The following is a 114,126-nucleotide window of genomic DNA, read 5'->3' on the forward strand; positions in this document are numbered from 1 at the left end:
CTTGGCCATTGCGCCAGAAACATCGTAGTTGTTGCCGTTATCTTTATCCCAAGCTGCTTTTAAACAAAGGTGTCTGGCAGCTTCTATTTGGGTGGCCATATCTGCTAGTTTGAAAGCAATGGCTTGGTGGTTGCATATTTCTGTTCCGAATGCTTTTCTAACTTTAGAGTATTGCTTGGCAAGTTCATATGCTCCAGAAGCAATACCGAGGGCTTGAGAGGCAATACCAATACGGCCACCAGAGAGTGTTTTCATAGCGAATTTAAATCCGAAACCGTCTTCTCCGATGCGGTTTTCTTTTGGCACTTTAACATCGTTAAATTGCAATGAATGTGTATCGCTACCTCTTATACCGAGCTTTTGTTCTTTAGGTCCAATATCAAAGCCTTCCCAGCCTTTTTCTACGATTAAAGCGTTAATACCTCTGTGTCCTTTTTCTCTGTCTGTTTGAGCAATAACAATATAGTAATCTGCCGTACTACCGTTAGTAATCCAGTTTTTTGTACCATTAAGCAAATAATGGTCGCCCATATCTATTGCGGTTGTTTTTTGTGAAGTAGCATCAGATCCGGCTTCAGGTTCACTTAAGCAGAAAGCTCCAATGGATTGCCCAGTTGCTAACTTGGTTAGGTATTTTTGTTTTTGTTCTTCTGTGCCATAAGTTTCTAAACCCCAGCAAACTAAAGAGTTGTTTACAGACATTACAACCGAGGCAGACGCATCTATTTTAGAAATTTCTTCCATGGCGAGAACGTACGATATTGTACCCATACCGCCTCCACCATATTTTGGGTCTACCATCATACCTAAAAACCCAAGTTCTCCCATTTTTTTGATTTGTTCATGAGGAAATTCTTGTTTTTCATCGCGTTCAATAACGCCCGGTAACAATTCGTTTTGCGCAAAATCACGTGCTGCATCACGAATCATTAAGTGTTCTTCAGAAAGATTAAAATCCATGTTGAGTATACGGTTTAATAAATTGTCAAAAAAGGAGCCCAAATATACTGTTTAAATAACAATTTTTCAATATAGTAAAGGGTTTTATGTCAATTATTTAGTGATGTAAGTAAGCATTAAAAAACTAAAGAGTTTGGTGATAATTTGCATTAAAACCCAATTACAATTTTTATATTTGTTTTTTCTGAAATGTGGGGAGTTTATCTTTTAATGCTACCCAAAACGATGGATTTTTTATACTAATACTAACTTAAAATTTTATGGAAACAATTGTAATTCTTGTTTTTGCAATAGGATATCTTGCGATTACTTTAGAACATAATTTAAAGATTGATAAGTTGATTCCTGCTCTTGCCATGATGGCATTATTATGGGCTATAATAGCTTTAACTCACATGCCTGTTTTTGAAGTGGTGGCCGGAGAAGGTAAACATCCTGTGCATTTAGAAGAAGTACTGCTACATCATTTAGGAAAAACAGCCGAGATTTTGGTGTTTTTATTGGGAGCAATGACTATTGTTGAAATAATAGATTATTTTGATGGTTTTGCTACTATAAAAGGATTTATAAAAACAAAAAGCAAAGTAAAGTTACTCTGGATATTTTCTATTCTTGGTTTTATATTATCAGCTATAATAGACAACTTAACTGCAACAATTGTATTGGTTACTATTTTACAGAAAGTTATTAATGACAGAAATACGCGTATATGGTTTGCAGGTATGATTATAATAGCTGCAAATGCTGGTGGTGCTTGGTCTCCTATAGGCGATGTAACTACTACAATGCTTTGGATTGGAAATAAGGTGACTACATTACAATTAATAGAGCACGTTTTGTTACCATCTATCTTATGTATGGTTGTTCCTGTTCTTTTTGCATCTAAGCTTAAGATTTTTAAAGGAGAAATTGACATGGATTTAAGTAACGATGCGCCAAAATCTAAACATGGAGCTACAATGTTATACTTAGGATTGGGTGCTATAGTATTTGTTCCAATTTTTAAAACGATAACACATTTACCTCCTTACGTTGGAATGATGCTTTCTCTTGCTGTTGTAGCTGCTTTTGCTGAAATATACAGTAGTGCTAAATTTAGTGTTTCTCACATAGATCAGGAAAGCGTTGATGCTTCACACCACAGCCCTGTTCACAAAGCATTATCTAAAATAGAGCTACCAAGTATTCTATTTTTCTTAGGTATTTTAATGGCCGTAGCAGCATTAGAATCTTTAGGAATGTTATTAACCTTTGCTGAAGGTTTAGATGAAGCAATGCCTAATAGAGATATTGTAGTTTCTTTACTTGGTATTGGATCGGCTGTTATAGATAATGTGCCACTTGTTGCGGCAAGTATGGGAATGTTCTCTGAGCCAATTGATAGCCCGTTATGGCACTTTATAGCTTATGCTGCTGGAACCGGAGGAAGTATGCTAATTATAGGTTCGGCAGCCGGAGTTGTAGCTATGGGAATGGAAAAAATTGACTTTTTCTGGTATTTAAAGAAAATTGCTTGGTTAGCCTTAGTAGGTTTTGTAGCCGGAGCAATTGCATTTGTATTGTTGAGAGATTTTGTGTTGAATGTATAATTTTCAAATAAAAATAACGTTACAAACAGAGAACATTAATTAATCTGTACCCTATGCTACTATATCAAGATCTAGCCCAAAACGCGCTAGAGAATGTTGCTACAGAAGAGAAAACACTATCTGTAATAGATTTAATATTTAGCGGAGGCACAGGAAGTATTGTAATCATTGCAATACTTTTTGTGCTTCTTTTTGTTGCGCTATATATTTATTTTGAACGGTTATTTGCCATTAAAGCTGCTTCTAAGATTGATAAAAATTTTATGAATCAAATTAGAGATCACATATCTAACGGTAAATTAGAGGCCGCCAAAATTTTATGTGCACAAACAGATTCTCCGGTTGCCAGGTTAACAGAGAAAGGAATTTCTCATATAGGCAAACCCTTAGAAGATATTAACAAGGCAATAGAAAATGCCGGCACGTTAGAGGTTTATAAACTAGAGAAAAATGTAAGCATATTGGCAACAGTTGCCGGTGCAGCACCAATGATTGGTTTCTTAGGAACCGTAATTGGTATGATTTTGGCATTCCATCAAATGGCTAACAGTGGCGGTCAGGCAGAAATGGGATCTTTGGCTGCCGGTATTTATACAGCAATGACTACTACCGTAGCGGGTTTAATTGTTGGTATTATTGCTTACATCGGTTATAACCACTTGGTGGTTAGAACCGATAAAGTGGTGCACCAAATGGAAGCCAATGCAGTAGAATTTTTAGATTTATTAAATGAACCCAGTTAATAATGAAGCTTAGAGGTAGAAATAAAATAAGTGCAGAGTTTAGCATGTCGTCTATGACCGATATAGTTTTTTTACTGTTAGTTTTCTTCATGCTTACGGCAAATGCTCCTAATGCTTTAGATTTGTTACTACCCAAAGCGAAGGGGAAATCTACCAATACACAAAATGTATCTGTTAGCATTAATAAAAACTTAGAGTATTTTGTAAATAGCGATAAAATAAATCCACAATACTTAGAAATAGAGTTAAAAAAAGCACTTAAAGATCAAGAAAAACCTACTATTATTTTACGTGCAGAAGAAGGTGTCCCAATCGAAAAAGCGGTGAATGTAATGGATATTGCTAACCGCAACAAATACAAAGTTATACTAGCAGTGAGGCCAAAATAAAAAATATGTCGTTGTTAGACACCAAGCATAAAAGAAAATCATTTACAATAACATCGTTGTTATTGTCTATGCTTTTGCTTGTTCTTTTTTATGTAGGACTTACCTATCTTGATCCGCCTCCTGAAAGTGGAATTTCGGTAAATTTTGGAACTACAACCACCGGAAGCGGAAGAATTCAACCAAAACAAAAAATTAAATCAGAACCTGTAAACACAAAGCAAGTTCAAGAACAACCTGTAGAAGAAAAGGTTGAGTCTAAGCCTGAAACCACTGCTGAAGAAAAAACAGAAAAAGCTACGGAAAAAGTACTTACACAAGATTCTGAAGAAAGTATAAAAATTAAGCAACAAGAAGAGGCAAAACGTAAGGCAGATGAGGCAGCAAAAAAGGCTAAAGAAGAAGCAGAAAGAATAGCAAAAGAAAAACGCGAAGCCAAAGAGCATGCCAAAAGAGAGCAGGAAGCAAAAAAGAAAAAACTCGATGAGTTAATGGGCGGACTAAACAAGTCTGAAGGAACAACAACAGGAAGTGAAGGAGACGATAATTTACCGGGAGATAAAGGGCAACTAAATGGAAATCCGTATGCAAGCAGCTATTATGGTGAGCCGGGATCCGGAACAGGAGGTGCAGGATATGGGCTTAAAGGTAGGACTCTTTCCAACAGGGGAAAAGTTGCACCAGACTGTAATGAAGAGGGTAGAGTTGTGGTAAAAATAGAAGTAGACAGAAGTGGTAAAGTAGTAAGTGCAATACCTGGGGTTAAGGGTTCTAGTAATGTTGATCCGTGTTTATTAGAACCTGCTAAAAAAACTGCTTTTTTACATAGATGGAATCCAGACCCCAAAGCTCCGAGCAGACAAATAGGTTTTGTTGTAGTGAATTTTAAACTTGGAGAGTAAAATAATGACTTACCAAGAAACGATTGATTGGATGTTTTCACAGCTTCCAATGTATCAGCAAAAGGGAATAAAAGCATTAAATAATAAGCTAGATAATACTATAGGTTTTGCCAAACACTTAAATAATCCTCATAAACAATTTAAAAGTATTCATGTAGCCGGCACTAATGGAAAAGGTTCAAGTAGCCATATGATAGCTTCTATTTTGCAAGAAGCCGGTTATAAAGTTGGATTGTACACTTCGCCCCATATAAAAGATTTTAGAGAACGAATAAAAATTAATGGAGCACCGATTAGTAAACAATTTGTTATTGGATTTATAAAAAAGCATAAGCCATTTTTAGAAAGCCAAACACTTTCTTTTTTTGAGATGACTGTTGGTATGGGATTCGCTTATTTTGCTCAAAAAAAAGTTGATATAGCTGTTATAGAAGTTGGGTTGGGCGGAAGATTAGACTCCACAAATATTATAACTCCAGAAGTTAGCTTAATTACCAACATTGGTTTAGATCATACGGCTATTTTAGGAGATACGCTATCTAAAATAGCAAGAGAAAAAGCAGGTATTATTAAACCGCATGTTCCTGTTGTAATTAGCGAATACCATAAAGAAACATTGCCTGTTTTTAAAGAAGTGGCTTTGAAAAATAATGCCGAGTTAATCGAAGCATTTACAATAAAATGTAATTATAAGACCGATTTGCTTGGAAAGTACCAGCAAAAAAACATTAAAGGAGTAGTAGCCACAATTAATCAGCTAAAAAAGTTTATTATAAAGCAAGAGCATATTGTAGACGGTTTACAGAATGTAGTAAAAAATACCGGGTTAATAGGGCGTTGGCAAATTTTAAATAATTGTCCGTTAATAGTTTGTGATACCGCTCATAATGTAGATGGTATTACAGAGGTTCTTAACCAAATTTACAGCCTCAGTTTTACAAAGTTGCATATGGTGTTAGGTTTTGTGAATGATAAAAATGTTGATCAAATACTTAATCTCCTTCCAAAAGATGCTAAATATTATTTCTGTAAACCCAATGTTCCTAGAGGGCTTAATCAAGAGTTGCTCGCAAAAAAAGCAAATAACTTTGGTTTAGTTGGAAGGGTATATAAAACAGTATCAGATGCTTACAAAGATGCATTAGAAAAAGCAACACCAACCGATTTTATTTTTATTGGCGGAAGCACATTTGTGGTTGCAGAAATAGTGTAAATTTTTAAAAATTTCTTTTGGCAAATAAAATATCTATTCTATATTTGCATCCGCAAACAACAAGGATAGGGTTCTTAGCTCAGTTGGTTCAGAGCACCTGCCTTACAAGCAGGGGGTCACTGGTTCGAATCCAGTAGAGCCCACAACAAAAAACCTCAGTGAAAACTGAGGTTTTTTTTATTTTATAACTATTAAACTATAATTTTTAAAGCCAGTTTAATAATCGTTCTAAAGCCATACCTCGTGATCCTTTAATAAGGATAGTTTTATTTTTTAACGGGTTGTTTTTAATAAAACTTTCCAGCTCTAGATAAGTTTTAAATTTTATGCATTGAGTTTGCGTTAAATAAAAATTTTCACCAACTAAAATAGGTTCTATTTTTTTAAGGTTTAAAGCTAAATCAGCTATGTATTGATGTTCTTTTGGGGCATCGTTACCTAACTCAAACATATCGCCTAATATTGCTATTTTATTTTGTTCGGTTAAGATCTCAAAATTTTTTAGAGCGGCTTTCATGCTAGAGGGGTTAGCGTTATAAGCATCTAAAATAATTTTATTGTTATTTGTGTTTAAAATTTGAGATCTATTATTGGTTGGCACGTAATTTTCTATACCTTTTTTAATATCTGAAGACGGTACTTTAAAATACAAACCAATAGCAATTGCAATGGCAATGTTGGTAAAATTATAGGCGCCTATTAGATTAGATTTAATTCTGGTGTTGTTTACTTTAACACTTACAAATGGAGAAGTGTTTTCGGGGTAAATATAAATGGTTGCTTCTGAAGTGTCACCAAAACCAATTGTGTTAGAATAGTGGTTTAGTTTTTCTTTTTGTATAGTATCATTTGTGTTATAGAAAATCGTTTTATTTCTTTTAATTAAATGCTCATATAACTCACTTTTTCCTTTTATAACACCTTCAACTCCACCAAAACCTTCCAGATGTGCTTTTCCGAAATTTGTAATTACACCATAATCCGGAAGTGCAATTTCACATAAAGCCGAAATTTCTTTTTGATGGTTTGCCCCCATTTCTACGATGCCGATTTCTGTTTGTTTTGTAAAAGATAAAAGCGTTATAGGAACTCCAATATGATTGTTTAGGTTTCCTTGAGTAGCAACAGCATTGTATTTGGTACTTAAAACAGTATAAATTAATTCTTTTGTTGTAGTCTTCCCGTTACTACCAGTGAGCGCAATCACGGGTATATTTAAAAATTTTCTATGATGGGTTGCAAGTTCTTGTAGCGTTTTTAAGCTATTGTTTACTAAAATTAATCTTGAATCTTTTTCTGCTACTGTAGTATCATCAACAACAGCGTATTTAGCTCCTTTGTTTAATGCATCTATTGCAAAAGTGTTACCATTAAAGTTATCGCCTTTAAGGGCAAAAAAAATAGACCCTTCTTTTATTTTTCTAGTGTCTGTACTTATGCCGGTTGCTTTTAGAAAAAGCTGGTGTAATTGCTCTGTTGTCATAAGCTCGAAGATAAAAAAAAAGCCCTTTGTGCAAAGGGCTTTTTTTAGTTATGAAAAAGATTTATCCTCTAGGTCTTTTCTTTAGTTTTGATTTAGAACCTACACGAGACATAGCACATCTAAATCCGATGTAGTCTGTAGCCATGTACTGTGGTAAATAGCGTCTTTGAGCAGGATCTAACCAATATGCTCTATCTTTCCATGAACCACCTTTGTAAACTCTTACTTCGTCATCTATAAGAGTGGTTCTAGAGTTTGATTTATCGTATTCACGAATTAAGTTTCCAAGAGAGTCTCTAGTTACACGATGATTAGGAGAATTGTACATTCTAACCTTATCGTCTGCAGCTTCTTCATCATCATAAGCAAACCTATCGTAGTATCTAGATGAGCTCAAGTCACCATCTCTAAAGCTTCTATTGTCGCTCTTAGAGAAGTTGGTTCTTAAATAAGTTTCTTCTTCTCCAATCGGAACGGTAGCTAACTCACCTGGCATATCTCTTGCAATGATTTTTCCATTCGGAAGCGTATCATATACTATATTCTCTCTAGAAACTACTGCTACTTTTCCGTCTTTGCCTATAGCAGCTTTTGTATATACATTTCCTCTATAGTAATTAAAATCGTTAGCTTCGTCATCTACAATAGGTCTGTAAACGTCTGCAACCCATTCGGCTACATTACCGGCCATATCATATAACCCAAAATCGTTAGGAGGGTAAGATTTTACAGGTGCAGTAATATCTGCTCCGTCATCAGACCAACCGGCAATTCCGCCATAGTCTCCTTTACCTTGCTTAAAGTTAGCAAGCTGATCGCCACGGGTAGCACGTTTGCCAGAACGAGTGTACTCGCCTTCCCACGGATATTTTTTTCTTCCTCTATAATTATTGTATTCTCTAATTCCAACTAATGCTGCAGCTGCATATTCCCATTCTGCCTCTGTTGGAAGTCTGTATTCCGGTAAAATTATACCACTGGTGCGTTTTGCAAAGCTAGGAACGGTATCTTTTTTTCTTGCACGAGCAAGCGAGTCTATATTACCGCCATAAGTGGCTTCAGGACGGTTTAAATAGGTTTCTGTGCTAAAGGTTCCGCTTACTTCGCCTTCTGTAACAGCATATTTAGTTCCTTTTTCTAAATAGCCCTCACGTTCTAATACAGCTTCATTTACACGGTCTGTTCTCCACTCGCTAAATTGTACCGCTTGAACCCAGTTTACACCTACTACCGGATATTCTGCATAGGCAGGATGACGCAAATAATTATTGGTCATTTGCTCATTAAAACCTAAACGATTTCTCCATACCAATGTATCTGGTAATGCTCCTTTATATATATTAGTATAATTTGGATTATCTGGAGGGAAAACACGCTTAATCCAATCTAAGTACTCAAGGTACATAATGTTGGTTACCTCGGTTTCATCCATGTAAAAAGATTGAACATGTTGTTGTGTTGGAGTGTTGTTCCAATCGTGCATAACATCGTCTTGCACTTTACCCATAACAAAAGTACCGCCTTCTATAAAAACCAAACCGGGAGCAGTTTCTTGCTCTTTAAAGCTGGTGTTGTACTGGAAACCGCCTTCTTTAGCATTAATTTTCCAGCCAGTAGCTCTCGATACATTTTTAGAAGACGATGAGTTTTTACAGCTGTACATGCCGCCTAACACAACAAGTAGCGAGAATGCAATTCTAATAGATTGTCTTTTCATAACTAAGATTTGAGTTCTAAATAAAATTTGACCACAAGAATAACCAATTTTAAGCTATTGCAGCCAATTCAAAATAAATGTTTACTCGCTATTTAAACGCAATCAAATTCAATTTATTTTATACAAATTAAAAATTACCAAAATAATTGTCAGCCTTTAAACGCAATGATTTTTACTTAACTATTAAACGTTGTATTTTTAAATACATTGTAAGCTGTTTTATAGGGTGCTATGTTTTTTTTTGATGTAAAACATTAGTGTTAACATAAGAATAAGAAAATTTTAACGTTAAGCATAAAGTAATAAAGGTTTGCGCACTTTGTTACAAATTTCTATTTAAACTAATCACATGAAAAAATATTTAATAGCTTTTATTGCTTTTTGTAATGTGTTTTCTGGGTTCTCTCAAGACGATACACAATCTAGAGTAATTACCACGGCTGTGCCCTTTTTATTAGTAACTCCAGATGCCAGAGCGGCCGGGATGGGTGATATTGGTGTAGCTTCGGCTACAGATGTATACGCTCAACAGTGGAATCCTGCAAAATATGCATTTGCACCAAGCAAAATTGGGTTTGGAGTGAGTTATACACCTTACCTAAGTAGTTTAGTGAATGACATTGCACTTTTAAACGGCTCATTCTATAATAGAATAAATGAACGTAGCGCTTGGGGAGCCAGTATTAAATATTTTAGTTTAGGCGATATAGAGCTTAGAGATAATGCCAATGATATAGGTTTAACAGTTAGACCAAACGAGTTTGCAATAGATATTTCGTATGCATTACGATTAAGCGATCATTTTTCTATGGCGGTTGCAGGTAGATACTTAAGCTCTGACTTAAAAATACAATCAGAGAATATAGATGCTAATGCTGCCGGAACTTTTGCAGTAGATATTGCCGGATATTACCAATCGCCGGAAATAATGTATAATTCTTTTGATGCTCGTTGGAGGTTTGGATTTAACATACAAAATGTTGGGCCAAAAATAAAATACGATGAGGCTGGAAGAGAAGAATTTATCCCTACAAATTTAAAATTAGGAGCAGGCTTTGATTTTTTATTTGATGAAGCTAACAGGCTAAGCCTCCTAACAGAAATTAATAAACTACTAGTACCTACACCTAAAGATTTTGACGGTGACGGAGATATAGATTCAGACGATCAAAATCAATATCAAGAAATTAGTTTTCTTAGTGGAATATTTAAATCATTTGGCGATGCGCCCGATGGTTTTAGCGAAGAGCTAAAAGAAGTAACTTGGGCGCTTGGTGCAGAATATGTTTTTCAAGATGCATTTGCTTTCAGAACAGGATATTTTAATGAAAGCGAAGAAAAAGGAGCCAGAAAATTTTTTACATTAGGCGCCGGATTTAAATTTAAGGCAACAACAATAGATATTTCGTATCTTTTCTCCGCCTCTAAAGTTAGAAATCCGTTAGAGAACACTTTGCGTTTTTCATTATCGTTTAACTTAGGGGAGGAATTTTTTGATTTTTAAACCTAATAATGAAAAAAGTAACCGTACAAACTACACTTACACAGTATAATAGTTTAGAGCAACTACCGGAACAAGCTCAACATTTAATGCAAGAAGCTATCAAAGCCAGAGAAAAAGCATATGCACCATACTCTAATTTTAAAGTAGGAGCTGCTTTGCTTTTAGATAATAATAAAATTGTTACCGGAAACAATCAAGAAAATGCTTGTTATCCTTCAGGCTTATGTGCAGAGCGTGTAGCTATTTATCATGCCGGGTCACAGTTTCCTGATGCCAAAATAGTTGCACTGGCTATAAGTGCAGCATCTAACAATTATACAGTAACAAAACCGGCGCCCCCTTGTGGCGCTTGCAGACAGTCTATTGCAGAATATGAGTTTAAGCAACAGCAGCCTATAACCATATATTTTATGGGAGAACAAGGGCCAATAATGTCTTCAGAATCATTGGCTAATTTGCTACCTTTTTCTTTTGATAAAGATTTTTTGTAGCCTATCTCAAAAAAAATGCAATAAAACTAGCGTACATTTTTTCACTTTTACCGAAAGTATTACTTTTGTAATTCTTGTTTTTAAGGGTTATTGCTTAAAAGCTAATAAGTAGTTATACACCATGAAAAAAATTACAAAAGAAGTATACCTTAAGTGGTATGAAGACATGCTTTTTTGGAGAAAGTTTGAAGACAAACTTGCAGCAGTATACATCCAACAAAAGGTAAGAGGATTTTTGCATTTGTACAATGGTCAAGAAGCGGTTTTAGCAGGTTGCTTACATGCAATGGATTTAACCAAAGACAGAATGATTACTGCTTACCGTAACCATGTACAGCCAATTGGTATGGGAGAAGACCCCAGAAAAGTAATGGCAGAGCTTTATGGTAAAGCTACAGGAACCTCTAAAGGATTAGGAGGTTCTATGCATATTTTCTCTAAAAAGTACAGGTTTTATGGCGGTCACGGAATTGTTGGAGGGCAAATACCTCTAGGAGCCGGATTAGCCTTTGCCGATAAATATTTTAAGCGCGATGCAGTAACCCTTTGTTTTATGGGTGATGGTGCTGTTAGACAAGGTTCACTACACGAATCATTTAACCTGGCTATGTTGTGGCAATTACCAGTTGTGTTTATTTGTGAAAACAACGGGTATGCCATGGGAACTTCAGTAGAGCGTAGTTCATACTCAACAGAAATTTGGAAATTAGGATTAGGGTACGAAATGCCTTGTGGCCCGGTAGATGGTATGAATCCTGTTAAGGTAGCAGAAGCTGTAGACGAAGCAGTACAACGTGCCAGAAGAGGTGGCGGTCCAACTTTCTTAGAGATGAAAACCTATAGATATAGAGGTCACTCTATGTCTGACGCACAGCACTACAGAACTAAAGAAGAAGTAGAAGAGTACAAGAAAATAGATCCTATCACTCAAGTACTAAACATTATTAAAGAAAATAAATACGCTACAGACGAGGAGATAGAAGAAATTAACAAAAGGGTAAAAGATTTAGTAGATGAATGCGAAAAGTTTGCAGAAGAGTCTCCGTTCCCTGATGTTAATGTAATGTACGATTCTGTTTACGAACAAGAAGATTATCCGTTTTTACCACATAAACTTTAAAAAACTATGGCAGAGATTATAAAAATGCCACGTTTAAGCGACACCATGGAAGAAGGTGTTGTTGCCAAATGGCTTAAACAAGTGGGAGATACTGTAGAAGAAGGAGATATTTTAGCAGAAATAGAGACCGATAAAGCTACGATGGAGTTCGAGTCTTTTTACTCGGGTACATTATTGCATATTGGTATTCAAGAAGGAGAAGGTGCTCCGGTTGATGCGCTTTTAGCTATTGTTGGTGAGAAAGGAGAAGATATTTCGCATTTAATAAATGCTGATAACAACAAATCAGATTCTTCTCAACCACAAGAACAAGAAGCAGAAACGCCAAAAGCAGCGCCATCTGCAAATGTTTCTATGCCGGAAGGAGTAGAAGTGGTAAAAATGCCAAGATTAAGTGACACCATGGAAGAAGGTACCGTAGCATCTTGGTTAAAAAAGGTTGGAGACACTGTAGAAGAAGGAGATATTTTAGCAGAAATAGAGACCGATAAAGCTACAATGGAGTTCGAGTCTTTTTACTCGGGTACATTATTACACATTGGTATTCAAGAAGGAGAATCTGCTCCTGTAGATGCCGTGTTAGCAATTATTGGTCCTGAAGGTACTAATGTAGATACTGTGCTGCAGGCATTAGAGAGTGGAGCTTCAGAAACAGTAGCTGTTGAGTCGGAAGCACCTCAAACCGCTTCTGAAGCTAAACCGGAAAAGCAAGTAGCACAACCTACTGCTTCGAACACCTCCGGAAGAATTTTTGCTTCGCCTTTGGCTAAAAAAATGGCGCAAGAAAAAGGAATAGACTTGTCGCAGGTTAAAGGCTCAGGAGAAAACGGTAGAATAGTAAAACGCGATATAGAGAATTTTGTTCCGGCTGCAGCAAGTGCATCTTCGCCATCACAAGAAAAGGTACAAGAGCAAGTTTCTGCTATGCCTTTTGTTCCGGCAGGAGAGGAACGCACAGAAGAGGTTAAAAACTCTCAAATGCGTAAAACTATTGCCAAACGTTTATCTGAATCTAAATTTACGGCTCCGCATTACTACTTAACCATAGAGGTAGATATGGATAATGCGATTGCTTCAAGACAGCAAATAAATAGCTTGCCGGATACTAAAGTTTCGTTTAACGATATGGTTGTTAAAGCCTGTGCAATGGCTTTAAAGAAGCATCCGCAAGTAAATACAAGCTGGAAAGGAGATACCACAGTTTATAATCACCATGTACATGTTGGTGTGGCTGTTGCGGTAGATGAAGGTTTGGTAGTACCGGTTTTACGTTTTACAGACCAAATGACATTAAGTCAAATTGGAGCACAAGTAAAAGAGCTTGCCGGTAAAGCACGTAACAAGAAGCTTACACCGCAAGAGATGGAAGGTAGCACGTTTACTGTATCTAACTTAGGAATGTTTGGTATTCAAGAGTTTACATCTATAATAAATCAGCCAAACTCTGCTATATTATCGGTTGGTGCTATTGTACAAAAACCGGTAGTAAAAGATGGTCAGATTGTTGTTGGTAATACAATGAAAGTTACCTTGGCTTGCGATCACAGAACTGTTGACGGTGCAACCGGAGCTCAATTTTTACAAACATTAAAAGCCTATTTAGAGAATCCGGTAACAATGTTGGCTTAGTGTAAACAATTTTTAAAACTTAATCATACGTTAAAGCATCCTTATTTATAGGATGCTTTTTTTATATTTAACTCCAATTATAAAAATCATGAAAAAAACAATCTACCTCTTTTTATTTGCTGTACTTACAGTAAACAATTTAAGCTTAGCACAATATGCTGATGTTAAGGTTGAAGCAAAATCAGAAATCACATCAAAATCTATAGCCGATATAATGAATTTTTTAGCTTCGGATGAGCTTATGGGAAGAGACTCTGGAACTGAAGGCTTAGAAATGGCAGCTAATTATATCGAAAAAATTTTTAAAGAATATGGGGTTAAACCTTACTTTGCTTCCTATAAAGATACCCTCACTAATTTTGATAAAACTACCTATAATATTGTTGGAGTAGTGCCCGGTAATGACGAGGTGTTAAAACATGAATATATAATTATTGGAGCTCACTACGACCATATTGGTAAAGGAAAACCGGTAGATGGAGACGATATTGCCAATGGAGCTAATGACAATGCTTCCGGGACAACTGCTGTTGTAGAGTTGGCTAAGTATTTTGCTAAAAATAAAACCAATCAAAGAAGTTTAATGTTTGTTTTATTTGCTGCCGAAGAAAAAGGACTACTTGGCTCTAAACATCTTGCCGAAAAGCTAAAAGAACACGAGCTTAATTTATATGCAATGGTTAATTTTGAGATGATTGGTGTGCCCATGAATCATGATAATTATTTGCTTTACGTTACGGGTTACAACAAATCTAATATGGCTCAAAAATTTAATGAGTATGCTAATAACCCAAAACTAATAGGTTTTTTGCCAACTGCTCAAGAGTATATGCTTTTTCAGCGTTCAGATAATTATCCGTTTCATAAAGTTTTTAATGTGCCATCACAAACGCTTTGCACATTTGATTTTACCAACTTTAAACACTACCATGGGGTAGATGACGAAGTATCTGAGATGGATTTTTCTCATATGGCGCATGTAATTAACTCGCTCATACCGGTTTTAGAAAAAATGGCTGAAACTCCTGCTAAAGAAATTCAATATTACAAGTAATGAATGTTATAATTACAGGAACAAGTAGAGGTATTGGTTTAGAGCTTGCTAAGCTATTTGCTCAAAACAATGCTAAGGTGCTTGCGCTTTCGCGTTCTCCTTTTCCGTTAAAAGATTACGATAAAAACTTAATAAAACCACTTTCTTTTAATATTGCAGACACAACAGATATTGCAAAAGTAAAAGCGTTTATAAAAGAAAATTGGAAAGAGGTGAATATTGTTATTCATAATGCCGGAACGCTTTTAAATAAACCTTTTAGTAAAACTACACTACAAGATTTTAAGGCTGTTTACGATGTTAATGTTTTTGGAGTTGCAATGCTTACACAAGCAGTTTTACCTTATATGAATAACAATTCGCATGTAGTTACAATTAGCAGCATGGGAGGAATACAAGGAAGCGTAAAATTTCCCGGTTTAGCAGCCTACAGTTCAAGTAAAGGAGCTGTAATTACTTTAACCGAGCTTTTAGCAGAAGAGTATAAAGATAACGGACCTAAATTTAATGCATTAGCTCTAGGGGCCGTTCAAACCGAAATGTTAGCCGAAGCTTTCCCTGGGTTTAAAGCTCCTGTAACAGCCCAAGAAATGGCAGCATATATTTACAACTTTGCGATTACGGGGCACAAATATTTTAACGGAAAAGTGTTACAAGTTTCTAGTACCACTCCGTAGCGTGTTCGTGTATGGTTTGTGCGGATTTTCAGCCGAGCAATTTTTTGCTTGGATGAGCCAGACACTAGTCTGACGAAAAATCCGTTGGATGAAAATTGCAAGGCTACTACTTGCCAATTTTCAGTTTAGTTCAATTGTTTTTTTAAAGTTATAAATATTATTTGAAGTTCATGCGTTAGCATGAACTATACACGTTGTTGTGATATGTTTATTCGATTACTTTATACCTTTTCCTTTTTTTCAAAACCAGACCTTTATAACCTTTAAAGTATATAGGAATTGAAATATCTCTTTCTTTTCTAACCACAAAGTGTAAATGAGGTCCTCGAGTATAACCGGTTAATCCTGCAATTCCAATTTTTTGTCCTCTTTTCACAATCTCACCTTCTTTAACTAAAACTCCTTTATAATCCAAGTGTGCGTAAGATGCTAAAGTCCCGTCGTTATGTAAGATTATAATTTTATTAGCTGCTTTTCTTAATTCTTTACCTCCTTGCTTAGAAAACCAGTCAACCACCTTAACTACAATACCTTCTCGTGCTGCATAGACTAGTTCTCCTACATTTAGTTTAAAGTCTATGGCATACTTAGATATAATACTATTGTGTGAAAACTTGCCATTAAAACTTTGTGTTACTTGATATTTTTTTCTACTCTTAAACGGTAACCTGTATTCATAATTTAAATCTGGTTTAATAACAGATTTATGTCCAAAATAATATCCTATTCTAATGCTGTCATTAAATTTAGAGGCAAAAATAGAATCTGATAGTTTTCCGTTATATTTAATCAGCACTAGGCTATCTTTAGGACTTAGTAAAAACGATTGTAATTCTACTTCACTTTTTTTAGATGTAAAGTAAATTTCAATTGGGGCAAGCAGTTTGTTTTTCACTACAAGTTTCAAAGTATCAAAATGGGTTTTCCACTCAATAGACAGATCATCTCGAAAAGAAACTGGTTCGTCTTTTTGTTTTTGACCGAAGCTATTGATTATAGCGAAAAATAAAAGAAAAGCTATAAGATTTTTATTTTTACTCACTTCTAAATATATCACAACTTGTTTATACTATAACTTAAACTTAACTATAGGTTTTTAATAGATAGCAACGTTTAAAAGCATTAAACAAATTAATATCTACATAAAGTTTTTTGTGCTTTGCATGAAGCTTGTCTTTAAAGCGCTTAGAGGATTTATTAAAATATTCTGTAACACTAAATTTTTGATCAATACCACTATTGTTTAGTAGCTGATAACTTTTGTAACGTAAATACGGGGCTAGGTTTTTACCCCTATACTTCTCAAAAGTGTACATGCTTAAAAGATAGGCTTGGTTTTTATCTAAAAAAAAGCGTTTAGCTCTAAAAGTAAAGTTATTATTCTCTATAAACATATAAGCAGCTATTTCATTGTTATGAAACAAGCCTATACATTTTTGTCCTTTTTTAAAATTTTCAAGAAGCTTTCGATCTCTAATACCAACAATGCTTTCTTCAATTTTTATAATATCATTCTCAGTTAAAAAATCTAATTTAAATTCTTGTTCATCTCCTTTTATTTTAGGTGGCGGTAGGGGCAACACATCTTCTTCTGTCCAGTAATAAGGCATAATGTCTATACCAATCTTTGCCAGCCTGTTTCTAATACCTTGTATGAGCAAGCCATGCTTAATAATATTAACAAACCAATTTATTTTGTAAGATAAAGAAGTGTTTTTTGTTTCCATATAATTTATGTCCTGCCGTAGCTACCATTGCCGGGGTTAAGGTTCATGAAACTTCTGAACGTTTCTGGAGTTACAACCTGTTTTTCGCTAGCTTTAATTATGTTATGAATTCGCTTTAATAAAGATTTATTGGTTGCTAACCGGGTTCTGTTAGTATCGTACCAAATATTGTCTTCTAAGCCAACTCTTACGCCACCACCAATAGCAATAGAAAGTGCATTCATTTTTTGTTGGTTGGTGCCAATGCCGGCCATACTCCAAAAAGAATTTTCCGGGAGTTCATTAATTAATACACCAGCATGTAGTACTTCTGCCTGTGCGCAGGCTATGTTTCCAAGCAAGAGATTAAAATAAAACGGAGGCTTAATTAATCCTTTTTTACTTAAATACTTAGCGTAATTAATCATTCCTAAGTCAAACACTTCAAGTTCTGGTACAACTCCTTTTTCTAACATCATTTGTGCTAAATTTTGTACCATGTCCGGCGCATTAACACTTGCTGTTTTATTAAAGTTTAGAGAACTTAAAGTTAAACTGGCAAAATCAGGTTTTAGGTCTCCGTCTAACAAAAGTGCATCAGATCTTTTTTCAAGTTCATTAAAATTTCTACCGCTTAGAGATACACAAATTACCAGTTGTTTATTGTATTTTCTAATGTCCTCAATAATTTTGGCATATACCTCTTTTTTATAGGTTGGCTCACCGGTTTTATCATCTCTTGCATGTAAATGCACCATAGTTATTCCTAAATCGCAAGCTGCCAAAACATCCTCTACAATTTCGGTTACACTTACAGGTACATGGGGAGTCATTTTTTTAGTAGGAATCATTCCCGTAGGAGTGAAGTTTATAATTACTCCGTTATTCATAAATTAATTTAATTAAATGCGATTAGAAAAATATAGATACTCAAAAAATAAATAAACTATTTTTGTTTTAATGAAGAAAACATTGTTGAAATACATTCCTGAGCGTGCTGTAGAACCTTGTTTTGAATTAATTAAGATAAACGAAGCACATGTTAAAATTGTAAACAAGCGAGTAACTAGGCATGGAGATTACAGGAAACTACCAAACGGATTACATTTAATTACAATTAATGCATCATTAAACCCTTACAAGTTTTTAATTACATTAATACATGAGATAGCACATTTGGTAGCTTTTAAAAAGTACGGTTATAATATTAAGCCTCATGGCAAAGAGTGGAAACTTACATTTAAAACACTAATGTTACCTTTTTTACGACCGGATATTTTTCCGGAAAGCATATTACCTGTTTTGGCCAATCATTTAAAAAATCCGAAAGCAAGCAGTGATACCGATGCTAAGCTATCTTTAGCATTAAAACAATTTGACCCTGCAAATAGTAAAAGTTATATTTTTGAGTTGCCTTACGGGAGCCTTTTTAAAATATATAACGGTAAGGTTTTTAAAAAGGGAAACAAGCGTGTTAAACGATATGAATGTGTAGAGGTGTCTAGCGGTAAATTATATTTGTTTCAACCTAACGCAGAAGTAGAATTTTTACAATAATCAAGATATTTAATAAATAATGAAATCAAATTATTATGCTGTAATTATGGCTGGTGGTGTAGGCTCCAGGTTTTGGCCGGTAAGCACACAGGCCTACCCGAAGCAATTTCACGATATGTTAGGAACCGGGAAGACGTTGCTTCAAACTACTTTCGAGAGAATTAATACTTTTATACCAAAAGAAAATATTTTAATACTAACTAATGAGCAATATAGTGGTTTAGTTTTGAGTCAATTGCCCGCTATAACTGCAGAGCAGGTACTGTTAGAGCCGGTTATGCGAAATACAGCTCCTTGTATTTTATATGCTGCTTTAAAAATTTACCAAAAAAATCCTGATGCAGTAATGCTGGTAGCGCCAAGCGACCACTGGATAGAAAACACAGAAGCTTTTACAGCTAATTGTACTTTAGCATTTACGACATGTGCCGAACAAGAAATATTAATGACTCTTGGTATAAAACCTACATTCCCCAATACCGGATACGGCTATATAGAATTTAATGACACAACTATAGAGCAAATAAAAAAAGTAAATCAATTTAGAGAAAAACCAGATTACGCAACTGCTAAAGAGTTTTTAGCTAAAGGAAATTTTTTGTGGAATGCCGGAATTTTTATTTGGGGTGTCCATACTATAATAAAAGCTTTTAAAGAACACCAGCCGGAAATGTATAGTTTATTTTCTTCTGGTACTACAAGTTACAATACAGAAAAAGAACAAGAATTTATTTCTAAAAATTATCATAAAGCACAAAATATATCTATAGATTATGCTATCTTAGAAAAAGCCAATGCTATATATGTTTTACCTGCAACGTTTGATTGGAATGATTTAGGAACTTGGGGGTCTTTGTATAATAAACTAGAAAAAGACAGTAATCAAAATGCGGTGGTTAATGCAAAGGTGTTTTGTGAGAATGCATCAGGTAATATGATTAGAACAACTACTAAAAACAAATTAGTGGTTGTGAATGGTTTACAAGATTATATAGTTGTAGATAAAGATAATGTGCTGCTAATTCATCCAAAAAGTAAAGAACAAGAAATTAAAGAGGTTTTAAATAAGGTTAAACAACAATTTGGAGAACAATACGGCTAACCTATGCAAGAAAACAACCAAAATAATAATTCGGGGACTAGCTCAGAAGAAATAAAAAAAGATTTTACCGGCTTAATGGGTAAACTAAAACAGTTTTTTTCTGAGCTTTTAGACATTAGGCATGATACCGATCAAGAAGCCACCAAAACAGCCATAATAAACGATATTCCGTTTAAAGGTCATACAGCTTGGATTTTGGTTTGCTCTATTTTTATAGCATCTGTAGGATTAAATGCAAACTCAACGGCAGTAGTTATCGGGGCCATGTTAATTTCACCATTAATGGGTCCGATTTTAGGCATCGGTATGTCATTAGCTATAAATGATATAGATACACTCAGACGGTCGTTTAAGAATTTTGGTGTGATGGTAGGTTTAAGTATTCTAACCGCCTTTTTATTTTTTAAGTTTTTCCCGTTAAAATCAGAATCTTCAGAGCTTTTAGCACGTACAGCCCCAGATATTAGAGATGTGCTTATTGCATTTTTTGGTGGTTTAGCACTTGTTATAGCACGAGCCAAAAAAGGAACCATGGCCAGTGTAATTTATGGTGTTGCTATTGCTACAGCACTAATGCCACCGTTGTGTACTGTTGGTTTTGGTTTAGCTATTGGAAATTTAGAATATGCTTGGGGCGCACTTTATTTATTTATAATTAATACCATATTTATTGCTTTAGCAACCTTTTTGGTGCTTAAATTGTTGCGCTTTCCAATGGTGCGCTATGCAAACTCTAAAAAGCGTAGAAATATAGCTAATATGGCTTCTTTTTTAGCTGTAATTGTTATGATTCCGGCCGGATATACATTTTATAAAGTTTGGAGAGAATCTACCTTTTTAAATCAGGCGCAAAACTTTATTAACGATCATGTGGCTACTTACCAATTTAAAGGTGGAAGCAGATTTTTAAAAGACTTTGCTAATATTGAATATAGAGATGGAGAAAGCCCAATTATAGAACTGGTTTTTGTAGGCGATGAAGCCATTCCGGCAAATGTTATAGACACCTGGAAAATTCAAAAAAATGATTATCCCAGATTACAAGAAGCCGAGCTAAAAGTAATTCAAGGAGCAAATAATGATGATCAAGAACGCTTTAAATATGTAAGCGAATTATACGAAGCTAAAAAGGCAGAGATAGCTAATAAAGATGAACGAATACGTATTTTAGAAGAAGAGGTGGCTTTACTTAGTAAAAATACCGGAATGCAAGTTCCCTTTGTAGAAATTAGCAAAGAAGCTAAAATAAATTACGATTATTTAGAGCGTTTAGGTTTTGCTTATACCATTGTAACAGATTTTAATACTATTGATACCATTCCGGTTTTTGAAGCTAAATGGAAGAGCGATGCTCCGCAAGAGGAGGTTAGAAAAAGCAAAGAAAAGCTAAATGCTTGGTTAAAGTTAAAACTTAATAATGCTAAAATTAGAGTTAAAGATATAGAAGAGTGATTTATGCTCGCTCTTCTATATACATTTGTCTTACTTTTTTAAAAAGCTCAGAAGAGTAAACAAAATTGGTAACCGCCTCGTTATCAGTTTTAAAAATATCTTTATTGGTTCCTTCCCAGGCTTTTATACCATCTTTTAAAAACACAATTTTCTCGCCAATCTCCATAACAGAGTTCATATCGTGTGTATTTATTATGGTGGTTATATTGTATTCTTTAGTAATTTCTTGAATAAGATTATCAATTAAAATAGCTGTTTTAGGATCTAATCCGGAGTTAGGCTCATCGCAAAATAAATATTTTGGGTTATTTACAATAGCTCTGGCAATTGCCACACGTTTTTGCATTCCACCAGATATTTCGGCCGGATATTTTTTGTGGGCATCAATTAAATTTACCCGTTTAAGCACAAAATCTACTCGATCTAGCATCTCGCTTAACGGTTTATTTGAGAACATTTTAAGCGGAAACATTACGTTCTCTTCTACAGTCATAGAATCAAATAAAGCACTCCCCTGAAAAACCATTCCCATTTCTTGCCGTAAATCTCTTTTTTCGTTTTCGCTTAATTCTGCATAAACTCTATCATCATATTTAATAGTACCTTCTTCGGGTTTAAAAATACCAAGCAATGTTTTTAAAAAAACTGTTTTCCCCGAGCCGCTTTGCCCAATTATTAGATTGGTTTTTCCTTGTTCAAATTGTGTAGATATGCCTTTTAAAATATGGGCTTTACCAAACCATTTATGTATGTTTTTAACTTCTATCATTACCCTAAAAGCATTTGGGTTAGTACGTAATTTAAAATAATAATAACAACACTTGTCCACACAAACGATGTTGTACTGGCTTTACCAACTTCTAAAGCACCACCTTTCATATAATAACCGTGGTAGGCCGGTATAGTAGCTAATACAAAAGCAAAAACAAAGGTTTTGGTAAAGGCATAAAAAACATGAAATGGCCTAAAATCTAACTGTATTCCTTCTATAAATTCTGTACTGGTTGTGTAACCTCCAAAAACACCGGCAGTCCATCCTCCTAAAATTCCTAAATACATACCAATAGCAATTACAAACGGATAAAAAAGCAGTGCAATTATTTTTGGGAACACCAGGTAGTTTAAAGAGTTTACGCCCATTACTTCTAAAGCATCTATTTGCTCTGTAACACGCATAGTACCAATACTAGAAGTAATATAAGAGCCCACTTTACCCGCCATAATTATTGAAGTAAATGTTGGTGCAAACTCTAAAATTACAGATTGCCTGGTAGCAAAACCAATTAAATTTTTTGGTATTAACGGGTTGTCTATATTTAAAGCAGTCTGTATAGCAACAACACCTCCAACAAAAAACGATATAAAAATAACTATCCCCAGAGAGCCATAAATAAGGTCGTCTATCTCTTTTAAAATGAGGTTTCTCATTATAGACCATTTGGTTGGCTTTTTAAAAACCTCTCTAATCATTATAAAGTAACTACCTATGGCTTCTAAGTAACTCATATGTTAAAAATAGTTCATCAACGAAAGTAACAAAAAATTAATGATTAGAATAACCTGTAGTATCGATTAGTTAGTATTAAACAATTATTTTTGTTGGTAAATTTTTAGATGCATGAAAAACAAGATACTGTTACTTACAGCTTTATTTGTGTTAGGAGCTTGCGCTACACAAAACACAAAAAATAATATTCAAAATAACCCAAAAGTTGTAACCAATACAACACATATACAGCCAAAACTGGTTATTGGTATTGTGGTAGACCAGATGAGGTATGATTATTTAAACCTGTTTTGGGATAAATATGGAGAAGGAGGTTTTAAAAGATTAATAAACGAAGGGTTTAACTGTAAAAACAACCATTTTAACTATATACCTACCTATACTGCTCCCGGTCATGCTTCTGTTTATACCGGAACCACTCCTGCTGTACATGGTATTATTGGTAATAATTGGTACGATAAAACACAAGATAAGAGTGTGTATTGTGTGTATGATGAAAATTATGCTTCTGTTGGAACAACAGCATCTGCAGGAAAAATGTCACCGCATCAACTTACTACAACAACTATAACCGACCAGTTAAGGTTAGCCACCCAAATGCAAGGCAAAGTTGTAGCAGTTTCTATAAAAGATAGGGGGGCGGTTTTACCTGCCGGGCATACCGGAAAAGCCTTTTGGTTTCATGGTAAAAACGAAGGAATTTGGATTACCAGTACATTTTATAGTAACGTATTACCAAAATGGGTTGTAGATTTTAATAATGCAAAAAAAGCAGACGCTTACAAGAAACCATGGAATACCTTATTTAATATAGAGACCTATACGGAGAGTGGGGCGGACAGCAATAACTACGAACGATCTTTTAATGGGCAACCAAAAGCTGTTTTCCCACATAATTTACCTGAACTGTGGGATGAAAATGGCGGATACGACATCTTAAAATCTACCCCATATGGTAACAGTTTAACTTTAGATTTTGCTTTGGCAGCAATAGATGGAGAGCAATTGGGAGCAGATAACATAACCGATTTTTTAGCAATAAGTTTTTCTAGTACAGATTATGTAGGGCATCAATTTGGAGTAAACAGTAAAGAAGTTCAGGATACTTACGTAAGATTAGATAGAGATTTAGAGCGTTTACTTACCGAGCTAGATGCTAAATTGGGCAAGGATAATTATACAGTATTTTTAACTTCAGATCATGGTGCAGTACATGTGCCAAGTTATTTACAAGACCATAAAATTCCGGGAGGCTATTTAAACTCTTCGGAAGATTTAAAACGATTAAAAGATTTTTTAACTTTTAAGTTTGGCACATCAGATTTAATTAAAAACATATCAAACAATCAAATTTTTCTAAACAAAGAGCTTATAAATAATCTTGAGTTAGATTTGAATAAGGTAGAACAGGCTATTGTAAATGAACTTTTAACATACGGACCTTACATGGCTGCTTATACTGGGAGTTCAATGCAAAGCAAGGAATTCACAGAAGGTGTTGCAGGGATGCTGCAAAACGGATATCATATGCAACGTTCGGGTGATATTTTATTAGTTCCTGCGCCTGCCCACATAAGCTATTCTAAAACCGGCTCTACGCATGGCTCCGGATTTATGTACGATACGCACGTGCCTTTAATTTTTTACGGTAAAGGTGTAAAACAAGGAAGTACAACCAGAAAAACAGTAATTCCTGATGTTGCTCCTACTATTGCCACTTTGCTGGGAATTAGTTTTCCTAACGGAGCTACCGGAACTCCTATTTTTGAAATTTTAGAGGATTAAGTTTTTTAAATACCCCTTTATACCTAAGAGACCTTATAAAAGAACCTTCTTTTGGTGAAACCAAAAAAGGTTCTTTTTTTAAATATCCTCTACAAAAACCTATAATACAGTTTATAAAAAAAGCCGGGTTTTGTTTTTTTACGGCCAATTTAGCTGATGCAATAATAGTTAAAAACAGTCCATAACGAAGTCTGTAAAATGCAATCCCTTGCTTATACTTGGCTTTTTTGCTGTAAGAGATTCCGGTGGGCTTTAAGTGCTTAACTTTAAGTGAAGTATCGGTTTTTATTTTCCATCCATGATATTGGGCTAAAAGCTCATCAACCGTATCCCATCCCATAGCGGGTTTAAGTTTTCCAATATCAAAAAAACATTTTTTTCTGTAGGCTTTTAATGCTCCTCTAACGTGATCTTTATTAGTTAAGCTTTCTAAAACCCATTTGTTGTTATTTAGAATGTAACAAAAACCTCCGGCTATACCAACTTTTGGGTTTTCTTTAAAAATTATCTGCAGTTTTTCTAAATAGTTGTCAGGTAAAACAATATCGGCATCAAACTTACATATTACATCAAATTCATCGTCTAAAGTGGCAAGAGCTTTGTTAAAAGCCTGAATTACTTTACTTCCCGGAGCATGTATTGCCTGTGAGGGTGTGTTTATAACGGTAATAAAATCATATTTTTTTTCAAATGTTCTAGCTACAGCCTCTGTATTATCTGTAGAGTTATCGTTAACAACAACTACTTTTTTAGGTAAAAGTGTTTGCGAAACTATAGAATTCAAAGTTTGGGCTATAAAAGCTTCTTCGTTATGTGCCGGTATTACAATATAAAACCTCATTTTAATTTAGTGTTGTAATAGATGTGATTACAAACTACAGATGCTTATTTACGTTCTGCATAAACGGCATAGTATCTTGGTGTAAAGTGTCTGAGTAGCGGTCTTATACCAATTTTAGAAACCGGGTTAGTCCATTTTTCGCGCTTTTTTACTTCCCATCCGGCTTTGTCTAAAAGCCAATCAAATTGCCAATCTTCAAATTCGTGATAATGACAATCTCTTTCATCATTAGGATTTTTATAGGCAGGAGAAAACCAAAGATTAAGAGGCACAGTAGCTACAAGCTTATTGGCTTTTATGGCTTTAAGTAACGGAAACGGAGAAACTAAATGCTCAAAAATTTCAAAAGCAGTTACCACATCATAGTCTAACGAGGTAACTGCTTTAAAATTTAAATCTAAATCTTCTCCTTTTGTATTTGTAACTAAGTAGCCTTGTTTTTGCATTAACTCTGATAGTGGATTAACAACACCTAAATCTAAAATTTTTGCAGGTGGCGAAACTACAGAGTTTAAAAAGCTAATTGTTTTAGAAAATCGTTTTTTTGGATAATATTCTTTATACATATTAATATCTATACACAATGGCATTGATGTTCATACCTGCACCAACACTTGCAAATATAATAACATCACCTTTATGTACAGATTGATTGTCTATCATTCCTTTTCTAACCATATCAAATAAAGTAGGAACAGTAGCTACAGAATTGTTCCCCATGGTTTGAATATTCATAGGCATAACATCTGCCGGAGGTTGGGTTTTGTACAAACGGTAAAAACGTTTTACAATAGCTTCGTCCATTTTTTCGTTTGCCTGATGAATAAATATTTTTTTTACTTGATCTATAGGAATCCCACTCTTATCTAAGCATGCTTTCATAGCTTGTGGTACATGCGATATAGCAAATTCGTAAATTTTGCGCCCGTGCATTTTTATGTAACGGGTATTAGCATCTGCTTCAGGATTGTTTGATTTTCCGAAGAATAAATAATACGCTTCGTTATGAGCATAAGTAGCAGATTCGAAAGCTAGTATACCGCTATTATCATCCTCAGTAGCTTCTACAACAACAGCTCCGGCACCATCAGAATATATCATAGAATCTCTATCGTGTTTATCTACCACTCTAGAGAGTGTTTCGGCTCCAATCACTAAACACTTTTTTGCCATTCCGCTTTTAATAAAGGCTTGCGCTTGTATAACGCCTTCAACCCATCCGGGACAGCCAAAAATTAAATCGTAAGCAACACATTTAGGGTTTTTAATTTGAAGCGAATGTTTTACTCTAGAAGCTAAGCTGGGTAATGTGTCTCCTTGAACGGAGTTATACCTAACATCACCAAAGTTGTGTGCAACAATAATATAGTCTAAGGTTTCAGGATCTATATTGGCATCGTTAATGGCATTTTCTGCTGCAAACGATGCTAAGTCTGAAGTGTTCTGATGTTTTTTAGCGTATCGCCTTTCGCCAATACCTGTAATGGCTTTAAATTTTTCTATAATTACGGTATTATCGTGTGTAAATTTATTGCCGTCGGCATCAAAAAAAGCGTGTTTAGAAAAGTTAGTGTTTTGTTCTACAACAGCAGGGATATAACTTCCTGATCCTGTAATACGAATATTCATAGTTTATTTTTTTAAACAAGTTTAATTATCCTTGCTTAAAAATAAAACTGACTATTGGGTTAAAATATGATGTTCAATCAATAGATTTAAAAACTATACAAAAACAAAACAAGCGTTTTCAAAAATCTGAAAACGCTTGTTTTTATAGGGATTACAAGGTGTAAGCTATGCTTCGGCGTAAGCCTCAATAGGTGTACATGTACAAATTAAATTACGATCTCCATAAGCATCATCTACCCGTCTAACACTTGGCCAAAACTTATTTTCGTGCAAGTAAGGCAATGGGAAAGCAGCTTTTTGTCTAGAGTAAGGAAAATTCCAAGAATCATTTGTTACCATTGCTAATGTGTGAGGAGCATTTTTAAGAACGTTGTTAGGGTTATCTGCAGAAACCTCCTCAATTTCTTTTCTAATGGCAATCATTGCATCACAGAACTTATCTAATTCTGCTAAACTTTCGCTTTCTGTAGGCTCTATCATTATAGTGCCGGCTACAGGGAAAGATACGGTTGGAGCATGAAAACCATAGTCCATTAAACGTTTAGCAATATCAGTAACTTCAATGCCTTTCTTTTTAAATGGTCTGCAATCTATTATAAGTTCGTGTGCTGCTCTTCCTTTTTCTCCGGTGTATAGAACAGGATAGTACTCTTCTAAACGGCTTTTTATGTAATTAGCGTTTAAAATAGCATATTTAGTAGCTTCTGTAAGACCTCTGTAGCCCAACATGGTTATATATCCATACGAAATAAGACATACTAAAGCACTACCCCAAGGAGCTGCAGAGATAGCAGTTATTGCGTTTTCACCACCGGTTTTAATTACCGGGTTAGAAGGCAAAAACTTAACTAAGTGTTCTGCTACACAAATAGGACCAACGCCCGGACCGCCACCTCCATGAGGTATAGCAAATGTTTTATGCAGATTTAAATGGCAAACATCTGCACCAATGGTTGCCGGATTGGTTAAACCAACTTGGGCATTCATGTTTGCACCATCCATATATACCTGTCCACCGTTGTCATGTATTATTTTGGTTATTTCTTTAATAGAAGCTTCGTAAACGCCATGTGTAGATGGGTAGGTAACCATTAAAGCAGCCAAACTATCTTTATACTTTTCTGCTTTTTCTTTTAAATCGGCAACATCAATATTACCTTTTTCATCTGTTTTAGTTACTACCACTTTCATACCGGCCATAACTGCAGAAGCCGGATTGGTACCGTGTGCAGAAGCTGGAATAAGACATATATTTCTGTGACCTTCATCGTTAGACTCATGGTAGGCTCTAATAACCATTAACCCAGCGTATTCACCTTGAGCACCTGAGTTTGGTTGAAGTGAAGTTCCGGCAAATCCGGTTATTTCGTTTAGTTGATGCTCTAAACGCGATAACATTTCTTGATATCCTTCTGCTTGATCAATTGGTACAAAAGGATGAATATTTGCCCACTCTGCCCAGCTTAATGGGAGCATTTCGGTTGCAGCATTGAGCTTCATAGTACAAGAGCCTAATGAAATCATTGAGTGGTTAAGAGCTAAGTCTTTACGCTCTAACTTTTTTATGTAGCGCATCATTTCTGTCTCAGAGTGGTAGGTGTTAAACACTTCGTTCTCTAAGAAAGGTGTTTTACGCTTAACAGCATCCGGGATTACATCAGTTTCTACATTAAAATCAACAGTTGTTGTAGTGCCGACCAATGTAGCAAAAACAGAAACTATTTTGGCAACATCATCTTCTGATGTGGCTTCGTTTAATGAAATAGAAATAGTTTGGTTATCTATATAATTAAAGTTGATGTTGTTTTTAAGTGCAATGTCTCGTAATGCATTACTGTCTGAAACAGCAACTTTTAAGGTATCAAAATAAACAGAATTTAATTGGCTAAACCCTAAGTTATTTAATACTTTATCTAGAGCTTTAGTATGATTGTGAACTTTTTGTGCTATATACTTTAATCCGTTAGGGCCATGATATACGGCATACATTCCGGCCATAACAGCTAAGAGTACTTGAGCGGTACAAATATTAGAAGTTGCTTTATCTCTTTTTATATGTTGCTCTCTTGTTTGCAACGCCATGCGTAAGGCTCTGTTACCATCTGTGTCTTTGGTGACTCCAATAATTCTGCCGGGAATACTTCGTTTATATTCTTCTTTTGTTGCAAAAAAAGCAGCATGCGGACCACCGTACCCTAGCGGAATTCCAAAGCGTTGTGTAGTTCCTACAACAACATCTACACCCCATTCACCCGGAGCAGTAAGCATAACTAAGCTTAAAATATCTGCTGCAACAGCAACTTTAATTTGGTTTTGTTTTGCTTTTTCTACAAAAGAGGCATAATCATAAACTTGTCCGTGTTTTCCTGGATACTGGAGTATTGCTCCAAAAAAATCTGTGCTAAAATCAAATTCTTCGTGGTTGCCAACAACTAGCTCTATACCTAAGGGGAGAGCTCTTGTTTGTAGTAATGATAAGGTTTGCGGAAGTATTTGTTCTGATACAAAAAACTTAACTACATTATTTTTTTTCTGTTCTCTGCTTCTTACATCAAACAACATAGTCATGGCTTCTGCAGCAGCAGTACTTTCATCTAACAAAGAAGCATTTGCAATTTCCATTCCGGTTAAATCGCAAATCATGGTTTGGTAGTTAAGCAACGCCTCTAAACGTCCTTGAGCAATTTCGGCTTGGTAAGGTGTGTAAGCTGTATACCATCCCGGATTTTCCAGTATGTTTCGTTTAATTACAGAAGGTGTAATGCTTTCGTGGTATCCAAGACCAATGTATGTTTTGTAAATTTTATTTTTTTTAGCCAGTTCATGAAGGTGGCTTAAAAACTCATTTTCACTAAGGGCTTTAGGTAAATTTAGTGGATTTTTTAACCGAATATCATCAGGGATAGTTTCATAAATAAGTTGCTCCATGTTATCTACCCCAATGGTGCTAAACATTTTTGGTAAATCGGTCTCTCTTGGCCCAATATGGCGTAATACAAAAGAATCGGTTTTCATTAAAAAATAAAATGTGTTGTTTAATTGGCTGCAAAATTACACATTAAATTAATGATACATATGCTTTTGTAGCATTAAAAAGTTACGTTTGTAACTTAGTTATTAACAAGTTACATAGCCGTTAGCTACCTTTGTTATATGCAGTTACTAAAAAAGCTTTTTAACTTTTACATAGATGCCAGCATTCATGTTGCGTTAGCTGTTTTTGCTTTTGTTAAACTAACTCATTTAACTTTAAACCTACCACCGGATAATAGTGTAGCGTGGTTTGCTTTTTTTAGTACAATAGTTAGCTATAATTTTATAAAGTATGGAGTAGAGGCTCAAAAATACATTATTGTTACTACTGTTTATTTGAGGATAATTCAATTAGTAAGTATTATAGCTTTTGGGCTTGCATTATATTATTTTTTTAAGCTGTCTTCAGCAACCTATTTGTACCTGGTAATTTTTTTGTTTTTAACTGCTTTGTACGCAATGCCTGTTTTACCACAAGCTAAAAATTTGAGAAGTTTTAGTGGGCTTAAAATTTTTATTGTTGCTTTAATTTGGGCTGGAGTAACGGTTGTTTTACCTGTGGTTAATTTAAAAGCTACGTTTAGTTTTGATGTTAAGGTTGAAGTGTTTAAACGGTTTTTATTTGTGCTAGTATTAATACTTCCATTCGAGATAAGAGATTTAAAATACGATAGCGCTGCACTTAAAACACTGCCTCAACGATTCGGAATTAAAAGAACTAAGCTATTAGGAATATTTTTGCTTGTTGTTGTGTGGGTAACAGAGTTTTTTAAGGATGACTTTGTATTTAAACAAGTTGTGGTTCTTTTTATTGTACTGGTAATTACTACTGTGTTGCTTTGGTTTACTAAAAAAAAGCAACCCAAATATTATTCTAGTTTTTGGGTAGAAGGAATTCCTGTTTTGTGGTGGATGTTAGCTTGTATGCTACTGTAAATTAGATAAGTGTTTGTTTATTTCTTGTTTAAGCTCTTGTTTTTTGCTTACGCTTAAAACTTTAAGTTGAGCCTCGCTACAAAGTTGGGTAAGCTTTTTATTTTTTTTAGAAAATTGAGCACAAAACTTACAAATAAGCAAATGTAAAAGGAGTTGTAATCGTTCTGAAAATGAGGCTTCGTTGTATTGTTTTTTGTTACAAATTTGTGCTGCTTTCTCGCAAGAAATCATAATGTGTTTTTAATTTTATTTAAACCAATTGTCTTGTAAACAAGATATTAAAGCTATACGGGCTCTATGTATTATAACCCAAAGGTTAGACGGTGTAATGTTAAGTTCATTACAAATATCTTTGGTATCCATTCCTTCTATAGTTTTCATTTTAAAAACAGTTGCTTGCTTTTGGGGTAGCTTTGCAATACATTCTTGTATAGCTAAACCAAGCTCTTTATTTTGCAATTTGTCTTCTGCAGTAAAATCAAAAGGATCAGATACTTGTTCTTCTAACCAATTGCCATCTTTATTGCTATCAGTACTATAATTAATTTTAACTTCTGCTTTGCCTTTTTTTGAATTTATTTTGCGATAATAATCAATAATTTTTCGCTTTAAAATAGATATTAACCAAGTACGTTCTGCCGCATCTCCTTTAAAGTTTTTGGCAGATTTTAAGCCTGCTAAAAAAGTTTCTTGTACTAAATCTTGTGCAAGTTCAGCATTATTAACACGAATTATGGCATAGTTATACAGGTAGTCTGCATATAAATCTACCCACAAATCTGGTTGTAGTGTATGGTTAGGACTCTTGCTCATACGTAATGTAAAAATAGAAAAAGTTAAAGGATTATGTATATTCGTAGTAGTTATACTAATTTATTGACTTTATGAGAACGTTTATAAAACTATTAGGATGTTTATTGCTTTGTGTTATAATGTCTTGCGAAGCTCAAAAGAGTAAGCTAGAGAGCATGCCTATAACAGAATTGACTTTTGAAGAGTTTGAGGAAGGTATTTTGCTTGATGTTAGAACAAAAGAAGAGTTTAATGAAGGACATCTTTCGGGAGCATTAAACATTGACTTTTTACAAGACAATTTTGCAGAGCAAGTACATATGTTAAATAAAAAGAAAACGCTGTATGTATATTGCAAATCTGGAAACAGAAGTGCTAAAGCAGCCAAAATATTAATAGATGAGGGTTTTAAACACGTTATTAATTTAGAAGGTGGTATTACAGCGTGGCAAGAAATACAGAGCAAAGTACAATAAAAAAAGCCTCAAGTTATGAGGCTTTTTTTATAAGTCCGGCTCTACGCAATAAAGCTTCAGGTTCGGGTTCTTTACCTCTAAACCTTTTATAAAGTTCCATTGGGTTTTCTGTACCTCCTTTAGATAAAATATGTTCTTTAAATTGACTTGCAACTTTGGCACTAAAAATTCCGTTTTCTTTAAAATACTCAAAAGCATCGGCATCTAAAACCTCTGCCCATTTGTAACTATAATAACCAGCACTATATCCTCCCTGAAAAATATGAGAAAACGAGGTGCTCATGCAGGTTTCCGGGTTATCCGGAAACAGTTGAGTAGGCTTAAAGAGTTCTTTTTCATAAGCTTTTACGTTGGTAACATTTTCCGGGTTGGTAGCGTGCCATCCCATATCTAACATTCCAAAACTAAGCTGCCTAACGGTCTGCATTCCTTCCATAAAGTTTGCAGCTTCTTTAATTTTCTCTATATATTCTGTTGGAATAGTTTCTCCGGTTTGGTAATGCTTGGCAAACAACGCCAACGCTTCTTCTTGATAACACCAATTTTCTAACAACTGGCTGGGAAGCTCAACAAAGTCCCAATAAACACTTGTTCCGCTTAAACTCGGATATGTAGTGTTTGCTAACATGCCATGTAACGCATGACCGAATTCGTGAAAAAGTGTTGTAACTTCATTAAAAGTTAACAGAGAGGGTTTTGTTGGAGTTGGTTTTGTAAAGTTGCAAACTATAGAAATATGCGGACGTTCATTCACACCATCTTTTACATATTGTGGCTTAAATGATGTCATCCAAGCACCATTTCGCTTCCCGGGTCTAGGATGAAAATCTGCATAAAACAGCGCTATAAAATTATTGTTTTCATCTAGTACCTTATAAGTTTTTACATCTTCATGGTACACATCTACTTCTGTAGTTTCCTCAAATCGCAAACCAAAAAGCTTGTTGGCTACTGTAAAAGCTCCTTGTATTACATTAGTGAGCTCAAAGTAGGGTTTTAGTTTTTCATCGTCTAAATTAAATTTTTCTTGCTTTAATTTTTCGGAATAGTATGCATTGTCCCAAATCTCTAATTGATCTATGCCATCAATATTTTTTGCAAATTTTGTAAGTTCATTAAACTCCTTAATTGCAGCCGGTTTAGCTTTTACTAATAAATCATTTAAAAATGCTGTAACTTTCTCAGGTTTTTCTGCCATGCGTTCTTCTAAAACATAATGTGCATGTGTTTTATAACCAAGTAAATTGGCACGTTTGTAACGTAAAGCAGCAATCTTTAAAACAATTTCTTCATTATTATATTCATTGTTTTTAAATGCTTTACTGCCAAATGCCAATGCCATTTTTTTTCTGAGTTCTCTAGACTTGGCATATTTCATAAAAGGGATGTAGCTAGGGTAATCTAACGTAAAAATCCAACCATCTTTTGATTTGCTTTGAGCTGTTTGTTTAGCAGCTTCTAAAGCACCTTCTGGGATTCCTGCTACATCTTCAGGGTTAGTTAAATGAAGTTCAAAACTGTTGGTTTCTGCCAATACATTCTCACCGAATTTTAAACTTAGTTTAGCAAGTTCTTTATCAATCTCGCGAAGTTCTTTTTTCTTAGCTTCAGGAAGGTTAGCTCCATTTCTGGCAAAACTCTTGTATTTTTTATCTAATAAAGTTTGTTGCTCCGGTGTTAAATTTAGGTTGTCTTTATTTGTATAAACCTCTTTTATTCTGTTAAAAAGTGTTTCGTTTAGCCTAATATCGTTACTAAACTCGGTTAAAAGGGGAGAGATTTGTTGTGCAAGTTGTTGAATTTCTTGATTAGTTTCTGCACTGTTTAAATTAAAAAAGATGCTTGTAATCCTGTCTAATTGCTCTCCGGCATACTCTAAAGCTTCTATTGTATTTTTAAAAGTTGGAGGCTCAGGATTGTTAGTTATTTGATCTATTTCTTTCTTAGTTTTTTCTATTTCTGCTTTAATAGCCGGCAAATAATCATCTACCTTTATTTTTGAAAACGGAGCCGAATTATAGGGTGTTTTAAATGGTTTATTTAATATGTTGTGCATAGCGATGTTTTTTGTCGATTAAACAGGTTTTTTATCGATGTTTAAAGTCTAAAAATTCAATCTTCTCGTAGTTACTTTATAACGTATTTATATAGCGCAATTTTTACTCGCCTTTTTTGAATTTTAACCTAACTGAATTACTCGCAATATGCGAGCATAAATAATTGATTAATAGCAGAGAGAACCCTTAGCCTAGCTTCGGGTTTTTTTATTGTTTTATTTGATTAGAGCCTTTAATTACTTTTTCTTTTAATGCTTCTTTATACGCAATAACTTTTTTTAAAACATCAGGATTACTGCTTCCTATTATTTGGGCTGCTAATATACCTGCATTTTTTGCTCCGTTTAAAGCAACTGTGGCAACAGGAACACCACCGGGCATTTGTAGTATAGAAAGTACAGAATCCCACCCATCTATAGAGTTACTGCTTTTTACAGGAACACCAATAACAGGTAGTGGAGAAAGAGAAGCTACCATGCCGGGCAAATGCGCTGCACCACCGGCACCGGCTATAATTACTTGAATACCTTTTTTGTGAGCATTTTTACCAAACTCAAACATCTTATCGGGTGTTCTATGAGCAGATACAATATCTACCTCTACAGCTATTGAGAATTCTTTTAAAATATCTATGGCGTCTTGCATAACAGGAAGATCGCTTGTGCTTCCCATTATTACCGCTACTTTGCTCATAATTAATTTTTTTAAGGTTTTTATTTGCTAATTACGCGTATTGTGCTTTTTACTTTCTCTGCTATATTTCGGGCTTCATTAATATCTTTATTTACAATAGTTACATGCCCCATTTTTCTGAAAGGTCTTGTTTCTTTTTTACCGTATATATGGGGTGTTACTCCTTGTAAAGCTAAAATATTTTCTATGTTTTTGTAATGAACATTGCCCTTAAAACCTTCTTCGCCTACTAAATTAACCATTACACCGGCAACTTTACTGTCTGTATTACCCAAAGGTAAGTTTAAAATAGCCCTAATATGTTGCTCAAACTGATTGGTGTAACTGGCTTCTATACTATAATGGCCACTATTATGAGGTCTCGGAGCTACCTCGTTAACCAACACAGTATTATCTTGTGTTAAAAACATTTCTACAGCCAATAAACCTACATGCTTAAAAGCTTGAGACACTTTTAAAGCAACCAATTGGGCTTGTTTTGCAATTTCTTTAGGTATTCTTGCCGGGCATAAAACGTATTCTACTTGGTTAGCTTCCGGATGAAACTCCATTTCTACCACCGGGTATACAGCTACATCACCATCTGCATTACGAGCAACAATAACCGCCAGCTCATTTTTAAAAGGCACCATTTGCTCTACAATACATTCTACATTTGGTAAACCTTCTAAGTCTGAATAGGTTTTAACTATTTTTACTCCTTGGCCATCATACCCAAACATAGCGCTTTTCCAAACAAACGGAAATTGTAATGTTTCGTGTTGTATTGCTGTTTTTATTTCGTCGGTGTAAGCAAATCTTGTAAATGGTGCTGTTGGAATAGAATGATCTGTGTAAAAAAGCTTTTGTTTGGCTTTGTTTTGAATGATGCGTAAAGTTTTAGAAGAGGGGTAAACAGTAACCCCTTTTTTTTCTAGAGCCTCGAGAGCATCTACATTTACATTTTCTATTTCTATGGTAAGTAAATCTACCTTTTCGCCAAAAGCAACTACGGTTTCAAAATCCATTAAATCTCCAACTTCAAATTTATTACAACCATGTTTTGCTGGAGCATCCGGATTTTTATCAAGTACATGGGTGGTAATATCAAATTTTCGTGTTTCGTATAATAACATTTTGCCAAGTTGGCCACCACCTAATATGCCTAATGTGAAGTTTGATGAGAAAAAGCTCATAGAGCAGTTATCAATTTGTGATTGTGTTGTTTAAAATTGCTACAAAAATACGCTTAATTATGAAATGGTTATGTTGAAAAATTAAAAAAGCAAAATCAAAATAGTATCTTTGCCACTCTAAAAATTAGAATTGTTGATACAACTCGAAGATAAATACTTTATTCCGTTTATTTCATCAGCAGAAATTCAGGAACAAGTAAAAAGAGTTGCCCACGAAGTTGCAGAAGATTTTAAGGATGAGGTGCCAATTTTTATTTGTGTCTTGAACGGAGCATTTATGTTTGCTGCAGACTTTTTAAAAGCCTATCCGTACCCGTGTGAAGTTAGCTTTGTAAAGTTAAGCTCTTACAGAGGTATTTCGTCTACCGGTATTGTAAAAACATTGTTAGATGTACCGGAAAATGTAAAAGGCAGAAGCGTAGTTATTTTAGAAGACATAATAGATACCGGAAGAACACTTAAAGAGTTGCTACACATATTTTCTGATATTAATGTAAAAAGATTTAAAATTGCAGCTATGTTTTACAAACCTGAGGCGTACAATGGGGAGTATAACATAGATTATGTTGGTATAAAAATTCCGAACAAATTTATTGTTGGCTACGGTTTAGATTACAACGAGCTTGGCCGTAACCTACCAGATGTTTATCAATTAAAAGAAACACACATGATTAACTTAGTGCTTTTTGGGAAACCCGGAGCAGGTAAAGGAACGCAAGCAAAATTTTTAAAAGACAAATACAATTTAAAACATATCTCTACCGGCGAGGTGTTTAGATATAATATTAAAAATGGTACCGATTTAGGTAAAGAAGCCAAAACATATATAGATAAAGGAGAGCTGGTGCCCGACAGTATTACTATACAAATGCTTGAAGAAGAGGTAAATAAAAATCCTGATGCAAACGGATTTATTTTTGATGGTTTCCCAAGAACCATTGCACAAGCAGAGGCGCTAGATAATTTGCTTAGTGCAAAAGACATGAAAATAGACGCTACCATTGCTTTAGAAGCCGATGAGAACGTGCTTTTACAACGCCTTTTAGAGCGCGGTAAAGTAAGTGGGCGCACTGATGATCAGGATGAAGAAAAAATTAAAAACCGCTTTGAAGAATATAATCAAAAAACAGCACCTCTTATAGACTACTATAAAAAACAAGGGAAATTTTATAGTGTAAACGGTATTGGAGAAATTAATGAAATAACAGATAGATTAAGTAAAGTAATAGATGAGCTCTAACGTTAACTATATACAAAACTTAAACGCACAACTCGAGCCACTACGTAAACAAATAGTGGCTCATTCTTTATACAACAATGTACACTCTGTACAAGATTTAACCGTTTTTATGCAATATCATGTATTTGCTGTGTTTGATTTTATGTCGCTCTTAAAAGCATTGCAAAACATGTATACACAAACACATGTGCCTTGGACACCAAAAGGAGATCCAAAAATTAGACGCTTTATAAACGAGATAGTTCTTGGCGAAGAAAGCGATTTAGACGCACAAGGAAACACAATGAGCCATTTTGAGATGTATTTGCAGGCTATGCAACAAGCTAATGCTAACACTCAGTCAATTGAAAGTTTTATAGGTGCACTTAATCAACAAAAAAATATTTCAGAAGCTTTACAAATAGCTCAAGCTCCCCAAGCCATTAAAGATTTTGTAAACTTCACTTTTTCTGTAATTAACACTAACGAAGCTCATAAAATTGCAGCTGTTTTCACCTTCGGAAGAGAAGATTTAATTCCGAATATGTTTTTAAGCTTGGTAAAAAACATACAGAACCAAGTTGCCAATAAGTTAGATAAATTTGTTTATTATCTTGAAAGACATATTGAGTTAGATGGTGATGAGCACGGACCAATTGCTTTACAAATGATTAGTGAGTTGTGTGGAGATGATGCAAATAAATGGGAAGATTGCTTACAAGTTAGCAAACAAGCATTATTACACAGAAAGCAATTGTGGGATGGTGCTTTACAAGAAATAAAAAACAAAGCTGTATTAACAAGCTAAAAAACTAAAACAATGACCGAAGGTAATTTTGTAGATTATGTTAAAGTATATGTAACGTCTGGGAATGGAGGTAAGGGGTCTACACACCTTCGAAGAGAAAAATATGTAGCCAAGGGAGGTCCGGATGGTGGAGATGGTGGTAGAGGCGGTCATGTAATTATTAAAGGAAATAAAAATCTTTGGACACTATATCATTTTAAATTTAAGAAACATTTTAGAGCCGGACACGGAGAACACGGAAGTAAAAACCGAAGCACCGGAGCAGACGGAGAAGATGTGTATTTAGAGGTACCTCTGGGAACTGTAGTTAGAGATACAGAAACCAACCGGATTTTATTTGAAATAACCGAAGACGGCCAAGAAAAAATTATAGCTCAAGGTGGTAAAGGAGGTAGAGGAAATTGGCATTTTAAAAGTGCAACCAACCAAACTCCTCGGTATGCTCAACCTGGATTGCCCGGCGAAGAAAAACGTATTACGTTAGAGTTAAAAGTATTGGCAGATGTTGGCTTAGTTGGGTTCCCTAATGCAGGTAAATCTACGTTGTTGTCTGTTATTACATCGGCAAAACCTAAAATTGCTGACTACGAGTTTACTACCTTAAAACCTAACTTAGGAATTGTTAAATATAGAGACTTTAAAACCTTTGTAATGGCCGATATTCCCGGAATTATAGAAGGAGCGGCAGAAGGTAAGGGTCTTGGTCATTACTTTTTAAGACACATAGAACGTAACGCAACATTGCTTTTTTTAATACCTGCAGATAGTAAAGACATAGTAAAAGAGTATAATATTTTACTGGACGAATTAAGAAGGTACAACCCGGAACTGCTAGATAAAAACAGGCTCATTGCTATTTCTAAATCAGATATGTTAGACAATGAGTTAAAGGCAGAACTTAAGGAAGAACTAGATAAAGTTTTTACAACAACCCCTTATCTTTTTATCTCTTCGGTTGCCCAACAGGGTATTACAGAGCTAAAAGACAAACTCTGGCAAATGCTTAATGAAGAGGCTTAAAAGGGAACGCTTTTTGTGTTATATTTAAATAAAAAACATGAAAGTTAAAGGGGTACTATTAGTATTAGCATGTTTTGTTTTTGGTTGTTCTTCACCAAGAGTAGTATATGATTTTGATTATCATACTAATTTCAGCACCCTGAAAACCTATGCTATTTATAACCACCTAGATACAGGACTTAGTGATTTAGACACTAAGAGGTTATTAGAGGTCTTAAACACATCTATTACTAACTTAGGTTTTAAGCACAGCAATAACCCAGATTTTTATATAAATGTAACTACTAAAAAATTAGAAGTTACTCCTAATAGTCAGGTTGGAGTAGGAGTTGGCGGTACAGGACGAAATGTTGGAGGTGGTGTTTCTGTTGGGATTCCTTTAGGAAGCAATATGCCTATAACACAATTTACTTTTGATGTTGTTGATGCATCAACCAATCAACTTATTTGGCAAGCTATTGCCGAACATAAAATTAGCGAAAAGGCATCACCAGACACAAAAAAGGAACAACTAAAAATAGTAGTAAATGCTGTTTTTAAAAACTTTCCTCCATCAAACAAATGAAGCATTTTATTTTAATAATATTTATAACTTTTTGCTTATCGGTCTATAAAACAACTGCACAAGAGCATATAATTGTGCAAGTAGATTCTTTATTAAAAAGAAAAAACTATAATGAAGCTAAACAATTACTTATTACCCAAATTAACACTAATAAATCGGATGATTTAATTGAAAAACTGGGAGATGTATATGGTTTAGAAGAGAATTGGGATAAAGCCATAGAATATTATAAAATGCTAGTTAAAAGCAACCCCAAAAGTGCAAATTATAATTATAAGTTGGGAGGAGTTTTGGGAATGAAAGCCTTGTCGGTAAATAAATTTAAAGCACTTGGGTTAATATCAGATGTTAAATATCATTTTACACTTGCTGCAAACTTAAATAAAGAACACATAGATGTAAGATGGGCACTGATAGAATTGTATTTGCAATTACCAGGAATTTTAGGAGGAAGTATAAAGAAAGCTAAAGAATATGCCTCAGAGTTAGAAAGCCAATCACCAATAGAAGGGTATTTGGCAAAAGCCTATATTGCAGACTACACAAATAATAAAGAAGAGCATAAAAAATGGTCTATAAAAGCCATTAATCTTGCAGAAAATATTAGTAGTACCTACCCCAGAGTTAATATACACTACCAACTTGGTAAAATAGCTTCAACATACAATGTTGCATTAAACACCGGTTTAAAACATCTTACATGGTTTGTGAAAAGGCATAATCAATCAAATAACATAAAAGTAGAGTGGGTGTACTATCATATAGCTAAAATTTACTTGCTGAAAAACCAACAAGACAAAGCAAAAACTTATATAGCAAAGGCCTTAAAAGCAAACCCTGATTTTAATGAGGCTATAAAACTCAAGAAAAAGTATTTATAGTTTTCTTCTTTGCTGCATAGCACATCAAATAATTATCTTTACCCAAAAATTTTAAATATGCACATTCATTTTATAGCTATTGGCGGAAGCGCCATGCATAATTTAGCTATAGCACTACATAACAAAGGATATAAAATAACCGGAAGCGACGATATTATTTTTGAGCCCTCTAAAAGCCGATTAGAAAGTAAAGGTTTGTTGCCGGAATCTTTTGGTTGGTTTCCTGATAAAATAACTAAAAATGTTGATGCTGTTATTTTAGGAATGCACGCTAAACCCGATAATCCTGAGCTTATAAAAGCGCAAGAATTAGGGCTTACAATTTATTCGTACCCTGAGTTTTTATACGAGCATTCTAAATATAAAACCAGAGTTGTTATTGGCGGAAGCCACGGTAAAACCACTATTACCTCTATGATATTACATGTGTTAAATTATCATAGCGTAACAACAGATTATATGGTTGGTGCTCAATTAGATGGTTTTGAAACCATGGTGCAGCTATCTAATGAAAATGATTTTATTGTGTTAGAAGGCGATGAATATTTATCTTCTGCTATAGATAGGCGACCTAAATTTCACTTATACAAACCCAATATTGCATTGCTTAGTGGTATTGCCTGGGATCATATAAATGTATTTAAAACGTTTGATGATTATGTAGAGCAGTTTAAAATTTTTATAGAATCTATAACGCCCGGAGGTATTTTGGTTTATAATGAAGAAGATGAAATTGTTAAGCAATTAGTAGAAGATACAACGGCACCAATTAAAAAATATCCATACAAAACCCCCGACTATTTTATTGAAGACGGTGAAACCTATTTGCAAACTTCAGAAGGGCCATTACCGGTATCTGTTTTTGGAAAGCATAATCTAAATAATTTGGCCGGCGCTAAATGGATTTGCCAACATATGGGAATAGACGAAATAGATTTTTACGAAGCAATAGCATCGTTTAAAGGGGCAAGCAAACGTTTAGAAAAAATAGCAGAAAACAACAGCTCGGTTATATATAAAGATTTTGCTCATTCACCAAGCAAAGTAAAAGCAACTACACAAGCCGTAGCAGAGCAATATTCTAACAAAAAAATAGTAGCTTGTTTAGAGTTACATACTTATAGCAGTCTTAATGCTAATTTTTTAGAGCAATACAAAGGAACACTAAATGCAGCACAAGAAGCAGTAGTTTTTTATTCGCCTAAAGCAGTTGAAATTAAAAAATTACAGCCGGTTTCTAAAGAGCAAATTGCAAACGCATTTAACAGAACCGATTTACAAATATTTACAAATCCGGAAGATTTTAAAGCGTTTTTATTTTCTAAAAACTTAGAAAATACAGCTTTGTTGCTAATGAGTTCCGGAGATTATGGCGGGTTAGATTTTAATGAGGTAGCTAACCTGGTTAAATAATATGTTTAACGTTGGTTGTGGGCTTCATACAGAGCATTAATAAAAGCAGAAATGTCTTTTTTCTGGCTCTCAATAAGCGCTTTTTTTGCAAGCTCTTGATCGGTTTTTAATTTATCTTGAGATAATTTAAACTTGCCTTCCCATTGTGTTATTGCAATTTCAAAACCTACAATGTAAGGTAAGGCAGCATCCATTTTAGGATTATCTGGGGTTAATTTAAACTTATGCTCGGGTGCTTCTAAAAAAGAAGTCATATTTAACATAGTTTGTTTTACTTTTTTTAAATCTGTGTATCGGGTAATAGTGCCTTTTACATGAGCAATTATATAGTTCCATGTAGGTAACTGTTTGGTGCTATACACAGAAGGAGATATATAGCAATCAGGGCCATAAAAAATAGCAGTAGCCTCTGCTCCGTCTGTTAAAGTGGCAACCTGTGGGTTGTATTTATCAATATGCCCCACTAATTTACCAAGAGTAGAATCATGCTCTCTCTCAAAAACCAAAGGTATATGTGTTATAAAAGGGATGTTATTTTTTACGGTTATTAATGTAGCAAACGGATATTGCTTAATAACATTAATAACATTGTTGTAATTGTTTTCCTGATGATGTTTTGGAGGATAGTTCACAATAAATAATTAAACACCAAATTGAGTTAAATGATGGTTTAAGTGCTTATACTGCATTTTGCCCCACTGCTCTGTAGTAAATTTTCCAAAGAAAGGATGCGTGGGCCAGTTATTATTATCTTTTAAAGAAACAAAATGATTAATTTGTTTAAGAAGTTCGTTTTTTTCGGTTTCAAACTCATGTTCTGAAGTTATTTTAAAATCAGAAGGCGTTGGAAGATTTTTTTTCCAAGGGGTATCATTGTACATATGCTTTTTGTACATTTTAAATAATAACTTTTTAAAAAAGTTTGGCTTACTTTTTAAAGCCATACTTCCGTCGGCTACTTTAAAAGGTAGTTGGCAATGTTTTAGCATTTGCCCAACACTCATGCTTCCCCATTGGGGTTGCGTGTCTTTAGAGAGCTTTTCTATACGTTCTTTTACTTCGGTAAATGTATCAGCATCAAATAAAGATTTCATTGTATTAGTTTTTACTTTTTTGAAAAGTACAATTTTTTATCTTTATAAAAAAAGTAATCTTGACGCACAAACCCATTTCGTTCTCTATAAAACAATGGTCTGATGAAGATCGTCCCAGAGAAAAACTTCTAAAAAAAGGAACCGCTTCTTTAAGTGACGCAGAACTTATAGCAATTTTAATAGGTAGTGGTAATAAACAAGAAAGTGCTGTAGCGCTCTCTAAACGTATTTTAGCACAAAACAATAACCAATTAAACACGCTCGGCAAACAAACTATACAGCAATTAATGCAATTTAAAGGCATTGGTGAGGCTAAAGCCATTAGTATTGCAGCTGCATTAGAGTTGGGTAAACGACGACGCTCTGAACAAGCTGCACAACTACCCAAAATAATGTCAAGTAAAACAGTTTTTGAATTGTTACAACCTACAATTGGAGAGCTACCTCACGAAGAGTTCTGGATTTTATATTTAAACAATGCCAATAAAGTGTTGCAATCTACACAACTAAGTAAAGGAGGTATTACTGGCACTTTAGTTGATGTTAGGTTGGCTTTAAAACACGCATTAACGCTTGGAGCTGTTGCTGTTATTTTAGCCCACAATCATCCGTCAGGAACATTACAACCAAGCACAGCCGATGTAAAACTTACCCAAAAAATGCAAACAGCATGTAATGCTTTAGATATAGCTATGCTAGATCATTTAATTATAACCGAAAAAACGTACTTTAGCTTTGCAGACGAAGGGTTGTTGTAACTATGGTTTTAATTTTCACTCACAAAGTCACTCCAAGATTAACGTATATAATGAAGCATGTTTTTACCAGAATGCTTCAAATAGAGGTGAATTTTACCACTAAAGTAGAGGAGTTTATAGCACATTCAGGTCCTAAGCTAACCTACTCAAAACAACCATTACAAAACGAATTTTTTATAAAAAGCCACGATTTACTCTTTGAGCAAGGATTAAATGATTATGATGTAAAAGTACAAGACTGGTATGGTGTTCCTTGTTTTTTTGGTGTTCCGGAGCAGTGTAGTTTACCTTTTGATGTTTTTGCAGCAAGTTTTTATTTGTTAAGTCGGTACGAAGAGTATTTGCCACATGTAAAAGATGAGCACGGAAGATACCCTTACCAAGAAAGTATAGCTTTTAAAAACAATTTTTTACAATTACCTGTGGTAGATATTTGGGTTTTACGATTGTTTGAAGCATTAAAGGAGAGGTTTCCAGAAATACAAAACCCATCAAAGCAATACAATCAAATATCTTTAATAGATGTAGCAGTTTCATCTGAGTTTACCGGGAGGGGTATTATCAGAACAATTGCCGGGTATCTGTTAGACCTGAGCCAATTTAGACTCAAAAGAGTTTTGCAGAGAACGCTGGTTTTACTGAAAATTAAAAAAGATCCGTTTAACAATTTTGATTGGCTTATAGCTTTACATAAGCGGTTTAAAACACACATAATTTTCTTTTTCTTACTGGCAGATTATGCTACTTACGATAAAAATATTTCTGTTAATACAAATAGCTTACGGTATTTAATTAAACATGTAGCAGATTATAGTATAGTTTCTCTGATGGCTTCTTACCAATCTGTAGGTTTTTTAGAGGTTTTAAAACAGGAAAGAAAAAGATTAATAGAGATTATTAACAGACCGGTTAAACGAATTAGGTTTAGGTTTAATAGAATAATAATACCCGAAACGTATCAAGAAATTGTAGAAGCAGAATTTAATGAAGATTATTCTATGGGGTACGATGGTGTTTTGGGGTTTAGAGCAGGAACTTGCTCCCCTTTTTATTTTTTTGATGTAAGTCATGAAACCCAATTACCTGTAAAAATTAATCCATTCTGCGTTCATACAACAGCACTCAGTAAAATAGAAACTCAAGATACAATTGTAAAAACAGTACAAGAGCTCAAAAAAAGTGTCAAGTCTGTTAACGGAACATTTATTTCGGTTTTTTTAAATGATTTTCTTGGTACAAAAAACACAGTAAATTGGAAAGAAGTTTATAAAACAATTTTGTCTGATGAAGCTTAGAAACATTATTACAGATGTTTTTTTTGACTTAGATCATACCTTATGGGATTTTGAAAAAAACTCGGCATTAACATTTAAAAAAATACTTAATGAGCATAATGTACCCGTAGCTTTAAATGATTTTTTAGAAGTTTATGTGCCAATTAATTTTGAGTATTGGAAACTTTATAGAGAAGAAAAAATAACTAAAAAAGATTTAAGGTATTACAGGTTAAAAAACACATTTACTAAGTTAAAAATTGAAGCATCAGATGATTTAATTTTCACACTATCTGAAGAATACATAAAATATTTACCATCTTTTGGACATTTATTTAATCATACAACAGAAGTTTTGCAGTACTTAAAAGCTCATTACAAACTTCATATTATAACAAACGGTTTTCATGAAGTACAGCATTATAAACTACGCTCGGCACAAATTATAGATTATTTTACTCACATTATTAATTCAGAAATGGTTGGGGTAAAAAAACCAAATCCTCTTATATTTGAATTTGCTTTACAAAAAGCTAATGTATCACCAAAGCAATCCATTATGATTGGAGATAACTTAGAGGCAGACATTTTAGGAGCTAAAAATGTTGGTATGCATGCGCTTCATTTTAATTCTAACAATCAAAATAAACATAACCACGCACAAATAATTACTAGTCTTTTAGAAATAAAAAACTATTTATAGAGTTATACTATTTAGTAAATAAAGGTATGACTGGTTATGAAGTGTAGTTTACAAAACATTTTTTGCAAAGTATCTTTACAAAAAGGGTTATTATTTACTACTTTTTTGCTCTTATTATCTTGTGTTAAGGATGTAGATTTTAATCAGGCAGAAGACTTTCAGGCTACTCCTGTATATACTGCCAATCTTGTTTTTTTTGAGCTAACTGCACAAGAAATGGCCCAAGCACCACAACCAATAAATTTTACAGACAACACATCGTTTAGGGTTTTAACAGAAGAAGGATTTATACAAGACAATACCATAAGAGCCCAATTGTTTTTAGAGTTTACCAATACAATAGGGCAACCTTTTAGTATTCAAGTAACACTATTAGATGATAACGATCAGGTTACAGATACTTTCCAGATTAATATTCCGGCCTCTTCGGGAGCTGAGGTTGTCAGAAATACAACTAGAGATTACCAAGGTCAAAATTTAGATGCATTTTTACAAACCACCCAAATTGTAATAAATTTTCAGGGTAATGTAACAGCCCAAGATACTGGTACTTTACAATTAAAATCATCAGGAACTTTATATATGTTGTTTGAATGAGAAAACTAACAATTACCATAGTGCTATTATTATGGGGAATGGTTGGGTTTTCGCAAAACAACCAAACCCTGTATGGTTTTACTAAAATCCCACAATCTCTTTTATTAAACCCTGGGGCCGATGTAAATTTTAATGGCTACGTTGGAGTACCGGCGCTTTCAGGAATTCAAATAAATGCAAGATCAAGTGGAATTTCGATTTACGATTTATTTGCAGATAATAACATAGATTTTAACGTTAAAGTAGCTCAAGCAATTAATGATCTTAATTTTAGAGACGATTTTGGAGTTACCCAGCAATTAGAATTAATTTCTGTAGGCTTTAAAGGAAACAGATGGCATGAAAACACATTTTACTCTATGGGAGTATATCAGGAGTTAGATGCCTATGCATTTTGGCCAGATGATCCAGCTGTTTTATTTTATGATGGTAATTTTAATCATATAGGCAGAAAATTTGATTTAGGCCAGATACTTGCCCGAGGAGAGTTACTTACAGTATTTCATTTTGGAATTAATAAAAAAATAAACAATAAATTACGAGTAGGAGGTAGGGCTAAATTGTACAATAGTATCATAGAAGTTTCTAGCATTAATAACAGGGGAGCATTTACTACAGAATTAGGTTCAGATAATGTATACACACAAACATTAAGTGTAAACATGTCTGTAAAAACTGCCGGTATTAAAGATTTAGACGAGAGTGATAATGCAGGCAAAACATTACTTACAAGGGCTCTTTTAGGAGGAAACTTAGGATTAGGGTTAGATGTAGGATTTACATATAATTTAAATAGACAAGAAAAAATAGCTGCCAGTTTACAAGACATAGGTTTTGTTTGGTACACAAAAAACATAGAAAATTATAACGCATTGGGCTTTTATACCTACCAAGGTATAGAGTTGTTATTCCCGCAAATTGCTAACGCATCTAGCGCAGAGGATTATTGGGAAGATTTAAAACAAGAAATAGAAGAAAGTATAGTATATACTAAAAATAGTTCATCTTACATCAGATTAAGGCCATTAAAACTAAGAGCACTTTACAGTTATGGATTTGGAGAAAGAGAGGTAGAAGAATGTAATTGCCTTTTACCATTAGAGCTTAATCCGTACAGAAATTACGTAGGATTACAGTTATACGGAATCATGCGCCCAAGAGGACCTCAGGTAGCCTTAACCGGATTTTATCAAAAACATTTATTCTCTTTTTTAGATGCTAAAGCAACATTTACGGTAGATAAATACTCGTTTTCTAATTTAGGGTTAGGGGTATCGTCTCAAATTGGTACTATAAATATATATGCTATGGCCGATAATATTTTAAGCTATGGGAATCTTGCTAAGGCTAATGCTATTTCATTTCAATTTGGGATTAACTATATTGCAAAACCTAATGTAAAAAAGAAAATACTATAGCGTATGAAAAAGATATTGCTTTTGGGGGTAACACTTTTAAGTTTTATTACAACAGCACAAAAAAGTATAAATAACTACGAGTATATAGTTGTACCGGTTAAATTTAACTTTCAGAAAAGAGATAACCAGCACAGGATAAACACAATTACTAAGTTTTTATTTGAAAAGTACGGTTTTAAAGCCGTTTATAGTAGTAATATGCCTTTGCACATTAAAGCTAATCCTTGTAAAGCGCTACATGCTAATGTTGTAGATAATTCAAACGTTTTTACCACAAAGGTTCGTGTTGAGATTACAGACTGTAATGGGAAAGTTCTTTACACAACACCAGAGGCAGCTAATAAAATTAAAGATTATGAAACGGCTTATAAAACAGCTTTAGAAGAAGCTTTTAAGGATATGGTCATTTTAAATTATCAATATGAGTCTTTAGAGAGTGATCCTGAAGAAGAAATAACTACAGATATAAAATCCGAACCAACTAACAAACCTGAAGAAAAACCTATTAAAATAGTAAAGGCAGAAAACAAACAAGATTCAGAAGAGGTTTTAAACAAGCAGCCTATTTTAAAACCAAATATGCTTTATGCGCAACCTATAGAGAATGGTTATCAATTAATTGATAGTACTCCAAAAGTGGTATATATTATTAAAAAAACAAGTTCTGAAAATGAATTTATTGTTACCAGTGGAGGAATATTAAAAAAAGTAAATGGAGTTTGGATTTTAGAGTTTTACGAAGACAATAAATTACAGCGAAAACAACTAAACATTAAGTTTTAATAGTTGTATTTGTCTTTCCAACGCGTTTTTAAAAAGTCTCTAATAGCTTTTTCTCTGGTATTATTTCCAGGCTCAAATAGCTTTGTATTTGCAATAGCTTCGGGTAAAAACTCATGTGACACAAAGTTATTCTCATAATCGTGAGCATATTTGTAGTTTTCACCGTAACCAAGCTCTTTCATTAATTTGGTTGGAGCATTTCTAATAGAAAGAGGCACCGGCAAATCGCCGGTTTCACGAACTAATTTTTGAGCGTTTTTAATAGCCATATACGAGGCGTTGCTTTTAGGAGAAGTTGCTAAGTAAATAGCGCACTGGCTTAATATTATACGAGCCTCAGGATACCCGATTGTGGTTACCGCCTGAAAAGTATTATTAGCAATAACCAATGCAGTAGGATTTGCATTGCCAATATCTTCTGAGGCTAAAATTAGCATTCGTCTGGCAATAAACTTAACGTCTTCGCCTCCTTCTATCATCCTAGCCAACCAATATACAGCAGCATTAGGATCACTTCCTCGGATAGATTTTATAAATGCAGAAATAATATCGTAGTGTTGCTCTCCTGTTTTATCATACAAAACAGTGTTTTGCTGTACTTTGTCTGTTACTAATTTATTGGTTATTGTAATAGTAGAACTCTCCTCAGACATTACAATAAGCTCAAATATATTTAGCAATTTTCTAGCATCACCACCAGACAGCCTAATAATAGCTTCGGTTTCTTTTAACTTTATACTTTTTTTAGAAATAACGTCATCTTCTTTAATAGCTCTATGTAACAATGCTTCTAATTCTTCTTTAGAAAAAGGATTTAAAGTATAAACTTGACATCTAGACAGCAAAGCGGGAATAACTTCAAAACTAGGGTTTTCTGTTGTTGCACCAATTAAGGTAACCCAACCTTTTTCTACAGCTCCGAGCAATGAATCTTGTTGCGATTTACTAAATCTGTGGATTTCATCAATAAATAAAATTGGGTTTTTTGTGGTAAATAAACCATCGCTTTTTTTTGCCTTTTCAATAACTTCTCTCACATCTTTTACACCAGAGCTAATAGCACTTAGGGTATAAAACGGGCGACCACTTTCATGAGCAATTATATTAGCTAATGTTGTTTTTCCGGTTCCCGGAGGTCCCCAGAAAATTAGAGAAGGAATCACTCCAGACTTTATTTGTTGTGTTAGTGCACCATTACTACCAACTAAATGTTGCTGACTTAAATAAGCGTCCAAAGTTTTTGGGCGCATGCGTTCTGCTAACGGTATATTCATAGTGTAAAGGTACTACAAAACCAAAAACTAAAATAGGGTTGTAGTTTAGTTTATATTATCTTTAAATTGTAGAAATGAAAACTTTAGAAACTAAAAATAAGATATACCAAGCTGTATTTATTCCACTTTCATTTGTGTTTTTACTATGGTTTGTTTTTTGGATAGAAACAAATTTTAAGATTGATTTTTCTTCTTATGGTATTTATCCAAGAACAATTAGTGGGTTAAAAGGAGTTCTATTTAGTCCGTTTATACACGGTTCACTTTCTCATTTATACAACAATTCTATACCCCTTTTAGTTTTAGGAGCTTCGCTTTTATTTTTTTATAAGCCTATTAGTGTACGTGTACTTTTATTTGGCTGGATAATGGGGGGTCTTTTAACTTGGCTTGTAGCAAGAGAAGCTTACCACATAGGAGCAAGCTTGTTAATTTACATGTTGGTTAGTTTTATATTTTTTACAGGAATATTATCTAAACATTTTAGATTGGTTGCGCTTTCACTCTTGGTGGTTTTTATTTATGGAAGTATGATGTGGTATGTTTTTCCGATAGAAGAAAAGATTTCTTGGGAAGGGCATTTGTCTGGTTTTATATCCGGTTTAATATTGGCCTTAATTTATGGTAAAAAAATGAAACCAGCTCCAAAATACGATTGGGAAAAACCAGACTACAACGAAGCAAGCGACCCCTTTTTACAACATTTTGATCAAGATGGAAATTTTATTGAAAATAAAGATGAGAGCACTAATGAGACTGAGAGTAAAGTGAAAATTAATTATAATTATAGAGCCAACAAATCAGATAATAATTAACTCATTCTTTGCCTAACTACTTCATAAAGTATAGCTCCACAAGCAACAGAAACATTTAAAGATTCTATTTCTCCTAAAATCGGTAGTTTACCTTTTTCATCAACTATTTTTAAAACTCCTGCAGACACACCAACATCTTCAGCACCCATAATAATGGCTAAAGGTTCTGATAGTGATAATTGGTAGATTGCCTTATCTGTTTTTTCTGTTGCAGCAACTGTTTTTATACCGGATGCTTGTAAATAGTAAACAGCATCTTTAATATGATTTACTTTGCATATTGGGACTTTAAAGGCTGCACCGGCAGAAGTTTTTACAGTATCTGCAGTAACAGGTGCTGCACCCTTTTTAGGAATAATTATACCATGAACTCCTGTACATTCAGCAGTTCTAATTATAGCGCCAAAATTTCTAACATCAGAAATATGGTCCAATACTAAAAAAAGGGGAGTTTCTCCTCTTTCTATTGTACTAATAACTAAGTTTTCAAAATCCGCATATTCAATAGGAGAGGTGATAGCTACAATGCCTTGATGATTTTTTTTGGTAAATTTATTGAGCTTTACCAATGGCACATAGCTTCTGGCTATATCGTTTTTATTAAGCAGGGTATTTAACTGGTTAAAAAGCTCTCCTTTAAGCCCTTTTTGTATAAACACTTTTTCTATTGTCTTCCCGGAGTTTATAGCTTCTATAGTAGCTCTTATGCCATAGATTTCATGGCTTTTATTCATAAAATTAATTTTTAGTATTTAATTCAACACCGTAAAGTTCTTCGTTGTTTCTCGCAGCCAACAAAAGTAATTTTTTATTTGATAGCTTTAAGCTTTTAAGTGATTTTACATTCCCCGGAATATATAAACCAGATTCATGAGCAGGAATTGGTAAGTAGCCACCTTTTTTGTTAGATAATAACACCAATCCTGTACCCATATCTAACCTAGGGGTTTCTACTTCTGTATTGTAAATATTACCAATTAAAATAAGATCGTCAAATGAATCATTATTAACATCCTTAACAACTACATCTAAAACAGGGAACATTTGTGCTGCAACTGGAAGTAATTTCTTCTCAAATTTACCGTAACCTTTATTCAATAAAAGCATGCTCCTAAACTCTGTAGCGTCAAAAGATATGGCATTCTTAAGCTTGTCACCATATATTTCATCAAGAGTAGCATTAGCAAACTCACTATACGTTGGAAACTTCTCTATTATAAAAGGCATCTGTTGTGATGAACACTCTCTACCTCTTACGGGAACATATTTATCTTTATATTTTTTACTCAAAACAATATCGAATGTTCCATTATCATCAAAATCATTTCCATAAACTTTAAAAGGCTTGTCTTTGCTTGCTTTAAATTTAATGTTTAATCCAACATTCCCAATAATATAATCAGGCAAACCATCATTATTAACATCTGTTTCTTTAACGGTAAACCACCATCCTTTTTCATTATCTACTCCAATTTCTCTAGATACATCTTTAAATGTACCTTTCATGTTCTTAAAGAAGCCAATGTGAGTCCATTCTCCAACAACAATAAAATCATCCCATCCATCTGCATTAAAATCTGTTTTAATGAGTTTATTTATTATTCCAAAATTCTCAATTTCCGGAGCAATTTCTTTTGTAACATCTTCTAAGTTTTTGTCATTGTTTTCATAAATAAAAGAATTTGCAGGTTTAGGGTATTGTTTTGGTATAATTCTATTACCTACAATAACATCTAAATCACCATCTTTATCAAAATCTAAAGAAATAACTGTTTTTCCGCTTTCTTTGTTGTTTAATAGTGTGTTTTGTGAAAGTTTCACAAAATTACCTTTACCATCATTAATATAAAGTCTGTCAGAGTATCTATCATCTCCTTTTTTAAACTCATTTCCTCCACTTATTACCATTAAATCTAAATCGGAGTCTCCATCAAAATCAAAAAACAAAGATTCCATATCCTCATGTAACCTATCTGCTTCGAATACAGATTCAGATGATTTATAGAAAGTATTTTGATTTGTTTGAATATAGAGTGTACCTGCTTGACCAGCAGCGCCACCAACATAAAAATCCTCTAAACCGTCATTGTTTACATCTGCTACTGAAAGGTGAGGCCCCAGGGTAGATTGTTTGTAAGGAAGTAATATTTCTTCTTCAAAATCATCATAAATATTTTCATTATGTTTAAAATCAATATTATAATTTTTTAAAGAAGCAGTTTTAAAAATTGTACTTTTATTGTTTTTAGGAATTGATTTCTCAATTGCATCTTTTTCATAAAAAACAAGTTCTGTATTTGTTTTTATATTAGTTTTTTGTTCTAATTTTCCTGATGGCCATTCTACAGTGATTGTATCTATTTTACTATAATTACCTAACCCAAAATGTGCAACATTTTCTACTGCAGACATATAGCCTCTCACTCTTTTTGTTTCTGAAAACTGTTTCTTATTAGCATAGGTAATTGTAACTTTTGCAAAAGGCTCTGAGGTGTTGCCTATAGTTTTAACTCTTAGATAGTTACCCAATTTTTTTTCTACAGATAAGTTTTTATATAAAAAAGCATTATCATCTATGTTATTAACTACTAAGTCTAAATCGCCATCATTATCTAAATCACCAATTGCGGCACCGTTAGAGAAAGAATAGTCTGCTAATCCCCAGCTGATTGCTTCATTATTGAAAATCAAACTGTCTTTGCTTTCATATAGAATGTTAGGAAGTTTTTCAGATGGCATTTGATGATACAATTCTTCTTGTACATTTAGAGGAATGTTATTCCCGTACATTTTTTTTGCTTCATTAACTTTCATTCTGAGGTCATTGTCTAATGCATATCTTCTATAGCCATTTGTTACATATATATCTTTTTTTTCGTCATGATTTAAATCTTCTATTAAAACTGTCCAGCTCCAATCTGTATTGGCTGTATTAGAAAGTTGGGCAATATTATGGTATTTACCGTTTCCTAAGTTTAACTGTAAGCTGTTATACATATATTGGTATTGAAACTTGGCTTTTTCAACCAAAAAATTAAATCGATCTACACTCATAGAAGCCATTAGTGTTTTGGATCTAACATGATCTGTAGAAGCCATGTCTAAAACAAAAATATCTTGTAATGCATCATTGTTTACATCTGCAATATCAACACCCATTCCGTAAAAAGAAATTTGATTTGTGGCATCTTTTATTGCATTAGAGAAAGTTCCATTTTTATTATTAATATACATAGCATCTGGTATGTAGTAATCACTTGCAATATAAATATCTAACCAACCATCATTGTTTATGTCACTAACACATAAGCCTAAACCAAACACCGGATTTAAAATTCCTGAAGATTGTGTTACATCGGTAAATTTATTCCCATCATTTCTGTAAAGTTTTGAGGTATTATAATAAAGTAAATCAGGGTTGTTTGCTAATATTTTAGAGAAGCTTATTGGGTCGTAGCCATATAGCTCGTTTTCATTCATTACAATGCAGTCTAAATCACCATCTTTATCATAGTCAAAGAAAGCAGATTGTGTGCTAATACCCATATCTGCCAAACCATATTCTTCTGCACTTTCTTTGAATGTTAAGTTTTGTTGATTTATAAAAAGAAGATTTTTTCTTTGGTCTCTTTTAAATGGGCCTCCTTGCGACACATAAATATCTTTCCAACCATCGTTATTAATATCTACAAAAGTCACTCCATTAGCCCAAAACTTTCCAACATTAATATTTGCTTGCGCTGTTACATCTTCAAATTTTAAGTTACCTTTATTTAAGTACAGTTTATTTTCTACTTGATTTCCACAAAAAAATATATCAAGTAACCCATCATTATTTATGTCTTCAATACCTACTCCTGCGCCATTGTAGAAGTAATCAAAATCAAAAAGGTTTTCAAGAGTTTTTATGTTCTCTTTTAAGTTATTTGAGAAATTAATATTGCTTTCAGAACTAGATATTTTTTCAAAAACATTAGTTGAAGCTTGCTTTGTATGGTTGTTATTTTGATGATTTTTAGTGTTGTTTGATGAATTTTTTTTGCATCCAACAAATAAAATAATAACTACTATTAAGGCTACAGTTTTAGCATTCATGTTGTTATAAAATAATTGGAGTAGGTTTAAACTTAAAATTGTGTTTGCAACAAATATTTTGACCTAAATATAAAAAAACCACCTCAAAAGAGGTGGTTTAAATTTAAAAAACATTGTTTTATAATTATGCCTTTTTAATTAGTTAGCACATAGAGTTACAGGTAATAAACCTGGAGTTCCTTCGCCAACTCCAACGGCAAGTAATAGCTCGTCGTTTGGACCATAAATTTCAAAACTAATTTCTCCATATGTATCACCAGGGAATGTCCAAGTTGCAGATTCAGTTCCAGGAGGAATAGTTACATAAGCTGTTGCGTCAAATCCGTTATTAGGAGTACACAATCCTTGGCTTTCGTCCATTTCACTTCCTGTATTACTTCCTCCGTAAGGAGAACACATACCAACAACTACTATAGTTCCATCAATATCTACATGTATACCGTCTCCACCGTTACCATCATTAGTTTGCCATCCGTCACCAAAGGTGTCATGCATTTCAACTCTGTAAGTACCAGGCTGAGGCGAACATGTAATTAAAGCATTGTATTTAAACGGAGAAGAGTAGAATCCACCGGTAATGATACCTCCGGCACTATCTGCACCGTAAGTTCTACCGTCAGTAAGATTTAATCTTAACTCAACAATGAATACATCTCCAGGGAAATAGTCGTCAGAGTCAAGTCCCATTGCAGTAGCCATTTCTGCAAAAGTTGCAGTAATAGTGCCTCTAGGTAAACCTAATGGACCGGTAGTAAATGCAGATCTCTCTATAGTTTTAACAAAAGCATCATTAACTACAGTTTCACCGTTGTCTGGTGTAAGGTCTCTAATGCTTACGTAAACATCTACGCTTTCCATTAATCCACCATCTTCTTCGTCTTGCGCTTCAACAGTCACAGAGAATTCAGAATCTGGATTACTTGAATTTAGTATAGCGTTTTGAACTTCAATGGTTCTTAATACAGCTCCTCTTTCAGGATCAAGAACTATGTCAACTGTATTTTTGCTATCCTCGCAAGAACTAAAAATTACGAACGAGGAAAATGCTAGTGTTATAAATTTTAATAAATTTTTCATAGTTTTTTAATCTTTTTAATTAGCTGGATTAGTTACGCCAGTATCCCAGAATACTCTTGTAGAGTTATCTGTTCTCTGTTGAATATTAGGATTAGCAATAACTTCGTTTCCAGGATATAAAAATGTTCTTGGGAACGGACCAGGGTTAGGCTCTAAGTTTCTTGCTAATGTTCTTGGGTAACCTGTTCTACGGATAAAGTTATACGCATCACCGGCACCACCATACATAGCAATAAAGTATTGCTCTCCTAATATGTCAAACTTGTCCTTTTCAACAGGGAAACCAAAGCCATCAGTTCCAGATGATACAGGAGCATTGTTAAATTCAGCTACTTTGCTTGTTACAAAGTTTTCAACTCTGGTTGCATCTGGTGCTAAACTAAGATCAGCATTAGAATCTAAAGCTCCAAAAGATTGTACTTTAGCGATAGACTCTCTAATACCTGCTTCAAAGTGCTCAGCAGCAGCTGTAGTGTTTCCGGTAGCTAAATAAGCTTCAGCTCTCATGAACTCAATGTAAGAAGATAGGTAGATAGGCTCTATACCTTGCCCACCTGCTCCAAGACCTCTACCAACTCTTGCGGTTTCGTATCCTGTTAAAGTTGATTGGTCTGCAGATAAAATTGCATAGTCTGGATTATCATCAAATCTACCACCAGCTGGGTAAACTCCAGAAGCAGTACGTGTAAAGTTATCTGGAGGGGTGCCATCATCATCACCATGCATTCTACCCCAGTAACCTAATTTTACAGCACACCAGTATTCTTCATCAGGTGTAAACTCTAAATGAGTTGGCACACTTTCTAAAGAACAAGACAGTGTCTCTCCGTTAGGATCTGCTGTTAAAATATAGAAGTTTCCATCTCCTTCCCACTGTACTATAAATGGAGCACCTGGCGTATTGGCATTTTGGCGATAGAAATAATAACGTCTTCTAGGATCGTCATCTTCAGTGAAATCTCCCCAAGTTCCTGCCATTAGGTGCATTAACCAGTTAGATTGATAAATGTTAGCTCCATCATCTCTATAATCATTATTATAGTCAGGATGACGAGTGTCTGGATTTTGCTCGTTAGTACCGTACTTAAATTCAAAGTCGTCAGCACTTGTCTCTATTACATTGGTAGCATTAATAACAGCTGTATAATTACCAACTGTTAGGTTAGCTCTCATTTCTAGTGTGTTTGCAAGTTTTATCCACTTGTCTGCATCACCACCATAATAAAGGTCTAAAGCAGTACCTGCTGATGCTCCATTTAAAAGAGACTTAGCTTCGCTTAGTAAATCTAATGCAGCAGCATAAACAGCTTCATCATCATCAAGATTAGGAGTAGGGTATTCTTCTGGGTTATTAGCCTCAGAATAAACAATATCTCCTAAAAAGTCAACAAGTTGCATCATAATATGCGCTTGCATTATTTTAGAAACACCTCTATGAAATGCAAGGTCATTGTCTGGTGTTACCAAAGCTTCAATAGCTGCAATATCAGGTATTATGTCACTATATAAATCACCCCAAGGGCCATTTAATGTACCAGAACCAAAGTTGTTAAAGTAGTTTCTACCAAACATATAGTCTATTCTGGCAAGGTCTGCACTTCTGTCATTAAATATAATCATCGCATTACGATAATTTAATTGAATGTTGTTCAGAAGTAAATCTGGATCTGCTTTATCCGGAGTTAAAGCATTCGGGTTATCTAGTTGTTCTAACTCGATAGTTTCACACGAGTAAAACAAAGTACCACTAGATGCAAGTAGTAATAATATAAATTTATAAATTCTTTTCATGATATCTTTTTTTTTAGATACTCAACTTTTCTTAAAGGTAGTTGATTTTATCTTATTTAAAATTATTAGAATGACGCTTTCACACTAAATCCAATTCTCTTAGAGCTAGGGCCGTTTAAATAATCAAAACCTCTACCGTTTCCAATACCCACACCTGCAACATTCGGATCGAAATTAGCAGCATCTGGAGTGTTGTATGCATCGTACCATAAATTAAACCCACTAACAGTAAATGAAAGTGAACCAAAAGGTGTTTTTTCTAAGAATTTTTTAGGCATAGAGTATCCTAAAGAAATTTCTTGTAATCTAATAACAGAGCCGTCATAAACAGTAAGCTCTTTTGGACCAAATAGCAAGTTGCTAAAGTAGTACTGAGAGTTGTTTATTTGTATGTTATTTGGCTCTCCTGTTGATTCTTTTACACCTGGTAAAATAAATGTTTCACGTCTGTCCGGGTTAATTAAACCTCTACCTAAAAGTGTAGCAATAGTTGCCGAAGCAATGTCTCCTCCTTTAGTATGACTTATCTGGAAGTTTAAACTAAAGTTTTTGTATGAGAATGAATTGATAAAATTCATTACATAATCAGGGTTAGGATTACCAATGATTGGCGTAATTGAACGTCCGTCAGGTAAAACTACGTTGTCTTGAACTTTATAGTTACCAGAAGAATCTACTAAGAAGTTACCGTTATCGTCTCTTTCAATTTGAGTACCAACAATAACACCTAATTGCTCTCCTTTAATAGCAGCATTACCTCCTAAGAAAGCAGCAGTAGAACCTGCAAAAATAATTTGGTCGTCTTCTTGCTCGGTTACAATTTGCTCACTTTGAGTGAAGTTAACTCTTGTGTTCCAATTAAATCCATCACTTTCTGCACTTCTAAAGATATCAACAGCTAAGTCTGCTTCCCATCCTGTACCTTCTACTTTACCTACATTTTCTTGTGTTTGAGTAAATCCAGAACTTGGAGCTAAAGGCTTAAATACGATTAAGTCTTTAGTTGTTCTATCATAGTATGAAACATTTAAGTTAACTCTGTTATCCCAGAATCTTGAGTCAAAACCAACTTCAAATTCACTAATAAGCTCAGGCTTTAAATTAGGATTAGCTTTAAAGTTACTTACTGTGTTAGTTACAACACCGCTTGTTCCTCCAACAAGACCACCGTTAACTTGAGTGCTTTGTCCAACTGTGTTAACTGTTGGATATCCTGTAGGGAATCCTGCAGACTGACCTAAACCAGCTCTTATTTTAAGATAGTTTAATCCTTTTCCGCTTTCAGATTTTAAGCCTTCAATTGCAGCTGTTGGGATAAATGATGCACTCACACTTGGGTAAAACTTACTGTTGTTTTCTGTTGGCAAGTTAGAAACCCAGTCATTTCTGGCTGATAATGTTAAATAAGCATAGTTATCATATCCAAAAGATGCTTCACCAAATACACCAACAATATTACGTTGTTCCTTGAACTGTATTGGTAATTGGTTCTGGAAGTTAAAGTGTCTGAGAACTCCAAACACTATTTGTCCTGAACTTGCAACACCTTGCTGATCAAACTCTCTTGAACGGCTTGTTGCACCAGCAACAAAGTTTAAGTTAAGCTTTTGATCGCTCGTAAGGTCATAATTACCGCTTAATGCTAAATAATGATCCCAAATTCTTACGTTGTTATCCCAAGTATCTAGGAAACCAAAAATAGCGTCGTCAAAGTTTACACCATTTTTGTTAGAGTGAGCATGGTTTCTTTCGTTATAGAAATCAACACCGGCTCTATAGGATAGGTTTAAATTATCATTGAAATCGTAAGTTAATTGAGCTGTACCAAATACTCTATTGGTTAACTGGCCGTTTTGAGCATTCTTAACTGTCCAACGAGGGTTAATAATATCGTTACCGTTTCTATAGTAAATACTTCCTCCGTTTTCAGGAATTTCAAACGGTAATCCCATTAAATCAACATTACGAGGTGTAAAGAATACGTTACCAAATGTAGACCATCCTAATGTACCGTTACCTCTACTGGCAGCAATAGGAGGTGTAATGTATCTTGTTCTTGAAAAGTTTAAGGTACCATTAACAGTAAACTTGTTAGAGAGCTTAGCTCTACCACCTACTGATAATGAATTTCTTCTTAATTCGTTTCCAGGAGTAAATCCTTTATCATCTAAATGACCATAGTTAAGATTGTAAGTTACATTACCATCCGAACTTGCCCCTCTAATGTTTACTGATGTATTACTTACACCACCAGTTCTAAAGAATTCTTCAACACTATCATATGGTCTCCACTCGTAGCGCTGACCGGTATAGGTTTGATTTAGAATGTTGTTTCCGTTTAAGAAGTTGTTTAAGAAAGCAGAAGAACCATATGGGTGTTCTACTGTTCCATCCGGCTGAATTATTCCAGCAGGGTCATTTAAATAACCATCAACTCCATCAGGTCTGAATGAAGGTCCCCAGTTACTAAAGAACCATCCAAAAGACTGGTCAAAACCTCCACCGTACTCATCCTGATAATCTGGTAAAGAAGCAATTTCATTGAAGAAATAAGATTGGCTAACAGTAATTTCTGTTTTCTTAGGGCCAGCTCCTTTAGCACTTCCAGACTTTGTAGTAATTACAATTACTCCGTTTCTACCAGCAGTACCATATAAAGTAGCAGCAGCAAGACCTTTAAGTACGTTTACACTTTCTATGTTGTTCGGGTCTAAATCCAAGAATCTAGAAGAACCCGGGTTACCATCTAAAAAGTTACCTTGGGCATTTGTATCACTACTAAAAGGCACACCATCTACAACAAAAAGTGCTTGGTTACTACCATTAATCGAGGTGTAACCTCTAATAATAACGTTGGTAGCAGAACCTGATGTACCACTTTGAGAAGTGATTTGAACCCCTGATGCTTTACCAGATAAAACTCTAGCTACATCACCTTCGGCTCTTTGCTCCAGGTCTTCAGAGTCAACCTCACTTACCGCATACCCTAGCGACTTTTTCTCTCTTGTAATACCTAAAGCGGTTACAACCACTTCTTCGAGAGTTTGAGCATCTTGTTGCATCTGTACATTAATGGTGTTTGACGCACCAACAACACGGGTTTCAGTTTTTTGGCCTATGTAAGTAAAAACTAATGTCTGGCCAACATTTGCTTGAATGGTATAGTTACCATCAAAATCTGTTTGGGTACCACTAGTGGTACCTTGAACGACAATATTAACTCCAGGAAGCGGTAGCCCGTCTTGGTCGGTCACCGTACCGGAGATTGTCTTCTGTTGCGCATAGCTTAAATGCACAAAAAACACTAGTAATAGTGTTAGTAATCCACTAAACTTTGTTCTCATTTTTTTTAATTATTTGAATTAGCTGTTACCAAAAATCTTAAATTCATGTTAAAAATCCAATTTTTTTTACACTTAAATAGTTTAAGTGCTTAAAACTTTCTAAAAAATGAATTGAATTTTTGATTTTTTTTTAAAGGATGAAGTGTGATAAAGTAAAGTGTATTATAGTATTTTAGGACTTAGGCTTAGGAATTAAAAATGCTTATTTAATCTCAAAAAAATAATTCTCAAACCTAACCTTCAGCCGTAAAGAGATAAGGAGTATTAGTTTTTGCTATAATCAGAGCCAGAAATGCTCTCGCTGAGTATACTCGAAGTATTTGGTAGGTAATTTTTTATTGAGAACGATAGCTTAAATCATTTGTTTTTTAAATAGAGATTTGTTGACGTTCCTCTATAGCATCTGTGTTGTATTTTGTAATTTACTACATATTCATTTCATTATCTAATGATTAGAATTTAAATTCTATGTTAAAACAATAATTGGTACAATTTAATTATTGAGTCTGTTTATTGTACTGTAATACAAATAACATGTTAAACTGTAAAGTAATTTTCAGGTAAATAAATATCGTTGTATTAATCTTGTTTTTACAACATTGTATAAAAAAAACCACCAAGAAAATCTTGGTGGTTTTATTTTAAAGTTAGGTAGGTTATTATCTATCCCACCAAACTGGAGTGTCCATGTTATCTGGACCTTGCTCACTAACTGCTGCATTGTAATTAGCGGCATTTTGAGCAGGTTCTGTGTCTGGATAACCGTGACGAACTGGAATACCGGTTCCGGTTAATGCATCTGGAGCAGGGCTTAAGTTAGGATAGTCTAAACGTCTCCACTCAAACCAAGCTTCAAAACCTTGGTAGAATAATGCTAACCATTTTTGCTCTGCAATTAAATTCATTGCGTTGTTAGCATTAAAAGCTACATTTGGCTCTGCTAAGTAAGCAGCAATATCTGCTTGGTCTACACCCCATTGCTCCATAGAAGAAGTAATTGCCTCTTCGTAGAAAGTTTGAGTGTCTCCGCTAATCCAGCCTAACTCAACAGCTTCAGCTTTTGAGAAAGCTACTTGAGCGTAGGTGAAAACAACACCTGGGAATGTAGGATCTTTAATTAAGGCATCGTTCATGAACGATACATCATCGTTAGGAATATCACCTGCATTTGCAATTCCGTAAGGCATACCTACATATTCTCCGCTACTAACTGCAGGCGCAGCATATTTCTCAATTCTCGGATCGTTTCTGTCTAACATAAAGTCTACGATCACATCACTCATACACTCGTCAGTTCTACCACTGTCAACAAAATCATCTTGCCATGGGTTATCAAAATTCTCGTCAGAGATGAATGGGTGGTAGATGTTTTCTGCAGTGCTAGAGATAGCACCAGGTAATGCTTCTCTAAACTTAGTTGCAGCGTATCCGTTTGGATCTGGATGAACTTTAGATAGACGAAGCGCCATAACTAATTTTAAAGTATTAGCAAACTGAGCCCATCTTGTCATATCTCCATCAAAGTAGATATCTCCAACAGGACCAGCTCCGGCATCCATCATTGCTAAAGCCTCATCAATCTCATTAAATAAAGAGTCGTAAATAAACTCTTGAGAGTCGTACTTTGGTTGTGGGTTGTCTAAACCTTGTAAAGCTTCAGAGTAAGGAATATTACCCCATCTGTCTGTCATGTACTGAAAGTAGTAAGCTCTTAAGATTTTAGCAACCGCAATTTGGTTGTTGTTAGACCCGTATGCAGCCATAGCTTCGGCTGTTTCAGGGTTTGAGTTAACATCGATTATTGTTTTTAAAGACAACAATCTGTTGTATAAGTTACCGTAGCTCCAGTGAATAGTTTGGTATCTAGATTCTTCGGTGTACTGAGTTTGCGACAAGTGTTGTACATAGATAGATGGAATGTTAGTAGTAACAATATTGCCTATGTTAGCTTGTGCATCTACCAGTAAAGATGACGGAACTACAGAAGACACCTGGTTTGTGTTTTTGTTGGTATCTCCAAAATCTGCATCATTACAAGCAGTTAACATTGTAAATGCTGCAGAAGCTACAAATAGTTTATTTAAATATTTTTTCATGTGTTTAATTTTTTAAGATTAGAATGTTAATCTTATGTTCATACCCAGAGTTCTGCTACTTGGTAACTGTCCACCTTCAGCCCAACGATATCCTTGACCAACAGCGCTACCTCCGTTAGTGTTTTCAATCTCTGATGGGTCTATACCTTCAACTTCTGAGTGAATTAACCATAAGTTGTTAGCAAAGAAACTTACTTTAATGTCTTCTACAGGAAGCTTGCTAACAAATCTGTCTGGTAATGTGTAGCCTAAACGAAGTTGACGTAGTTTTACGTATGAAGCATCGTATAACCACATTTCGTGTAATGCGAATGTTCTTCCCCAGTATTCTTGAGCTTCTACATAGTATGAAGCAGGCTCACCTGTTGTAGCATCTACTCCTTCTACAAGAACACCTCCAGAATTGCTTTGAGCATCATTTGCGGCAACTACAGTAGCCTCACCACCAGATCCTACAGGCATATCACGCACAGGGTTGCCTAAAGCGTTGTTGCCTACAGTCTCTATACCAAGACCAGAGTAGTTGTTAAACATTTTAGTTACAGAGAAGAACTTACCACCTTTTTGGAAGTCTACACTAAACGATAAATCAAAGTTTTTATAACGAATAGTGTTTACAAAACCTCCGGTAAAGTCTGGTAATAGGTTACCTAAGTATTGGTTTTCTTCATATTGAATCTCACCTGAAGAGTTTATTAACATTCTACCTTGGTCGTCTCTTAAAATTTTTCTTCCATAGAATGCACCCCATTCTTCACCTACGTGAGCTTCAAGTCTTAAACCTCTCCAAGAAGAGGCTAAAACCTCAGTTTCTACATCGCCGTATAACGCTACTACCTCTCTCTTTAAAGTAGCAAAGTTTAAAGAGGTATTCCATTCAAAATCTTCAGTCTTAAACGGAGTTGCGTATAAGGCAACCTCAAAACCGTTAGATTTTGTTTCTGCACTGTTTACGTTAACAGCTGTGTAACCGGTAGTTGCAGATAATGGAGCTGCAACAGGAAGGTCTACATCTCTTCTATCAAAATACGTTAAATCTAAACCTAATCTGTTGTTTACAAATTTAAGCTCTGTACCAATCTCAAGCTCTTTTCTTGTACCACCTTTTAAAGTTGGATTAGCTTGAGTGTAATCTGGGCGTAAAACTGTAGTTCCGTTGTATGAGCCAACAACATCGTATGATGCATTTAGCGCATGAATGCTAGGGAAGCTTGGAGCCTCTGCATAACCTAAACGTAATTTACCAAAGCTTAAAGCTTCAGACTCGAATAGGTTAGAGAATAAGAAACTTAACGATCCTCCCTTTGTATCTACACGGTTGTTGCTTGGATCTGCAGTAGAGTTCCAATCCATACGGAAACTACCGTCTAAGTATAAAATGTCTTTATATCCTAAAGAGGCAGTTGCAAAAACACCTCTGTTTTTTTGCTCAAAGTATCTACTTGTGTAAGTAGGTCTTTCTTTAGAAGTTTCGATGCTGTAGAAACCAGGAATAGTTAAACCAGAGTTTGTGCTGGCATCTACATAGCTGTTTTTAAATTGGTATAATTCTGTACCAATGCTAGCTTTAACATCAAAATCTTCGTTAATGTCCTTATCATAAGTTAACATACCAAAGTACTCTGTAGTACTGATGGTTTGATTTCTCTCTCTGTATGATGGTAAGTTTAATCCACCAAAAGCAGTACGGTCGTTAAATTGGAAAGTGTTAACTGCTTGTCTTAATTCGTTGGTGAATGATAACTCATCAGTAATATCTACAGTAAATCCAATGTTTCCAAAAGTAGAGTTTTTATACTCGTGCTTAAGGTTTTGGTAAACCTCAAAGTACGGAGAATCCCAGTAAAGAGGTCTTAAATCTGTAGTACTACGCATGTTCCAGGTATAGAAGTTTCCGTTTTGGAAATAATTATTCTTTAACCTCTTCATGTCTAATTGTCTCTGGAACCACTGGTTAAAGTTAGAACCAATTCCTCCATATCCGTTATCCGGATTGTTTAACGTAGCTCTGTATTGGTAGTTAAAGTTTGCAAAAACTTTAAAGTTATCTGTAATGTTATACTCTGTGCTTAAACCGGTTTGAATTAGGTCTCTTCCAGAGTTTGGAGAAACACCAGAGATTTCAACTCTTCTTAAGTTAGCTTTAATATTGTAGTCTTCACCACCTTTAGTAAAGCCTAAGAAAGTGTTACTTGTAATACCGGTTTCGTAAAAATCTTTTACGTTGTCTGGGTTAGGAGACCATGGTCTAAGTTCTCCGAAAGTTGGGCTTCCGGGAATCCAGCTATCCCAGTGTCTTACTAATCTACCATCTAATCTAGGGCCCCAAGACTCGTCTGCTGCGTAGTTAGGAATTAATTCTCCGTTTAATGTAGCAAAGTCTTGAGTATAACCACCTCCATACTCGTTTTGGTATTCAGGTAATAAGTAAACGTTGCTTATTTGTACAGATTGATCTAAAGTAAAAGTAGCTTTACCTTCTTTACCTCTTTTGGTAGTAATTACAACAACACCATTTTTACCAATAGGTCCATAAAGTGCTGTAGCTGCACTACCTTTAAGAACAGATAGGTCTGCAATGTCATCGGTATTGATATCAGCTGCGCTGTTTACTTTAACACCATCTACAACGTATAAAAGGTCTGTTTCACCTCTTAAACGTACCACGGCGTTGTCAAAACCAGAACTTGGAGCACCAAGCATCTGAACACCAGATACCTTACCGGCAATTGCGTTGTTAATATCAACATCTTTAGCAGTTGTTAACGCTTCGCCTTCAACGGTTTGTTGCGCAAAACCTAAGCTCTTTTTGTCTCTTTTAATACCAAGAGCTGTAACAACTACTTCTTCTAGAGCTTGGGCGTCTTCTTGCATTTGTAGGTTAATAGTTGTAGATGCGCCAACAACTCTTTTCTCTGTTTTAAGGCCAATGTAGGTAAATACTAAAGTTTGACCTTCGTTTGCTTGAATGGTATAATTACCATCAAAATCTGTTTGTGTACCTGTAGTGGTGCCTTCAACAATAATGTTAACACCAGGTAACGGCACACCGCTTTGATCGGTTACAGTACCCGATACGGTTTTTTGTTGTGCAAAAGAAATCTGCACAACCAACGTTGTTAACAACGTTAATAATCCTGCGATTTTTTTTCTCATTTTTTAAATTTTTGAATTAGCCGGCGCCAAATTTGTGAAAAAGAGAAAAAAAAATCAACTTTTTTTTATTAAAATCACTTTTTATATTATACCCCTTGACCCCTTTGTTTATAAGGGTTTATAGAGATTGGCTTGAAGAAAAATCATTGAAATTTTATACTGAATTGACAATCAATTAATTGTGTCTTTTTGGTATATTAAAAACAGTTGTTTCTTGTGTAAAAGGATGTGAAAAACAGCTTAATTTTTTGTGAAATTAACAAGGGTTAAAACATTCTTAACAAACTTCAATTAAAAGATATTTGAAAATTAATTACTTAAGGTTTGAATAATTGCAAAATATTATTACCTTTGCCACCCTCTAAAAAGAGGGTTTTTTAACATTATATTGTAAGAGTAAATTATGCCAACAATTTCACAATTAGTACGAAAAGGAAGAGCCAAGATTACTAAGAAGAGTAAATCGGCTGCTTTGGATTCGTGTCCTCAACGTAGAGGAGTTTGTACGCGTGTTTACACTACTACGCCAAAAAAGCCTAACTCAGCTATGCGTAAAGTAGCAAGGGTGAGGTTAACAAACGGTAATGAAGTGAACGCATACATCCCCGGAGAAGGTCACAACCTCCAAGAGCACTCGATAGTATTAGTAAGAGGCGGAAGGGTAAAAGATTTGCCTGGTGTTAGATATCATATTGTACGTGGTGCTTTGGATACTGCAGGTGTTCAAGGTAGAACGCAAAGAAGATCTAAGTACGGTGCAAAACGCCCTAAAAAGTAATCATTAATTATTAATGTAAAGACATGAGAAAAAGACAGGCGAAAAAAAGACCGCTTTTACCAGATCCAAGATTTAACGATCAGCTTGTTACGCGTTTTGTGAACATGTTGATGTGGGACGGTAAAAAGTCTGTTGCGTTTAAAGTGTTCTATGATGCAATAGATATTGTAGAGCAAAAGAAAACAGACGATGAGAAAACTGCGCTAGAAATCTGGAAAGATGCCTTATCTAACGTAATGCCTCATGTAGAGGTGCGTTCAAGACGTGTTGGTGGAGCTACATTCCAAATTCCAATGCAAATACGTCCAGATAGAAAAGTGTCTATGGCTATGAAATGGCTTATTGGTTTTGCGCGTAAGCGTAACGAAAAATCAATGGCGCAAAAACTAGCTGCAGAGATTTTGGCTGCTGCCAAAGAAGAAGGTGCTGCTGTTAAAAAACGTGTAGATACGCACAAAATGGCAGAAGCAAATAAAGCATTCTCTCACTTTAGATTTTAACTTATAACAAATGGGAAGAGATTTAAAATTTACTAGAAATATAGGTATTGCAGCTCATATTGATGCTGGAAAAACTACCACTACAGAGCGTATATTGTTCTATACCGGTGTTAGTCATAAAATTGGTGAGGTGCACGATGGTGCCGCTACTATGGACTGGATGGAGCAAGAGCAAGAGCGTGGTATTACCATTACCTCTGCAGCAACAACTTGTACTTGGAACTTTCCAACAGAGCAAGGTAAACCAACTCCAGACTCTAAACCTTACCACTTTAATATAATTGATACTCCGGGTCACGTAGACTTTACAGTAGAGGTAAACCGATCGTTAAGAGTTCTTGATGGATTGGTTTTTTTATTTAGTGCTGTAGATGGAGTAGAGCCTCAATCAGAAACCAACTGGCGTTTAGCAGACAACTACAAAGTGCCAAGAATGGGCTTTGTTAACAAAATGGACCGTCAAGGATCTAATTTCTTAGCTGTTTGTCAGCAAGTAAAAGATATGTTAGGTTCTAATGCGGTGCCAATTGTATTGCCAATAGGAGAAGAGGCAGATTTTAAAGGTATTGTAGATTTAGTTAAGAATAGAGCAATTATCTGGCACGAAGAAAACTACGGATCTACTTTTGATGTAGTTGATATTCCTGCCGATATGCAAGAAGAAGTAAACAAATACAGAGCAAACCTAATTGAAGCTGTAGCAGAGTACGATGAAGCTTTAATGGAGAAATTCTTTGAAGATGAAAACTCTATTACAGAAGATGAAATTCATGCTGCGCTACGTGCTGCAGTTATGGATATGAGTATCATTCCAATGGTTTGTGGTTCTGCATTTAAAAACAAGGGTGTACAATTCTTGTTAGATGCAGTTTGTAGATACTTACCTTCTCCTGTAGATAAAGATGCGATTGTAGGTACAAATCCTAATACCGGAGAAGAAATAGCAAGAAAGCCGGATGTTAATGAGCCGTTCGCAGCATTAGCATTTAAAATTGCTACAGATCCTTTCGTGGGTCGTTTAGCATTCTTCCGTGCTTATTCAGGGCGTTTAGATGCCGGTTCTTACGTGTTAAATACTCGTTCTGGTAAAAAAGAGCGTATTTCTCGTATTTACCAAATGCACTCTAATAAGCAAAATGCAATTGATTTTATTGAAGCTGGTGATATTGGAGCTGCAGTAGGGTTTAAAGAAATTAAAACCGGTGATACGCTTTGCGACGAAAAACACCCAATTGTACTAGAAAGTATGGTGTTCCCAGATCCGGTAATTGGTATCGCTGTAGAGCCAAAAACTAAGGCAGATGTAGATAAGTTAGGAATGGCGCTTTCTAAGTTAGCCGAAGAAGATCCAACTTTCCAAGTAAAAACAGACGAAGCTTCTGGCCAGACAATTATTTCTGGTATGGGAGAGCTTCACTTAGATATTATTGTAGATCGTTTACGTAGAGAATTTAAAGTAGACGTAAACCAAGGTCAGCCACAAGTAGAGTACAAAGAAGCATTAACTGCCAAGGCAGAGCACAGAGAAGTTTACAAGAAACAATCTGGTGGTCGTGGTAAATTCGCTGATATTGTATTTACTATGGAACCGGCTGATGAGGGAGTTACCGGTTTACAATTCATCAACGAAATTAAAGGTGGTAACATTCCAAAAGAGTTTATTCCTTCAGTAGAAAAAGGATTCCAAGAAGCTATGAAGAACGGACCGTTAGCAGGCTTCGAGATAGACTCTATGAAAGTTACCCTTAAAGATGGTTCATTCCACCCTGTAGATTCAGATTCACTTTCATTCGAATTGGCTGCTAAATTAGGATTTAAAGCTGCAGCTAAAGCAGCAAGAGCAGTGCTAATGGAGCCAATTATGAAGTTAGAAGTGCTTACTCCAGAAGAAAACATGGGTGATATAGTAGGAGACCTTAACCGTCGTCGTGGACAAGTAAATAACATGTCTGACAGAGCGGGATCTAAAGTGATTAAAGCAGAAGTGCCTCTAGCCGAAATGTTTGGTTATGTAACAGCATTGAGAACATTATCATCTGGTAGGGCTACTTCTACTATGGAATTCTCTCACTATGCAGAGACTCCTCCAAACATTGCAGAAGAGGTTATTAAAGCTACTAAAGGCGTAACTGCTTAAAAATTAAGAAAATGAGTCAGAAAATTAGAATAAAATTAAAGTCATACGATCATAATTTAGTTGACAAGTCAGCTGAAAAAATCGTAAAAACAGTAAAAACTACAGGTGCAGTAGTTACCGGTCCGATTCCGCTACCTACGCACAAAAGAATTTTTACTGTGCTTCGTTCACCTCACGTAAACAAAAAATCTAGAGAGCAATTTCAGCTTAGCTCGTATAAGCGCTTACTAGATATTTACAGCTCTTCTTCTAAAACAATTGATGCGTTAATGAAGTTAGAGTTGCCAAGTGGTGTAGAAGTAGAGATTAAAGTGTGATAAAAACATGGGTCAGACAATATGTTTGGCCCAGTATATATTTTCTCGGGAGTAGAGAAAAGTACATGTCCTTAACGACGGGTTAGGGAAAAACGGCGAAAAAATACATTCACAGGGGTTGAAGTATTTTTTGCCCCTGTTTTTTTAAATAATAGTTTAATATAAATTTTAATTATGTCTGGGTTAATTGGAAAAAAAGTAGGTATGACCAGCATTTTCGATGAAAATGGAAAAAACATTCCATGTACAGTAATCGAAGCTGGACCATGCGTAGTTACCCAAGTCAGAACCAAAGAGGTTGACGGGTATGACGCTCTTCAACTTGGTTTCGATGACAAGGCAGAAAAACGTGCTAATAAGGCTGAGTTAGGCCATTATAAAAAAGCCGGTGTTTCGCCTAAGAAAAAAGTTGTTGAATTCCAAGGATTTGAAGGCGAGTTTAAATTAGGTGACACCATTACGGTAGAACACTTTGTAGAAGGAGAGTTTGTTGATGTAACTGGTACATCAAAAGGTAAAGGATTCCAGGGTGTAGTTAAACGTCACGGCTTTGCCGGTGTTGGTCAAGCAACTCACGGGCAGCACAATCGTTTAAGAGCACCAGGATCTATTGGAGCATCATCTTACCCATCTAGAGTATTCAAAGGAATGAGAATGGCCGGAAGAATGGGTGGAGAAAGAGTAACAGTACAAAACTTAAAAGTGTTAAAGGTTGTACCTGAGAAAAATCTTTTAGTAGTTAAAGGATGTGTTCCGGGTCACAAAAACGCTTATGTAATCATTCAGAAGTAATGGAAGTAGCAGTTTTAAACATAGAAGGAAAAGAAACCGGAAGAAAGGTAAAGCTTTCTAAAGAGGTTTTTGGTATAGAGCCTAACAACCATGCTCTTTACTTAGATGTAAAGCAGTATTTAGCACACCAACGCCAAGGAACACACAAGGCAAAAGAGCGTGGTGAAATAACCGGTAGTACACGTAAGATTAAAAAACAAAAAGGTACCGGTACAGCTAGAGCTGGAAGCATTAAATCGCCAATTTTTGTTGGTGGAGGTAGAATTTTTGGTCCAAGACCAAGAAAATACACTCAAAAGCTTAACAAAAATGTAAAGCGTTTAGCAAGAAAATCAGCTCTTAGTTTAAAGGCAAAGGAGAACGCAATTTTAGTTGTAGAAGACTTCACTTTTGAGGCTCCTAAAACTAAAAATTTCACTAACGTGCTCAAAGCCTTAGGGTTAGAAAGCAAAAAATCATTGTTTGTGTTGGGTGAGTCAAATAATAATGTATATTTGTCGTCGCGCAATTTACAAGGCTCTGAGGTTGTAACCTCCTCAGAATTAAGCACTTATAAAATTTTAAACGCAAACAACATTGTGCTTTTAGAAGGGGCTGTAGAAGGAATTCAAGCGAACTTAACTAAATAAGAAACCAAATGAGTGTGTTAATTAAACCAATAATAACAGAAAAAGCGACCGCTGATAGCGAGTTAAATAACCGCTATGGTTTCATTGTAGACACCAAGGCTAACAAGCTAGAAATCAAAGAAGCAGTAGAAGCTGCTTATGGGGTTTCTGTAGAGAAAGTTCGTACAATGAATTATGGTCCGAAAAGAAGTATGCGCTACACAAAAACTGGTATTCAACAAGCAAAAACTAATGCTTATAAGAAGGCCATTGTACAAGTAGCAGAAGGAGACACGATAGATTTTTATAGTAATTTATAAGATAGATAAAGCTAGAAGATGTCAGTTAGAAAATTAAAACCAATCACTCCTGGACAGCGATTTAGAGTTGTAAACGGATTTGACGCGATTACAACTGATAAGCCGGAAAAGAGTTTACTTGTTCCGTTAAAAAAGTCAGGAGGTAGAAACAGTCAAGGAAAAATGACCATGCGCTACAAAGGTGGTGGTCATAAGCGTAAGTATCGTTTAATAGATTTTAAAAGAGCCAAAACAGGTGTAGAGGCTACTGTACAATCTATACAATACGATCCAAACAGAACAGCTTTCATCGCTTTAATTGAATACAAAGACGGTGAGAAAAGCTACATTATAGCTCAAAATGGGTTACAAGTGGGGCAAACAGTTATGTCTGGTAGCGGTGTAGCTCCAGAAATCGGTAATGCAATGCCGTTAAGCGATGTGCCACTTGGTACCATTATTTCTTGTATAGAATTGCGTCCTGGACAAGGAGCAGTTATGGCAAGAAGTGCCGGTGCTTTTGCTCAATTAATGGCAAGAGAAGGAAAATACGCAACTATTAAGTTGCCTTCTGGAGAAACTAGAATGGTATTAGCAAATTGCTATGCTACAATTGGTGCTGTGTCTAACTCAGACCACCAATTAATAGTTTCTGGTAAAGCCGGTAGAAGCAGATGGTTAGGTAGAAGACCTAGAACCAGACCTGTGGTAATGAACCCTGTAGATCATCCAATGGGTGGTGGTGAAGGTAGAGCTTCAGGAGGTCACCCAAGATCTAGAAAAGGTATTCCGGCTAAAGGCTTTAGAACTCGTTCTAAAACCAAGGCAAGTAATAAGTATATAATAGAACGTAGAAAGAAATAAAAAGAGTAAAAGATGGCACGTTCACTAAAAAAAGGACCTTACGTTCACTATAGTTTAGAGAAAAAAGTTCAACAAAACGTTGAATCTGGAAAGAAAACAGTTATAAAAACATGGTCTAGAGCATCTATGATAACTCCAGACTTTGTTGGTCAAACCATAGCTGTTCATAATGGTCGTCAATTTGTTCCGGTTTACATTACCGAGAACATGGTAGGACATAAGTTAGGAGAATTCTCGCCCACAAGATCATTTAGAGGTCATGCAGGGGCTAAAAATAAAGGAAAAAAATAATAGGAAGCTATGGGAGTTCGTAAAAGAGAAAGAGCAGAGAAAATAAAAGAAGCTAAAAAACAAGTAGCTTTTGCTAAGCTTAATAACTGCCCTACTTCGCCTAGAAAAATGCGTTTAGTTGCAGATTTAATTAGAGGTGAAAAAGTAGAGAAAGCGCTTGCTATATTGAAATTTAGCCAAAAAGAAGCTTCAAGACGTTTAGAGAAATTGTTGTTGTCTGCTATTGCAAACTGGCAGGCTAAAAACGAAGATGCAGACGTAGAAGAAGCAGATCTTTTTGTGAAAGAAATAAGAGTAGATGGTGGAAGCATGCTAAAGCGTCTTCGTCCAGCTCCTCAAGGAAGAGCACATAGAATTAGAAAACGCTCTAACCACGTAACAATCGTGCTTGGAGCTAACAATAACACACAAAGCTAAGATAGAAGTATGGGACAAAAAACTAATCCAATCGGAAATCGCCTTGGTATTATCAGAGGATGGGAGTCTAACTGGTACGGAGGTAATGACTATGGAGATAAACTTGCTGAAGACGATAAAATCAGAAAGTATATCCATGCGCGTCTATCTAAAGCCAGTGTTTCTCGCGTAATTATAGAGCGTACTCTTAAGCTTGTAACCGTTACTATCACCACCGCTCGTCCGGGTATAATTATCGGAAAAGGCGGACAGGAGGTAGACAAGCTAAAAGAAGAGCTCAAGAAAATTACCAACAAAGAGGTTCAGATTAACATTTTTGAAATTAAGCGCCCTGAGCTTGATGCCAATTTAGTGGCTGCAAGTATTGCTCGTCAAATAGAAAGCAGGATCAGTTACAGACGTGCAATAAAAATGGCTATTGCTGCTGCTATGCGTATGAACGCAGAAGGTATTAAAGTGCAAATATCAGGAAGGCTAAATGGTGCCGAAATGGCCCGTTCTGAATCGTATAAAGACGGAAGAATTCCATTGTCTACTTTTAGAGCTGATATTGATTATGCTTTAGAAGAAGCACATACTACCTACGGAAGATTAGGTATTAAAGTGTGGATTATGAAAGGCGAAGTTTATGGAAAGCGTGAGCTCTCACCACTTGTGGGTATGTCTAAAAAACAAGGAAAAGGAGCCGGTGCTAAAAAAGCTCGCCGTAGAAAGTAATTTTAAAAGTTAAGAAAAATGTTACAGCCAAAAAGAACCAAATATCGTAGACATCAGAAAGGTAGAATGAAAGGGATCTCTCAAAGAGGTCACCAACTATCTAACGGAATGTTTGGTATAAAATCATTGGATTCTTCATTTATTACAGCACGCCAAATAGAAGCAGCACGTATTGCAGCTACTCGTTACATGAAAAGAGAAGGGCAACTTTGGATTAAAATATTTCCAGATAAGCCCATCACTAAAAAACCTCTAGAGGTACGTATGGGTAAAGGTAAAGGTGCTCCAGAATATTGGGCAGCTGTAGTAAAGCCAGGTAGAATAATGTTTGAAGTTGGCGGTGTGCCTTACGACGTAGCAAAAGAAGCCTTACGTTTGGCCGCACAAAAACTTCCGGTTAGAACGAAGTTTGTTGTAGCTAGAGATTATTCGGCTTAATTTAGAATTGACAGTTATGAAACAATCAGAAATAAGAGAATTGTCTACAACTGAGCTTCAAGAAAAGCTTGGTGAATTCAAGAAAAAATATGCAGAGTTAAAAATGGCTCATGCCATCACACCGCTCGAAAACCCGCTTCAAATCAGAAACGTAAGAAGAACGGTGGCTCGTTTGGCAACAGAGCTTACAAAAAGAGAATTACAATAATTCTGAAGCTGCTTAAGATGGAAAAAAGAAATTTAAGAAAAGAAAGAATAGGGGTTGTTACCAGCAATAAAATGGATAAATCTATTGTGGTTTCAGAAGTTAAGAAGGTAAAACACCCTATGTACGGTAAGTTCGTGTTAAAGACGAAAAAATACGTAGCACACGACGAGAAAAACGATTGCAACGAAGGTGATACTGTAAAGATCATGGAAACAAGACCTTTAAGTAAAACCAAGTGTTGGAGATTAGTTGAAATCATTGAAAGAGCGAAGTAATTATGGTACAGCAAGAATCAAGACTAAAAGTAGCAGATAATACCGGAGCTAAAGAAGTTTTAGCTATTAGAGTATTAGGAGGTACAAAAAAGAGATACGCTTCTGTTGGTGACAAAATTGTTGTTACCGTAAAAGATGCTACCCCTAACGGAAACGTTAAAAAAGGGCAAGTATCTACAGCAGTGGTAGTACGTACCAAAAAAGAAGTACGCAGACCAGACGGATCTTACATTCGTTTTGATGACAACGCATGTGTGTTGTTAAACCCAGCAGGCGAAATGAGAGGAACCCGTGTGTTTGGTCCTGTAGCCAGAGAGCTTCGCGATAAGCAGTTTATGAAAATTGTATCATTAGCACCAGAAGTGCTTTAATACATAAAAAAATGATGAAACTAAAAATAAAAACAGGAGATACAGTACGTGTAATTGCCGGAGACCATAAAGGTGCAGAAGGCAAAGTACAATCTGTAGATCGTGTAAAAAAGAGAGCCATTGTAGAGGGCGTTAATATGGTTTCTAAGCATGAGAAGCCAAGTGCAAAAAACCCTCAAGGCGGAATAGTGAAGAAAGAAGCTCCAATTCATATTTCAAACTTGTCTTTAATAGATCCAAAATCTAATGAAGCAACAAGAGTGGGCTATGAAATAAGAGACGGTAAGAAAGTAAGAGTTTCTAAAAAATCTAATGAAGTAATTTAGTTATGAGCTACGTTCCAAGATTAAAAAAAGAATATAAAGAGCGCGTAATAGCTGCTCTTAGAGAGGAGTTTGGGTACAAGAACGTAATGCAAGTACCTAAATTAGAAAAGATAGTTATTAGCCGTGGAGTTGGAGCTGCAGTAGCCGACAAAAAGTTAATAGACTACGCTGTAGACGAGTTAACTAAAATTACCGGTCAGAAAGCAGTTGCAACTGTGTCTAAAAAAGATGTTGCTTCTTTTAAGTTACGTAAAGGTATGCCTATTGGAGCCAAAGTTACTTTACGTGGTGAAAGAATGTACGAATTCTTAGATCGTTTAATAACATCTGCATTACCACGTGTAAGAGACTTTAATGGTATTAATGCTACCGGTTTTGATGGTAGAGGTAACTATAACTTAGGTGTTAAAGAGCAAATAATATTCCCTGAGATAGATATTGATAAAGTAAACAGAATCTCAGGAATGGATATTACCTTTGTAACCTCGGCCAAAACAGACAAAGAAGCAAAATCATTATTAAGCGAATTAGGATTACCTTTTAAAAAGAATTAAGTATGGCTAAAGAATCAATGAAAGCCCGCGAGGTTAAAAGACAAAAATTGGTAGCTAAGTATGCTGCTAAACGCAAAGCTTTAAAAGAAGCTGGCGATTACGAAGCACTTCAGAAGTTACCAAAAAATGCGTCGCCTGTACGTTTACACAATCGTTGTAAATTAACAGGAAGACCAAGAGGGTATATGCGCCAATTTGGTATTTCTCGTGTAATGTTTAGAGAAATGGCCAACAAAGGGTTAATTCCAGGCGTTAAAAAAGCAAGTTGGTAACAATAAGATTTAAAAGGATAAGAAGATGTATACAGATCCTATAGCAGATTATTTAACAAGAATTAGAAACGCTAATAACGCAGGACATAGAGTTGTAGAGATACCAGCTTCAAACCTAAAAAAAGAAATAACTAAGATATTATTTGATCAAGGTTATATTTTAAGCTATAAGTTTGAAGATAATGGTCCTCAAGGCACTATTAAAATTGCTTTAAAATACGATAAAGTAACTAAAGAGCCTGTAATAAAAAATTTAAAGCGTGTAAGTAAACCCGGTTTACGTAAATATACCGGTGTAGATGAGTTGCCTAGAGTACTTAACGGTCTTGGTATTGCTATTGTGTCTACCTCTCACGGGGTAATGACTAGTAAGCAAGCTAAGCGTGAAAAAGTAGGTGGCGAAGTATTGTGTTACGTTTACTAATAGTTATAAAAGACAAAGCAAATGTCAAGAATAGGAAATAGTCCGGTAAACATTCCAGAAGGCGTTACAGTAACCATAGAAAATAACATAGTTACCGTAAAAGGTAAACTAGGTGAATTAACACAAGAAATAAAAGACGTTACTGTAAAAGAAGAAGACGGACAGTTAATAGTACAAACCACAGATGGCTCTAAAGCACAAAAAGCTAAGCAAGGTCTATACAGATCATTATTAGCTAATATGGTAGAAGGAGTATCTAAAGGTTTTACAAAAGAGTTAGAGTTAGTAGGGGTAGGTTATAGAGCAAGCAACCAAGGCCAAAAATTAGATTTGGCATTAGGGTTCTCTCATAACATAGTTTTCGAATTGGCTCCAGAAGTTAAAGTTGAGACCATTTCTGAAAAAGGTAAAAACCCTATTGTTAAATTAACCTCTCACGATAAACAATTAGTAGGTCAAGTAGCTGCTAAGATTCGCTCTTTCCGTAAGCCTGAGCCTTACAAAGGAAAGGGAATTAAGTTTGTAGGAGAGCAAATAAGAAGAAAAGCAGGTAAATCAGCTTAATAATTAGCACCATGGCATTATCAAAGACTGAAAGAAGACAGCGAATCAAAAACAGAATCAGAAAAGTGGTTTCTGGTACTCCCAGCAAACCTAGACTGGCTGTTTTTAGAAGCAACAAAGAGATCTATGCTCAGATAATAGACGATACCAACGGGGTAACCTTAGTATCGGCTTCATCAAGAGACAAAGACATTAGTTCTGCTAAAGGAACCAAAACAGAAATTGCAGCCTTAGTAGGTAAAGCAATTGCTGAGAAAGCTATAAAAGCCGGTATAGAGAAAATCTCGTTTGATAGAGGCGGGTATTTATACCACGGACGTGTAAAATCGTTAGCAGAAGGAGCAAGAGAAGCAGGACTTAAATTCTAAGAAATTATGTATCAAAAATACAAGAACGTAGAAACAGTAAAACCAGGCGGATTAGAATTAAAAGACCGTTTAGTTGGCGTACAACGTGTTACCAAAGTAACTAAAGGAGGTAGAGCTTTTGGTTTCTCTGCAATAGTTGTAGTTGGTGACGAAAACGGTGTGGTTGGCCACGGTTTAGGAAAATCTAAAGAGGTAGCAGAAGCTATTTCTAAAGCTGTAGAAGACGCTAAGAAAAACTTAGTTCGTATTCCAATAACTAATGGTACGTTACCACACGAGCAAAAAGGTAAGTACGGTGGAGCACGTGTATATTTACAACCTGCTTCTCACGGTACCGGAGTAATTGCCGGTGGTGCAGTACGTGCCGTTTTAGAAGCAGTTGGAGTACACGATGTATTGTCTAAATCACAAGGGTCATCTAACCCGCACAATGTGGTAAAGGCAACTTTCGATGCGCTACTACAATTACGCGATGCTAAAACAGTTGCAGCTCAGCGTGGTATCTCTTTAGAGAAAGTTTTTAAAGGATAATTATTCAAGGATAGTAATTATGAAAAAAATAAAAATTACACAAACAAGAAGCAGTATTAAGCGTTTACAAAACCAAAAAAGAACGCTTGAAGCTCTTGGGTTACGCAGAATAGGCCAAGTAGTAGAGCACGAAGCTACGCCAAATATCCTTGGTATGGTAAATAAAGTAAAACACTTAGTTTCTGTAGAAGAAGCTTAATAACAACACGTGTGATCATGAATTTAAGCAACTTAAAACCCGCAGAAGGTTCAGTACATAAAGAAGGAAAAAGACTGGGTAGAGGTCAAGGTTCTGGTAAAGGAGGTACTGCTACAAGAGGTCACAAGGGGGCCAAGTCTCGTTCCGGATATTCTAAAAAGATTGGTTTTGAAGGAGGTCAGATGCCACTTCAACGTCGTGTTCCTAAGTTCGGTTTTAACAACCGTAACCGTAAAGAATACGTAGGAATCAATCTTAGTAAATTACAAGACATGGTTGATAAAGGTATTGTAAAAGATACCGTAGATTTGGACATTTTAATAGCAAACAAAGTAATTAAGAAAACCGATCTAGTTAAAATATTAGGTGGCGGTGAACTTAAGGCCAAATTAAAAGTATCTGTACATAAATTTACTGCAAGCGCAAAACAGGCTATAGAAGCAGCCGGAGGTGAAGCAGTAACTTTATAACCAACTATTAACCATGAAGAAATTTTTTGAAACTTTACAAAATATCTGGAAAATAGACGAGTTACGAAACAGAATAATCGTAACCTTAGGGCTACTATTAGTGTACCGTTTTGGAGCTCAGATAGTACTTCCGGGTATAGATGCAGAACAATTATCAGAATTAACCAGCAGAACAGATGGTGGCGGGCTGTTAGGTATATTAAATGCTTTTACCGGTGGTGCATTTGCTAATGCATCGGTTTTTGCATTAGGTATTATGCCTTACATATCGGCATCTATTGTTGTTCAATTAATGGGAATAGCTATCCCTTACCTGCAAAAACTTCAAAAAGAAGGAGAAAGCGGTAGAAAAAAGCTAACACAAATTACACGTTGGCTAACCATAGCTATCTGTATAGTACAAGCACCAACCTATTTAATAGGTTTAGGAGCATTAGGTGTTCCGGATAGCGCCTTTTTATTAGGTAAAGGGTTAGACTTTATGATACCTGCAGTTATTATCTTAGTAACTGGATGTATCTTTGCAATGTGGCTTGGAGAGAAAATTACAGATCGTGGTATAGGTAACGGTATATCGTTACTTATTATGGTAGGTATAATTGCTACATTACCACAATCTTTCGTACAAGAATTTGTATCGAGAGTAACAGAGAATAACGGTGGATTAATGATGATTTTAATTGAAGTAATTCTCTGGTTTGTAGTTATCCTTGCCTCTGTAATGTTAGTTATGGCAGTGCGTCAAATACCGGTTCAATATGCCAGACGTACAGCATCTGGAGGGTACGAGAAGAACGTTTTTGGTTCTAGACAGTACATTCCGTTAAAGTTAAATGCATCTGGTGTAATGCCTATAATATTTGCACAAGCCATTATGTTTGTACCTAGTGCATTAGCCAGCCTATCAGAATCAGATACTGCTAAATCAATACAAGCAGAATTTGGAGATATATTTGGTCTTTGGTATAATGTTGTATTTGCGTTGTTAATTATAGTATTTACCTATTTTTACACCGCAATTACAGTGCCTACCAATAAAATGGCCGACGATCTTAAAAGAAGCGGTGGTTTTATTCCAGGAATACGTCCCGGAAAAGAAACAGCCGACTATCTTGACAAAATAATGTCGTTAATAACCTTCCCGGGATCAGTATTTTTAGCACTTATTGCAGTTTTACCTGCAGTTGTTGTTAAAATAGTTGGAATCCAGCAAGGTTGGGCGTTGTTCTACGGAGGAACCTCGTTACTTATCATGGTTGGAGTTGCCATTGATACCATGCAACAAGTAAACGCCTATTTACTTAACAGACATTATGATGGTTTAATGAAAACTGGTAAAAACAGAAAAGGAGTAGCATAATTTATGGCTAAACAACCAGCAATAGAGCAAGACGGAACCATTATTGAAGCATTGTCTAACGCAATGTTCAGAGTAGAATTAGAAAATGGCCATGTAGTAACGGCTCATATCTCAGGTAAAATGCGTATGCATTACATAAAACTATTACCAGGAGATAAAGTAAAATTAGAAATGAGCCCTTACGATTTAACAAAGGCCAGAATTACGTATAGATATTAAACATTCATTGTAAAGCATAGTTAGATGAAAGTTAGAGCATCACTAAAAAAGAGAAGTCCCGAGTGCAAAATTGTGCGTCGTAAGGGGAGATTGTATGTAATTAATAAAAAGAATCCTAGATTTAAACAAAGACAAGGGTAATTATGGCAAGAATCGCAGGAGTAGACATACCAAAGCAAAAAAGAGGGGTTATTGCATTAACCTACATCTTTGGTATTGGAAAAAGCAGAGCTAAAGAAATTTTAGCTAAAGCCGGAGTAAGTGAAGACACCAAAGTTTCTGACTGGACTGACGAGCAAATTGGTAAAATTCGTGATGCAGTTTCAGCTTACAAAATTGAAGGCGAATTGCGTTCTGAAATTCAATTAAACATTAAACGTTTAATGGATATTGGTTGCTACAGAGGTATTCGTCACAGAGCCGGATTACCGTTACGTGGGCAACGTACCAAGAACAATTCCAGAACAAGAAAAGGTAAGAGAAAAACAGTTGCTAACAAGAAAAAAGCAACTAAATAATAAGTAGTAAATCATGGCAAAGTCAAATACCAAAACTACAAAAAAGCGTAAGGTAGTAGTAGAAGCTACCGGAGAAGCACACATCTCTGCTTCTTTTAATAATATTATTATTTCGCTTACAAATAAGAATGGAGATGTAGTATCGTGGTCTTCGGCCGGAAAAATGGGCTTTAAAGGTTCTAAAAAGAATACACCTTATGCAGCTCAAGTAGCAGCCGAAGATGCAGCTAAAGTAGCTCATGAAGCCGGATTAAGAAAAGTAAAGGTTTATGTAAAAGGACCTGGAAATGGTAGAGAATCTGCTATCCGTTCAATTCATAATTCCGGAATAGAAGTTACAGAAATAATAGACGTAACTCCGTTACCACACAACGGATGCCGTCCACCAAAAAGAAGAAGAGTTTAATTAATTATTGTACAATTACGAGGATTACAGATTATCGAAGGATAAGCCTTAATTCATAATCTCCTCAAAACAAATTATAAGTAAAATGGCAAGATACAGAGGTCCAAAAACAAAAATTGCTCGTAAGTTTGGCGAAGCGATTTTTGGCGATGACAAATCGTTTGAAAAAAGAAATTACCCTCCGGGGCAACACGGCAATAACCGTAGAAGAGGAAAAAAATCTGAGTATGCTATCCAGTTAATGGAAAAGCAAAAAGCAAAATATACTTACGGTATTTTAGAGCGCCAGTTTAGAAATTTATTTGATAAAGCTAACAGAAGCAAAGGCGTAACCGGTGAAGTATTACTACAATTATGCGAGTCTCGTTTAGATAATGTTGTGTTTAGAATGGGAATTGCTCCTACCAGAAGAGCTGCTCGCCAATTAGTATCTCACCGTCATATAACTGTAAACGGAGAAATTGTAAACATTCCGTCTTATAGCTTAAAACCAGGAGATGTTGTTGGAGTTAGAGAAAAATCTAAATCATTAGAAATCATAGAAAACTCATTAGCAAACAACAACTCTGTTTACGAGTGGATTACCTGGAATTCTGAGAAAAAAGAAGGAACTTTTGTAAATATTCCTGAAAGAATTCAAATTCCAGAAAACATAAAAGAACAATTAATAGTCGAGTTATACTCTAAATAATAAAGACAGCAGTCCCATTATGGCATTATTAAATTTTCAGAAGCCCGATAAAGTTATAATGATTGATTCGTCAGATTTCGAAGGTCGATTTGAATTCAGACCTTTGGAGCCTGGTTACGGATTAACCATTGGTAACGCACTACGTAGAGTACTTTTATCATCGTTAGAAGGATTTGCAATCACTTCTGTTCGAATTGATAAAGTAGAACATGAGTTCTCTACCATTCCTGGAGTAGTAGAAGACGTAACAGAAATTATCTTAAACTTAAAGCAAGTACGCTTTAAGCAACAAATAGAAGATGTAGATAACGAGACCGTTTCTATCTCTATTTCAGGAAAAGAGCAATTAACTGCTGGAGATTTCCAAAAGTTTATCTCTGGATTCCAAGTTTTAAATCCTGATTTAGTGATTTGCAACATGGATCCTAAAGTAGCCATAAACATGGAAATCACTATAGAGAAAGGTAGAGGATATGTGCCTGCAGAAGAAAACAAAAAGGCTAATGCACCAATGGGTGTAATTGCTACCGACTCTATATTTACACCGGTAAAAAATGTTAAATATAGCATAGAAAACTACCGTGTAGAGCAAAAAACCGACTACGAGAAATTGGTTTTTGAAATAGTAACCGACGGATCTATTCATCCAAAAGACGCGCTTACAGAAGCGGCTAAAGTACTTATTCATCATTTCATGCTATTCTCTGATGAGCGTATTACGTTAGAAGCAGATGAAATAGCACAAACAGAAACATACGATGAAGAGTCGTTACACATGCGTCAGTTACTAAAAACCAAGCTAATAGATATGGATCTCTCTGTGCGTGCACTTAACTGTTTAAAAGCTGCCGAAGTAGAGACGCTTGGAGATCTAGTAGCATTCAATAAAAACGACTTAATGAAGTTCAGAAACTTTGGTAAAAAATCGTTAACCGAATTAGAAGAGCTGGTTAACAATAAAGGCTTGAGTTTCGGGATGGATTTATCAAAATATAAATTAGACAAAGACTAACTTTCGTTCCTGTGTGGAATAAATAAGCGGAAAGATGAGACACGGAAAAAAATTTAATCACCTAAGCAGAAAAGCGGCCCACAGAAAAGCTATGCTAGCTAATATGGCTTGTTCTTTAATAGAGCACAAGCGCATAAACACTACTGTGGCTAAAGCTAAAGCTTTAAAGCAGTATATAGAGCCGTTAGTAACAAAATCTAAGGCAGAAAACAATACCTCTAAAGAGCGCGAAACTCACAATAGAAGAATTGTATTTAGCTACTTACGTAACAAAAATGCAGTAGCTGAATTATTTGGTACTGTTTCTGCAAAAGTTGGAGATCGTCCTGGCGGATATACCAGAATAATAAAATTAGGTAACCGTCTTGGTGATAATGCAGAGATGGCAATGATAGAGTTAGTAGACTTTAACGAAACTTATAATGCCGGGAAACCAGCTAAGAAAAAGTCTACAAGACGTGGTAGAGGTAAAAAAGCAGCTGCTACAACAGAAGCTGCACCTAAAACAGAAGCTACTTCTGAAAACACAAAAGAAACAACAGAAGATAAAGCTCAAGAATAGTTTTAGTTAAAACAATTATAAAAAAGAAGGATAAACTTGTTATAGTTTATCCTTTTTTTATTTTTACTAAAATTAAAATTTAAGATGAATAAAACAGTAATAATCAGTTTACTCTTATTAGTTGTAAGCAATGTACAAAGTCAAAATGAGAGTGTTGTAAACAATACCTCTCAAACAATACAGAGAGCTAGCAATATTCTTCAAAGTTCATATGGCTCAGCAACGTATTTTTATAACCCTCAAAGAGAAGTTGAAGGCTCTATCTACCTGTTTGATTCATGGGAAAATATGGCTATCATAAAAACTCAGGATGGTAAAAGGTATTCTTTAAATAATTTAAACTTAAATGTAAAACACAATGTTTTTCAGTCGTCTTTTAGTAAAGACTCAATTTTTACATTTAATTTTAATAATATAGACAGGATAGTAGTTAATAATAAGGTTTTTAAAAACTATTACTGGAATGATACCAATAGCGTATATGAAATAATTTATGAGTTAGATTCTTTTCAAATTCTGAAGGGGTTTAGTTTACGATTTGTAGAGGGCTCTGCTAACCCAATGGTTAATAGATCAACAGATAAATACATTATAAAAACAGCATATTATATTAGAAAAGACGGGCTTATTAAGCCTTTTAAATTTTCTAGACGAAAAATCCTAAACTTAATTACAACAGACAAAATCAAACAAAAAAAGATAATTGACTATAGTAAAAAAAATAAGTTTAGTTTCTCTAAAGAATATGATGTTAAACGCATTTTAGATTATGTAAAGTCAATATAGAGTTTTAATTGACTAAAAAAGTTGTTTTATTACGTTTGTTTAATAATCTGGCTGTCAAACACTTAAAAATTCATATCTTTAATAAAATTAAAGTATATGAAAAAGTTTTTGTTGCCAGTTTTTTTATTGTTGTCTTACAATTTTTTTGCTCAAAGTTTTTTAGAAGCATATGAGTCAACCAGGCATTTAGAGCCGTTTTCAAACAATAATGGCACTACCATCGAAGAGTTTAATAGCTTAACAGGAAATCCGGATGAGTGGTCTAAGATTATGGGAGTGTTTTATGAGTTTGATGATATTAGATTTGGAAAGATAGCACTAGAAGGCTCTGTTTATCTATTTAAAGAATGGAACAATCAAGCTGTAGTTTTAGCTAATAATAAGCGATACAGAATTCCTAATATAAACTTTAATATTAAACAAGGAACTTTTATTTCAAAGATTCAGGGAGATTCTTTATTTGTGTATGATTTTGATAAGGTTGAAAGAATACTGGTAAATAATAGAGTTTTTAAAAAATTATATAGTAGTATTGATAAAGAGAAGAAAATATTTGAAGTCTTGTTTGAGAGTGACAAGCTTTCTTTATTAAAGTCTTATCATACTGTTTTTATTCAAGCTTCGCCAAACCCAATGGTAAACAGGCCCTCAAATAAAATAAGACAAGCTTACTCATATTATATTGATGTTAACGGTGATGTAATACCATTTAAATTAAACAAATCTTCATTTAAAAAAATAGTAACAGACAGTGATAAAAAAAAGATGTACGATTTTGTTAAAAAATACAATTTGACTTACAGTAAAGAATCTGATGCAAAAAAAATCCTGTTTTATGTGTTTGGAACGTAACGAAATTTAAAATCTTTAAAAATCAAAGAGTTAATTCATGAATTAACTCTTTTTTTATGTCGTTTCGGTACTAAAGATTATTTTTGCAAAACTTTATTTTCTACAACATGAAATATCAATCCAGAAAAAAAGCTTTAATCTTACTAGCAGACGGCACTATTTTTTACGGTAAAGCTGTTGGTAAAGAAGGAAGCGCTTTCGGCGAAGTTTGTTTTAATACCGGAATGACCGGTTATCAAGAGATCTTTACTGACCCTTCATACTACGGTCAGATTATGGTGACAACTAATGCTCATATCGGGAACTATGGAGTTAAAGATGATGAAGTTGAATCAGATGGAGTAAAAATAGCAGGGTTAGTTTGCAAAAATTTTAGCTTTAATTATTCTAGGCCCGGGGCAGATGGTTCTTTAGCAGAATTTTTCGAGAAAAATAACCTTATTGCAATTTCTGATGTAGATACCCGAGCTTTAGTAAGTTATATTAGAGAGAAGGGGGCAATGAATGCTGTTATTACAACAGAAGTAGATAAAATAGATGAGCTTAAAAAAGAACTTGCTAAAGTACCTAGTATGGAAGGTTTAGAGCTAGCTTCTAAAGTTTCTACAAAAGAGCCGTATTACTTTGGCAATGAAAATGCAACCTATAAAATAGCAGCCTTAGATATTGGGATTAAAAAAAATATATTACGCTGTTTAGCAGAACGAGATGCTTACATAAAAGTATTTCCGTACAATGCTACTTTTCAAGAAATGAGCGCTTGGAATCCGGATGGTTATTTCTTATCAAATGGTCCGGGAGATCCAGAGCCTCTAAAAGAAGCACAACAACTTGCCAAAGAAATTTTAGATAGAAACTTGCCACTATTTGGTATTTGCTTAGGGCATCAAGTAATTGCATTAGCAAATGGCATATCAACTTATAAAATGCATAACGGACACAGAGGAATTAACCATCCGGTTAAAAACTTACTAACCGGAAAAGGAGAAATTACCTCTCAAAACCACGGATTTGCTATCAGCAGAGAAGAAACAGAATCGCATCCTGATGTAGAGATTACTCATGTACATTTAAATGATAATACCGTAGCAGGAATTAGAATAAAAAACAAACCTTGCTTTTCTGTTCAGTATCACCCTGAAGCAAGTCCGGGACCTAACGATGCTAAATATTTATTTGATGAATTTATAGCTTTAATAAAAAAACATAAACCAGCTAACGTATGAGTATAATTGTAAGTGTACATGCACGACAAATTTTTGATTCGAGAGGAAACCCAACGGTAGAAGTAGATGTAATTACAGAAAGCGGTGCTTTAGGAAGAGCGGCTGTTCCATCTGGGGCGTCTACCGGAGAACACGAAGCTGTAGAGCTTAGAGATGGAGGTAAAGCATACATGGGTAAAGGCGTTTTAAAAGCAGTAGAAAATGTGAATAATACCATAGCACCAGAAGTTGTTGGAGTATCTGTTTTTGAGCAGAATTTTATTGATCAATTAATGATTAATTTAGATGGTACTCCCAACAAATCTAAATTGGGTGCTAATGCAATTTTAGGTGTATCGTTAGCTGTTGCAAAAGCTGCTGCCAACGAACTTGGTTTACCGCTTTACCGTTATGTAGGTGGTGTTAGTGGTAATACGCTCCCGGTGCCTATGATGAATATAATTAACGGTGGTTCTCACTCCGATGCTCCTATTGCATTTCAAGAGTTTATGATTATGCCGGTAAAGGCACAAAGTTTTTCTCATGCAATGCAAATGGGCTCAGAAATTTTTCATCATCTAAAAAAAGTTTTACATGATAGAGGATTAAGCACAGCTGTTGGAGATGAGGGCGGATTTGCACCAAAATTAAACGGAACAGAAGATGCTTTAGATACCATTATAGCTTCTATAGAGAAGGCAGGATATAAGGCTGGAGACGAGGTTATGATTGCATTAGATTGTGCGTCGGCAGAATTTTATGTAGACGGAAAATATGATTATACAAAGTTTGAAGGAAGCAAAGGAGCTGTGAGAACATCCGAAGAGCAAGCACAATACTTAGCCGACTTGTGTTCTAAATATCCAATTATTTCTATAGAAGACGGTATGGATGAAAATGATTGGGAAGGTTGGAAAATGCTAACCCAAAAAGTAGGAGATAAAGTTCAGTTAGTTGGAGACGATTTATTTGTAACCAATGTAGAACGTTTATCAAAAGGAATTAAAAATGGTATTGCTAACTCTATATTAATTAAAGTAAACCAAATTGGTACGTTAACAGAAACAATTGCAGCTGTAAACATGGCTAATAATGCGGGTTATACTTCGGTAATGTCACACCGTTCAGGAGAAACAGAAGATAATACTATTGCCGATTTAGCAGTTGCATTAAATACCGGTCAAATTAAAACTGGTTCTGCTTCAAGATCAGACCGTATGGCCAAGTATAATCAATTATTACGTATTGAAGAAGAGTTAGGAGACATTGCTTATTATCCGCAAGAAAAAGCGTTTAAAGTGAATTAAACACATGTTTTAAAATCATAAATAAAAAAGCGGGCTGTAAAACCCGCTTTTTCTTTTTAAAATCCTCATAAAAAGAGGGTTAACTTAACCTTAAATTAACACTTTATTTTGTAATTTCGCAGGACTTACAAAAAACCTAAACTTCAATAATAATTATGTCAGATATAGCTACTTTACACTTTAAAGATAAGTCGTACGAATTACCCGTAGTAAAGGGTACTGAGAATGAGTATGGTATAGATATTAAAACGCTAAGAGCACAATCTGGATTAGTAACGTTAGATCCGGGGTACAAAAACACAGGATCTTGTGAGAGTGCCATTACTTACTTAGATGGTGAAAAAGGAATTTTACGTTATAGAGGATATGCTATAGAAGAACTTGCAGAAAAGGCAGACTTTTTAGAAGTAGCATATTTATTAATTTTTGGAGAATTACCAACGCGTGAACAATTAGATAAGTTTTACGAAGATATTAAAGAGCACTCTGTAGTAGATGATGATGTTAAAAAAATATTAGATGCATTCCCAAAAGCTGCTCACCCTATGGGTGTTTTATCATCGTTAACGAGTGCACTAACTGCATTTAATCCTTCTTCTGTTAATGTAAATTCAGAAGAAGATATGTACAAAGCAATTGTTAGAATTTTAGGGAAGCTACCTGTTTTAGTAGCATGGACTATGCGTAAAAAGCAAGGCTTACCTCTTGATTATGGCGATAGAAATCTTGGCTATGTAGAGAACCTGCTTAAAATGATGTTTAAAAAGCCTAATCAAGAATATGAGTTAAATCCTATAGTAGTTAATGCATTAGACAAGCTTTTAATTTTACATGCAGACCATGAGCAAAACTGTTCTACATCTACTGTTAGAATAGTTGGTTCTTCTCATGCAGGACTATTTGCTTCTATTTCTGCAGGTATTTCTGCACTTTGGGGGCCACTTCACGGAGGTGCTAACCAAGCAGTACTAGAAATGTTAGAAGCTATTAAGGCAGATGGTGGTGATACCAAAAAATACATGGCGAAAGCCAAAGATAAAAACGATCCGTTTAGATTAATGGGATTCGGACATAGAGTTTATAAAAACTTTGATCCTCGTGCAAAAATCATAAAGAAAGCTGCAGACGAAGTATTAGGAGACTTAGGAATTGAAGATCCGATTTTAGATATTGCTAAAGGTCTTGAAAAAGAAGCGTTAGAAGACGAATACTTTGTTAAGAGAAAACTTTACCCTAATGTAGATTTTTACTCTGGTATAATTTACAGAGCAATGGGAATACCGGTAGATATGTTTACAGTAATGTTTGCTATGGGTAGATTACCGGGTTGGATTGCACAATGGAGAGAAATGAGACTTAAAGGAGAACCAATTGGTCGTCCGCGTCAAATTTATGTTGGTCCAACATCTCGTAAGTTTGTACCGCTTAACGAAAGATAATTTTTAATCATACACATTATGCCATTTATCTAATAGTTTATACTATGAAAATAAATGGCATTTTTTTTAAGCTAAATCTGTGATTATGAAAAATATAAAACTCATAAAAAACCGTTCTGATATTGGTGCAGGTACAAGAGGTTCTGATATGGGTATAGATGCAATAGAAATTGCAGCTATTAACCAAAACAATAATTACTTTACTCGTTTTGAATATGTTGATGTAGAAACAGAAAATGAGTCTATTTATAACAAAGTAACTAACTCATTTGCAAAAAGAATTGAGCACGTATACAATCAATGTGAGCGTGTATGTGAGCAAGTAAAAAACACACTGACAGAGAATAAATTTCCGTTGGTTTTATCAGGAGATCACTCTTCGGCATTAGGAACTATAAGCGGAATTAAAGCAGCTTTTCCAAACAAAAGATTAGGTGTAGTTTGGATAGATGCTCATGCAGATTTACATTCTCCTTACACTTCTCCTTCGGGGAATGTTCACGGAATGCCACTAGGTGCAGCCATTGGAGAAAATAATATAGAAAACAAAATAAATACTGTTACAGGGCAAACCACAAAATATTGGGATGCCATAAAAAACATCGGAGTTAAAGGGCAAAAGGTAAACCCTGAAGATATAGTTTATTTTGGAGTTCGTGATACCGAAGAGCCAGAAGATAAGCTCATAGAAAAATATAATATCAGAAATTATAAAGTAGAAGAGGTTAGATACAGAGGTTTAGATGTGTGTGTAGCAGAAGCCATAGAGCAACTATCTAAGTGTGACATGATTTATGTTTCGTTTGATGTAGATAGTATGGATTGCGATTTAATATCGTATGGTACAGGAACACCTGTCCCAAAGGGGTTTGATCAGTATGAAGTAATGAATATAATCAACCAAATAATAGCTACAAAAAAAGTAGTTTGCTTTGAAGTAGTTGAAGTAAACCCATTATTAGACCTTAAAGGAAATAAAATGGCAGAAACCGCTTTCGAAGTGTTAGATTCTGCAACCAAAACTATTTTAAAAAACATATAATATATGCAACAAAGCACCAATACTATTGTAATGGTAAGGCCTGCCACTTTTAGAGCAAACGAGCAAACAGCTGCAAATAACTTTTATCAAAAAAAAGTTGCAAATACTTTGCCTAAAGCGCTACTCAAACAGGCTCAAAAGGAGTTTGATGATTTTGTAAAAAATCTTACTCAAGTAGGTGTGCAAGTAATTGTGGTGCCGGGGGCTACCGATGTTGATACTCCAGACGCTCATTTTCCTAACAATTGGATATCTTTTCATGAAGATGGTACAGTTGCATTATACCCAATGTTTGCACCCAATAGAAGATTAGAACGCAACGAAAAAGTTTTAGAAGAAGTAGAAAATCACGGCTTTAAAATTAACAACATTATAGACTATACCGAAGCAGAAAAAGATAATGTGTTTTTAGAAGGAACAGGGAGCATGGTTTTAGACCGAGTACATAAAAAAGCATATTGTGCATTATCTGAGCGTGCAGACGAAGATTTATTTATAGAGTTTTGTGAAGATTTTGAATATACACCGATTATTTTTAAAGCAAATCAGACTGTAAACGGCAAAAGATTACCTATTTATCATACAAATGTTATGATGGCAGTTGCCGATAAGTTTGCAATAGTATGTTTAGATAGTATAGACGATAAAAAAGAGCGTAAAAATTTAATTAAACATCTAAACCAAGACGGGAAAGAAATAATACCAATCACAGAAAGCCAAACTGCTAATTTTGCCGGAAACATGCTTCAGGTTTTAGGAGCAGAAAACAAATCGTATTTAGTTATGAGCACCTCGGCATTTAATAGTTTAACAACTAATCAGAAAAAAAGTATAGAAAAATACAGTACAATTATTCATTCAGATTTAGCTACCATAGAGGCATGTGGCGGAGGTAGTGCCAGATGTATGATGGCCGAAGTGTTTTTACCTAAAGGAGAATCTAATTAACCAATTTGCTGTTTTAAGTTTTTTATTATATTTATTTGATAATCAAAGTACTTAAACGATGAATAAAACAGCAAAAACTATTCTATTACTAGTTGGAATTTTATTAATAGCTTACGGTATTTACAAAATAGTTACTCCCGATGTACAAGGCGAAGTTCTTGGAATGGAATTTTCTGCTAATGATAATGAAATAAGTACAGAGTCTATTGTATTAATTGCTTTAGGAATATTAGCATTGCTAGCACCACGCTTTATTAAAAGCAAATAATTTTATCCTCTTTTAGTTGCCGTTAACTTTTTTAAAAAAGCCGTTAACGGCACTTTTATAAGTATAGTTCAGTAATTCTTAATAGAACAGAAAATTTATTAAAGGTTAATACAGTTTTTGTTTTTACACATCCTACTTCTTAAAGAAAATCTAAAAAGGGTTATATTTTTAAAAGTACCATTAAAGCACCGCTTATGTGTTCAATTCCGATTGCTATAACTATAAAACCTATAATTCGTGATACGGCATTAATACCAGACGCCCCAAGTCCTTTTACAATGTAATGAGCAGTACGCAATACAAAATATGTTGCAATACATGTACAAAGTATTGCTAAAACTATGGTAGTAATTTGCCAAGTTGTTTGGTAAGATTCATAATAACCAATTAAAAGTGATATAGAGCCTGGTCCTGCAAGCATTGGTATAGCTAAAGGTGTTAAAGAAATATCACTTCTATGAAAAGCGTCATCCTTAACACGCTTATCCATTCCTTTATGTTTAGAAAAACTTCCTGTTAAAAGAGCAAAGCCGGACGAAGTTATAATTAAACCACCGGCTATACGAAGTGAAGGTAGACTTATGCCAAAAAATTGCAACAAATAAATTCCTAAAAAGAATGCTATTAGTAAAATTATTAAAACGTTTATAGCTGTAAATAAAGCTGTTTTAGCTCTAACAGTAACACTATCATCTTTTGTTAAACCAACAAATATTGGAACTGTTCCGAGCGGATTCATTACTGAGAATAATGCTGCAAAAATGTAAATGAATAATTCCATTGTTTTTTATACAAAATTGAAATTTGTTCCCTCTACAAAGCTTATGAATTTGTTAAATTTAAATTACATTATTGTTGTGCATATATTTATTTTAAAGACAACTCATAATGTGCTTTTATTAATAAATAAATGTGGAGTTTATAAAAGAATTCTTAAGTAGTAATAATTATCTTTGCACCTTAAAATTAAAGGGAGTATGAGTATTCAAGAAGTTTTAAGCAATAGCGTTAAGCAAGCTGTTAAAACCATTTTTAATGCTGAATTAAACGAAGTAGAGTTTCAGGCTACCCGAAAAGATTTTGAGGGAGATATTACTGTTGTAGTTTTTCCTATGTTAAGGGTTGTAAAAGGCAACCCACAACAAATAGGAGAAGCTATCGGTAATTATTTGGTAGAAAATGTAGCTGAGGTTAGCAAATTTAATGTGGTTAAAGGGTTTTTAAATTTGGTGATTGCAGATGCTTATTACACTAACTTCTTTAATACTATAAAAGACGAAGATGATTATGGTTTTGTAAAGAATACCACTACTAGCGAAGCCATTATGGTAGAATATTCATCTCCTAACACAAACAAACCACTCCACTTAGGGCATATTAGAAATAACTTGTTAGGATATTCTGTTGCCGAAATTTTAAAAGCAGTCGGTAAAAAAGTTTACAAAACTCAAATTATTAACGATAGGGGTATACATATATGTAAATCTATGCTTGCTTGGCAAAAGTTTGGCAACGGAGAAACCCCCGAGAGTACCGGCCTTAAAGGCGATAAATTGGTTGGTAATTATTACGTAGCTTTTGATAAAGCTTATAAAGAGCAAGTTAATGAACTAATAGCACAAGGTAAAAGCAAAGAAGAAGCAGAAAAGCAGGCTCCTATTTTACTTGAAGCCCAAGAAATGCTCAGAAAATGGGAGGCCGGAGATAAAGAAGTTGTTGCCCTTTGGGAGAAAATGAATGGCTGGGTTTACGATGGTTTTAATGAAACCTATAAAAATTTAGGTGTTGATTTTGATACACTTTATTACGAAAGTGATACCTATTTGCTTGGCAAAAACGTAGTAAAAGAAGGATTAGAAAAAGGTGTTTTTTATAAAAAAGAAGACGGCAGTGTATGGATTGATTTAACCGATGAAGGATTAGACGAGAAATTGGTGTTAAGATCTGATGGAACTGCTGTTTACATGACGCAAGATATTGGTACCGCAATACAAAGAGTTAAAGATTACCCGGATATTACCGGGATGGTTTATACGGTAGGAAATGAGCAAGACTACCATTTTAAAGTACTGTTTTTAATTCTAAAAAGATTAGGATTTGCGTGGGCAGAAAATCTGTATCATTTAAGCTATGGTATGGTTGATTTACCCACCGGGAAAATGAAAAGTAGAGAGGGAACAGTAGTTGATGCCGATGATTTAATTGAAGATATGGCTACTACTGCCGAAGAAATCTCTAAAGAGCTTGGAAAGTTAGATGGTTATTCTGAGCAAGAAAAAAAAGAACTATATAAAACTATAGGTTTAGGAGCATTAAAATATTTTATATTAAAAGTAGATCCTAGAAAAAGAATTTTATTTAACCCACAAGAGTCAGTAGATTTTCAAGGGAATACCGGTCCCTTTATTCAATATACATACGCCAGAATTCAGAGTATTCTTCGTAAAGCAGATAATGATTATTTAGATGCTACAGTTACTAACGTAACATTGCACGAGAAAGAAAAAGAACTATTAAAAATTATACAACAATTTCCTGAAGCTGTAAAACAAGCAGCTGCTAATTACAGCCCTGCAATTATTGCTAATTATGTATACGATCTAGTTAAAGAGTTTAACTCTTTTTACCAAAACGTACCTATTTTAGGAGCAGAAGATGAGCAAGAAAAAGTATTTAGAGTACAATTATCTAAAAAAGTAGGTGTAATTATAAAGCAAGGGTTTAAACTCTTAGGAATTGGAGTTCCTGAAAGAATGTAGGTTTTAGAAAATAAATTTACCTAATCAAATTATAAGGAAAGCAGAAACTTTTAAATGCTTAAAAGTTTCTGCTTTTATGTTTATTTAATAAAGTTATTAATAACCTCTTCTATTTGTTCTTTACTAGATTGCGGAGGCATTTTAAATAAATGAGAAAAAAGTGGTTTTTTATCTACAGTTAGTTTTAATTGCAGATCTTGATTTTCATTGTAAACTTCACTCCATTTGTTTCTTACTTTAGCCCAAAAATCTTTATTTTCTTTCCACCAATTTTGAGCTGCTTTACATTTAGAGTCATCTACTTTAGTATATATATCTAACCCTTTTTCTTGAGCTAGTAAAAAGTCATTACCATTCTCATCACGAACTAACTTATCATTATCTTGTTCATGAAGCCAACCGTATGAGGTAATTTCGTGAGTATTGGTTCTTCTCAGCACATTATAATCATTTCGTTTGGTGTATTCTCTCCTAGGTAGGGGGGCATCAGTAGTATTTTTCCAATAGTGCTTACCGTCTACATGTACCCAAGTAGCTGTACCTTCATACCTTGGGCTATCATCTACCTGATATACCTTTTGTGTCCATTGTCCTTTTACTTCATCTTTAGAAAGCTCTTTAAACTTCCAGGTTTTATCTTTATAAAATTCATATAACTTAGTGTTTTCGTAAAGCCAATCTTGTCTCCAATGTTTTACAATCATTGTATCATTTACAATAAGTAAATGCTGCATTACTATTTTATCTGGTGTGTCTTCTACCAGTTCTACCCACTCTAATCCGTATGCGTGTTTTGTAGCTGATGGGGTATAGGAACTATCTTTAGAATAATTAAAAGTTTCGGCAAAATTAAATTTCACCTCGTAACACCCACACATACTTTTAATAGCGTTAATGTCTTGCTGCTTTTTGCTTTGTCCGTAAGTGCTTAATGCTAATAAGCTGATTAACAATGATTTTACAATGGTTTGTTTCATCTTGATATGATTTTATTGATATTTTCGGCGTCAAAAATATTAAATTTATTTAGATTGAATAAAAATAATTAATAGATTTGTCGAAATTATTTAGAATAATTCTTAATAATGAGGGCGTATAAATTGGTTGCTTTTATTTTTATGAGCATAAGTGTTAAAGCACAAGAAAAGCAGTTAGATTCTATTCTAGTAAATCAGCTAAAAGAAGTTGTGGTTACTGCCACAAGAACAGAAAAACAGTTAGAAGCCATTCCATTACCGGTTACAGTAATTAGTAAAAGTCAATTAAAAAAAACAGGTGCATTACGTCTTCAAGATATACTAAATGAACAAACCGGAATTGTATCTGTTCCAGACGAAAGTGGTTTTGTAGGTGTTCAGTTGCAAGGCATTTCTTCAGAGTATATCATGGTTTTAATAGATGGAGTACCTGTTATTGGCAGAAATGCCGGTAATTTAGATTTAAGTAGGCTAGCGGTTGGCAATGTTAAAAAGATAGAAGTTGTAAAAGGTCCATCTTCTGCGCTTTATGGTTCTGAAGCTTTAGGGGGAGTTATAAACATTATAACCGATAAAAAGTTTATTGAAAACTTTAAAGGAGAATTAGATTATCGATATGGTAGTTTTAATACAACAGATTTAAATGTAAACTTAAAAGTAAAAGAAAAAGGAGTAGCCTTTAATTTTTATGGCAACTATCTTACGTCAGACGGTTACAATTTATCGTCTAATCAAAATTCGCCTACTGTAAATTCATATCAAAATTTTACTTTAAACAGTCAGTTAACTAACTACTTTTCAGAGAAGTTAAAATTAAATTCTTCGTTTAGGTTTTTTAAAGAAGAACAGGATGTAGATGGTATTAGTGAAGAAGAAGATTATAATACACATTTAAAGCTTCAACACAAACCTTCAGTTAATTTAAAGTTTGATTATGAGTTGTACTACACACAATACAAAGCAAACCAAGAGTATTCAATAATAAACACAGAAGAATCTCTTTTTGAAAGTAGTTTTAATCAATCTCTACTTAGGCCAGAAGTTAGGGGTGTTTACACTATAAGCAACAACAGTACAATAATGGCTGGTGTTGGGATGAATTTTGAAAATCTTAATAGAAACTTGTTTAGGAATGAGGTTTTTTTTCAATCAGAATATGTATTTGTACAATACGATTTTTTCCCGTTAAAAAAGCTCAATATGATAGTTGGAGCTCGGTTTGACAACCATAGTGAATATCAATCACAGTTAAGCCCTAAGCTATCTGCTACCTATGCTTTAAACAATAAAATTTCTATTAAAGGTTCTATTGGTTACGGTTTTAAAGCACCTGATTTTAGGCAGTTGTATTTAGATTTCACTAACAGTAGTGCCGGTTATACCGTTGTTGGAAAAGAAGTTGAACAAGAGGTAATACAGCAGTTAGAAAACAATAATGAGATAACAAATATAACGGTTAATAGGGCTACACTTGGTGGGAAATTAAATGCTGAAAGCTCTGTAGGTATTAATCTTGGAGCTTCTTACCGCAACACCAAATTATCTTTAGATGTAAATTACTTTAGAAACGATTTTAAAAATCTAATAGACACTCGGGTTATTGCTCGAAAAACAAATGGGCAAAATGTGTTTGGATATTACAATATAGACCGAGTTTATACCACCGGAACTGAATTTAACATCTCATATAAAATACTTAATAAACTAACACTATCTGCAGGATACCAGCTATTGTTTGCTAAAGATAAAAAACAAAAGGAAGCTGTTGCTAATGGAAACATTTTTGCTAGACATCCAGAAACATTGCAAACCATCAGATTACAGTCAGCAGATTATTTTGGGCTTCCAAACAGGTCTAGGCATATAGCCAATTTTAAAGCCTTTTATGAGATAAGTAAGTACGATACGAGCATAAATGCAAGATTAATTTACAGAAGCAAATATGCATTAGCAGATAGTAATGGTAATGGTATAATTGATGCTTACGATACATCATTTGTTAAGGGGTATCTATTAGCTAATGTGTCTGCACAGAAAACTTTTAATAACAAATACACACTTCAAGTAGGTATAGATAATTTATTTGATTATACAGACAGGCAAAATATTCCTACCCTTCCAGGAATACAGTTTTTCACGAAAGTTAATGTTCAATTTTAATATAAATAATCATATGAGAAATTTACATGTTTCTTTAGTACTAGTTATTATGTTTTTAGTATCGTGTTCAAAAAACGATGATACAGTTTATTTAACAACAGAGTCTAAAATTATAACCAATTTACATGCGCCTCAACAAGGAGGGCAAGGAGAACCTGTTTCAGGAGAATTCACAAAATTTAATTTTTCTACAGGGCAAACAACAACAAGTGAAACAGCATGGGATATTGCCTTTAGAGGTACTACTATTGCTGTAAACGGTGGGACCAATACAGGCACAGCCGATGAGCCACAACGCACTGGAGAAGCTGCAGTTGCAATTGTTACCGGAACTTTTGATGAGGTAACCAAAGTACCGGAACAAGCAAATTTTAAACAAGATAGTTCTGAAGGGTTTGCTATACCTTCCGGAAGTAATAACGGATGGTATAGTTATGATTTTTCTACTCATACTATCGCACCAATACCCGGTAAGATTTTGCTGTTTAAAACTCACGATGGCAAGTATGCCAAAGTAGAGATTTTAAGTTATTATAAAGACGGTGATACAACAGGAGAGTCTAGATACTACACCTTTAAATATGTATATAACCCAAATAAAGGACAAAATACTTTTGAAAATGAGTAAGCTAATACCTTTTATCTGGATTTTATTGCGGTTGTTTTTAGGAGGAATGATGATTTATGGCGGAATACAAAAATTTTCTAAACCAATACCTTCTCCTTTAGAAGTTTTAGAAAAAGCAGAAAAGTTTAAAGATCCTGCGCAAACAAATACATTACAAAAAGTTCTTTATATAAACGGAGCTAAACAAACCGGATATTTTTGGCAGGTTTTAGGAGTTACAGAAATTTTGTTTGGGCTATTAGTTGTTTTACAAGGCACAGCCTTTGTAGGAGCCATTTTTTTACTCCCAATTTCGTTGCATATATTTTTATTTCATCTTTTTTTAGAACCTGACGAGGTTTACGAGTTGGTTTTAACCTCATTACTTTTAATTACTAATATTGCTTTAGTACTTAAAGAAAAAAATAATTGGAAGCATTTATTGTGGTTAAAACCTTTATAAATAATAAAATGCCTGCAGTTATTTGCTGCAGGCATTTTATTAAAACTGAACCCTAAATGTAAAATTTGGGGTTATCCCTAACGATATGTTTTCTACCCGTTGCACCTCTGTATCTTGCTTATCGTTTAATCTGTAATAAATATTAAGCGTATTTTTTTTGTTAGTTACATTTAAAATTGCAGCACCTAAAGTAGCCTTAACTTTTTTGCTTAGTTTAAAATTATAGGTTGCAGACGCATCAACTCTAAAATAATCATCTAATCTGCTACTGTTTGGCGATTGGTAGTTTATGGTGTTTTCAAATTCTCCCTCAGAAACCGGATTGTCCGGGTCTGGCTCGGTATAAGGTTTTCCGGTGTGCCAATTTAAACCAACACCTAATTTAAAATTGTTGTAAATATAAGTTCCTGCAAAGGTAAGTGCATGGGTAACATCTAAATTATTAGGGAACTCACTCGGAACAATATCCTTAAAAGTGTAGTTGTTACTATTATAAGTGTAACTAAGCCATGTACTGTATTTATTTGTTTTTTTATTTATTAAAAACTCAAGTCCCATCACGTCGTAAAGTCCAATGTAGCCATACGCTCCCGGAGCGTCTTCAAACTGATCTTGGTTTTGAAATCCTTGGTTAGAAGTAGTAACTCCGTTTACTTTTTTATAAAATCCTTCAAGACCAACGTAAAGGCCATTGTTATTGTAATTAAATCCTAAAGAAGCTTGTTTGCTTTTAGTAACCGGTAAATCTGAATTATTTGCTAAAACCCATCTCCTTTTTTCTACACCTAAAAAATCTTGCTCTAAGTCTATGAGCTGATTGGCTGTTTGATTTTTAAATTCTCCCTGAACTTCTATTAAAAAATGAGGTAATAATTCTTGAGAAAAATTAAGTCGAGGTTCAAAAATAAACTCTCCAAATTTCTCAATGTAATTAGCTCGTACACCGGCTCTTAAAAAGGTTTTTTTGTTAAAAGACGTGTAACTTACTTCAGAAAAAATGGCATGATTTCGTAAAACATCTTTATCAATTAATTTAAACTCCGGAATGTTAACATCCTGAGCATTAGTAATACCTACTTCATAAAATTGGTATCCGTTTAAAAGAGTTATGTTATTAAAGGTAAAAAAGGTGTTTAGTTTTATTCCGGTTTCTAAAACTTGGTTGTTTAGTAAAACACGCTGGTCTGTTAAAAGCGTTAAGTTTTTAGAATCAAGATTGTATTTTGTGTAATAGCTGCTTATTTCTGTAGAAAATTGTTCAGACCATTTGCTGTTTAAACTACCTCCAAATGCTAAATTGTTTTGGTCTAATGTACTCTCTTTGGTTTCACTTTCGTTATTTTCACGAAGCGTTTCGGCGTAATCTAAATTATTATTAATGTTTATAAAGCTAACTCTTAGTTTGTGATTATTGTTTATATCATATAAAAACTTAGCGCTAAAGTCATAAAAATAAAAACTTTCTTTTCTGGTAATATCTTGATCAACTTCTTGGTTTTGTGTATTAGTGATTTTAGAATCCTGAAAAGCTCTGTTAAAATATTGATTATAAGTTGGGGTATTTAAAAAATCTGTTACTGCACGACGACCGGAAAACTGAAAGGCTATTTTCTCTGTAATTGGAATTTGACCATACAAATCGGTACTCACTAAATTAAAACCGGCACCACCAATTGTATTATTGGTAAGTGTGTTTAACGATTTCATGTTAATTGTGCCACTAACACCATCTGTAAATTGTGCACTTGTACCGTTTTTAATTATATCTACACTTTCCGTTAAATATGGATTGAAAGCAGAAATAAGTCCAAAAAAGTGTCCAGATTGATACATTTTAATACCATCCCAAAGCATTAAATTTTGATCATTTGTTCCACCTCTAATGTTTATGTTAGAAACGGTTTCGTTAATACTTTTAATACCAGGTAAAGCTTGAATAGTTTGTAAAACATCTGGCTCAACTAATCCGGGAAGAATTCCAAAATCTGCAGTGTTTAAGGTTGTGCTTCCGTCTTGTTGTTTTTGCAAACCGGCAGTTAAAAAATGGTAAACAACTACTTCTTCTAAATGTTCTCTTTTAGGATTTAAATAAAGTGTTTTGCATCGGTTAGTATTTGTAAGTTCGTGAGCATATACGTAATAGGGTTCATACCCTAAATATCTAATTCTTAATGTAGCACTTAAGGGTACTTGCTCTAAGGTAAAAACACCATCTATATTGGTTATAATTCCTGAATTATTTTCTAAAACTTCTATGGTAGCTCCTACAACGGGCTGTTGAGTAGGGCCATCTACAACTAAAGCGCATATTGTAGCATATTGTAGCCTTGTAATAGTATAATACCTGTCGTCAAGCTTTTTAAAAGACAATTGTGTTTCTTGTTGTAAGGCACTAATAAGCTCTTTTAAGGATTTTTTTTTAATATCAGGAGCTGTAACTAAAACATCTTTTAAATCGGCATCTGCATAAGAAAATTTAATTTCAAACTGCTCTTCTATTTTAGGAAGAATAGCTAAAAGAGGCTGTTTTTTTGCATCTTGCGCGAATCCTTTTAAACAACCAATACAAAAAAGAAGTATATATACGGCCTTAGCGTGCTTCATATAGCATTACCTTATTATCCGCAATCTCATAAGTTAAATGCAGCGGATTACATATGCTCTGTAACGCTAAAGATAAATTTTTATTTGTAAAACTACCCGTAAATAACCTTTGGGTGTTTATGTTATTTCTAACCACAGTAATATTATATTGGCGCTCTAACTCGTTAAGTACATAAGTAAGCGGAATGCTTTTAAAAGTACTCTCGTTAGTTAACCAAGACGGAGCAGAATAAGCAGGTATATCGCGTTGCATTTGGGTATTATCTACCACCAAGAAACTTTTTCCTGCCGGTAGTTTTAAAGTTTTATTATTGTAGGTTACTTGTACCAATCCTTCGTAGCAAGAAACTTCAAAATAGTTGGCTCTACTTTTCACATTAAACTCGGTGCCTAAAACAGAAACCACTCCATAATCGGTAGCTACATCAAACTTTTTTCCTTTTGCAACCTTAAAAAAAGCTTCACCATTTAAATTAACAGTTCTTTTTTTATCCCAATTAGGTTTGTTGTACACTAATTTAGATTGAGCGTTAAGTTTTACAACAGAATTATCGGGTAAAGAAATTTCTGTTTGTTGGGCAAGTTCGGTATTTACTACGGTATTTTTAGTTGTAAAAAACCAATATCCTGCAAATAAAACAATAACAGCAGCTGCAATTTGTAAAGCAGTTTTATATCTGGCAAGCGATATAACTTTAGATTGTTTAGGTTTTTGTAAACGAGAAGCCTTAAGTTGCTCGAGTGCTTTCTTACTGTCAAAATCAGGAGCTTTAAATTTAGATGAAGCTTCTGCAATTTTAACATAAGTAGCATAGGCTTCAGATTTTTTAAACTCCTGAAGCTCTTCGGGAGTGAGTTCTCCGCTAAGCCATTTTGCTAAGTAATGCTCTTGCATGGTATTCTCGTTTTATTATATAACAACTTGCCTTTAATTAACCCTACCTCAAGTAGTTAAAAAAATTAAATTCCTTCTATTTGCTCTCGTAAACTAACAAGTGCACCGTGAATTCGCTTTTCTACTGCTTTAACAGATATATTAAGTATTTCTGCTATCTCTTTATATTTTTTACCATCTATTCTGTTAAGTAAAAAAGCGGTTCGTTGCGCTTCTGTTAAATTTGCAATAGCGTTTTCTAATTTTTGTTGAAACTCTTTTTCTCTTAATACAAACTCAGGCGAAATATTGGTACTCGTTTCGGAGTGGTCATCTGCATATTTTAATGCTACCTTTTGTGCTTTAACATCATTTAAAAATAAGTTGTTAGATACTTTGTAAAGGAAAGCTCGGGCTTTATCTACCGTAACTTTTGCACAATTTTCCCAGAGTTTAACAAACGATTCTTGAACAATATCGTTCGCCTTTTCTTCGTTACCGCACTTGTAATATATATAATTAAAGATGGTTTTAGAATGGCTTAAAAACAACTTCTCGAAAGTATGTTCTTGGCAAACGTTTTCTGGAAGCTTCTGAGTCAATGTTGTAACATTTATAAAATAAGGTGTAAATATATTTTAAAAAAAATTAATCATCAAGGTAGGGTTTTTTGCTTTCTAATTGTTTTATAAGCAAAACCCACAAAACTTCAACATCATGAAAAAACTATGTAATAACCTTTTAATGGCGGCCTTAGTGGTATTTTTTACACTAACGGCAATATCGTGTCAAGACGAGATTGATGTTTTAGAACCCGGTCCGGATGAATCAGAAACCATAACTTCATCATCTGTAGCAGCAACGTTAATGCAACGCACTGCAGCCAACGACGGTTCTCATGACAACATCATAGACAGATTTAGCTGTGGTACTGTAGTATTGCCGGTAACGGTATCGGTTAATGGTATAGAAATCACCATAGATTCTGAAGAAGACATTGAATATATAGAAAAATTATTCGATGAGTTTGAGGACGATGAAGATATCCTTGAAATTTTCTTCCCAATTACAATTGTAATGGGAGACTTCACAGAAATTACTATTAACAGTCAGAGTGAGCTAGAAGCTTTAATTGATGAGTGTGAAGAAGAAGACAATGATATTGAGTGTATAGATTTTAAATATCCTATTACATTCTTTACCTACGATGCTAATAATCAGCAAACCGGTACAGTAGTTATTGAGTCAGATAGACAAATGCATCTTTTCTTCAAAGAATTAAGTGAAAATGATAGAGTTGCATTACAGTTCCCGGTTACATTAATACTGTATGATGGTTCTGAAATTGTAGTAGATAGCAATGCAGAGTTAGTTGCGGCAATACAAGAAGCTAAAGACGAATGTGATGAAGATGACGATAATGATTATAATGATGATGATTTTGATAAAGAGCGTTTAGATGCTTACCTTGTAGAATGCCTTTGGATTGTTACAGAGGTAAAACGTGAAAATGTTGATCAAACTCCACAGTACAGAGATTATGTGCTTAATTTCTTTGAAAACGGAACTGTAGTAGCAAGAGCTTATGCTGGTGCTGCAATAGAAGGAACTTGGCAAACCAGAGTAACAGATAGTGGTGTAAAACTCACGTTAGATTTTGATACACTTCTAGACTTTAATTTAGAGTGGATAGTTTACGAAATAGAAGAAGGAAAAATTAAACTTTACACAGAAGGAGGTAACCGTATTAGAATGAAGCAAGCATGCGACTTGGTAGATCAAGATCCTAATACGCTTCGCGAAATTCTTAGAGAATGTGTATGGATTATTAAGCGTGTTAAATATAACGGAGAGCCAATAGACAGATTATTAGGATACGAGTTTGAGTTCCAGGCAGAAGGCGTAGTTACATTAAGTAATGGAGTAAACATATCGCAAGGAAGCTGGGAAATCTCAGAAACAGCTAACGGAACATTAGCAGTAGCGCTAAGTTTTGGAGACGAACCTCAAGTAAACTTTGAGTGGCCTGTACGTGAGCTAACACACAGATATATTAGATTTGAAGTAGAAGGCTACCAATTAATAGTAGAGCGTTATTGCGAGAATGAAGATGACGATGATGATGTTCACTACATTAGAGATATTTTAATGGAAGGCTCTTGGATGGTTGCTAAACACACTAAAGGAGATATAGACGATACTCAAGTGTTTGCAGAATACCAATTACAATTTAATGCAGAGCATGTATTGGCTGTAAGCGTAAACCAAGATCCTATTTTAGATGGGTTGTGGAGAGTTTACAGAGACTGTGAGAACGATTTAAGAATAGTATTAAACTTTGGCCAAGACCTAGTGTTAGGTGAGCTTAACCACCGTTGGGGATTAATCTCAATAACCGAAAACAGAATAGAACTCAAGGCTTATAACGAAGCCAATGCTGCCTACGAGGTGTTAGTATTAGAGCGTTAATGTATTAGTTAGTTATAATTTCATGATTGTGCCTACTTTATAATGGCTCATCTTTAAAAAGCCGTCTCAAGCTAGACGGCTTTTTTTATTTAACTATTTAGGGTTGGGTAAACTTCATTCTTCAATTTCAAATCATTAAATTTGCACCTGCCTAAATACAGGCAGATAAAAAATAAGCAACAGCTATGTTTGATAATTTAACCGATAAGCTAGACAAAGCCTTACACGTACTTAAAGGGCATGGGCAGATTACAGAAATTAATGTAGCCGAAACACTAAAAGAAGTTAGAAGAGCCCTTTTAGATGCCGATGTTAACTATAAAATAGCCAAAGAGTTTACCAATACAGTAAAAGAAAAAGCCCTTGGCCAAAACGTACTTACAACGTTACAACCGGGGCAGTTAATGGTAAAAATTGTAAAAGATGAGCTTACCCAACTAATGGGAGGCGATGCAGCCGGTGTAAACCTATCGGGTAATCCATCTGTTATATTAATGTCTGGTTTACAAGGTTCCGGTAAAACTACATTTTCGGGTAAACTTGCCAATTATTTAAAAACAAAAAAAACTAAAAAGCCTTTATTGGTAGCTTGCGATGTATACCGTCCTGCCGCTATTAATCAGTTGCATGTTGTAGGAGAGCAAATAGGGGTAGAGGTTTATTCAGAAGAAGGTAACCAAAACCCTGTTCAAATAGCTCAAAATGCTATTAAGCATGCCAAACAAAACGGACATAATGTTGTAATTATAGATACAGCGGGTAGATTGGCAATAGATGAACAAATGATGACCGAAATTGCCAACATTCATAAGGCTGTACAACCACACGAAACGCTTTTTGTAGTTGATGCAATGACGGGGCAAGATGCTGTAAACACTGCAAAAGCATTTAACGATGTGTTGAATTTTGATGGTGTTATTCTAACCAAATTAGATGGAGATACGCGAGGTGGTGCTGCTATTTCAATTAAATCGGTTGTAAACAAGCCAATTAAATTTATTGGTACAGGAGAGAAGATGGAAGCTATAGATGTTTTTCATCCTTCTCGTATGGCTGATAGAATTTTGGGCATGGGAGACGTTGTCTCTTTAGTAGAAAAAGCCCAAGAACAGTTTGATGAAGAGCAGGCCAGAAAACTTCAAAAGAAAATTGCCAAAAACCAATTTGGTTTTGACGACTTCTTAAGTCAGATTCAACAAATAAAGAAAATGGGAAGCATGAAAGATTTAATAGGCATGATTCCCGGTGCTTCTAAAGCTTTAAAAGGTGTAGATATAGATGACGACGCATTTAAAGGTATAGAAGCCATAATCCATTCTATGACACCAGAAGAGCGTGCTAATCCATCTATTTTAAATGCAAGTCGTAAAAAACGAATTGCTAAAGGTAGCGGAACCTCTGTACAAGAGGTTAACCAACTCTTAAAGCAATTTAACCAAATGAGTAAAATGATGAAAATGATGCAAGGTGGTGGTGGCAGAAAAATGATGCAAATGATGAGCGGACTCAAAGGAATGCGTTAAATTTAACACTACATAACAACCACACACAACAACACAACTAAACAAAAAATGATTTTATTAGACGGGAAAAAAATTGCCAATCAAATAAAAGATGAGATTGCGCAAGAGGTACAAAAAATGAAACAAAACGGAGAAAAAGTACCTCACCTTGCTGCCATAATTGTTGGCAATGACGGCGCTAGTTTAACGTATGTTTCAAGTAAAGTAAAAGCCTGCGAACGGGTTGGGTTTGAATCTACTTTAATTAGAATGCCCAGCACAACAAGTGAGTTAGAGCTCCTTAAAAAAATAGATGAACTCAATAAAAATCCTGATATTGATGGGTTTATTGTTCAGCTTCCGTTACCGTCTCAAATAGATACACAAGAGGTTATTATGGCCATAGATCCCGATAAAGATGTAGACGGGTTTCATCCTACAAACTTTGGGAAAATGGCGTTAGATATGACCACTTTTATACCTGCTACTCCTTTTGGTATTTTAGAGTTATTAGAACGTTACAACGTTGAAACCCAAGGAAAACATACTGTTGTTATAGGAAGAAGCCATATTGTAGGTAGACCAATGAGTATTTTAATGGGTAGAAAAGGTTTTCCGGGTAACTCTACTGTTACACTTACGCACAGTCACACTAAAAATATTAACCAAATAACTACTCAAGCCGATATTATTATTACAGCACTTGGAAGCCCCGGGTTTTTAAAAGCAGAGATGATAAAAGATGATGCAGTAGTTATAGATGTTGGTATAACCAGAGTTCCTGACGAAACTTCTCCTAAAGGGTATAAAATTACCGGCGATGTAGACTTTGAGAACGTGAGTAAAAAAGCCAGTTATATTACTCCTGTACCCGGAGGCGTTGGCCCGATGACTATTGCAATGCTTTTAAAAAACACACTGTTAGCCAGAGAAAGACACAGAAGCGGTTTTCCGAGATAGTTTATTTTGCGAAAAGCTGTTCGGGGTTTTTAAAGGCTTTAAACTCCAGAGCATTACCGGCAGGGTCTAAGAAAAACATAGTGGCTTGCTCTCCGGTTTGCCCTTTAAATCTTATGTAAGGCTCTATTATAAACTCAATGCTTTTGGCTTGCAAAGTTTTAGCCAATTCATGAAAGGTTTCCCAAGGTAAAACAATACCAAAGTGGGGGACTGGTACATTTTTACCATCAACTAAATTAGAGTGTTGTAAGTTATTTTCTTTGGGTTTATAGTGAATTACCAATTGGTGACCGTAAAAATTAAAGTCAACCCAATGGTCACTACTTCTTCCTTCTTCACACCCTAAAACATCTTTATAAAAAGCCCGGCATTCGTTTAAATTATAAACCGGAATTGCTAAATGAAACGGATGTAAGCTCATATGTAAAGTTTTGGTTGGTGTAGTTAGTTTACTCTTCTTCTCTATGAACAGTATCTATAGAGAACGCAGGAGTACAAATAGCAATATATTCGCAAGGTTCCATAAACGGATTAGAATATTGAATTCTGGTGTTTTTTTCTATTTTAATAGATTCTCCGGCTTGTAGTACAACAGTTTCACCATTTATTATTACTTGTTTTTTTCCTTTAATTATATAGGTGTACTCGTCAAACTCAGGTGTTTGAAAAGGTTCACTCCACCCCGGAGGGGCAACCATGTGCGCAATACTTATGTTGGTATTACCATCTGTAGCTCTCCCAAAATGTTCTTCTATTAATTTGCCATCTGTTGTAGGTACTACAAAAGGCTTTTTTTGTAGCGTATAATTTTTCATGTTTAATCTTTTAAAGGTTTCTTTTTAATCATTCCGCCTTTAATGTCTTTTACAACATTCATAACCACAAAGGCATTTTTATCTACTTTTTCTATTTCAGTATTAAGCCTTGCTAATTCTAATCTGGTAACAACTGTATAAACAATTGAGGTGTCAGAAGGTGTTTGCCCGTCTTTACTGTATCCTTTTTTTCCATAATAAATGGTACAGGCTCTTCCCATTTTTGGGTGAGCATAAATTCTAATTTCTTCGCTTTTATCAGACACAATAGTTACACCCACATATTCTTCTACACCATCAACAATAAAATCAACTGTTTTTGCTGCAATTAAATAGGTTAAAATTGCATAAAGGGCTGTTTCTATAGACAGCAAATAAGCCCCGACCGAGAATATAATTATATTAATTAATAACAAGACATCGCCGATGGTAATGTGTAATTTTCTGCTTAAATAAATAGCTAAAACCTCTGTGCCATCTATTACACCGCCTCCCCGCATGGTCATTCCAATACCTAATCCTAGAAAAAAACCTCCAAAGAAAGCTACTAAAAGCTTGTCTGATGTTACAATTGGGTATTCTATAAAGTGTACTGCCAAAGCCAGCATAATTATGGCTACAACACTTTTTACAGCAAACTTTTTGTTTATGGTTTTGGCTCCTAATAAAATAAAAGGAACATTAACTAAGATTAGCAAAATTCCGAGTGAGAAATCGGTGATTACTTGTATTAATAGTGATACTCCGGTTGCACCGCCATCTATAAAATCATTAGGCAATAAAAATCCTTTCAGTCCAAATCCGGCAGATAAAACACCAAAACTCATAAAGAAAAACTTTTTTATAGAATGAGAGAACTCTATTTTTAAAAGCTTTACTTGTTCTACAAGCTGGCGGTTGGTATATGATTGTTCTTTTTTTTGATTTTCAAGCCTTTTTTTGGCTTGCTCTACTAAAAAGAACTTTAAAAAAGGATTCATGCTTTACATTGTTTATATTATTGCCATCCTATCATAAAATACTTAATTTTTGCTGTTTCAGGAATTTGAAAAGCTTCTATTGTTGCTGCTGTGCTATATCTTAGGTCTTCCGGAAGCTCTTTTTTATCTATAACAAAATACGCATCAATTTCATCAACAAAAACTAAAATATTAAATAATGAGTTTACAATTTTAGAAATAGTGTAATTGCTATTAATATCTTTAAAAGTACTATTTACGGTAATGCCTTTTGCTGTTTTATATCGGCTATCTACAATTCTAATATTTTCTATTACTTCTGTGCTATCGTTTAATTTGGTAGGAGTGAGGGTTAGTAAATGTTTAGCTTGCTTATCAAAAACCACATATCTTTCTTGGTCTGCAGTTAATAGGTTTGATTTGTCGGTGGTTTTTACCAAAGAGTCGTTGGCGTAAATAGTTTCTAATTCTGATATGGGAGTGTTTTTAGTTAATAAACCAACTTTACCTTTTTCTATTAAAAAAGGATTTTCTTTTTTGCCACAAGCTAAGATAGTAGCTGCTAAGGTTAAGGTTAATAGCGTTTTTCTCATAGGTTACGTTACTTTTTTAAGACTTTATTTAAGATTCCGAAAACACTTCTAATAAAAGTAGCACTGGTTAATACTTTAACAACTGGGTTCATTCTGGTGCTTTTTCTTCTGTATGATTTTCTTTGAGAACCTCTTCTGATTTTTTCTTGTTCTTCTTTTGCCTTTTGTTTTGCTTCTTCTGCTTCGGCTCTTTTAATTTTTTCGTTTAGAAGCTCGTAAGCACTTTCTCTGTCTAAAACAGTATTGTATTTTTTAACCAGTTTAGAGCTGGTAATAATATCTTTTACTTCGTTATCGGTTAATACATCCATTCTACTCATGGGAGCTCGCATCATTGTTGCAGCTAATGGGGTTGGTCTACCTTTTTCATCAAGAGCTGTAACTAAAGCTTCGCCGGTTCCTAAAGAGGTTAAAACCTGAGCGGTATCATAATAATCTGATAGCGGATAATTTTGTGCGGTAAGCTTTATGGCTTTCCTGTCTTTTGCTGTAAATGCTCGTAAAGCATGCTGAATTTTTAACCCTAACTGAGCTAAAACTGCATCAGGAACATCTGTAGGGTTTTGTGTAACAAAATACAGCCCGATGCCTTTAGATCGAATAAGTTTTACAATGCTCTCTATTTGGTCTAATAATGCTTTAGAGGCTTCTTTAAAAATTAAATGAGCTTCATCTATAAATAACACCAGCTCCGGCCTGCCACTATCTCCTTGTTCAGGAAACGTTGCATAAATTTCGGCCAGTAAACTTAGCATGAACGTAGAAAACAACTTGGGTTTATCTTGAATATCTGTAAGCCTTATTATATTAATGTATCCTCTTCCGTTCTCATCTATTCGGGTTAAATCATTAACATCAAAACTTTTCTCTCCAAAAAAACGCTCAGCACCTTGTTGCTCTAGTTCAATAATTTTTCTTAGGATTGCTCCGGTAGATGCAGTAGAAATTCTGCCATAATTAGCTTCAAATTCTTTTTTCCCTTCGCCTGTAGCATATTGTAGTACTTTTTTAAAATCTTTTAAATCTAAAAGAGGGAAGTGGTTATCATCACAATACTTAAAAACAACTGCTACAATACCTTGTTGCGTTTCGTTTAAATCTAAAATCCTGGATAATAAAACAGGTCCGAATTCAGATACCGTTGCTCTAAGTCTAACACCGTCTTGTTCTGAAAGGGTTAAAATTTCTACCGGAAAACCTTTTGCTTCAAACGGAATGCCTATTTTTTCATGGCGTTCGTCAATTTTAGGATGTCCGGGGCTTGGTTGAGCAATACCACTTAAATCTCCTTTTAAATCCATCAGCAATACAGGAATACCTTTATCAGATAAGTTTTCTGCCAATACCTGCAACGATTTAGTTTTACCGGTTCCTGTAGCACCGGCAATAAGGCCATGCCTGTTTAATGTTTTTAATGGCACTTTTACCAATGCGTTGGTTACGGTTTCACCATTTAACATGGCTGCACCAAGAGTAAGAGAATCTCCTTTAAAAGTATAGCCTTTTGTTATATGGTTAAAGAATGCTTGTGTATTGCTCATGCTGATAAATTTTGATAAAAATAAACTAAATTTAATCAATTGAAAACCTAATACTAAATGAAAAAACTACATTTTTTACTGCTTATTTGTGCTGGCTTCTTAATTGTTTCTTGTAAAGAAGATTATAATAAAATTGTTTTTCATCCATCACACGAAGCAAAAAAGCAAAATGCTCCGTTTAGTGATGTAGTAGAAGCTAAAGACTTTTTGTTTTTAGCGGGTCAAATTGGTATGGACCATAAAACACGAACTGTAGTTTCCGGTGGTATAAAAGCAGAAACTAAACAAGCAATAGAGAATATAAAAGCTGTTTTAGCGCACCATGGTTACACCTTAGATAATGTGGTTAAATGCACAGTTATACTTAGCGATATAGCCAACTTTAGTGCATTTAACGAAGTGTACATTCAACACTTTACAAAAAAGCCTGCCAGAACCACATTTGCAGCATCCGGGTTAGCTGCTAATGCGCTAATAGAAATAGATGTTATTGTGGCAAAGTAGCTGTAATTAGCAACTAAAGTATTGCTATCTTTGCCGCATGATATCGGCAGCAGATAAAATATTATTAGATAAAGGTGAGTTACTTCCGTTAATGGAAGCGTTTTATACCATTCAAGGTGAAGGTTACCACAAAGGTACAGCAGCTTATTTTATTAGAGTGGGTGGTTGTGATGTAGGATGCCATTGGTGCGATGTAAAAGAGAGTTGGGATGCTAATATACATCCGCCTACGGCTGTTTCTGAAATTGTTTCTGAAGCCAAAAAACACTCAGATACTATTGTGGTTACCGGAGGCGAACCTTTAATGTGGAATATGAATCCGTTAACCCGGCAACTAAAAGCTAAGGGGTTAAAAACGCACATAGAAACGTCTGGTGCATATACGTTAACCGGAGATTGGGATTGGATATGTTTATCGCCTAAAAAAAATAAAAATCCGTTACCTGAAGTTTACCAAAAAGCACACGAACTAAAAGTGATTGTATATAATAAACACGATTTAATTTTTGCCGAAGAGCAAGCTGCCAAGGTAAACAAAGATTGTATTTTATATTTACAACCGGAGTGGAGCCGAAGAGATAAAGTAATACCACTTATTGTAGAGTATGTAATGAAAAACCCTAAATGGAAAGTGTCTCTACAAACCCACAAGTACCTTAATATACCTTAACATTTATTTACCCCCATAGGCCTGTAAATCTTCAATGCAAAGCGCATCTAATACAGGCATTCCTTTACCGGAAATTGCACGATTTAAAAGCATATTACCAAACTTTACAGAAGCATTCATTAAACAATCTTCTACCATGCAGTGATTGTTGTTTTCAGAATCTTCGTGATTTGAGTGTATATCTTCGGTTTCTAAATTTATAAGTCCGAATAAATGTCCGAATTCATGTTGTAGCGTGGCCGTTTCAACCTCTTCTAAAGTTAGAGAAGGTTTGTTAGCTACATCCATTATGGTTTTTTGGTAAATAACCATCGAAGTATTTCTAAAAGCAGCTCCTAACACTACTGCGCTTCCTTGGTCTTTATCAGAATTTCCGTTAGCATAAAATATAAAAACAGCAATAGTATTACCCTCGTTATATTGGGTTCTGTGTTCAGCTTCTATATCGGCAACTTCTTATATAGTATATTCTTCTTTGTTTTGAGATGGAATACTTGTTATAGAGGTTGTTATGTTAGATTTGTGAGCGTACGTATTTATAAAGTCTATTAAGTTGTTTAGGGCTGCATTAGTAGGTTGCGCGCCTTCTTCGTACACAATTTCTAAGTGTAAATTGGCGTATTTAGCATCTGAAAGTAAGTCATTTGCACTTGCTCCTATAGATTTTAAGTTGGCAGATTTGTCGGGTCCTGTTGGGTTACTGCCATTACTATCACTTTTGCTACAAGCAATTAATAAAAATAAAGAAGTAACTGCAAAAAAAACTTTATGTTTTGAACGGTGTAAAATCATTTAAAAAACTTTTATTAGGCAATATTATAACGATTAGCGCCAAAAATAAGTATGCCTTGTTTTTTTAAAAAATTTAAATCGATAATCGTGCCAAATAATCGAAGTGATCACCTTCTTCTATAAACTCACATTTAAAGCCGTTTTCTGTAGTTAATGTGTAAAGCAAGTTGTAATCAAAATACAACCAAGGTATTGGCCCTTCGGTTTGGTTTTTATAGTGAAGTGTAAAGGTAAGTTCGCCATAATAATTACCGGTAAAAGGTATAATTTTAGCCCCATGTTCATCTTCATCAAACATGTAAATAATATCGGTAGAGTCTATTAAAATTTGTCCGCCTTCGTTCAATAAGCCTTTTAGATGTTGTAAATAAATAGGTGTTTTGGTTAAGGTTTCAAAAATTCCGGTGCCATTCATTAATAGTAAAATGGTATCAAATTTTTGATTTTTATAGTTTAAAAGCGAACAGTTTTTTACATGTTTAACTCCTCTAAGTTTAGCTACTTTTGCAGCATTAACAGATATATCTAAAGCAGTTACATTTAGCTTTTTGTTATTTTGAAGGTAGAGCGCGTGGCTTCCGGCACCACATCCAACATCTAAAATAGTGCCATAGGCAAGTTTAAGAGCTACTTGCTCTAGTTTGGGCATTTTATTAAAATCACGAAACAAATAATCAACCGGAAACACATCTTTTTCAGAAATAGATGTCTCTGTAATAAGTTCATTTTTGTAGTGCCCTAACTTAAAATCTAATATGGCTTGCCCGAAAAGATCTTTCATAATTTTAAACTGCAGTAAAGGTACAGTAAATTTGTAGCTATTAATAATGGGTAAAACCTAAAAGAGTAAAAACCATTTTGGAAGATTTTATAAGGCAATTACCGGATTTAGCATTAGATAAAGCAAAAGAGAATAAAGCTTTTTTTAAACGATTAAAGCAAAAACCTCCTAAAGATTTAGATTATGTTATGCAAGAGTTGCATGGCGGGGAATTTGCAAAAACCGATTGTTTACAGTGTGCTAATTGTTGTAAAACTACCGGTCCTTTGTTTACCAATCAAGATATTGAACGAATTGCCAAGCATTTAAAGTTAAAACCCTCTAAGTTTATAGAACAGTATTTGCGCATAGATGAAGATAATGATTATGTG

Annotated in this window: 120 protein-coding genes and 1 tRNA gene (2 of these 121 only partly in view); 81 read left to right on the forward strand and 40 right to left on the reverse strand. The window is 34.7% G+C overall.

Annotated features, from left to right (window positions below; translation table 11 throughout):
• Positions 1–960 carry the 5' portion of an acyl-CoA dehydrogenase gene (locus tag ACZ5CF_RS05025; RefSeq protein WP_464580746.1) on the reverse strand. Its footprint begins 183 nt before the window's first position, so the window shows 960 of its 1,143 coding nt (coding positions 1–960); its start codon is at positions 958–960; its stop codon lies off the left edge, out of view.
• Between the two features lie 260 nt (positions 961–1,220).
• Between ACZ5CF_RS05025 and nhaD the strand changes: the two genes are divergently transcribed.
• The 6 genes from nhaD (at position 1,221) to ACZ5CF_RS05055 (ending at position 5,936) form a co-directional block, all read left to right on the forward strand.
• Positions 1,221–2,549 (forward strand): sodium:proton antiporter NhaD, encoded by a 1,329-nt coding sequence (gene nhaD, locus ACZ5CF_RS05030; protein ID WP_464580747.1) that lies wholly within the window; start codon positions 1,221–1,223, stop codon positions 2,547–2,549.
• 53 nt (positions 2,550–2,602) lie between these two features.
• Positions 2,603–3,292: a MotA/TolQ/ExbB proton channel family protein gene (locus ACZ5CF_RS05035; protein WP_464580748.1), complete on the forward strand. Its 690-nt coding sequence runs from the start codon at positions 2,603–2,605 to the stop codon at positions 3,290–3,292.
• 2 nt (positions 3,293–3,294) lie between these two features.
• Positions 3,295–3,681, forward strand: coding sequence for an ExbD/TolR family protein (locus ACZ5CF_RS05040; RefSeq protein WP_464580749.1), 387 nt, complete (start codon positions 3,295–3,297; stop codon positions 3,679–3,681).
• A gap of 5 nt (positions 3,682–3,686) precedes the next feature.
• Complete coding sequence (locus ACZ5CF_RS05045) at positions 3,687–4,580, forward strand: energy transducer TonB (RefSeq protein ID WP_464580750.1); 894 nt, start codon at positions 3,687–3,689, stop codon at positions 4,578–4,580.
• A gap of 4 nt (positions 4,581–4,584) precedes the next feature.
• The gene (locus tag ACZ5CF_RS05050; protein WP_464580751.1) at positions 4,585–5,793 is read left to right on the forward strand and encodes a bifunctional folylpolyglutamate synthase/dihydrofolate synthase; all 1,209 of its coding nucleotides are present in this window, start codon (positions 4,585–4,587) and stop codon (positions 5,791–5,793) included.
• A 68-nt stretch (positions 5,794–5,861) separates the two neighbouring features.
• Positions 5,862–5,936: transfer RNA gene (locus tag ACZ5CF_RS05055), tRNA-Val, on the forward strand.
• A 62-nt stretch (positions 5,937–5,998) separates the two neighbouring features.
• Here ACZ5CF_RS05055 and ACZ5CF_RS05060 read toward each other — a convergent pair.
• Together ACZ5CF_RS05060 and gldJ are read right to left on the reverse strand one after the other, a co-directional pair.
• Positions 5,999–7,276 carry a UDP-N-acetylmuramoyl-tripeptide--D-alanyl-D-alanine ligase gene (locus ACZ5CF_RS05060; protein ID WP_464580752.1) on the reverse strand — a complete coding sequence of 426 codons (1,278 nt, stop codon included), beginning with the start codon at positions 7,274–7,276 and terminating at the stop codon, positions 5,999–6,001.
• Positions 7,277–7,337: 61 nt separating this feature from the next.
• Positions 7,338–8,993: a gliding motility lipoprotein GldJ gene (gldJ, locus tag ACZ5CF_RS05065; protein WP_464580753.1), complete on the reverse strand. Its 1,656-nt coding sequence runs from the start codon at positions 8,991–8,993 to the stop codon at positions 7,338–7,340.
• Positions 8,994–9,342: 349 nt separating this feature from the next.
• Here gldJ and porV point away from each other — a divergent pair, with 349 nt between their 5' ends.
• From porV to ACZ5CF_RS05095, 6 genes are all read left to right on the forward strand, one after another.
• A complete protein-coding gene (gene porV, locus ACZ5CF_RS05070; protein WP_464580754.1) occupies positions 9,343–10,497 on the forward strand; it encodes a type IX secretion system outer membrane channel protein PorV in 1,155 nt (384 codons plus the stop codon).
• Positions 10,498–10,505: 8 nt separating this feature from the next.
• Positions 10,506–10,988, forward strand: coding sequence for a cytidine deaminase (gene cdd, locus ACZ5CF_RS05075; protein WP_464580755.1), 483 nt, complete (start codon positions 10,506–10,508; stop codon positions 10,986–10,988).
• A 121-nt stretch (positions 10,989–11,109) separates the two neighbouring features.
• A complete protein-coding gene (gene pdhA / locus ACZ5CF_RS05080) occupies positions 11,110–12,108 on the forward strand; it encodes a pyruvate dehydrogenase (acetyl-transferring) E1 component subunit alpha (protein ID WP_464580756.1) in 999 nt (332 codons plus the stop codon).
• Positions 12,109–12,114: 6 nt separating this feature from the next.
• Entirely contained in the window at positions 12,115–13,737 is a 1,623-nt protein-coding gene (locus tag ACZ5CF_RS05085; RefSeq protein ID WP_464580757.1) for a pyruvate dehydrogenase complex dihydrolipoamide acetyltransferase, read from the forward strand.
• A gap of 88 nt (positions 13,738–13,825) precedes the next feature.
• On the forward strand, positions 13,826–14,791 hold the full coding sequence (locus ACZ5CF_RS05090) for a M28 family metallopeptidase (protein ID WP_464580758.1): 966 nt from the start codon (positions 13,826–13,828) through the stop codon (positions 14,789–14,791).
• Positions 14,791–15,468 carry an SDR family NAD(P)-dependent oxidoreductase gene (locus tag ACZ5CF_RS05095; protein WP_464580759.1) on the forward strand — a complete coding sequence of 226 codons (678 nt, stop codon included), beginning with the start codon at positions 14,791–14,793 and terminating at the stop codon, positions 15,466–15,468. The genes ACZ5CF_RS05090 and ACZ5CF_RS05095 overlap by 1 nt, the downstream gene beginning before the upstream one ends.
• A 208-nt stretch (positions 15,469–15,676) precedes the next feature.
• Here ACZ5CF_RS05095 and ACZ5CF_RS05100 read toward each other — a convergent pair whose 3' ends face one another.
• From ACZ5CF_RS05100 to ACZ5CF_RS05110, 3 genes are all read right to left on the reverse strand, one after another.
• Complete coding sequence (locus ACZ5CF_RS05100) at positions 15,677–16,375, reverse strand: M23 family metallopeptidase (RefSeq protein WP_464580760.1); 699 nt, start codon at positions 16,373–16,375, stop codon at positions 15,677–15,679.
• Between the two features lie 175 nt (positions 16,376–16,550).
• Entirely contained in the window at positions 16,551–17,195 is a 645-nt protein-coding gene (locus tag ACZ5CF_RS05105) for a GNAT family N-acetyltransferase (RefSeq protein WP_464580761.1), read from the reverse strand.
• A 5-nt stretch (positions 17,196–17,200) separates the two neighbouring features.
• On the reverse strand, positions 17,201–18,064 hold the full coding sequence (locus ACZ5CF_RS05110; protein WP_464580762.1) for a beta-keto acid cleavage family enzyme: 864 nt from the start codon (positions 18,062–18,064) through the stop codon (positions 17,201–17,203).
• A gap of 70 nt (positions 18,065–18,134) precedes the next feature.
• On the opposite strand from ACZ5CF_RS05110, the gene ACZ5CF_RS05115 reads away from it, so the two are divergent.
• From ACZ5CF_RS05115 to ACZ5CF_RS05125, 3 genes are read left to right on the forward strand one after another with little or no spacing between them, the layout of a single operon-like run.
• Positions 18,135–18,731, forward strand: coding sequence for a SprT-like domain-containing protein (locus ACZ5CF_RS05115; RefSeq protein ID WP_464580763.1), 597 nt, complete (start codon positions 18,135–18,137; stop codon positions 18,729–18,731).
• A 19-nt stretch (positions 18,732–18,750) separates the two neighbouring features.
• Entirely contained in the window at positions 18,751–19,833 is a 1,083-nt protein-coding gene (locus ACZ5CF_RS05120) for a mannose-1-phosphate guanylyltransferase (protein ID WP_464580764.1), read from the forward strand.
• A 3-nt stretch (positions 19,834–19,836) separates the two neighbouring features.
• Positions 19,837–21,285 (forward strand): DUF389 domain-containing protein, encoded by a 1,449-nt coding sequence (locus ACZ5CF_RS05125; RefSeq protein WP_464580765.1) that lies wholly within the window; start codon positions 19,837–19,839, stop codon positions 21,283–21,285.
• 1 nt (position 21,286) lies between these two features.
• Here the strand turns inward: ACZ5CF_RS05125 and ACZ5CF_RS05130 are convergent, their stop codons facing one another.
• Both ACZ5CF_RS05130 and ACZ5CF_RS05135 read right to left on the reverse strand, forming a co-directional pair.
• On the reverse strand, positions 21,287–22,054 hold the full coding sequence (locus ACZ5CF_RS05130; protein WP_464580766.1) for an ABC transporter ATP-binding protein: 768 nt from the start codon (positions 22,052–22,054) through the stop codon (positions 21,287–21,289).
• Entirely contained in the window at positions 22,054–22,791 is a 738-nt protein-coding gene (locus ACZ5CF_RS05135) for an MlaE family ABC transporter permease (protein ID WP_464580767.1), read from the reverse strand. Before ACZ5CF_RS05135 ends, ACZ5CF_RS05130 begins: the two co-directional genes overlap by 1 nt.
• Positions 22,792–22,903: 112 nt before the next feature.
• Between ACZ5CF_RS05135 and pafA the strand changes: the two genes are divergently transcribed.
• A complete protein-coding gene (gene pafA, locus ACZ5CF_RS05140; RefSeq protein ID WP_464580768.1) occupies positions 22,904–24,577 on the forward strand; it encodes an alkaline phosphatase PafA in 1,674 nt (557 codons plus the stop codon).
• Here the strand turns inward: pafA and ACZ5CF_RS05145 are convergent.
• The 4 genes from ACZ5CF_RS05145 to gcvP all read right to left on the reverse strand — a co-directional run bounded on the left by ACZ5CF_RS05145 (position 24,552) and on the right by gcvP (position 30,062).
• Positions 24,552–25,418 carry a glycosyltransferase family 2 protein gene (locus ACZ5CF_RS05145; protein WP_464580769.1) on the reverse strand — a complete coding sequence of 289 codons (867 nt, stop codon included), beginning with the start codon at positions 25,416–25,418 and terminating at the stop codon, positions 24,552–24,554. The genes pafA and ACZ5CF_RS05145 overlap by 26 nt on opposite strands.
• Before the next feature lie 44 nt (positions 25,419–25,462).
• Entirely contained in the window at positions 25,463–25,984 is a 522-nt protein-coding gene (locus tag ACZ5CF_RS05150) for a methyltransferase domain-containing protein (protein WP_464580770.1), read from the reverse strand.
• Position 25,985: 1 nt separating this feature from the next.
• On the reverse strand, positions 25,986–27,047 hold the full coding sequence (locus ACZ5CF_RS05155; RefSeq protein ID WP_464580771.1) for a 3-oxoacyl-ACP synthase III family protein: 1,062 nt from the start codon (positions 27,045–27,047) through the stop codon (positions 25,986–25,988).
• Between the two features lie 165 nt (positions 27,048–27,212).
• Positions 27,213–30,062, reverse strand: a complete 2,850-nt coding sequence (gcvP, locus tag ACZ5CF_RS05160) for an aminomethyl-transferring glycine dehydrogenase (RefSeq protein WP_464580772.1) — start codon at positions 30,060–30,062, stop codon at positions 27,213–27,215.
• A gap of 138 nt (positions 30,063–30,200) precedes the next feature.
• Here gcvP and ACZ5CF_RS05165 point away from each other — a divergent pair, with 138 nt between their 5' ends.
• Entirely contained in the window at positions 30,201–31,016 is an 816-nt protein-coding gene (locus ACZ5CF_RS05165) for a UbiA prenyltransferase family protein (RefSeq protein ID WP_464580773.1), read from the forward strand.
• Here the strand turns inward: ACZ5CF_RS05165 and ACZ5CF_RS05170 are convergent.
• Together ACZ5CF_RS05170 and ACZ5CF_RS05175 are read right to left on the reverse strand one after the other, a co-directional pair.
• The gene (locus ACZ5CF_RS05170) at positions 31,008–31,247 is read right to left on the reverse strand and encodes a hypothetical protein (protein WP_464580774.1); all 240 of its coding nucleotides are present in this window, start codon (positions 31,245–31,247) and stop codon (positions 31,008–31,010) included. The two genes, ACZ5CF_RS05165 and ACZ5CF_RS05170, sit on opposite strands and share 9 nt — an antisense overlap.
• Before the next feature lie 15 nt (positions 31,248–31,262).
• A complete protein-coding gene (locus ACZ5CF_RS05175) occupies positions 31,263–31,829 on the reverse strand; it encodes a sigma-70 family RNA polymerase sigma factor (RefSeq protein WP_464580775.1) in 567 nt (188 codons plus the stop codon).
• A gap of 71 nt (positions 31,830–31,900) precedes the next feature.
• Between ACZ5CF_RS05175 and ACZ5CF_RS05180 the strand changes: the two genes are divergently transcribed.
• A complete protein-coding gene (locus ACZ5CF_RS05180) occupies positions 31,901–32,284 on the forward strand; it encodes a rhodanese-like domain-containing protein (protein ID WP_464580776.1) in 384 nt (127 codons plus the stop codon).
• A gap of 13 nt (positions 32,285–32,297) precedes the next feature.
• On the opposite strand, the gene ACZ5CF_RS05185 is transcribed toward ACZ5CF_RS05180, so the two are convergent.
• The 3 genes from ACZ5CF_RS05185 to ACZ5CF_RS05195 form a co-directional block, all read right to left on the reverse strand.
• Positions 32,298–34,340 carry a M3 family metallopeptidase gene (locus tag ACZ5CF_RS05185; RefSeq protein ID WP_464580777.1) on the reverse strand — a complete coding sequence of 681 codons (2,043 nt, stop codon included), beginning with the start codon at positions 34,338–34,340 and terminating at the stop codon, positions 32,298–32,300.
• Positions 34,341–34,548: 208 nt separating this feature from the next.
• Positions 34,549–35,034: a 5-(carboxyamino)imidazole ribonucleotide mutase gene (gene purE, locus ACZ5CF_RS05190; protein WP_464580778.1), complete on the reverse strand. Its 486-nt coding sequence runs from the start codon at positions 35,032–35,034 to the stop codon at positions 34,549–34,551.
• A 20-nt stretch (positions 35,035–35,054) separates the two neighbouring features.
• A complete protein-coding gene (locus ACZ5CF_RS05195) occupies positions 35,055–36,209 on the reverse strand; it encodes a 5-(carboxyamino)imidazole ribonucleotide synthase (RefSeq protein ID WP_464580779.1) in 1,155 nt (384 codons plus the stop codon).
• Positions 36,210–36,342: 133 nt separating this feature from the next.
• Here ACZ5CF_RS05195 and ACZ5CF_RS05200 point away from each other — a divergent pair, with 133 nt between their 5' ends.
• From ACZ5CF_RS05200 to ACZ5CF_RS05225, 6 genes are read left to right on the forward strand one after another with little or no spacing between them, the layout of a single operon-like run.
• Entirely contained in the window at positions 36,343–37,449 is a 1,107-nt protein-coding gene (locus tag ACZ5CF_RS05200; protein ID WP_464580780.1) for an adenylate kinase, read from the forward strand.
• On the forward strand, positions 37,439–38,236 hold the full coding sequence (locus ACZ5CF_RS05205) for a DUF3050 domain-containing protein (RefSeq protein WP_464580781.1): 798 nt from the start codon (positions 37,439–37,441) through the stop codon (positions 38,234–38,236). Before ACZ5CF_RS05200 ends, ACZ5CF_RS05205 begins: the two co-directional genes overlap by 11 nt.
• 12 nt (positions 38,237–38,248) lie before the next feature.
• Complete coding sequence (gene obgE / locus ACZ5CF_RS05210; RefSeq protein WP_464580782.1) at positions 38,249–39,256, forward strand: GTPase ObgE; 1,008 nt, start codon at positions 38,249–38,251, stop codon at positions 39,254–39,256.
• Positions 39,257–39,293: 37 nt separating this feature from the next.
• On the forward strand, positions 39,294–39,821 hold the full coding sequence (locus ACZ5CF_RS05215) for a DUF4136 domain-containing protein (protein ID WP_464580783.1): 528 nt from the start codon (positions 39,294–39,296) through the stop codon (positions 39,819–39,821).
• Positions 39,818–40,702 carry a tetratricopeptide repeat protein gene (locus ACZ5CF_RS05220; protein ID WP_464580784.1) on the forward strand — a complete coding sequence of 295 codons (885 nt, stop codon included), beginning with the start codon at positions 39,818–39,820 and terminating at the stop codon, positions 40,700–40,702. The genes ACZ5CF_RS05215 and ACZ5CF_RS05220 overlap by 4 nt, the downstream gene beginning before the upstream one ends.
• A gap of 57 nt (positions 40,703–40,759) precedes the next feature.
• Positions 40,760–42,115 carry a UDP-N-acetylmuramate--L-alanine ligase gene (locus tag ACZ5CF_RS05225; RefSeq protein ID WP_464580785.1) on the forward strand — a complete coding sequence of 452 codons (1,356 nt, stop codon included), beginning with the start codon at positions 40,760–40,762 and terminating at the stop codon, positions 42,113–42,115.
• Positions 42,116–42,120: 5 nt separating this feature from the next.
• On the opposite strand, the gene ACZ5CF_RS05230 is transcribed toward ACZ5CF_RS05225, so the two are convergent.
• The gene (locus ACZ5CF_RS05230; RefSeq protein WP_464580786.1) at positions 42,121–42,747 is read right to left on the reverse strand and encodes an FMN-binding negative transcriptional regulator; all 627 of its coding nucleotides are present in this window, start codon (positions 42,745–42,747) and stop codon (positions 42,121–42,123) included.
• Between the two features lie 9 nt (positions 42,748–42,756).
• A complete protein-coding gene (locus tag ACZ5CF_RS05235; protein WP_464580787.1) occupies positions 42,757–43,209 on the reverse strand; it encodes a DUF1569 domain-containing protein in 453 nt (150 codons plus the stop codon).
• 59 nt (positions 43,210–43,268) lie between these two features.
• On the opposite strand from ACZ5CF_RS05235, the gene radC reads away from it, so the two are divergent.
• The 6 genes from radC to ACZ5CF_RS05265 are packed head-to-tail and all read left to right on the forward strand — an operon-like array spanning position 43,269 to position 48,742.
• Positions 43,269–43,967 carry a RadC family protein gene (gene radC, locus ACZ5CF_RS05240; protein WP_464580788.1) on the forward strand — a complete coding sequence of 233 codons (699 nt, stop codon included), beginning with the start codon at positions 43,269–43,271 and terminating at the stop codon, positions 43,965–43,967.
• Positions 43,968–43,969: 2 nt separating this feature from the next.
• Positions 43,970–45,262 carry a polysaccharide deacetylase family protein gene (locus tag ACZ5CF_RS05245; RefSeq protein WP_464580789.1) on the forward strand — a complete coding sequence of 431 codons (1,293 nt, stop codon included), beginning with the start codon at positions 43,970–43,972 and terminating at the stop codon, positions 45,260–45,262.
• Positions 45,252–45,944 carry a YjjG family noncanonical pyrimidine nucleotidase gene (locus ACZ5CF_RS05250; RefSeq protein WP_464580790.1) on the forward strand — a complete coding sequence of 231 codons (693 nt, stop codon included), beginning with the start codon at positions 45,252–45,254 and terminating at the stop codon, positions 45,942–45,944. Before ACZ5CF_RS05245 ends, ACZ5CF_RS05250 begins: the two co-directional genes overlap by 11 nt.
• 36 nt (positions 45,945–45,980) lie before the next feature.
• Positions 45,981–46,541 carry a hypothetical protein gene (locus tag ACZ5CF_RS05255; RefSeq protein ID WP_464580791.1) on the forward strand — a complete coding sequence of 187 codons (561 nt, stop codon included), beginning with the start codon at positions 45,981–45,983 and terminating at the stop codon, positions 46,539–46,541.
• On the forward strand, positions 46,538–47,959 hold the full coding sequence (locus tag ACZ5CF_RS05260) for a DUF5723 family protein (protein WP_464580792.1): 1,422 nt from the start codon (positions 46,538–46,540) through the stop codon (positions 47,957–47,959). The genes ACZ5CF_RS05255 and ACZ5CF_RS05260 overlap by 4 nt, the downstream gene beginning before the upstream one ends.
• Before the next feature lie 3 nt (positions 47,960–47,962).
• Positions 47,963–48,742, forward strand: a complete 780-nt coding sequence (locus ACZ5CF_RS05265; protein ID WP_464580793.1) for a hypothetical protein — start codon at positions 47,963–47,965, stop codon at positions 48,740–48,742.
• Here ACZ5CF_RS05265 and ACZ5CF_RS05270 read toward each other — a convergent pair.
• Positions 48,739–50,016, reverse strand: coding sequence for a replication-associated recombination protein A (locus ACZ5CF_RS05270; RefSeq protein WP_464580794.1), 1,278 nt, complete (start codon positions 50,014–50,016; stop codon positions 48,739–48,741). The two genes, ACZ5CF_RS05265 and ACZ5CF_RS05270, sit on opposite strands and share 4 nt — an antisense overlap.
• A 74-nt stretch (positions 50,017–50,090) precedes the next feature.
• Here ACZ5CF_RS05270 and ACZ5CF_RS05275 point away from each other — a divergent pair, with 74 nt between their 5' ends.
• Positions 50,091–50,831 (forward strand): rhomboid family intramembrane serine protease, encoded by a 741-nt coding sequence (locus tag ACZ5CF_RS05275; protein WP_464580795.1) that lies wholly within the window; start codon positions 50,091–50,093, stop codon positions 50,829–50,831.
• Here the strand turns inward: ACZ5CF_RS05275 and rlmB are convergent.
• The 7 genes from rlmB to ACZ5CF_RS05310 all read right to left on the reverse strand — a co-directional run bounded on the left by rlmB (position 50,828) and on the right by ACZ5CF_RS05310 (position 66,390).
• A complete protein-coding gene (gene rlmB, locus ACZ5CF_RS05280; RefSeq protein ID WP_464580796.1) occupies positions 50,828–51,565 on the reverse strand; it encodes a 23S rRNA (guanosine(2251)-2'-O)-methyltransferase RlmB in 738 nt (245 codons plus the stop codon). The two genes, ACZ5CF_RS05275 and rlmB, sit on opposite strands and share 4 nt — an antisense overlap.
• 4 nt (positions 51,566–51,569) lie before the next feature.
• Positions 51,570–54,926, reverse strand: a complete 3,357-nt coding sequence (locus ACZ5CF_RS05285) for a VCBS repeat-containing protein (protein WP_464580797.1) — start codon at positions 54,924–54,926, stop codon at positions 51,570–51,572.
• Positions 54,927–55,064: 138 nt separating this feature from the next.
• Positions 55,065–56,003, reverse strand: a complete 939-nt coding sequence (locus ACZ5CF_RS05290) for a hypothetical protein (RefSeq protein WP_464580798.1) — start codon at positions 56,001–56,003, stop codon at positions 55,065–55,067.
• Between the two features lie 15 nt (positions 56,004–56,018).
• Positions 56,019–57,794, reverse strand: a complete 1,776-nt coding sequence (locus ACZ5CF_RS05295; RefSeq protein WP_464580799.1) for a SusD/RagB family nutrient-binding outer membrane lipoprotein — start codon at positions 57,792–57,794, stop codon at positions 56,019–56,021.
• Positions 57,795–57,859: 65 nt separating this feature from the next.
• A complete protein-coding gene (locus ACZ5CF_RS05300) occupies positions 57,860–61,138 on the reverse strand; it encodes a SusC/RagA family TonB-linked outer membrane protein (RefSeq protein ID WP_464580800.1) in 3,279 nt (1,092 codons plus the stop codon).
• A gap of 659 nt (positions 61,139–61,797) precedes the next feature.
• Positions 61,798–63,234 (reverse strand): SusD/RagB family nutrient-binding outer membrane lipoprotein, encoded by a 1,437-nt coding sequence (locus ACZ5CF_RS05305; protein ID WP_464580801.1) that lies wholly within the window; start codon positions 63,232–63,234, stop codon positions 61,798–61,800.
• Between the two features lie 18 nt (positions 63,235–63,252).
• Positions 63,253–66,390 (reverse strand): SusC/RagA family TonB-linked outer membrane protein, encoded by a 3,138-nt coding sequence (locus ACZ5CF_RS05310; RefSeq protein ID WP_464580802.1) that lies wholly within the window; start codon positions 66,388–66,390, stop codon positions 63,253–63,255.
• Between the two features lie 403 nt (positions 66,391–66,793).
• Here ACZ5CF_RS05310 and rpsL point away from each other — a divergent pair, with 403 nt between their 5' ends.
• The 40 genes from rpsL (at position 66,794) to ACZ5CF_RS05510 (ending at position 91,725) form a co-directional block, all read left to right on the forward strand.
• A complete protein-coding gene (rpsL, locus tag ACZ5CF_RS05315) occupies positions 66,794–67,168 on the forward strand; it encodes a 30S ribosomal protein S12 (protein ID WP_228852346.1) in 375 nt (124 codons plus the stop codon).
• A gap of 23 nt (positions 67,169–67,191) precedes the next feature.
• Positions 67,192–67,668 (forward strand): 30S ribosomal protein S7, encoded by a 477-nt coding sequence (rpsG, locus tag ACZ5CF_RS05320; RefSeq protein WP_464580803.1) that lies wholly within the window; start codon positions 67,192–67,194, stop codon positions 67,666–67,668.
• Between the two features lie 10 nt (positions 67,669–67,678).
• The gene (gene fusA / locus ACZ5CF_RS05325) at positions 67,679–69,805 is read left to right on the forward strand and encodes an elongation factor G (protein ID WP_464580804.1); all 2,127 of its coding nucleotides are present in this window, start codon (positions 67,679–67,681) and stop codon (positions 69,803–69,805) included.
• Between the two features lie 11 nt (positions 69,806–69,816).
• Entirely contained in the window at positions 69,817–70,122 is a 306-nt protein-coding gene (rpsJ, locus tag ACZ5CF_RS05330) for a 30S ribosomal protein S10 (RefSeq protein WP_266015214.1), read from the forward strand.
• Positions 70,123–70,296: 174 nt separating this feature from the next.
• Entirely contained in the window at positions 70,297–70,914 is a 618-nt protein-coding gene (gene rplC, locus ACZ5CF_RS05335; protein WP_464580805.1) for a 50S ribosomal protein L3, read from the forward strand.
• The gene (gene rplD, locus ACZ5CF_RS05340) at positions 70,914–71,543 is read left to right on the forward strand and encodes a 50S ribosomal protein L4 (protein WP_464580806.1); all 630 of its coding nucleotides are present in this window, start codon (positions 70,914–70,916) and stop codon (positions 71,541–71,543) included. Before rplC ends, rplD begins: the two co-directional genes overlap by 1 nt.
• An 8-nt stretch (positions 71,544–71,551) precedes the next feature.
• Positions 71,552–71,842 carry a 50S ribosomal protein L23 gene (gene rplW / locus ACZ5CF_RS05345; RefSeq protein WP_464580807.1) on the forward strand — a complete coding sequence of 97 codons (291 nt, stop codon included), beginning with the start codon at positions 71,552–71,554 and terminating at the stop codon, positions 71,840–71,842.
• Between the two features lie 18 nt (positions 71,843–71,860).
• The gene (rplB, locus tag ACZ5CF_RS05350) at positions 71,861–72,685 is read left to right on the forward strand and encodes a 50S ribosomal protein L2 (RefSeq protein WP_464580808.1); all 825 of its coding nucleotides are present in this window, start codon (positions 71,861–71,863) and stop codon (positions 72,683–72,685) included.
• Between the two features lie 12 nt (positions 72,686–72,697).
• A complete protein-coding gene (gene rpsS, locus ACZ5CF_RS05355; protein WP_464580809.1) occupies positions 72,698–72,976 on the forward strand; it encodes a 30S ribosomal protein S19 in 279 nt (92 codons plus the stop codon).
• 9 nt (positions 72,977–72,985) lie between these two features.
• On the forward strand, positions 72,986–73,393 hold the full coding sequence (gene rplV, locus ACZ5CF_RS05360; RefSeq protein WP_464580810.1) for a 50S ribosomal protein L22: 408 nt from the start codon (positions 72,986–72,988) through the stop codon (positions 73,391–73,393).
• Positions 73,394–73,402: 9 nt separating this feature from the next.
• Positions 73,403–74,110: a 30S ribosomal protein S3 gene (gene rpsC / locus ACZ5CF_RS05365; RefSeq protein ID WP_464580811.1), complete on the forward strand. Its 708-nt coding sequence runs from the start codon at positions 73,403–73,405 to the stop codon at positions 74,108–74,110.
• Positions 74,111–74,128: 18 nt separating this feature from the next.
• Positions 74,129–74,548 carry a 50S ribosomal protein L16 gene (gene rplP, locus ACZ5CF_RS05370; protein WP_464580812.1) on the forward strand — a complete coding sequence of 140 codons (420 nt, stop codon included), beginning with the start codon at positions 74,129–74,131 and terminating at the stop codon, positions 74,546–74,548.
• A 16-nt stretch (positions 74,549–74,564) separates the two neighbouring features.
• On the forward strand, positions 74,565–74,756 hold the full coding sequence (rpmC, locus tag ACZ5CF_RS05375; protein ID WP_464580813.1) for a 50S ribosomal protein L29: 192 nt from the start codon (positions 74,565–74,567) through the stop codon (positions 74,754–74,756).
• Between the two features lie 17 nt (positions 74,757–74,773).
• Positions 74,774–75,031: a 30S ribosomal protein S17 gene (rpsQ, locus tag ACZ5CF_RS05380; RefSeq protein WP_464580814.1), complete on the forward strand. Its 258-nt coding sequence runs from the start codon at positions 74,774–74,776 to the stop codon at positions 75,029–75,031.
• A 2-nt stretch (positions 75,032–75,033) separates the two neighbouring features.
• Complete coding sequence (gene rplN / locus ACZ5CF_RS05385; RefSeq protein ID WP_143954382.1) at positions 75,034–75,402, forward strand: 50S ribosomal protein L14; 369 nt, start codon at positions 75,034–75,036, stop codon at positions 75,400–75,402.
• Between the two features lie 14 nt (positions 75,403–75,416).
• Positions 75,417–75,728 carry a 50S ribosomal protein L24 gene (gene rplX / locus ACZ5CF_RS05390; RefSeq protein ID WP_464580834.1) on the forward strand — a complete coding sequence of 104 codons (312 nt, stop codon included), beginning with the start codon at positions 75,417–75,419 and terminating at the stop codon, positions 75,726–75,728.
• 2 nt (positions 75,729–75,730) lie between these two features.
• Positions 75,731–76,282 carry a 50S ribosomal protein L5 gene (gene rplE / locus ACZ5CF_RS05395; protein WP_464580815.1) on the forward strand — a complete coding sequence of 184 codons (552 nt, stop codon included), beginning with the start codon at positions 75,731–75,733 and terminating at the stop codon, positions 76,280–76,282.
• A gap of 2 nt (positions 76,283–76,284) precedes the next feature.
• On the forward strand, positions 76,285–76,554 hold the full coding sequence (gene rpsN / locus ACZ5CF_RS05400) for a 30S ribosomal protein S14 (protein WP_464580816.1): 270 nt from the start codon (positions 76,285–76,287) through the stop codon (positions 76,552–76,554).
• A 25-nt stretch (positions 76,555–76,579) separates the two neighbouring features.
• The gene (gene rpsH / locus ACZ5CF_RS05405; protein ID WP_464580817.1) at positions 76,580–76,978 is read left to right on the forward strand and encodes a 30S ribosomal protein S8; all 399 of its coding nucleotides are present in this window, start codon (positions 76,580–76,582) and stop codon (positions 76,976–76,978) included.
• A 21-nt stretch (positions 76,979–76,999) separates the two neighbouring features.
• A complete protein-coding gene (rplF, locus tag ACZ5CF_RS05410) occupies positions 77,000–77,542 on the forward strand; it encodes a 50S ribosomal protein L6 (RefSeq protein WP_464580818.1) in 543 nt (180 codons plus the stop codon).
• An 11-nt stretch (positions 77,543–77,553) separates the two neighbouring features.
• Entirely contained in the window at positions 77,554–77,910 is a 357-nt protein-coding gene (gene rplR, locus ACZ5CF_RS05415; protein ID WP_464580819.1) for a 50S ribosomal protein L18, read from the forward strand.
• 6 nt (positions 77,911–77,916) lie between these two features.
• Entirely contained in the window at positions 77,917–78,441 is a 525-nt protein-coding gene (rpsE, locus tag ACZ5CF_RS05420; RefSeq protein ID WP_464580820.1) for a 30S ribosomal protein S5, read from the forward strand.
• A 19-nt stretch (positions 78,442–78,460) separates the two neighbouring features.
• Positions 78,461–78,640, forward strand: a complete 180-nt coding sequence (rpmD, locus tag ACZ5CF_RS05425) for a 50S ribosomal protein L30 (RefSeq protein ID WP_464580821.1) — start codon at positions 78,461–78,463, stop codon at positions 78,638–78,640.
• Positions 78,641–78,657: 17 nt separating this feature from the next.
• Complete coding sequence (rplO, locus tag ACZ5CF_RS05430; RefSeq protein WP_464580822.1) at positions 78,658–79,110, forward strand: 50S ribosomal protein L15; 453 nt, start codon at positions 78,658–78,660, stop codon at positions 79,108–79,110.
• A gap of 13 nt (positions 79,111–79,123) precedes the next feature.
• Entirely contained in the window at positions 79,124–80,470 is a 1,347-nt protein-coding gene (gene secY / locus ACZ5CF_RS05435; protein WP_464580823.1) for a preprotein translocase subunit SecY, read from the forward strand.
• Between the two features lie 3 nt (positions 80,471–80,473).
• Positions 80,474–80,689 (forward strand): translation initiation factor IF-1, encoded by a 216-nt coding sequence (gene infA, locus ACZ5CF_RS05440; RefSeq protein WP_014031991.1) that lies wholly within the window; start codon positions 80,474–80,476, stop codon positions 80,687–80,689.
• A gap of 24 nt (positions 80,690–80,713) precedes the next feature.
• Positions 80,714–80,830 carry a type B 50S ribosomal protein L36 gene (gene ykgO / locus ACZ5CF_RS05445; protein WP_074978891.1) on the forward strand — a complete coding sequence of 39 codons (117 nt, stop codon included), beginning with the start codon at positions 80,714–80,716 and terminating at the stop codon, positions 80,828–80,830.
• A 2-nt stretch (positions 80,831–80,832) separates the two neighbouring features.
• Positions 80,833–81,207, forward strand: coding sequence for a 30S ribosomal protein S13 (rpsM, locus tag ACZ5CF_RS05450; protein WP_464578110.1), 375 nt, complete (start codon positions 80,833–80,835; stop codon positions 81,205–81,207).
• 13 nt (positions 81,208–81,220) lie between these two features.
• A complete protein-coding gene (rpsK, locus tag ACZ5CF_RS05455) occupies positions 81,221–81,613 on the forward strand; it encodes a 30S ribosomal protein S11 (protein WP_464578111.1) in 393 nt (130 codons plus the stop codon).
• 85 nt (positions 81,614–81,698) lie between these two features.
• The gene (rpsD, locus tag ACZ5CF_RS05460; RefSeq protein WP_464578113.1) at positions 81,699–82,304 is read left to right on the forward strand and encodes a 30S ribosomal protein S4; all 606 of its coding nucleotides are present in this window, start codon (positions 81,699–81,701) and stop codon (positions 82,302–82,304) included.
• Between the two features lie 19 nt (positions 82,305–82,323).
• Positions 82,324–83,316, forward strand: a complete 993-nt coding sequence (locus tag ACZ5CF_RS05465) for a DNA-directed RNA polymerase subunit alpha (RefSeq protein WP_464578115.1) — start codon at positions 82,324–82,326, stop codon at positions 83,314–83,316.
• A 34-nt stretch (positions 83,317–83,350) separates the two neighbouring features.
• Entirely contained in the window at positions 83,351–83,878 is a 528-nt protein-coding gene (gene rplQ, locus ACZ5CF_RS05470; protein ID WP_464578116.1) for a 50S ribosomal protein L17, read from the forward strand.
• 84 nt (positions 83,879–83,962) lie between these two features.
• Positions 83,963–84,664, forward strand: a complete 702-nt coding sequence (locus ACZ5CF_RS05475) for a hypothetical protein (protein ID WP_464578117.1) — start codon at positions 83,963–83,965, stop codon at positions 84,662–84,664.
• 96 nt (positions 84,665–84,760) lie between these two features.
• Positions 84,761–85,516, forward strand: a complete 756-nt coding sequence (locus ACZ5CF_RS05480; protein WP_464578119.1) for a hypothetical protein — start codon at positions 84,761–84,763, stop codon at positions 85,514–85,516.
• A 107-nt stretch (positions 85,517–85,623) separates the two neighbouring features.
• Positions 85,624–86,742, forward strand: coding sequence for a glutamine-hydrolyzing carbamoyl-phosphate synthase small subunit (carA, locus tag ACZ5CF_RS05485; protein ID WP_464578121.1), 1,119 nt, complete (start codon positions 85,624–85,626; stop codon positions 86,740–86,742).
• The gene (gene eno, locus ACZ5CF_RS05490; protein ID WP_464578122.1) at positions 86,739–88,028 is read left to right on the forward strand and encodes a phosphopyruvate hydratase; all 1,290 of its coding nucleotides are present in this window, start codon (positions 86,739–86,741) and stop codon (positions 88,026–88,028) included. The genes carA and eno overlap by 4 nt, the downstream gene beginning before the upstream one ends.
• Before the next feature lie 155 nt (positions 88,029–88,183).
• A complete protein-coding gene (locus ACZ5CF_RS05495; protein ID WP_464578123.1) occupies positions 88,184–89,467 on the forward strand; it encodes a citrate synthase in 1,284 nt (427 codons plus the stop codon).
• An 85-nt stretch (positions 89,468–89,552) separates the two neighbouring features.
• Positions 89,553–90,509: an arginase gene (gene rocF, locus ACZ5CF_RS05500; RefSeq protein WP_464578126.1), complete on the forward strand. Its 957-nt coding sequence runs from the start codon at positions 89,553–89,555 to the stop codon at positions 90,507–90,509.
• 3 nt (positions 90,510–90,512) lie between these two features.
• Complete coding sequence (ctlX, locus tag ACZ5CF_RS05505) at positions 90,513–91,457, forward strand: citrulline utilization hydrolase CtlX (protein ID WP_464578127.1); 945 nt, start codon at positions 90,513–90,515, stop codon at positions 91,455–91,457.
• 58 nt (positions 91,458–91,515) lie between these two features.
• The gene (locus ACZ5CF_RS05510) at positions 91,516–91,725 is read left to right on the forward strand and encodes a hypothetical protein (RefSeq protein ID WP_464578129.1); all 210 of its coding nucleotides are present in this window, start codon (positions 91,516–91,518) and stop codon (positions 91,723–91,725) included.
• A gap of 160 nt (positions 91,726–91,885) precedes the next feature.
• Here ACZ5CF_RS05510 and ACZ5CF_RS05515 read toward each other — a convergent pair whose 3' ends face one another.
• Entirely contained in the window at positions 91,886–92,506 is a 621-nt protein-coding gene (locus tag ACZ5CF_RS05515; protein WP_464578130.1) for a MarC family protein, read from the reverse strand.
• A 196-nt stretch (positions 92,507–92,702) separates the two neighbouring features.
• Here ACZ5CF_RS05515 and argS point away from each other — a divergent pair, with 196 nt between their 5' ends.
• Positions 92,703–94,484 carry an arginine--tRNA ligase gene (gene argS / locus ACZ5CF_RS05520; protein ID WP_464578131.1) on the forward strand — a complete coding sequence of 594 codons (1,782 nt, stop codon included), beginning with the start codon at positions 92,703–92,705 and terminating at the stop codon, positions 94,482–94,484.
• Between the two features lie 80 nt (positions 94,485–94,564).
• Here argS and ACZ5CF_RS05525 read toward each other — a convergent pair whose 3' ends face one another.
• A complete protein-coding gene (locus ACZ5CF_RS05525; RefSeq protein WP_464578133.1) occupies positions 94,565–95,461 on the reverse strand; it encodes a DUF6607 family protein in 897 nt (298 codons plus the stop codon).
• A gap of 108 nt (positions 95,462–95,569) precedes the next feature.
• Here ACZ5CF_RS05525 and ACZ5CF_RS05530 point away from each other — a divergent pair, with 108 nt between their 5' ends.
• From ACZ5CF_RS05530 to ACZ5CF_RS05540, 3 genes are read left to right on the forward strand one after another with little or no spacing between them, the layout of a single operon-like run.
• On the forward strand, positions 95,570–97,621 hold the full coding sequence (locus ACZ5CF_RS05530; RefSeq protein WP_464578134.1) for a TonB-dependent receptor plug domain-containing protein: 2,052 nt from the start codon (positions 95,570–95,572) through the stop codon (positions 97,619–97,621).
• Between the two features lie 13 nt (positions 97,622–97,634).
• A complete protein-coding gene (locus ACZ5CF_RS05535) occupies positions 97,635–98,249 on the forward strand; it encodes an HmuY family protein (RefSeq protein ID WP_464578135.1) in 615 nt (204 codons plus the stop codon).
• Positions 98,242–98,691 (forward strand): DoxX family membrane protein, encoded by a 450-nt coding sequence (locus tag ACZ5CF_RS05540; protein WP_464578136.1) that lies wholly within the window; start codon positions 98,242–98,244, stop codon positions 98,689–98,691. Before ACZ5CF_RS05535 ends, ACZ5CF_RS05540 begins: the two co-directional genes overlap by 8 nt.
• A gap of 39 nt (positions 98,692–98,730) precedes the next feature.
• Here ACZ5CF_RS05540 and ACZ5CF_RS05545 read toward each other — a convergent pair whose 3' ends face one another.
• The 3 genes from ACZ5CF_RS05545 to ACZ5CF_RS05555 form a co-directional block, all read right to left on the reverse strand.
• The gene (locus ACZ5CF_RS05545; RefSeq protein ID WP_464578137.1) at positions 98,731–101,295 is read right to left on the reverse strand and encodes a TonB-dependent receptor; all 2,565 of its coding nucleotides are present in this window, start codon (positions 101,293–101,295) and stop codon (positions 98,731–98,733) included.
• Positions 101,282–102,190 (reverse strand): FecR family protein, encoded by a 909-nt coding sequence (locus ACZ5CF_RS05550; RefSeq protein WP_464578138.1) that lies wholly within the window; start codon positions 102,188–102,190, stop codon positions 101,282–101,284. The genes ACZ5CF_RS05545 and ACZ5CF_RS05550 overlap by 14 nt, the downstream gene beginning before the upstream one ends.
• 65 nt (positions 102,191–102,255) lie before the next feature.
• Positions 102,256–102,771, reverse strand: a complete 516-nt coding sequence (locus ACZ5CF_RS05555; protein ID WP_464578139.1) for an RNA polymerase sigma factor — start codon at positions 102,769–102,771, stop codon at positions 102,256–102,258.
• A 115-nt stretch (positions 102,772–102,886) separates the two neighbouring features.
• On the opposite strand from ACZ5CF_RS05555, the gene ACZ5CF_RS05560 reads away from it, so the two are divergent.
• The 3 genes from ACZ5CF_RS05560 (at position 102,887) to ACZ5CF_RS05570 (ending at position 107,100) form a co-directional block, all read left to right on the forward strand.
• Positions 102,887–104,638: a hypothetical protein gene (locus ACZ5CF_RS05560; RefSeq protein WP_464578140.1), complete on the forward strand. Its 1,752-nt coding sequence runs from the start codon at positions 102,887–102,889 to the stop codon at positions 104,636–104,638.
• Positions 104,639–104,823: 185 nt separating this feature from the next.
• Positions 104,824–106,161, forward strand: a complete 1,338-nt coding sequence (gene ffh / locus ACZ5CF_RS05565; protein WP_464578141.1) for a signal recognition particle protein — start codon at positions 104,824–104,826, stop codon at positions 106,159–106,161.
• A 48-nt stretch (positions 106,162–106,209) separates the two neighbouring features.
• Entirely contained in the window at positions 106,210–107,100 is an 891-nt protein-coding gene (locus ACZ5CF_RS05570) for a bifunctional 5,10-methylenetetrahydrofolate dehydrogenase/5,10-methenyltetrahydrofolate cyclohydrolase (protein ID WP_464578143.1), read from the forward strand.
• A gap of 1 nt (position 107,101) precedes the next feature.
• On the opposite strand, the gene ACZ5CF_RS05575 is transcribed toward ACZ5CF_RS05570, so the two are convergent.
• From ACZ5CF_RS05575 to ACZ5CF_RS05595, 5 genes are read right to left on the reverse strand one after another with little or no spacing between them, the layout of a single operon-like run.
• A complete protein-coding gene (locus ACZ5CF_RS05575) occupies positions 107,102–107,521 on the reverse strand; it encodes a VOC family protein (protein ID WP_464578144.1) in 420 nt (139 codons plus the stop codon).
• 28 nt (positions 107,522–107,549) lie between these two features.
• Positions 107,550–107,915 carry a cupin domain-containing protein gene (locus tag ACZ5CF_RS05580; RefSeq protein WP_464578145.1) on the reverse strand — a complete coding sequence of 122 codons (366 nt, stop codon included), beginning with the start codon at positions 107,913–107,915 and terminating at the stop codon, positions 107,550–107,552.
• Positions 107,916–107,917: 2 nt separating this feature from the next.
• Positions 107,918–108,895 carry a YitT family protein gene (locus ACZ5CF_RS05585; protein WP_464578147.1) on the reverse strand — a complete coding sequence of 326 codons (978 nt, stop codon included), beginning with the start codon at positions 108,893–108,895 and terminating at the stop codon, positions 107,918–107,920.
• Positions 108,896–108,912: 17 nt separating this feature from the next.
• Positions 108,913–109,467 (reverse strand): hypothetical protein, encoded by a 555-nt coding sequence (locus ACZ5CF_RS05590; protein WP_464578149.1) that lies wholly within the window; start codon positions 109,465–109,467, stop codon positions 108,913–108,915.
• An 8-nt stretch (positions 109,468–109,475) separates the two neighbouring features.
• A complete protein-coding gene (locus ACZ5CF_RS05595) occupies positions 109,476–111,008 on the reverse strand; it encodes a helicase HerA-like domain-containing protein (protein ID WP_464578150.1) in 1,533 nt (510 codons plus the stop codon).
• A 57-nt stretch (positions 111,009–111,065) separates the two neighbouring features.
• Here ACZ5CF_RS05595 and ACZ5CF_RS05600 point away from each other — a divergent pair, with 57 nt between their 5' ends.
• Both ACZ5CF_RS05600 and ACZ5CF_RS05605 read left to right on the forward strand, forming a co-directional pair.
• Positions 111,066–111,512 carry a RidA family protein gene (locus ACZ5CF_RS05600; protein WP_464578152.1) on the forward strand — a complete coding sequence of 149 codons (447 nt, stop codon included), beginning with the start codon at positions 111,066–111,068 and terminating at the stop codon, positions 111,510–111,512.
• Positions 111,513–111,549: 37 nt separating this feature from the next.
• Entirely contained in the window at positions 111,550–112,182 is a 633-nt protein-coding gene (locus tag ACZ5CF_RS05605; RefSeq protein ID WP_464578153.1) for a 7-carboxy-7-deazaguanine synthase QueE, read from the forward strand.
• A gap of 3 nt (positions 112,183–112,185) precedes the next feature.
• Here the strand turns inward: ACZ5CF_RS05605 and ACZ5CF_RS05610 are convergent, their stop codons facing one another.
• The 3 genes from ACZ5CF_RS05610 to ACZ5CF_RS05620 form a co-directional block, all read right to left on the reverse strand.
• Positions 112,186–112,494, reverse strand: coding sequence for a hypothetical protein (locus tag ACZ5CF_RS05610; protein WP_464578155.1), 309 nt, complete (start codon positions 112,492–112,494; stop codon positions 112,186–112,188).
• Between the two features lie 144 nt (positions 112,495–112,638).
• Positions 112,639–112,974 (reverse strand): hypothetical protein, encoded by a 336-nt coding sequence (locus ACZ5CF_RS05615; protein WP_464578156.1) that lies wholly within the window; start codon positions 112,972–112,974, stop codon positions 112,639–112,641.
• 73 nt (positions 112,975–113,047) lie between these two features.
• Entirely contained in the window at positions 113,048–113,755 is a 708-nt protein-coding gene (locus ACZ5CF_RS05620) for a class I SAM-dependent methyltransferase (RefSeq protein ID WP_464578157.1), read from the reverse strand.
• A 77-nt stretch (positions 113,756–113,832) separates the two neighbouring features.
• On the opposite strand from ACZ5CF_RS05620, the gene ACZ5CF_RS05625 reads away from it, so the two are divergent.
• Positions 113,833–114,126, forward strand: partial view of a YkgJ family cysteine cluster protein gene (locus ACZ5CF_RS05625; protein ID WP_464578159.1) — the 5' portion only. 204 nt of this gene lie beyond the right edge of the window; 294 of the gene's 498 nt are visible here — the first part of the coding sequence; it begins with the start codon at positions 113,833–113,835; its stop codon lies beyond the right edge, outside the window.

The organism is Lutaonella thermophila (assembly GCF_055387725.1).

Coding starts and splice junctions, on each gene's coding strand:
- ACZ5CF_RS05495 (WP_464578123.1), top strand. CDS start 88,184: ATGTCAGATATAGCTACTTTACACTTTAAAGATAAGTCGTACGAATTA.
- ACZ5CF_RS05275 (WP_464580795.1), top strand. CDS start 50,091: ATGAAAACTTTAGAAACTAAAAATAAGATATACCAAGCTGTATTTATT.
- rplV (WP_464580810.1), top strand. CDS start 72,986: ATGGGAGTTCGTAAAAGAGAAAGAGCAGAGAAAATAAAAGAAGCTAAA.
- rpsK (WP_464578111.1), top strand. CDS start 81,221: ATGGCAAAGTCAAATACCAAAACTACAAAAAAGCGTAAGGTAGTAGTA.
- argS (WP_464578131.1), top strand. CDS start 92,703: ATGAGTATTCAAGAAGTTTTAAGCAATAGCGTTAAGCAAGCTGTTAAA.
- carA (WP_464578121.1), top strand. CDS start 85,624: ATGAAATATCAATCCAGAAAAAAAGCTTTAATCTTACTAGCAGACGGC.
- cdd (WP_464580755.1), top strand. CDS start 10,506: ATGAAAAAAGTAACCGTACAAACTACACTTACACAGTATAATAGTTTA.
- ACZ5CF_RS05040 (WP_464580749.1), top strand. CDS start 3,295: ATGAAGCTTAGAGGTAGAAATAAAATAAGTGCAGAGTTTAGCATGTCG.
- ACZ5CF_RS05165 (WP_464580773.1), top strand. CDS start 30,201: ATGCAGTTACTAAAAAAGCTTTTTAACTTTTACATAGATGCCAGCATT.
- ACZ5CF_RS05550 (WP_464578138.1), bottom strand. CDS start 102,190: ATGCAAGAGCATTACTTAGCAAAATGGCTTAGCGGAGAACTCACTCCC.
- ACZ5CF_RS05155 (WP_464580771.1), bottom strand. CDS start 27,047: ATGAATATTCGTATTACAGGATCAGGAAGTTATATCCCTGCTGTTGTA.
- ACZ5CF_RS05310 (WP_464580802.1), bottom strand. CDS start 66,390: ATGAGAAAAAAAATCGCAGGATTATTAACGTTGTTAACAACGTTGGTT.
- rpsD (WP_464578113.1), top strand. CDS start 81,699: ATGGCAAGATACAGAGGTCCAAAAACAAAAATTGCTCGTAAGTTTGGC.
- ACZ5CF_RS05135 (WP_464580767.1), bottom strand. CDS start 22,791: ATGAGTTACTTAGAAGCCATAGGTAGTTACTTTATAATGATTAGAGAG.
- ACZ5CF_RS05035 (WP_464580748.1), top strand. CDS start 2,603: ATGCTACTATATCAAGATCTAGCCCAAAACGCGCTAGAGAATGTTGCT.
- rpsS (WP_464580809.1), top strand. CDS start 72,698: ATGGCACGTTCACTAAAAAAAGGACCTTACGTTCACTATAGTTTAGAG.
- ACZ5CF_RS05305 (WP_464580801.1), bottom strand. CDS start 63,234: ATGAAAAAATATTTAAATAAACTATTTGTAGCTTCTGCAGCATTTACA.
- gldJ (WP_464580753.1), bottom strand. CDS start 8,993: ATGAAAAGACAATCTATTAGAATTGCATTCTCGCTACTTGTTGTGTTA.
- rplF (WP_464580818.1), top strand. CDS start 77,000: ATGTCAAGAATAGGAAATAGTCCGGTAAACATTCCAGAAGGCGTTACA.
- rplO (WP_464580822.1), top strand. CDS start 78,658: ATGAATTTAAGCAACTTAAAACCCGCAGAAGGTTCAGTACATAAAGAA.
- ACZ5CF_RS05180 (WP_464580776.1), top strand. CDS start 31,901: ATGAGAACGTTTATAAAACTATTAGGATGTTTATTGCTTTGTGTTATA.
- ykgO (WP_074978891.1), top strand. CDS start 80,714: ATGAAAGTTAGAGCATCACTAAAAAAGAGAAGTCCCGAGTGCAAAATT.
- pafA (WP_464580768.1), top strand. CDS start 22,904: ATGAAAAACAAGATACTGTTACTTACAGCTTTATTTGTGTTAGGAGCT.
- rpsG (WP_464580803.1), top strand. CDS start 67,192: ATGAGAAAAAGACAGGCGAAAAAAAGACCGCTTTTACCAGATCCAAGA.
- ACZ5CF_RS05125 (WP_464580765.1), top strand. CDS start 19,837: ATGCAAGAAAACAACCAAAATAATAATTCGGGGACTAGCTCAGAAGAA.
- ACZ5CF_RS05530 (WP_464578134.1), top strand. CDS start 95,570: ATGAGGGCGTATAAATTGGTTGCTTTTATTTTTATGAGCATAAGTGTT.
- ACZ5CF_RS05465 (WP_464578115.1), top strand. CDS start 82,324: ATGGCATTATTAAATTTTCAGAAGCCCGATAAAGTTATAATGATTGAT.
- ACZ5CF_RS05215 (WP_464580783.1), top strand. CDS start 39,294: ATGAAAGTTAAAGGGGTACTATTAGTATTAGCATGTTTTGTTTTTGGT.
- rplN (WP_143954382.1), top strand. CDS start 75,034: ATGGTACAGCAAGAATCAAGACTAAAAGTAGCAGATAATACCGGAGCT.
- nhaD (WP_464580747.1), top strand. CDS start 1,221: ATGGAAACAATTGTAATTCTTGTTTTTGCAATAGGATATCTTGCGATT.
- ACZ5CF_RS05575 (WP_464578144.1), bottom strand. CDS start 107,521: ATGAGCTTACATCCGTTTCATTTAGCAATTCCGGTTTATAATTTAAAC.
- ACZ5CF_RS05225 (WP_464580785.1), top strand. CDS start 40,760: ATGCACATTCATTTTATAGCTATTGGCGGAAGCGCCATGCATAATTTA.
- infA (WP_014031991.1), top strand. CDS start 80,474: ATGGCTAAACAACCAGCAATAGAGCAAGACGGAACCATTATTGAAGCA.
- rpsH (WP_464580817.1), top strand. CDS start 76,580: ATGTATACAGATCCTATAGCAGATTATTTAACAAGAATTAGAAACGCT.
- rpsE (WP_464580820.1), top strand. CDS start 77,917: ATGTATCAAAAATACAAGAACGTAGAAACAGTAAAACCAGGCGGATTA.
- ACZ5CF_RS05185 (WP_464580777.1), bottom strand. CDS start 34,340: ATGCACAACATATTAAATAAACCATTTAAAACACCCTATAATTCGGCT.
- ACZ5CF_RS05120 (WP_464580764.1), top strand. CDS start 18,751: ATGAAATCAAATTATTATGCTGTAATTATGGCTGGTGGTGTAGGCTCC.
- ACZ5CF_RS05175 (WP_464580775.1), bottom strand. CDS start 31,829: ATGAGCAAGAGTCCTAACCATACACTACAACCAGATTTGTGGGTAGAT.
- ACZ5CF_RS05560 (WP_464578140.1), top strand. CDS start 102,887: ATGAAAAAACTATGTAATAACCTTTTAATGGCGGCCTTAGTGGTATTT.
- obgE (WP_464580782.1), top strand. CDS start 38,249: ATGACCGAAGGTAATTTTGTAGATTATGTTAAAGTATATGTAACGTCT.
- rplQ (WP_464578116.1), top strand. CDS start 83,351: ATGAGACACGGAAAAAAATTTAATCACCTAAGCAGAAAAGCGGCCCAC.
- ACZ5CF_RS05095 (WP_464580759.1), top strand. CDS start 14,791: ATGAATGTTATAATTACAGGAACAAGTAGAGGTATTGGTTTAGAGCTT.
- rpmD (WP_464580821.1), top strand. CDS start 78,461: ATGAAAAAAATAAAAATTACACAAACAAGAAGCAGTATTAAGCGTTTA.
- eno (WP_464578122.1), top strand. CDS start 86,739: ATGAGTATAATTGTAAGTGTACATGCACGACAAATTTTTGATTCGAGA.
- ACZ5CF_RS05260 (WP_464580792.1), top strand. CDS start 46,538: ATGAGAAAACTAACAATTACCATAGTGCTATTATTATGGGGAATGGTT.
- rpsQ (WP_464580814.1), top strand. CDS start 74,774: ATGGAAAAAAGAAATTTAAGAAAAGAAAGAATAGGGGTTGTTACCAGC.
- rplB (WP_464580808.1), top strand. CDS start 71,861: ATGTCAGTTAGAAAATTAAAACCAATCACTCCTGGACAGCGATTTAGA.
- ACZ5CF_RS05195 (WP_464580779.1), bottom strand. CDS start 36,209: ATGAGCTTTTTCTCATCAAACTTCACATTAGGCATATTAGGTGGTGGC.
- ACZ5CF_RS05205 (WP_464580781.1), top strand. CDS start 37,439: ATGAGCTCTAACGTTAACTATATACAAAACTTAAACGCACAACTCGAG.
- rplE (WP_464580815.1), top strand. CDS start 75,731: ATGAGCTACGTTCCAAGATTAAAAAAAGAATATAAAGAGCGCGTAATA.
- ACZ5CF_RS05265 (WP_464580793.1), top strand. CDS start 47,963: ATGAAAAAGATATTGCTTTTGGGGGTAACACTTTTAAGTTTTATTACA.
- ACZ5CF_RS05295 (WP_464580799.1), bottom strand. CDS start 57,794: ATGAAAAGAATTTATAAATTTATATTATTACTACTTGCATCTAGTGGT.
- ACZ5CF_RS05615 (WP_464578156.1), bottom strand. CDS start 112,974: ATGATTTTACACCGTTCAAAACATAAAGTTTTTTTTGCAGTTACTTCT.
- ACZ5CF_RS05060 (WP_464580752.1), bottom strand. CDS start 7,276: ATGACAACAGAGCAATTACACCAGCTTTTTCTAAAAGCAACCGGCATA.
- ACZ5CF_RS05085 (WP_464580757.1), top strand. CDS start 12,115: ATGGCAGAGATTATAAAAATGCCACGTTTAAGCGACACCATGGAAGAA.
- ACZ5CF_RS05570 (WP_464578143.1), top strand. CDS start 106,210: ATGATTTTATTAGACGGGAAAAAAATTGCCAATCAAATAAAAGATGAG.
- ACZ5CF_RS05545 (WP_464578137.1), bottom strand. CDS start 101,295: ATGAAGCACGCTAAGGCCGTATATATACTTCTTTTTTGTATTGGTTGT.
- secY (WP_464580823.1), top strand. CDS start 79,124: ATGAAGAAATTTTTTGAAACTTTACAAAATATCTGGAAAATAGACGAG.
- ACZ5CF_RS05515 (WP_464578130.1), bottom strand. CDS start 92,506: ATGGAATTATTCATTTACATTTTTGCAGCATTATTCTCAGTAATGAAT.
- ACZ5CF_RS05620 (WP_464578157.1), bottom strand. CDS start 113,755: ATGAAAGATCTTTTCGGGCAAGCCATATTAGATTTTAAGTTAGGGCAC.
- ACZ5CF_RS05580 (WP_464578145.1), bottom strand. CDS start 107,915: ATGAAAAATTATACGCTACAAAAAAAGCCTTTTGTAGTACCTACAACA.
- ACZ5CF_RS05235 (WP_464580787.1), bottom strand. CDS start 43,209: ATGAAATCTTTATTTGATGCTGATACATTTACCGAAGTAAAAGAACGT.
- porV (WP_464580754.1), top strand. CDS start 9,343: ATGAAAAAATATTTAATAGCTTTTATTGCTTTTTGTAATGTGTTTTCT.
- ACZ5CF_RS05610 (WP_464578155.1), bottom strand. CDS start 112,494: ATGGTTATTTACCAAAAAACCATAATGGATGTAGCTAACAAACCTTCT.
- fusA (WP_464580804.1), top strand. CDS start 67,679: ATGGGAAGAGATTTAAAATTTACTAGAAATATAGGTATTGCAGCTCAT.
- ACZ5CF_RS05220 (WP_464580784.1), top strand. CDS start 39,818: ATGAAGCATTTTATTTTAATAATATTTATAACTTTTTGCTTATCGGTC.
- rocF (WP_464578126.1), top strand. CDS start 89,553: ATGAAAAATATAAAACTCATAAAAAACCGTTCTGATATTGGTGCAGGT.
- ACZ5CF_RS05115 (WP_464580763.1), top strand. CDS start 18,135: ATGAAGAAAACATTGTTGAAATACATTCCTGAGCGTGCTGTAGAACCT.
- rplW (WP_464580807.1), top strand. CDS start 71,552: ATGAGTGTGTTAATTAAACCAATAATAACAGAAAAAGCGACCGCTGAT.
- ACZ5CF_RS05130 (WP_464580766.1), bottom strand. CDS start 22,054: ATGATAGAAGTTAAAAACATACATAAATGGTTTGGTAAAGCCCATATT.
- ACZ5CF_RS05255 (WP_464580791.1), top strand. CDS start 45,981: ATGAAGTGTAGTTTACAAAACATTTTTTGCAAAGTATCTTTACAAAAA.
- ACZ5CF_RS05150 (WP_464580770.1), bottom strand. CDS start 25,984: ATGTATAAAGAATATTATCCAAAAAAACGATTTTCTAAAACAATTAGC.
- ACZ5CF_RS05285 (WP_464580797.1), bottom strand. CDS start 54,926: ATGAATGCTAAAACTGTAGCCTTAATAGTAGTTATTATTTTATTTGTT.
- ACZ5CF_RS05525 (WP_464578133.1), bottom strand. CDS start 95,461: ATGAAACAAACCATTGTAAAATCATTGTTAATCAGCTTATTAGCATTA.
- ACZ5CF_RS05480 (WP_464578119.1), top strand. CDS start 84,761: ATGAAAAAGTTTTTGTTGCCAGTTTTTTTATTGTTGTCTTACAATTTT.
- rpsC (WP_464580811.1), top strand. CDS start 73,403: ATGGGACAAAAAACTAATCCAATCGGAAATCGCCTTGGTATTATCAGA.
- ACZ5CF_RS05600 (WP_464578152.1), top strand. CDS start 111,066: ATGAAAAAACTACATTTTTTACTGCTTATTTGTGCTGGCTTCTTAATT.
- rpsN (WP_464580816.1), top strand. CDS start 76,285: ATGGCTAAAGAATCAATGAAAGCCCGCGAGGTTAAAAGACAAAAATTG.
- ACZ5CF_RS05605 (WP_464578153.1), top strand. CDS start 111,550: ATGATATCGGCAGCAGATAAAATATTATTAGATAAAGGTGAGTTACTT.
- rpsM (WP_464578110.1), top strand. CDS start 80,833: ATGGCAAGAATCGCAGGAGTAGACATACCAAAGCAAAAAAGAGGGGTT.
- ACZ5CF_RS05270 (WP_464580794.1), bottom strand. CDS start 50,016: ATGAATATACCGTTAGCAGAACGCATGCGCCCAAAAACTTTGGACGCT.
- pdhA (WP_464580756.1), top strand. CDS start 11,110: ATGAAAAAAATTACAAAAGAAGTATACCTTAAGTGGTATGAAGACATG.
- ACZ5CF_RS05250 (WP_464580790.1), top strand. CDS start 45,252: ATGAAGCTTAGAAACATTATTACAGATGTTTTTTTTGACTTAGATCAT.
- gcvP (WP_464580772.1), bottom strand. CDS start 30,062: ATGAAAACCGATTCTTTTGTATTACGCCATATTGGGCCAAGAGAGACC.
- ACZ5CF_RS05590 (WP_464578149.1), bottom strand. CDS start 109,467: ATGAGAAAAACGCTATTAACCTTAACCTTAGCAGCTACTATCTTAGCT.
- rpmC (WP_464580813.1), top strand. CDS start 74,565: ATGAAACAATCAGAAATAAGAGAATTGTCTACAACTGAGCTTCAAGAA.
- ACZ5CF_RS05510 (WP_464578129.1), top strand. CDS start 91,516: ATGAATAAAACAGCAAAAACTATTCTATTACTAGTTGGAATTTTATTA.
- rplP (WP_464580812.1), top strand. CDS start 74,129: ATGTTACAGCCAAAAAGAACCAAATATCGTAGACATCAGAAAGGTAGA.
- ctlX (WP_464578127.1), top strand. CDS start 90,513: ATGCAACAAAGCACCAATACTATTGTAATGGTAAGGCCTGCCACTTTT.
- rpsJ (WP_266015214.1), top strand. CDS start 69,817: ATGAGTCAGAAAATTAGAATAAAATTAAAGTCATACGATCATAATTTA.
- ffh (WP_464578141.1), top strand. CDS start 104,824: ATGTTTGATAATTTAACCGATAAGCTAGACAAAGCCTTACACGTACTT.
- rplC (WP_464580805.1), top strand. CDS start 70,297: ATGTCTGGGTTAATTGGAAAAAAAGTAGGTATGACCAGCATTTTCGAT.
- rplX (WP_464580834.1), top strand. CDS start 75,417: ATGAAACTAAAAATAAAAACAGGAGATACAGTACGTGTAATTGCCGGA.
- rpsL (WP_228852346.1), top strand. CDS start 66,794: ATGCCAACAATTTCACAATTAGTACGAAAAGGAAGAGCCAAGATTACT.
- ACZ5CF_RS05090 (WP_464580758.1), top strand. CDS start 13,826: ATGAAAAAAACAATCTACCTCTTTTTATTTGCTGTACTTACAGTAAAC.
- ACZ5CF_RS05105 (WP_464580761.1), bottom strand. CDS start 17,195: ATGGAAACAAAAAACACTTCTTTATCTTACAAAATAAATTGGTTTGTT.
- ACZ5CF_RS05540 (WP_464578136.1), top strand. CDS start 98,242: ATGAGTAAGCTAATACCTTTTATCTGGATTTTATTGCGGTTGTTTTTA.
- ACZ5CF_RS05110 (WP_464580762.1), bottom strand. CDS start 18,064: ATGAATAACGGAGTAATTATAAACTTCACTCCTACGGGAATGATTCCT.
- ACZ5CF_RS05535 (WP_464578135.1), top strand. CDS start 97,635: ATGAGAAATTTACATGTTTCTTTAGTACTAGTTATTATGTTTTTAGTA.
- ACZ5CF_RS05290 (WP_464580798.1), bottom strand. CDS start 56,003: ATGAAAAATTTATTAAAATTTATAACACTAGCATTTTCCTCGTTCGTA.
- ACZ5CF_RS05585 (WP_464578147.1), bottom strand. CDS start 108,895: ATGAATCCTTTTTTAAAGTTCTTTTTAGTAGAGCAAGCCAAAAAAAGG.
- ACZ5CF_RS05300 (WP_464580800.1), bottom strand. CDS start 61,138: ATGAGAACAAAGTTTAGTGGATTACTAACACTATTACTAGTGTTTTTT.
- ACZ5CF_RS05170 (WP_464580774.1), bottom strand. CDS start 31,247: ATGATTTCTTGCGAGAAAGCAGCACAAATTTGTAACAAAAAACAATAC.
- ACZ5CF_RS05045 (WP_464580750.1), top strand. CDS start 3,687: ATGTCGTTGTTAGACACCAAGCATAAAAGAAAATCATTTACAATAACA.
- ACZ5CF_RS05595 (WP_464578150.1), bottom strand. CDS start 111,008: ATGAGCAATACACAAGCATTCTTTAACCATATAACAAAAGGCTATACT.
- ACZ5CF_RS05475 (WP_464578117.1), top strand. CDS start 83,963: ATGAATAAAACAGTAATAATCAGTTTACTCTTATTAGTTGTAAGCAAT.
- rlmB (WP_464580796.1), bottom strand. CDS start 51,565: ATGAATAAAAGCCATGAAATCTATGGCATAAGAGCTACTATAGAAGCT.
- rplR (WP_464580819.1), top strand. CDS start 77,554: ATGGCATTATCAAAGACTGAAAGAAGACAGCGAATCAAAAACAGAATC.
- ACZ5CF_RS05245 (WP_464580789.1), top strand. CDS start 43,970: ATGGTTTTAATTTTCACTCACAAAGTCACTCCAAGATTAACGTATATA.
- purE (WP_464580778.1), bottom strand. CDS start 35,034: ATGAGCAAAGTAGCGGTAATAATGGGAAGCACAAGCGATCTTCCTGTT.
- rplD (WP_464580806.1), top strand. CDS start 70,914: ATGGAAGTAGCAGTTTTAAACATAGAAGGAAAAGAAACCGGAAGAAAG.
- ACZ5CF_RS05145 (WP_464580769.1), bottom strand. CDS start 25,418: ATGAGGTTTTATATTGTAATACCGGCACATAACGAAGAAGCTTTTATA.
- ACZ5CF_RS05050 (WP_464580751.1), top strand. CDS start 4,585: ATGACTTACCAAGAAACGATTGATTGGATGTTTTCACAGCTTCCAATG.